Raw genomic sequence first — 103,485 nt, 5'->3', positions numbered from 1 at the left:
AAAGCCCGTACTTGCGTACGAGCTCTTCTTAAAATATGGCGGTGAGGGGGGGATTCGAACCCCCGATACGTTGCCGTATACACACTTTCCAGGCGTGCTCCTTCAGCCACTCGGACACCTCACCATATTGTTTTGTCGCTCACCTTGGGTGGGCAACGGGGCGCTACTATAGGGAGTTGCGCTAAAACGGTCAAGCAGTATTTATGCTTTCGCTATCGTTCGGTTAAGCAATGAACACTGCCCCGCCGTAGCACGGCGGGGCAGTCATTTTAACGCTGTGAATCAAGCTGTTCGTTATTCTTCACCACGTCCTGAGCTTTGGCGTAGCTCTCAATCAGCAGCTGGTATGCCGGGAAGACCTTGGTATACACCTCGGCCCACTCAGCGGCATCCGGGCGATTCCAGGTGCGCTGCAGTTCAGAAGCAACCGCTGCGGTATCCATCGGCACGACGCCAGCCTGGACGACGCGGGCGAGGGTGATTTCCTGCGCCATCTTGCTATAGGTACCGGAAGCATCAATGACGGCAAAAACCTTATAGCCATCGGCGACGGCGGCAATGGACGGGAACGCCATGCAGACGCTGGTAATGGTACCGGCGATAATCAGCGTTTTACGCCCGGTTGCTTTTACTGCGGCAACAAATTCCGGGTTATCCCACGCGTTAATCTCTCCTTTACGCGCAATATATTGCGCATGGGGCGCGTTCGCATGAATCTCAGGGATCAGCGGGCCGTTTGGTCCCTGCGGCACTGACGCCGTGGTGATCACCGGGATCCCGGCTAATGAAGCCATCTTCGCCAGCGCGGCGGCGCGCGCCCGCAGCTCCGGCATCGGCATATCACCCACGGTCTGGAACAGACCGCTCTGGTGGTCAATCAGCAGCATGGCGGTATCATTGACATCAATAACCGGACGAGAACCATTAAAGTTAGCTGGGGTAGACATATTATTCACCTCATTCAATATCAGATTTGGCCGAAGCGGCCGCTATTAAAATCACGAACCGCTTCCGCGATTTGTGCTTTGGTATTCATCACAAAGGGGCCGTAGCCCACGATCGGCTCCTGCAGCGGTTCACCGGCCATCAGCAGTACTTTTGCGTTGCTACTGGCCGAGAGGTGGAGCGCTTCTCCTTTCTGGCTGAGCACCACCAGCTGACCCTCGCGGGCGCTACCCTCGCCGTTCACCACCACTTCACCTTCCAGAACGACCAGCGCCGTACTCCAGCCGGCAGGCTGATGCAGCGTGATTTCCTGGCTCTGGTTAAGCTGCAGGTCCCAGACGTTAAGCGGAGAAAACGTGTGCGCAGGGCCGACAATATCTTCGTAGCGCCCGGCAATAACCCGCATATGGCCCGCATTATTCGGCAGCTCAACGTCAGGAATCACATCAGCAGTGATGCTCTGGTATCCCGGCTGCGTCATTTTGTCTTTCGCCGGGAGGTTGACCCAGAGCTGAATCATCTTTAGCTCGCCGCCGGTACGGGTAAATTCCGCCGAGTGGAACTCTTCATGCAGGATCCCGGCGCCTGCGGTCATCCACTGCACATCGCCCGGCCCAATGACGCCGCCTCTGCCAGTAGAGTCACGATGTTCAACTTCGCCGGAATAGACCACGGTGACGGTTTCAAATCCGCGATGCGGATGTTCGCCGACGCCGCGTTTGCCTGTCCCCGCCGGGAAGTGATGGGGGCCTGCGTAGTCGAGCAGCAGGAAGGGGCTTAGCTGTTCGCCGTGAGTCTGGTAAGAGAACATTGAGCGAACCGGGAAACCATCGCCTACCCAGTGCTGTGAAGGCGCGGTGTAGATACCTGTAATTTGTTTCATGGCAGTCTCCTGAATAGCTGTTTCTGATGTGAATAAGCATATATTCGCCACTAATAGTCCGCTAGATAGCAAAAATGACCTATACTGTTCTAAAAATGGAACGATGGGGGAAGGATGCAGGATCTCAATGACTTAGCCTGGTTCGTACAGGTGATCGATCACGGTGGTTTTGCCGCGGCGGGCAGAGCGCTCGATCAACCCAAATCCAAGTTGAGCCGTCGTATCGCCCAGCTAGAAGAACGCCTCGGCGTCCGTTTGATTCAACGTACAACCCGGCAGTTTGCGGTAACGGAAGTTGGCCTGACCTTTTATCAGCACTGCAAAGCGATGCTGATCGAGGCGGAAGCGGCAGAACAGGCGGTGGAAACCCTGCGTTCCGAGCCGCGCGGGAGCGTAAAGCTGACCTGCCCGGTAACGCTATTGCATGCGCATATCGGGCCGATGCTGGCACGGTTTATGGTGCGCTATCCGGGCGTGAATCTGCAGCTGGAAGCGACTAACCGGCGCGTTGACGTTGTTGGAGAGGGCGTCGACGTCGCGATTCGCGTACGTCCAAGGCCGATAGAAGATAGCGATCTGGTGATGCGTGTTCTGGCCGATCGCGGGCACCGTCTGGTCGCCAGCCCACGGTTGGTGGAGCGGCAGGGGCAGCCTCAGGTTCCTTCAGCGCTAAGCGATTGGCCGGGGTTAAGCCTGGGGGCGGGCAAGCATCAGCATAAGTGGCAGTTGACCGGCCCGGAGGGGGCAAGGGCGGAAATCTACTTTACTCCCCGGCTGGTCACCACGGATATGCTGGCGCTCCGTGAAGCGGCCATTGCCGGCGTTGGGGTGGTACAGCTTCCTTTATTAATGGTGCGCGATCAGTTGGCCGCCGGAGAGCTGGTGGTTGTCCTCGATGAGTGGCAACCGCGCAGGGAGGTGATCCATGCGGTGTTTGCCTCTCGTCGCGGATTACTCCCCTCGGTCAGGGCGCTGGTGGATTTTCTCAGCGAAGAGTATCAGCGGATGGAAGAGGATTAGCATTTGCCACAATCCCGGCGGCGGCGCGATGCGCCTGTCCGGGCTCGGATTACCGGCAATCTGCGGCCCGGTAGCCCGGCTAAGCGCAGCGCAAGCCGGGAAGAAGCCACAGCAATACCGCGTCACGGCATATTCCCCGGGTTGCGGCGTAAACGCCTTACCCGGGCTACGGGCTATCGGCAATCTGCGGTACTGTAGCCCGGGCACGCGCATCGCGCAGCCCCCGGGAGAAGAGCATGGAGTAGCAGAATTTCCCGGAGGCGATGCTGCGCATCTGTCCGGGCTACCGGACGGGGTGCTATATGCGAAAAAAAAGCCCGTACTTGCGTACGAGCTCTTCTTAAAATATGGCGGTGAGGGGGGGATTCGAACCCCCGATACGTTGCCGTATACACACTTTCCAGGCGTGCTCCTTCAGCCACTCGGACACCTCACCATATTGTCTTTCCCGTTGTTGCCGGGAACGGGCGCTAATTTAGGGAAATACGTATCTCCCGTCAATCAACTTTTTTAAAAAATCGCGCGTTTAGCCAAACTTCAAGCAACTTGCTCCCTAAATGGGCGAAAATCGATTTTTTTATCGCCATTCCCTTTTTCGCACGCTCGGCGAATGAAATTTGCTATGCTGGCAATCCAATAGAAAACAACGAGTAAAACGCGACGCTAACCTAACCTGCCAGCAGCGTCGGCTATCAGGAGCCTTTATGGATATCATCTTTTACCACCCCACGTTCGACACCCCTTTCTGGATTACGGAACTGGAAAAACAGCTGCCCGGCTCGCGCGTCCGCGAGTGGAAACCCGGAGATAATCAACCCGCTGACTATGCGCTGGTCTGGCATCCGCCGGTAGAAATGCTCCAGGGCCGCCAGCTTAAAGCCGTCTTTGCCCTTGGCGCCGGCGTCGATTCAATCCTCAGCAAACTGCGGGAACACCCGGAAATGCTGCCGCTGTCAACTCCGCTGTTCCGTCTGGAAGACACCGGCATGGGGCTGCAGATGCAAGAATACGCGGTGAGCCAGGTGTTGCACTGGTTCCGTCGTTTTGATGACTATCAGGCATTAAAACAAGAGGCGCGGTGGCAGCCGCTGGAGGAGTATCAGCGTGAAGATTTCACCATCGGCATTATGGGCGCGGGCGTGCTTGGCGCGAAAGTGGCCGACGCCCTGCAAAGCTGGGGCTTTCCGTTACGCATCTGGAGCCGCAGCCGCAAATCCTGGCCGCAGGTCACCAGCTTTGCCGGAGAAGAGGAGCTGAATGCGTTCCTCAACGGAACACGAGTGCTGATAAACCTGCTGCCCAACACGGCGGAAACCGTTGGAATTATTAATAGCGCGCGCCTGGCGCAGCTGCCGGATAACAGCTACGTGCTGAATCTGGCTCGCGGTGTTCATGTGGTGGAAGACGATCTGCTGGACGCGCTGAATAGCGGCAAGTTGAAAGGCGCGATGCTGGATGTGTACAGCCGCGAACCGCTGCCTGAAGCGAGCCCGCTTTGGCGGCATCCGCGAGTGGCGATGACGCCGCATGTTGCCGCCGTCACCCGGCCTCTGGAAGCCATGGCTTATATCGCCAAAACCATCGGTCAGTTAGAACGAGGTGAAACGGTCAGCGGGCAGGTCGATCGCCAGCTGGGATACTAAGCGACAGCCCCGCGTGAGCGGGGTTTTTGCTGATCACAGGCGCAGATTCCTGCTATTCTTGCCACAAACAGAGAAGGAGATTGTGATGTATCCTGTTGACCTGCACATGCATACCGTCGCCAGCACCCACGCCTACAGTACCCTGCACGATTATATTGCAGAAGCAAAGCGCAAGGGGATCAAACTCTTTGCCATTACCGACCACGGGCCCGATATGGCCGATGCGCCTCACTACTGGCATTTTATTAATATGCGTATCTGGCCGCGGCTGGTGGAGGGCGTTGGTATTCTGCGCGGTATCGAAGCCAATATCAAAAATACCCAGGGCGAAATTGACTGTACCGGCCCGATGCTCAACTCGCTGGACCTGATCATTGCCGGTTTTCACGAGCCGGTGTTCCCTCCAAAGGATAAAGCAACGCATACCGAAGCGATGATCGCCACGATAGCGAGCGGCGCGGTGCATATCATTAGCCATCCGGGTAATCCTAAGTTTCCCGTTGATATCCCGGCCATTGCCGCGGCAGCGGCGAAGCACCACGTGGCGCTGGAAATCAATAACTCATCCTTTGTTTCGTCGCGCATTGGCAGCGAAGATAACTGCCGTGCCGTTGCCGCGGCCGTACGCGATGCCGGCGGCTGGGTTGCGCTGGGTTCGGATTCCCATACGGCATTCACGCTTGGTGAATTTAGCGAATGTCGCAAAATCCTCGATGCTGTTGATTTTCCGGAAGAGCGAATTCTTAACGTGACGCCGCGGCGTCTGCTTAATTTTCTTGAATCGCGTGGGATGCCTGCGATTCCTGAGTTTGCTGAACTTTAATTTGAATAACTGGAATAAATGAATGAATGAGTTTTCAATCCTCTGCCGCGTGCTGGGCTCTCTCTATTATCGTCAGCCGCAGGACCCGCTGCTGGTGCCGCTGTTTACCCTTATTCGCGAAGGGAAGCTGGCAGCGAGCTGGCCGCTGGAGCAGGATGAACTGCTGGAGCGTCTGCAAAAAAGCTGCGATATGCCGTCTCTGGCCGCCGAATACAACGCGCTGTTTGTCGGTGAAGAGTGCCGCGTGGCGCCTTACCGTAGCGCATGGGTAGAAGGCGCTACGGAAGCTGACGTTCGTACTTTCCTCAGCGCGCATGGTGTCCCCACGGGGGAGGGCGCGGCGGATCATTTAGGCTCCTTGCTGCTGGCCGCTTCGTGGCTGGAAGATCACGCGCCGGAAGATGAAAGCGACGTTCTGGAAACCCTTTTCGCTGAGTATATTCTGCCGTGGTGCGGCGAGTTCCTGGGCAAAGTTGAAGCCCATGCAACCACGCCGTTCTGGCGCGCCATGGCCCCGCTGACTCGTGAAGCCCTCTCCGCCATGTGGGATGAGCTGCAGGAAGAAAATGAGCAATAAATTGTGATTAAAGTCACAATTTAGTTGCAACAAAACATTCTGAATTTCATTTAGTGTGCTCTGTGTCGCATTTGACGGGCGCGTTTCTGCTATGATACGCGCCATGAACATACTCTTCGCAATCGCATTAACGACGGGCATTCTCTCCGGTATCTGGGGATGGGTGGCGGTCGCATTGGGTCTGCTGAGCTGGGCAGGTTTCCTCGGCTGTACGGCTTACTTTGCCTGTCCGCAAGGTGGGTTAAAAGGGCTGCTTATTTCGACCTGTACGGTCATGAGCGGCGTGGTGTGGGCGCTGGTGATTATTCACGGTAGCGCGCTGGCGCCGCAGCTGGAAGTGGTTAGCTATATCATGACCGGCGTCGTGGCGTTTTTGATGTGTATCCAGGCGCGTCAGCTGATTCTCTCTTTTGTGCCGGGTACTTTTATCGGCGCGTGTGCGACGTTTGCCGCCGGCGGCGACTGGCGTTTAGTTGTGCCTTCACTCGCGCTGGGCCTGGTATTTGGCTATGCCATGAAAAATAGCGGCCTGTGGCTGGCGACCCGGGCGGAGAAAAATAAATCTCTGGCTAATCAAAGTCGCGAATCTTTTTAACTTATCCCACTTTTCATCACCAAAGAGCCCGTCGGGCTCTTTGGCTGTTTTTGCTGCCAGGTATTACCTCATCATAAATCTTCCCGCCATTTTGTTTTTCCTTATATATCCGCAACTTTAACTGTACCGGGAGTTAGTGAATCGATTTTGTTAGCACATTTAAACAAATGATATTTTTTGTTTTTAAATTGTTAATATAATTAAATTGAAGTAAAAAAAATTAACTCGTCGCACTCATGGATGGCTGGTGCTCTTCAGTAGCTATACCGATATGCAGAGGAGTTTTATAATGAAAACAATTAGATATGCTTCGCTTGCAGCCCTGTTTATATTACCCTCGTTTATTAGCCCTGCGATCGCCGAACAGACCGTGGCTGGCGTCGTCCATTTTTACGGACGGGTGGTGGAAGCACCCTGCCAGCTCGATGCAATCAATAATCAGGTTATTATGGATTGCCCGCGAGCGGAGACGATTAAAATTTCCGCTCAGCAGCTTGAGAAAGGGAATATCCGCAACGAAAATATCCGTTATGCGCAATTACGCTATATTAATCCGCAACGGACCCTCGCCATTCTGGATGTTGATTATCGGTAACCCTCTGCCCCCGGGCTTTCGCCCCGGGGGCTATCGTGCCATATTATCCTCCTGTATTCCTTTCAAGACGTATGCCGACAGGAGGAGAAATGTCTGTTCAACCTGAAGTGGTTCTCGGCGATATTACCAGGCTTGAGGTCGATGTTATCGTCAACGCGGCTAATCCGTCGCTGCTTGGCGGCGGCGGGGTGGACGGGGCGATTCACCGCGCGGCAGGGCCGGAATTGCTGGCTGCCTGCAAAGTTGTGCGGCAACAGCAGGGAGAGTGTCCGCCGGGTCATGCGGTGATTACGGCGGCAGGAAATCTGCCCGCCAGCGCGGTGATTCACGCCGTAGGGCCGGTCTGGCACGGCGGTGACCGGCAGGAGGCGGAATTACTGGCTGACGTTTACAAAAATAGCCTGCTGCTGGCCTCGGCAAATAATTACCGATCCATCGCATTTCCTGCTATCAGCACCGGCGTATATGGTTACCCTAAAAAGGCCGCCGCGGAGATAGCCGTGCGGACGGTAACTGCCTTTCTCACTCGCTACAATCCGCTGGAGCGCGTTTATTTCGTTTGTTTTGATAGCGAAACCGCCGGCATCTATACCCAATTACTCGAGGCGAGTCGCGCGCAACTCGGCCATCAGAATAAGATATGATAGTTTCCTGCGAAGACGGGAAACTATCATAACGGGAGAGTCATCGGTGACTGAAGGGAAGGTTCTACAAAAACAACGGCTTCGCCGGATGGAAATTGTTGCCGCGGCACAAAAATGTTTCGCAGAAAAGGGCCTGCATGGCGCCTCCGTAGCGGATATTGCGCGTCAGGCTGGCCTTAGCGTAGGCCAGCTATATCGCGTTTTCGCCAGCAAAGAAGAGATCATCGAAGTTATCGTCAGCGAGATCGTGAATGCCAGAGTGGGTGAAATGGTTGCCGGGAATCATGATTTAGCCCGCATGGCTTCAGTTTTAGCCGGCGTGCTCCCCGCGACCGAGTCTACGAAAAACGATAATTATCTGCTGATGGAAATTAACGCCGAGGCGTCCCGAAATCCGCGCCTGCGTGAAATTATGATCCAGGCCGATCGTCGCCTGAAAGAGGAGGGCGGGCGGCTTACCCGCCACTACCATCCTGAGATGACCGCGGAGCAAATTAGCGTCGCCTGCGAATTTATCGCGATATTAACGGAAGGGGCGGCATACCGTTGCGACCTGGCGACGGCTCCGACGGTAGATAAAGCGGCGATGGAGAGCCTGTACCGCGATGTCTTTCAGCTGTTGTTTGCGCAAAAATAGCGCTGCTTGTGCGTTCCACACAGCAGCGCCCTGTTTTAACTGGCGGAAATTTGCGGCTTAGCCGTCTTTTGCTGGAATTTTCCGGAAAAAAGAAAGCGCAACAGCGGTATCCGCAGATGAATTTCATACAGCACCAGTGCAATCCCGACAACAAAAACCAGCCCGGTGATAAATCCAAGGGTATTTGATTGAATGACCGGGGTTATCCATGCCCCGTAGAGCAGGGTCAGAGGGTGGTGCACCAGGTAGATAAATAGCGATGCGTTGACGAAGTAGGTCACCCGCGCGGACTGGAAATTTAACAAACGGTGGCCAAGCGAAAAGACCACGTTGACCATCCATAGCCCCAGCACCATCGTAATCACGTACTCCGTTTCGTACATCCAGCCATCGCCCGAGCCGTACTGCTGATTCAGTCGGTAGGCGATAAATCCCAGTAAAGCCGCCACAAAGCACCACGGCGAGGGAGTCGTGAACATCGTCTTCAGCCGCGCGTTAATAAACGTCTGGGCGCCCAGGATAAAGAAAGGCAGATAGAACAGCGTCTGCATCACGATAAAGTTGAACAGACCGTTGCTGAGAATGGGCGGATAGAGGATAAAAATAGTGCGGCGGATGACCGCGTACAGCACGCCCAGAGCGAGAAAAATCATCGACAGCTGGCCTAATGTGACGGTGTCACCAAAGGTGGGCGCAGCGGCAGAACGCGGTCGCGTCAGCCATTTGAACATCACCACGCCCAGCGACGTCAGGACCACCAGCACCAACAAAAACCACAGATGAGAGATCAGCTCCCAGGCGAGGGTGTTGAACTTGTCATAGCCTGACAGCGTATGCCAGTTATCCGCTTTACCGTTGACGTACTGCAGCATAATAAACTGCGGCAGGGTCAGGAGCGGGATCGCCGTTAACATGGGAATGCCGACGCGCTCAACGCGTACTTTCCACCATTTTTTCAGCGGATAGCGCAGAAAAAGCATGTAGGAAAAATAGCCGGAAATCACAAAGAAGACCTGCATGCGAAAGGCATGGATGAAGTCGTTAAATAACGTCAGCCACCACGAGGGCTCGGCGCTGTTAACATGCCAGCTGTGGCTGGAGTAAATGAGCGAAATGTGAAAAGGGATGCCCAATAGCATCAGCCAGGCGCGGATGCTATCGAAAAAATATTCACGCTGTACCGGAGTATTATTCATACAATATCACTACATTCTCAGACAATTCGTCTTATCACTCAACGTGATAACGTTTAAATTCTCTGCAACCCTACATGAACTCTGGTTAACTGTCTCCAGGATAAGCACGCAAAGTGCAAACGGGGCAGTAACTGTGTATTCCCTGTGCCGCGATGCCGAACAATGCAGGGATTATGTTGTCGGAATGCCTGAGTTTCCATTAAAATAGATCGGATCGATTTAAGCACACAAAGGGGGAAGTGCTTACTTATATGAAACATAAACCACAGATGATGAAAATGCGTTGGTTAAGCGCAGCCGTAATGTTGTCCCTGTGTACTTCATCTGCATGGGCATTCAGCATTGATGACGTCGCAAAAGAGGCACAAACGTTAGCCGGCAAAGGCTTTGAAGCGCCTAAAAGTAACCTGCCCTCTGCCTTCCGCGACATGAAGTATGCGGACTATCAGCAAATTCAGTTTAATCACGACAAAGCCTATTGGAATAATCTGAAAAGCCCGTTCAAGCTCGAGTTTTATCACCAGGGTATGTATTTCGATACGCCGGTCACCATTAATGAAGTGACGGCAACCAGCGTACGTAAAATTAAATATAGCCCGGACTATTTTAATTTTGGCAACGTTCAGCACGATAAAGACACGGTTAAAGACCTCGGTTTTGCGGGCTTTAAGGTTCTGTATCCGATCAACAGCAAAGACAAGAACGATGAGATCGTCAGCATGCTCGGAGCAAGCTATTTCCGCGTGCTCGGTCAGGGCCAGGTATATGGGCTTTCTGCCCGCGGACTGGCTATCGATACCGCGCTGCCGTCCGGAGAAGAGTTCCCGCGCTTCCGTGAGTTCTGGATTGAGCGTCCTAAAGCCACCGATAAACGCCTGACGATTTATGCGCTGCTTGATTCCCCGCGCGCAACCGGCGCCTATCGCTTTGTGATCATGCCCGGTCGCGATACCGTGGTGGACGTGCAGTCTAAGGTCTATCTGCGTGACAAAGTCGGTAAACTGGGCGTGGCGCCGTTGACCAGCATGTTCCTGTTCGGGCCGCATCAGCCGTCTCCGACCACCAACTACCGCCCGGCGCTGCACGACTCCAACGGGCTGTCCATTCTTGCCGGTAACGGTGAGTGGATCTGGCGTCCGCTCAATAACCCGAAACACCTGGCCGTCAGCAGCTACGCAATGGAAAACCCGCAGGGGTTTGGCCTGCTGCAGCGCGGCCGTCAGTTCTCGCGTTTTGAAGACCTCGACGACCGCTACGATCTGCGCCCAAGCGCGTGGATTACGCCGAAAGGTGATTGGGGCAAAGGGAAAATCGAACTGGTCGAGATCCCAACCAACGATGAAACCAACGATAACATCGTCACCTACTGGACGCCGGATCAGCTGCCGGAACCCGGCAAAGAGATGAACTTCAAATACACCATCACTTTCAGCCGTGACGAAGACAAACTGCATGCGCCGGATAACGCTTACGTTATGCAGACCCGCCGTTCTACCGGCGACGTCAAGCAATCGAATCTGATCCGCCAGCCTGATGGCACCATTGCCTTTATTGTCGATTTCACCGGCGCCGAGATGAAAAAGCTGCCCGCAGATACGCCAGTGACTGCCCAGGCCAGCATCGGCGATAACGCTGAAATCGTCGAAAATACCGTGCGCTACAACCCAGTAACGAAAGGCTGGCGTATGATCCTGCGCGTCAAAGTGAAAGATCCTAAGAAAACCACGGATATGCGAGCAGCCCTGGTCAATACCGACCAGACGCTGAGCGAAACCTGGAGCTATCAGCTGCCTGCCAATGAATAAGATAACGAAGTACATCGACGCATTGCCGCTGTCGGATGCAGAAAAACGCGCGTTACCTGACGCAAGTCTGCAGGCCGTACATCAAGCACTGGACGCTGAACATCACGTTTACCACCGCGAAGACGACTCCCCGCTGGGGTCGGTAAAATCGCGGCTGGAGCACAGCTGGCCAGATTCACTGGCCGGTAACCAGCTGGTTAAGGATGACGAAGGGCGCACTCAGCTCAACGCCATGCCGAAAGCAAAACGCTCCTCCATGTTTCCGGACCCCTGGCGGACTAACCCGGTCGGGCGCTTCTGGGATCGGCTGCGCGGACGCGACGTGACGCCGCGCTATCTTTCTCGCCTGAGCCAGGAAGAGCAGGAGAGCGAGCAGAAATGGCGTACCGTCGGCTCTATCCGCCGCTACATTCTGCTGCTGCTGACGCTGGCGCAGACCGTGGTGGCGACGTGGTACATGAAAACCATTTTGCCCTACCAGGGCTGGGCGCTGATTAACCCGGCGGATATGGTGGGGCAGAACCTGTGGATCTCCTTTATGCAGCTGCTGCCCTATGTGCTGCAGTCGGGGATCCTGATCCTGTTCGCCGTGCTTTTTTGCTGGGTCTCAGCGGGGTTCTGGACCGCGCTGATGGGCTTCCTGCAGCTGCTCATCGGGCGTGATAAGTACAGTATCTCAGCCTCCACCGTCGGGAATGAGCCGTTGAACCCGGAGCATCGCACGGCGCTGATCATGCCGATCTGCAACGAAGACGTTGACCGCGTATTCGCCGGCCTGCGTGCGACCTGGGAGTCGGTAAAGGCCAGCGGCAACGCCGAGCACTTTGATGTCTATATCCTGAGCGATAGCTACAACCCGGATATCTGCGTGGCAGAGCAAAAGGCGTGGATGGAGCTCATTGCCGAAGTGCAGGGCGAAGGGCAGATCTTCTATCGCCGCCGCCGCCGCCGCGTGAAGCGCAAAAGCGGTAACATTGATGACTTCTGCCGCCGTTGGGGTAGCCAGTATAGCTACATGGTGGTGCTGGATGCCGACTCCGTCATGAGCGGTGAGTGCCTGAGCGGCCTGGTGCGCCTGATGGAAGCGAACCCGAATGCCGGTATCATCCAGTCATCGCCTCGCGCGTCGGGCATGGATACGCTGTATGCTCGCTGTCAGCAATTTGCCACCCGCGTCTACGGCCCGCTGTTTACCGCCGGGCTGCACTTCTGGCAGCTGGGTGAGTCGCACTACTGGGGACACAACGCCATTATCCGGGTGAAACCGTTTATTGAGCACTGTGCCCTCGCGCCGCTGCCGGGTGAGGGTAACTTCGCGGGTTCCATTCTGTCGCACGACTTCGTCGAAGCCGCATTGATGCGTCGCGCCGGATGGGGGGTCTGGATTGCTTACGATCTCCCCGGATCTTATGAAGAGCTGCCGCCGAACCTGCTGGACGAGCTGAAGCGCGATCGCCGCTGGTGTCAGGGGAACCTGATGAACTTCCGCCTGTTCCTGGTTAAAGGGATGCACCCGGTTCACCGCGCGGTGTTCCTGACCGGCGTGATGTCATACCTGTCGGCGCCGCTGTGGTTTATGTTCCTTGCGCTCTCAACTGCCCTGCAGGTGGTGCATGCGTTGACCGAACCGCAGTACTTTCTGCAGCCGCGGCAGCTGTTCCCGGTCTGGCCGCAGTGGCGTCCGGAGCTGGCCATTGCCCTGTTTGCTTCCACCATGGTGCTGCTGTTTCTGCCGAAGCTGCTGAGTATTATCCTGGTGTGGTGTAAAGGGCCAAAAGAGTACGGCGGATTTATCCGCGTGACCCTTTCTCTGCTGCTGGAGGTGCTCTTTTCGGTGCTGCTGGCGCCGGTGCGTATGCTGTTCCATACCGTGTTTGTGGTCAGCGCGTTCCTCGGCTGGGAAGTGGTGTGGAACTCGCCGCAGCGTGATGACGACTCTACCCCGTGGGGCGAAGCGTTTATGCGTCACGGCTCGCAGATGCTGTTGGGTCTGGTCTGGGCGGTGGGCATGGCATGGCTGGATCTGCGCTTCCTGTTCTGGCTGGCGCCGATTGTGGTGTCGCTGATTCTGTCGCCGTTCGTGTCGGCCATTTCCAGCCGCGCCACCATCGGCCTGCGCACTAAACGCTGGAAGCTGTTCCTGATCCCGGAAGAGTACTCCCCGCCGCAGGTGCTTAAAGATACTGACGCTTACCTGACGCTTAACCGTCAGCGTTCGCTGGACGACGGCTTTATGCATGCGGTATTTAACCCGTCGTTTAACGCGCTGGCAACGGCGATGGCCACCGCGCGCCACCGTCACGGGCATATTCTGGATATCGCCCGCGAACGTCACGTTGAGCAGGCGCTGAACGAGACGCCGGATAAACTAAACCGCGATCGTCGTCTGGTATTGCTGAGCGACCCGGTCACGATGTCACGCTTGCACTATCGCGTGTGGGCCGCACCGGAGAAATACTCTTCGTGGGTAGGCGCCTATCAGCAACTGACGTTGAATCCGCTGGCGTTAAAAACGAAGTAAGCCGTACGTTAAGGAAAATACCGGCAATGGTGCCGGTATTTTTTTACCTGAAAATCGAGGTTGTTGATGAGAGTTTTACTGGTTATCGCAATGACGCTGTTTCTCAGCGGCTGCGGGAGTATTATCAGCCGCACAGTGCCTGGCCAGGGCCATGGAAACCAGTACTATCCCGGCGTTCAGTGGGATGTTCGTGATTCAGCATGGCGCTATATCACTATTCTCGATCTGCCCTTTTCGCTGGTGTTTGATACGCTACTGCTGCCGCTTGACGCCAGCCATGGCCCCTATAACTAATTAGCGTTCATCCCATTCATCGGCGGCAGCCTGGCCCTCCTCGGTATCGAGAGAGGGTTCAAGCTGAAACTCGCCTTCATCCCATTCATGCAGCGTGTTTTCTTCCAGCCACTCCTGGCGAAGCTCAATCTCATCATAATCGCCGTCAAAGACGCTCTGCGCAGCCTGACCGCTGAGGACCGGCAGACATTCGCCCTGTTCATCCTCGTCGGCGAAAAATTCGGCCTGCCAGGCAATATCACCGTCCTGGAGTACGTACTTCTGGATATTTAGCTGCTCAATGCTGGCGCTCTCTTCGTCGCTATCGGGATTATTAGCCAGAAACTCCTCGCGGGCTGCATCGATTGCTTCTTCAAGCGTGGCATAGAACATCGAATCCTTTGGCATGGCTAACCTCCTAAGATGAATAGAAATGAACACGATTCAATCTATAGAAGGCGGTTGGCAATGCGTCAAGGAGGTGAACGCCACACGGACATTAATTTACCGAATGCGTGCCGGAACCCGGATTGTCCGTTGCCCGGGGGCGGCGGGAGCGACCGAGGGTCAGGGTCGAGTAGACCGCATTGAACAGCACCACACCGGCGGTGACTAAAAAGACTGCCCGGAAGCCGTAGTTGGCGGAAACCGATGCGCCGATGAGCGGGCCCGTGACGTTGCCGATATCGCGGAACGACTGGTTATAGCTGAATATTCTGCCCGAGATTTGGCTGGTGGAGTTGTACACCAGCAGCGTTTGCACTGCCGGCAGCAGCGCGCCATCGGCGGCGCCTAACAGGAAGCGCAGGATCCCCAGCTGCAGCGGCGTCTGGACAAACGACATGGGAATCAGGAGCAGGACAGAAATCACCAGCGCAACGATCAGGATCTTTTCCGGACCGATACGGTCGCCGAGTTTACCGAGGCGAGGGGCGCTAAGCAGGGCGGCAATACCGGGGACTGAAGCTATCATGCCGCTGATAAACGCAATATTACTGACGTTGCCGGCGAGATCGCGCACGTAAAGCGTCAAAATCGGCGCGATAGAACCGGTAGCCACCTGGATAATCAGCGATGTCACAAACAGACTCAGCACCAGCTTCGGATTTTTAAGCGACGTGAAAACGTCTTTCGCGCTGAGCATCTCTTTTTTACTGACGGCGACAAAATTTTCGCGGATGAGAAAAAGGGTAAATAAGAAACAAATAAACAGCACGCCTGCCGTCATAAAGAAGACGGTACGCAATCCCCAGTGATCGGCCAGGAAACCGCCGGCCAGCGGCCCCAGCAGCGCGCCGCTGACCGCCCCGGTAGAGAGAGTCCCCAGCGCCCAGCCGCTCTTATGACGGGGAATTTGCGTCGCTATCAGCGCATTGGCGTTAGGAATAAATCCGCCGAGCAGACCTAACAGCGCGCGCAGGATCAGAAACTGCCAGATATTCTGCGCCAGGCCCATCAGCAGCATAACGATTGCCATACCGAGGGCCGAGCGCAGCAGCATAATTTTGCGCCCTTTGCGGTCCGCGAGACCGCCCCAGAAGGGGGAGGCCACGGCGGAAAATAAAAAGGTAATGCTGAAAACCAGCCCTGACCACATATTGAGGGCGCTATGGCCGGTTACGCCGAGTTGTTCGACGTAGAGCGGGAGGAACGGCATCACCAGGCTAAAGGCGGCGCCGGTTAAAAAGCAGCCGAGCCAGGTGACGGTGAGATTACGTTTCCAGTTAATGGGGGTATCAGCAGAGGGCATAGGATTCCACTGGCCTGCCACGCAGGTCAAATAATTGAAAATATGAGCCTGCTAATTATGCGCCTGAGAAATGGTTGCCGCAATGGAGGAGAGCTTTTAAAGCTAAAGGAGGGCTCTGAACGGTGGGGCTTACCCCGCATCCGGATTCAGATGCGGAGTCATTGCGCGACCGCGCGCCGGGAGGCGCTAGTAACGAGAAGGAACGCCTTCAGGACGCGTTTTAAAGCGGCGATGCATCCACATATACTGTTCCGGCGCCATCAATATGCACTTCTCTACCACTTTGTTCATCCAGACGGCGGTAGTCTCCGCATCGTCCAGCGGCGGATCGCACTCCGGCGGCAGGATAATCAGCTCATAGCCTTTACCGTCCGGTTTACGGCGCGGCACGAACGGCACAACGCAGGCTTTAGACATCTTTGCCAGCATCCAGGTGCCCGAGGTGGTCGCGGCCTGGTCAACGGCGAAAAACGGCACAAATACGCTGGCGGCCGGGCCATAGTCGTGATCCGGCGCATACCAGATCACTTCACCCTTTTTCAGCGCGCGGATCATGCCTTTCAGATCTTTACGATCGATCATGTCTTTGTTGGAGCGCAGGCGTCCCCATGTCTGCAGCCAGTCGATAACCGGGTTATCGTTTGGACGATAAACGCCAATGCCCGGCTCGTTGATACCGAACATGCGCGCGCCCATCTCCAGCGTGAGGAAATGAATGCCAATCAGCAAAATGCCGCGCTTTTGCGCCTGAACATCACGGATATGCTCGACGCCGATGGAGTCAGTCCAGCGCGCAATACGCTTCGTCGGCCAGAACCAGGCCATGCCGGTTTCCATTAACCCCATGCCAACGGATTCAAAGTTTGCCACGACCATGCGGTGACGCTCTTGTTCGCTCTTATCGGGAAAACAGAGCTCCAGATTCCGGTTGGCTATTTTGGCCCGGCGCTTCATTAGCCGCATGGCGAGGCGGCCAAGACCGGTTCCGAGGCGATAAATCAGCGGATAAGGCAGCTGAACAACCAACCAGAGCAGGCCGATCCCGAGCCAAAGCAACCAGTAACGCGGGTGCAGCAACGCTGCGGAAAATTTAGGTAAATGGGTCATCTCATACCTGTTTAATTAAGCAACGTGTTCTATTATCGCATTTTTTTATGCCTCAGCCAAAATACCGGCCGCAGATGGCATTTAATGTTAACGCAAGCAAATATGGGTGAGAAAAATGTAGCGCAAAATGTGGGGATGTAAATTAAGCGTGTTTGCTATATGATGCCCGCCGTTTATTTTACTCATTGCCTATGCCGAGCAGGTACACCATGCCAGTGTTACATAACCGCATTTCAAATGAGACGTTAAAGGCGCAAATGTTGGCTGAGACCGAGCCGCGCACGACGATCTCGTTTTATAAATATTTCACTATTATCGACCCAAAAGCCACGCGCGATGCGCTGTGGATTGCGTTGACTAAGCTGAACGTTTTTGGCCGAATTTATCTGGCTCACGAAGGTATTAACGCGCAAATTAGCGTTCCGCAAAGCCGGGTCGATGCGCTGCGCGAATTCTTATACGCTTTTGATCCCGCCCTGAATGGCCTGCGCCTGAATATCGCCCTCGATGATGACGGTAAATCCTTCTGGGTTCTGCGTCTCAAGGTACGCGATCGGATCGTCGCGGATGGGATTGACGATCCGACGTTTGATGCATCGGACGTGGGCGATTATTTAAAGGCTGCGGAAGTCAACGCGATGCTGGACGACCCGGATGCGGTCTTTATTGATATGCGTAACCATTACGAATATGAGGTCGGCCATTTCGAGAACGCGCTGGAGATCCCGGCGGATACGTTTCGCGACCAGCTGCCGAAGGCCGTTGAGATGATGCAGGAACATAAAGATAAAAATATCGTGATGTACTGCACCGGCGGTATCCGCTGCGAAAAAGCCAGCGCGTGGATGAAGCACAATGGGTTCACTAAGGTCTCGCATATTGAGGGCGGGATTATCGAATACGCGCGACGCGCGCGCGAACAGGGGCTGCCGGTTCGCTTTGTCGGTAAGAACTTTGTATTCGATGAGCGGATGGGAGAGCGTATCTCAGATGATGTTATCGCCCATTGCCATCAGTGCGGTGCTCCCTGCGACAGCCATACCAACTGCCTGAACGATGGTTGCCACCTGCTGTTTATTCAGTGTCCTGCCTGCGCGGAGAAATTCGCCGGCTGCTGTAGCGAAGCCTGCATGGAAGAGCATAAGCTGCCGGAAGAGGAGCAGCGAAAACTGCGCGCCGGCCGCGAGAATGGCAATAAGATCTTTAATAAATCTCGCGGTCGGTTGAATACGAAGCTGGGGATCCCGGATCCTGAGCCTTCAGAAAAACCATAGCCAGATAAGATCGATAAACGCCAGCAGAAGCCATAGCGCCAGATAAATCATAAAATGTTCGCGGACGTTGTTAACCAGTAATTCGAACAGGCGACGCATCATCTCTCTCATCATTCACGGCCTCAAGCGAGGCCGTTTCTTTAGCGTGGTTGTCAGGTTGTACGGCGGGCGATTATTTCTTAAACCGCGCCAGTGAAAACGGGGATAGATCAAACCCAAAGGGTTCTTCAAGCGCGAACCGTGTGGCCAGTTCACCGAGTACCGGTGCGAACTTAAAGCCGTGTCCGCTCAGGCCGGTAATCAATAGCGTATCCGGCTGGCCGGGCAGCGTATCAATGATAAAGTCCTCGTCGGCGGTGTTGTCATAGGTACAGGATGCGCCATGCAGGCAGCCGCCGATACCGGGCAACACATTACGCAAGAAGCTAAAAGCTTCAGAGCCGTCCGTTGCAACGGCACCAAACGGCTTACGCTCTTCCGGCGTGGAAATAGGCTGCCCGCCGTTATGCTTGCCGATTTTCAATTCGTTATCTTCTGCCGGGAAACCGTAAAACTGATCGCCATTCGCTAACTCACCGGTAAACGCCGGGAAATTATTTTTGCTGCTGTAGCGGCCATCCGCCTGAAACCAGGTGAAAATTTTACGTACCGGCTGGACAGGAAGTTCTGGCATCAGCCGGGTAACCCAGGTACCGGCGCTAACCAGCAGTTTTTTGCCGCTGTATTCACCATCAAGCGTCTCGACGGTTACGCCGTTTGGCGCGTGGTGAATGGCCGAAACCGGGCAGTTGAAGAGCTGTGCGGCGCCCGCTTCGCGTGCCAGACGGATCCAGCTTTCAACGGCCAGTTCGCTGCGCAGTATGCCGGATGCGGGTTCAAATATCGCCCGATAATCATCAGGAATACGAATTTCCGGCCAGCGAGTCATCACCGTCTGCGCATCCATTTCTTCGATATTGAGCTGGAACTCGCGCGCGCTGCTGGCAACATTGCGCAGAAAGTCGGAGCCGGCAGGCCCGAGGTTAATCACTCCTGTACGTTCAAAGACGGCTTCACCGCTGGCGGCGGCAAACTCATCCCATAGCTGTTGCGCGCGCAGTACCAGGGGGACATATCTTTCGCCTTCGCCGTAGGCGTGACGAATGAGGCGGGTGCTGCCGTGATGGCTGCCTTCCTGATGCGGCGGCTGATGGGCATCAATCATCAGTACATTGAGCCCTGCCTGCCGCGCATAATAGCCTGCGGCAGCGCCGACCGAGCCGCTACCGATAATGATAAGATCGTATTGCATGGTGAGTTCCAGGTTATTGCTTTATTAGCAGGGTAATTAACAACCTGCTGTTATACAAGCCCGAAAATAATTCAGGCACCCGAGGGTGCCTGTTAAGTGAATATTCTGACATTAGCGCTAAATTTTAATGCCTTCGATACTCATTTTCCTGGTATTCGCCAGATTCAATCTTCGCAATACCTGCTTCCAGAATCGAAATAAACTGACGTGCGACGTCCGTCGTTAGCCATAGCGTCTGGCCAATCTCTGCGTCTCTACTGCTTTCTTGAGCGGGGTTTTGGTAGTGCAGGCGCAACATCAGCGCATCGTAACTATCAACGGTGCTGATGTCCCATCCGACGAGGGGATGGGTCTGGATGACTTCATTATTCTTTTCCATCATAACCCCTTATTCATATGTTAAAAGACAACAGTTCTCGAGGTTTAATGCGTGTTTTTTGAAGCAAGTTAATTATATCAGTAGTCAAGAATAAACTCGAGAAATTAAATGAAATAGAGATACATACGCGCCCATTTGCTGATTTTTTAGGCAAATCAGGGAGGGTTAATTGTTATTTATGAAGGTGCTAAGGAAAAGCAATAGGGGAGAGTCTGACTATGAAAAAAATAAAAAAGCCGGGGCGACCCGGCAAAAAATTGCACAATGAGGGAGCAAATTTAATTGACTAGTCGCGGACAAACCAGTCGTCAGCGCTTTCCCAGGTTTCTTGCAGGATTTCGCTAATCCGGTCTTTGTCTTCTTTCAGGCCGCCGATAACCGACAGATTGTTATTAGCCGCATACCGAACCGTTACCTGACTTGAGGTAGAGGGAAACTGCTGTTCGATACGACGCGAGAGTTCATTGTTCAGCGCATCTAAGGCGCCGTTGGGTAAGGCTGTTGATTTGGCGATAGAGACTTCAATACGCATAATTGCCCCCTGGATAATGTACTGTTTGTTTATACAGTACTATCTGAAGATTTACAACAGGGGGCAGGATATTTATTTTTTCATCGTCCAGCGCACGGTTTCCCCGGCAAGGAACGGCACCAGCGCGTCGCCTGGCAGGGCGATACTCTCGACCACCTGGCTCTCTTCGCGCACCAGCTCCACGTAGCCCTCATTGACCGGCAGGCCATAGAAGCGGGGGCCGTTAAGCGAACAGAAGGCTTCAAAGTGTTGCAGGGCGTTCATCTCCTCAAATACCGTGGCGTAGCTGCCCAGCGCGGTCGGCGCGTTAAAACAGCCTGCGCATCCGCAGCTGGCTTCCTTACGATGGCGGGCATGGGGAGCGGAATCCGTGCCGAGGAAAGCGCGGTCAAAACCGCTGGCAACCAGTTCGCGCAGCGCCTGCTGGTGAATATTGCGTTTCAGGATCGGCAGGCAATAAAGGTGGGGACGCACGCCGCCAACCAGCATATGGTTACGGTTGAACATCAGGTGCTGCGGGGTGATGGTGGCCGCCAGCAGCTCGTTACCGTCGCGTACGTATTCAGCGGCATCTTTGGTCGTGATGTGTTCGAAGACCACCTTCAGGCCGGGCAGGCGCTGACGCAGCGGCTCCATGACCGTTTCAATAAAGCGCGCTTCCCGGTCAAAAATATCGATATCAGCATGGGTGACCTCACCGTGAACCAGCAGAGGCATCCCCAGCTTTTCCATGCGTTCCAGCACCGGCATAATGGCATCCGTACTGGTGACGCCGTGGCTGGAGTTGGTGGTGGCGTTGGCCGGATAGAGCTTGGCGGCAGTGAATACGCCTTCGTTAAATCCGCGCTCCAGCTCAGCCGGGTCGAGCGTATCCGTCAGATAGCAGGTCATCAGCGGCGTAAAATCATGGCCCGCAGGGATCGCATCAACGATACGCTGGCGATAGGCGAGGGCGGCTTCGACGGTAGTGACAGGCGGTACCAGGTTTGGCATCACGATTGCCCGGCCATAAAATTCACTGGTATAAGGCACGACGGTTTTTAACATATCGTCATCGCGCAGATGGATATGCCAGTCATCAGGGCGGCGGATTTTCAATACCTGGGATTGTGCTGTCATGGAAGGCTCCGGCTAATAGGTTCAGTCATCAGGGCTGTTTTTGCCGGGCACTAAGGATAAGCGTAAACGTTTTCCTTTGCATCAACTTCCGTAAAAAATCGGGCGCTTCAGCGCCCGAGCCATCAGTTGGTGAACGGGATAATAATCTCGCCGGGCTTCACTTCAATCCCTTTAGCATACTTTTTCGCCAGCGCTTCACCGGTGCTGGCATCCTCGCGCAGGACGTAGGCAGGCTGCTGATTGAAGTAGCTACGCAGGGACTGATTCAGGTAAGGGATCAGCGTCTGTACGACAGACTGGAGCTTTTCCGGCTGAACTTTAGCATCGACGACTTCCATCTCCTGCAGGAAAATGGCCCCCTTTTCTTTATTGAAAGCCGGCAGCGCTTTGAGCTTCAGATCGATGGTCGCTTTCTGGTTCCCGAAAAGTGAATTCAGATCTAAATTGGCCACGCCGCTTAACGTGACTTTGTTTGGTTCTTCACGGCCAATAGCGCTGGTAAGATTTTGCAGTTCAATATGGGCATCCGCTACGCCTGGCAGGCCAATATCCTTAGCGAAGTGGTTACGTTTCTGCAGCGCCTGATTGATTTCCTGCTCGCTCACGGAATATTGCGTGAGCTGATTACAGGCGCTAAGCAGGCCGCTAACGATAAGCGCGGCCGCGATAAACATCTTTTTCATTGGATTCCTTAATGTCATGCCATGGGTTCATCCTGACACAAAGCAGCATGGCCCGCCAGCGCAGGAGGTGCTAGCGGAAAAGACTGAAAAAGAGGCGTTCGGCAGCGAAGGGCCAAACCATCCGCTGCCTTGAGGTTAAATAGCCATTGAAGAAAGCAGGTTGATCTGCGTCTGTTTGGCCATGTTGTCACGATAGGCGGCCACCCGACTCGGCCAGTTCACGCCGGCAACCAGCGTCAGATTCCTCAGCAGAGGAAAGAGCTGAATATCATCTTCAGAGAGTTCTCCGTTGACGGCGTTTGGCTGGACAATCAGTTTATCCAGCGCCCGCAGATCGTCGCTGATGTTCTTCACCAGACCGGGGGAATGGGCGAGATGGTCGGCAAAGCTGCCGATAGCCGCCTCTTTCTTTTTCACAAAATAGGCGCGCGCCTCTGGCGTGGCGAATTCATCAAACGCGGATTTGGCAAAGCGGGGGATCAGCAGGCGGTTCGCGTAGCCGTTGACCTTCCGCAGCCAGGTTTCCACCGCCGGATTACGCGGGCCGGTAAGCAGCGGTTTGCCGTCCAGCTTATCGACATAGTGCACGATATCCATGCTTTCCGGCATATAGCGGCTATCGTCTTTTTGCAGGATTGGCGCCATTTTCTGGCCGATCATTCGGGTGGGGGTTAATTCATCATCGTTCAGGAGCACAATCAGTTCGACGGGGATATTTTTCAGGCCGAAAATCATGCGGGCTTTAAGGCAGAACGGGCAGTGATCGTAGATATATAACTTCACGTTTCTCCTCCATTGTTGCTGAACATCCTCAATTCAGTATGGAGGAGAAACGAAGGCCCGGCAAATCAGGTTCGCGGCTCCAGCATTCCGGAGGCCGAACGTTTTGGACTGAACTGCCACCACAGCGCAATAAACGTCGCGAGGCCGATAATGCCCAGCATCAGCCACGGCAGCTCAGGCTGACCGACGGCCTTACCGGCATCGAACAGCCAGCCGCCGCCTGCGTAGCCGAAAGCGCCGCCGAAGGCCAGGCCTAACCGGCTAAAGCCCATATAGCTGCCGCGCGCTCTCGCATCCGCCAGCGACGCCCCCAGCGTTTCACGCGCGGGTTCAGCGATGATTGACCCCATATAAAATACGCAGATCAGCGTAAACAGCTGCTGCAAATTGCTGCTCAGGCCAATTGGCATCATCGCGAGCGTCATGATCAGCAGGCCGGCCATCAGGCGCTGCTCCAGGCGAAAACGCTTTTCGCTCCAGCGGGCAATCGGATACAGCAGCGTTAGCGAAATGGTGGCTTCAATGGCGTACATCCATTTGACCGCCGCCGGAGAACCCGCAATATCATTAACCATAATAGGCAGCATCAGCATCACCTGCACCGCCAGCATGTAATACCCGGTCAGCGTCAGCACATAGGTGACAAAGCGTTTGTCGCGCAACACGCGCCCCAGTCCTTCACGAACCGGCGTTTTGACCGTCGACAGCTTCCAGGCGGGAAGATACCAGGCGTTGAATGCCGCGCAGGCGATAAACAGCGCCGCTCCGGCGCTGCACACCAGGCGAAAATCATATTGCAGCAGCCAGCTACCTAGCAGCGCGCCGATCACCGCTCCTGCGCTGTCCTGCATCATCAGGATAGAGAAGAAACGTCCGCGCTGGTGCGGGCGTACCAGCTTGACCACCAGCGCCGCCCGCGGGGGATCGAATAGCGTGCCGCCGAGGCCAGAAAGAATACAGGAGAGCCATAGCACCCAGGGTTCATGGGCAACGGCCATCGCCGCGAAGCCGGCCGCGCGCATCAGCATACCGGTAACGATCATCGGTTTGGCGCCAAAACGGTCGGCAATGGCGCCGCCAAATATTCCTAAGCCTTGCTGCACCAGCTGACGCAGGCCGAGCGCAATCCCGACCATCAGCGCAGCCCATCCCATCTGGTCGACAAAGCGAATGGAGATAAGCGGGAACACAACGAAAAAGCCGAGTACGACAAGCATGTTATCGACTAACAGGAAATATTTACCCAGGCTCCTTGCCTGCGATACGCGGGACATTTCCCCTCCAGGGAAAAATAAGAATAAGCTCTGACATTTTGCGGGGTTAATGGCTATTTTCCCAGCGCGCTCGCGACAATATTTTTTTATCAAAATGCAAGAACGATAGAGGCTATTCATCGAAAAGCAGAGATGGTGCAGAAAATGGTATGTTGCTGTTTTCACACCGCCGTGCAGGACAGGTATAGTAAAGTCAGCAAGTATTGCGTCAGGGGAACAGGAGAGGGGAATGTTTGGCTATCGCAGTAACGTACCGAAGGTGCGTTTGACGACGGACCGGCTGGTGGTTCGGCTGGTGCACGATCGTGACGCCTGGCGTCTGGCCGATTATTACGCGGAAAATAAAGGGTTCTTAAAACCCTGGGAACCGGTGCGCGATGACAGCCACTGTTATCCTTCCGGCTGGCAGGCGCGTTTATCGATGATTTCTGAGTTTCATAAGCAGGGCTCGGCGTTCTATTTTGCTCTGCTTGACCCGGAAGAAAAAGAGATCATCGGCGTGGCGAATTTTTCGAATGTGGTGCGCGGATCGTTTCATGCCTGCTATCTCGGCTACTCCATCGGGGAGAAATGGCAAGGGCAGGGGCTGATGTATGAAGCGCTGACGTCGGCCATTCGCTATATGCAGCGCACGCAACATATCCATCGCATAATGGCAAACTATATGCCGCATAATCAGCGCAGCGGCGATTTGCTGGCGCGTCTGGGCTTTGAAAAAGAGGGTTACGCCAAAGATTACCTGCTCATTGATGGGCAGTGGCGCGATCACGTACTGACGGCGTTGACGACACCGGACTGGACCCCGGGTCGCTAAGGAGACATCATGAAATATCAGTTAACCGCGCATGAGGCGCGGGTCATTGGCTGCCTGCTGGAAAAGCAGGTCACCACGCCGGAGCAGTACCCCCTGTCGGTCAACGCGGTGGTCACCGCCTGTAACCAGAAAACAAACCGTGAACCGGTAATGTCGCTCAGCGAAAGTGAAGTTCAGGATCTGCTCGATACGCTAGTCAAGCGCCATTATTTGCGTACGGTCAGCGGTTTCGGCAACCGGGTAACCAAGTATGAACAACGCTTCTGCAACTCTGAATTCGGCGATCTGAAATTCACGCCGGCGGAAGTCGCTATCGTGACCACACTGCTGCTGCGCGGGGCGCAGACGCCTGGCGAACTCCGCGGTCGCGCGCAGCGAATGCATGAATTCAGCGATATGGCCGAGGTTGAAAGCGTCCTCGAAAACCTGGCTTCGCGAGAAGATGGCCCCTATGTTGCGCGTCTGCCGCGGGAGCCTGGCAAGCGTGAAAGCCGCTATATGCATCTGTTCTGCGATGATATGGATTCACTAATTACCGTCGTGGAGGCCGTGTCGCCGCCCGGCGACGATCTTCAGATGCGCGTTGAGGCGCTGGAGGCGGAAGTTGCCGAGCTGAAAGCGCGTCTCGATTCACTGCTGGCTCACCTGGGAGATTAAGCATGTCGGCGAAACTACGTATAGGAGTGGTTGGCCTGGGCGGTATCGCGCAAAAGGCGTGGTTACCGGTGCTGGGGGCCGCCGATGACTGGACGCTACAGGCGGCGTGGTCGCCCGGGAAAGAGAAAGCGCTGCGTATCTGTGAAACCTGGCGTATTCCCTATGCGGATTCTCTGGAACAGCTGGCGGCGCAGTGTGATGCCGTATTCGTGCATACTTCAACGGCTTCACATTATGAAGTGGTTTCCCGCCTGCTCAATGCCGGAGTGCATGTCTGCGTTGATAAACCGCTGGCGGATAAACTCAGCGATGCGGAGGCGCTGGTTGAGCTGGCCGCTCGCCGTCATCTCACGCTAATGGTCGGGTTTAACCGCCGTTTTGCCCCCCTCTATCGCGAGCTGAAGGCCCAGCTCGGGAGCGCTGCGTCGCTGCGGATGGATAAGCACCGTAGCGACAGCGTGGGCCACGATCTGCGCTTCACGCTGTTGGATGACTATCTGCACGTCGTCGATACCGCGCTATGGCTGGCGGGCGATAAAGCGCGTTTAAGCGGCGGTGCGCTGCACACCACCGCTCAAGGGGAGATGCTGTATGCCGAACACCATTTCAGTTGCGGAATGATGCAGATAACCACCAGTATGCACCGCCGCGCCGGAAGCCAGCGGGAGTGGGTACAGGCGGTAACCGACGGCGGATTATATGAAGTCCGGGATATGCGGGAGTGGCAGGAGGAGCGGGGGCGCGGCGTGATCCAGCGCCCGATCCCCGGCTGGCAGACCACCCTTGAGCAGCGTGGATTTACCGGCTGCGCGCGGCATTTTATCGAATGCGTGCAAAATCAGACGGTTCCTGAAACGTCCGGCGAGCAGGCGCTGCTGGCTCAGCGCGTTATAGAGAAACTCTGGCGCGAAGCGATGAGCGAATAATCCGTTGTAACAACTGACAGTAGTAATTCATTATGAACCCGGTAGACTATCGCCACTTTCCAGCGCCCGCATTTGCGGGCGTTTTACTCCAGGGTTGTGGAATAACACGTTAATGAATCTTTTAAAATCACTGGCGGCCGTCAGTTCGATGACCATGTTTTCGCGCGTGCTGGGCTTTGCGCGCGATGCGATTGTGGCGCGTATTTTTGGCGCGGGGATGGCCACCGACGCCTTCTTCGTTGCTTTTAAACTCCCGAACCTTTTACGGCGTATTTTTGCTGAAGGCGCTTTCTCACAGGCTTTTGTGCCGATTCTGGCGGAGTATAAAAGCAAGCAGGGTGAAGATGCGACCCGGGTTTTCGTCGCCTATGTTTCGGGGCTGCTGACGCTGGTTCTGGCGCTGGTCACCGTCGCCGGTATGCTGGCGGCACCGTGGGTGATTACTATCACCGCGCCGGGATTTGCCAATACGCCCGAAAAGTTCGCCCTGACCACGCAGCTCTTGCGCATCACTTTTCCCTATATTCTGTTGATCTCCCTGGCTTCACTCGTGGGCGCCATCCTGAATACCTGGAACCGCTTTTCGGTGCCTGCTTTTGCCCCGACCTTCCTGAACGTCAGCATGATTGGTTTTGCGCTGTTTGCCGCGCCCTATTTTAATCCGCCGATGCTGGCAATGGCGTGGGCGGTAACGGTTGGCGGTATTTTGCAGCTCGCCTGGCAGCTGCCGCATCTGAAAAAAATCGGCATGCTGGTGCTGCCGCGGGTCAACCTTAAAGATGCTGGCGCGGTGCGGGTGGTAAAACAGATGGGCCCGGCGATTCTCGGCGTCTCAGTCAGCCAAATCTCGCTGATCATTAACACGATTTTTGCCTCATTCCTCGTTTCCGGCTCCGTATCGTGGATGTACTACGCCGATCGTCTGATGGAGTTTCCGTCCGGCGTACTGGGCGTGGCGCTGGGGACCATTTTGCTGCCTTCGCTGTCTAAAAGCTTCGCCAGCGGCAATCACGATGAATATTGCCGTTTGATGGACTGGGGATTACGCCTGTGCTTCCTGCTCGCGCTACCGAGCGCGGTGGCGTTAGGGATCCTGGCCAAGCCGCTGACGGTCGCGTTATTCCAGTACGGGAAATTTACCGCTTTTGATGCCGCGATGACCCAGCGCGCGCTGGTGGCGTATTCTGTCGGGCTGATGGGGCTCATCGTCGTGAAGGTGCTGGCTCCCGGATTCTATTCGCGGCAGGACATTAAAACGCCGGTGAAAATTGCCATCGTCACGCTGATCATGACGCAGGTGATGAACCTCGCCTTTATTGGCCCCCTGAAGCACGCTGGTCTGTCGTTGTCGATTGGTCTGGCGGCCTGCCTGAACGCCGCGCTGCTCTACTGGCAGCTGCGGAAACAGAAAATTTTTACGCCTCAGCCGGGCTGGTTCCTGTTCCTGCTGCGCCTGGTCATCGCGGTGATTATTATGTCAGCGGCGCTGCTGGGTGTGATGTACCTGATGCCGGAGTGGTCGCAGGGGACGATGCCGTTCCGCCTGCTGCGCTTGATGGTGGTCGTGGTGGCCGGCGTTGTCGCCTATTTCGCGACGCTGCTGCTGCTGGGCTTTCGCGTGAAAGAGTTTGCTCGCCGCACGGTTTGAGTTGTTCTGATGAAAGAAAAGCCGCTCTGCAGGAATTGCACAGCGGCTTTTTTTACCTGACGGTTCGCTCTTTATCTGGCGGTTCGCTGCGCCGATACGACCCTGGCGCTTTCCAGCAGGCGGATCCCAAGGGCAATCGCACCGGTTACGACGGCGAGGGTCACCACGCCGCTCCAGCCTGCGAGCACATACAGTTTGCTTCCCAGTACTGAACCCAGCGACATCCCAATAAACACGCCGGTGAACAGCAGCGCGTTGAGGCGTCCGCGCGCCTGCGGCTCCAGGCCATACACCAGATTCTGGTGCGCCACGAGGCTGGATTGCAGCCCCAGGTCAAAACCGACGGCCGAGATGGCAATCAGGATTAGCTGACCATGCGGCGGTAGCGCAGGCAGCAAAAACATCAGGGCAAACGAAACCGTCACCAGCGCCGCGCCCATTTGCGTGACTTTTTCTGCGCCGAACTTGTCGGCCAGGCCGCCGGCCAGCGGGGCGGCAAGCGCCCCGGCAGCCCCTGCAATACCGAAGCCACCGGCTACCGCGCTGCCCATCTGATAGTGCGCCAACAGCATGACCGCAAGCGTAGACCAGAAGGCGCTAAAGGCGATAGAGAGGAATCCCTGGGCGAATGCGGCGCGACGCAGTGCCGGATAGCGTTTCCACAGATGCGCCATCGATTTCATCAGCTGCGGGTAGCTGAGGGTTGAGTGAATTTCGAAGCGCGGCAGCACGCGCCACATCACCACACCAATCATCGCGATGCTGACCGCAGCCGCCTGATACATTACCCGCCAGCCGAATAGCGCCCCCACCAGACCACTAACGGTTCGCGACAGCAGGATCCCCAGCAGCAGGCCGGTCATCACCGTACCCACCATTTTCCCCTGCTTGCCCGCGGGAGCCAGAATCGCGGCTGCCGGTACGATATCCTGCGCCATGGTCGCGGCCATACCGATAAGCAGGCTGACAATCAGCAGAGAGCTTAGCTGACCGGTAAGGCTGCAGAGCAGCAACAGGACGGCCAGCGCGGCGCTTTTCATCAGGATCAGCTTTCTGCGGTCGTGGCGGTCGCCAAGCGGGAGAAGGAAAAGTATGCCCAGCGCGTAGCCGGCCTGGGTCAGGGTCGGAACCAGACCCATACCCTCAACGCTCAAATGGAGGTTAGCCCCCATCAGCGGCAGCAGCGGTTGCGCGTAATAGATTGAGGCGACGCTGAAGCCTGCGCCCAGCGCAAGGATGAAAATGACCCACCCGGCGGCGCGGGAGGTGAGTGGAGTTGGTGTCATGGTGGATTCCTCTTAGAAGCGATGGCGCTATTTTTCCCGTAATCCGGCTGGCGCGGTAGATAGCCCGGTGGTAAAACGGTTATACGCTAAACGTATAGGAAAAATATAAATGAAGAAGCAAGAGCGTATAGATCGTATCGAACTGATGCGTACGTTCATTCGTATCGTGGAGGCCGGGTCTCTCTCCGCCGCCGCGGTACAGATGAATACGACCCAGGCGACGGTAAGTCGACGGCTTCAGTCTCTGGAGGGGCTGCTTGGCGCAAAGTTGATTCTGCGCACGACTCACGCGATGAAGCTGACCGATGACGGTGAGCGCTGTTATCAGCATGCCCGCCAGGTCGTCGATGCCTGGCTGGCGCTGGAGGACGACCTGCGGATCACCGATGACCGGCCGGTGGGGATTTTAAGAGTGCGGGCCCCGCATGCGTTTGGTCAGCAACAGCTGCTGGGGCCACTGGTGGATTTTTTGCAGCGCTATCCCCAGCTGGCGGTTGAATGGATGCTGAACGATAAGACGGTCGATTTTCTGAGCGATGGTATCGACTGCGCGATTCGCGTGGGGGCCGAGGTGGATCCGGCTACGGTATCGGTACTGCTGGCCGAGGTTCCCCGCAGCGTGGTGGCATCCCCATCGCTGCTGGCGAACTTACCGCCGTTAAGCGCGCCGCAGGAGATGTCGTTGCTGCCGTGGATAGCCATCAGCACGTTCTATCAGCATGAGGTGAGGCTGCAGTCGCAGGTGGATGAGCAGCTTATTACCTTTGCCATCGCGCCGTGTCTGAGTACCGATAGCGTGCATGTGGCGCGTAATACCGCGCTGGCGGGGCTGGGCGCGGCGATTGTGTCGAGCTGGGCGGTAGCGGACGATATTGCCGCCGGGCGGCTGGTGGAGCTGTTCCCGCAGTGGCGAGCCTCACCGCTGCCGGTACACCTGGTGTATCCCTGGGCGCGCTACTATCCAACGCGGTTGCGTAAATTTCTCGATCTGATGCGTGAGGTCATGCCGCAGATTGCGGGGATGCAGCGTCCGGAAGGGGAATAAAAAAAGACCGGCCGCGGGGGCCGGTCTTGTCGAGGTGACGTTACTCTACGGGCTGCGGACGGGTAGGTCCGGCAGCGGCTTTGTGCGTGGCGCTATGACCGCCAGCAGAACCTTTACCGTCAAAATCAAAGTTCGGGCGAACCCACTCGCTTTGACGAGGCGCTTCAGGTACGTAGTCTGGCGCTGGGGCGCGGGTCATCGGCGCCGTGGCGTGACGATTGGCGACCTTAACGACCGGCGCAGCCGTGACAACAGGTTGAGTCGCAACGACCGGCTCCGCCGCTGGTGCAGGTTCAACCACCGGTTCGGAAACAACAGGCGCTTCCTCAACAATCACCGCCGCCTCTTCAACCGCAACAGGTTCAGCGACCGCAGCTTCCGGTTCGACAGCCTCTTGCGCAACGACGTCAACGGCTTCTGCGACAACTTCTTCGGCCACGGCTTCATCGACTTCGGCAATCAGCTGCGGCTGTTCATCAACCGGGGCGGCGATAGCCTCCGGATGCGTGGTTTCTACGACCGGAACTTCAGGTTCGTTAATCACCGCCACAGGCTCGGTAGTGGCCACTGGCTCGACTGCGCTTTCTGCGGCGACAGCCGGGGCAATGACGTCAGAGACAGCCGGCTCAGCGGCAGCCACTGGCGCGGCGACGGGCTCAGCCGCAGTGGTTGAGAGCTCCTGAACCTGCACGTCTTCCTGCTGCTGGTCCTGAGGGCGAACGACCGGGTAGCGGATCCACACTTTACCAGACGCCATTTCCGGCGATGCGCAGGCTACGGTCAGCGGCATCGGGGATTGCGTCGGGTAACGCTCATCACGGTAGCGACGACGGCGCTGGCCGCTGACGCGCAGGTGACGAGGGGAACGACGTGAACGACGCGGCATACCGTTGGATTCGCGGGCTTCACCGTTCTCATCATGTTCCGCAGCGGTTTCAACAACCGCCGGCAGGTCGACTTTCGCCAGTTCAGTGCGCGGCGCTGCGGCTTCCGGCTGGACGACCGGCGCTTCGGCGACCTGAGGCGCGGCTACCGGCTCGACAACCTGTTCAGCGGCGGCGGATTCAATACGCACCTTCTGCGCCAGCTGGCGAGGTTTACGACGCGGCATCGTCTGCACGCGCTCTTCCTGCTCGCTCTCCTGAACAACCGGCTCTTCGCGGGTTTGCGCTTTGGCTTCCTGCTGAACCTGACGTTTATCATCGTTACGACGGCGATTACGTTCGCGGCGCGGCTGCTGCTCGTCGCGCGCTTTGCCTTTTTCGCTATCTTCGACCGTTGTCTGGCGGATTTCGCGCGGCTCAGCGTTCTGCTGCTGCTTCTCACGACGGTTGCGGCGGTTTTCTTCACGAGACTCGCGGCCTTCGCTGTTCTCGGCACGACTATCGCGGTTCTCGCGGCTATCGCGATTATCCCGGTTGTCGCGGCGGTCATTGCGATCGCGGCGGTTGTTGGAGCGCGGTTTACGACGATCCTGCTGACGCTCGGATTTCTCTTCCGCTTTTTTCTCAACCTGAACTTCTGCCGGTTTAGTCTCTTCCTCGCTGGAGAACATATTTTTCAGCGCGCTGAAGAAGCGGGCAACCAGGCCAGGCTGCGCCGGCGCTGCCGCTTTCGGTGCGGATGCGGCAGGCGCAACGGTAGCCGCGGCTCTGGCCGGCTCTTCCTGGGCCGGAGCCGGAGGCGCGTCAGGCATGACAAAAGCAGCCAGCGCCGGTTGTTCCGGGAGTTTACGCTCGGCCGGCTCTTCATCAGAAGGCATGGCCATCTCTTCTTCGTGCAGTTTCGGCAGCAGATAGCTCAGCGTGGAGGTCTCTTCGCCCTTACGCACGCGCAGAACAGAGTAGTGCGGCGTTTCCATCTGGTCGTTTGGCACGATAATAACGCGCACATCGGCCTGACGGGTTTCAATCGCGCTTACCGCGGCACGTTTTTCGTTCAGCAGGTAAGAGGCAATCGGCACCGGTACGATAGCGTGAACTTCTTTGGTGTTCTCTTTCAGCGCTTCTTCTTCGATCAAACGCAGAATAGAAAGCGACAGCGATTCGTTATCGCGCACGGTACCCGTTCCGCTACAGCGCGGGCAGACGTGATGGCTGGACTCCCCGAGCGACGGGCTCAGGCGCTGACGCGACATCTCCAGCAGTCCAAAGCGGGAAATATGGCTGATCTGGATGCGCGCTCTGTCCTGACGGACGGCTTCGCGCAGGCGGTTTTCTACCGCACGCTGGTGGCGAACCGGGGTCATATCGATGAAGTCGATAACGATCAGGCCGCCAAGGTCGCGCAGACGCAGCTGACGAGCGATTTCATCGGCTGCTTCAAGGTTGGTATTAAACGCCGTTTCTTCGATGTCGCCGCCGCGGGTGGCGCGTGCGGAGTTGATATCGATAGCGGTCAGCGCTTCGGTGCTGTCGATAACGATAGAACCGCCGGAAGGCAGACGCACTTCACGCTGGAAAGCGGACTCAATCTGCGATTCGATTTGATAGTGGCTGAACAGCGGGATTTCCCCGGTGTACAGTTTGATTTTGCTGCTGAAATCCGGACGACCCAGCGCCGCAATGTGCTGGCGAGCCAGCTCAAGCACCTTCGGGTTGTCGATAAGGATTTCGCCGATATCCTGACGCAGATAGTCGCGGAAAGCGCGCACGATGACGTTGCTTTCCTGATGGATCAGGAACGGAGCAGGGCGGCTGTCTGCGGCTTTCTGGATGGCTTCCCAGTGCTTCAGGCGGAAGCTTAAGTCCCACTGCAGCGCTTCGGCGGATTTGCCGACGCCAGCGGTGCGAACGATAAGTCCCATGCCGTCCGGCAGCTCAAGGCTGGCCAGCGCTTCTTTGAGTTCGGTGCGATCGTCACCCTCGATGCGGCGTGAAATACCGCCAGCGCGTGGGTTATTCGGCATCAGCACCAGATAGCTACCCGCCAGGCTGATAAAGGTGGTCAGCGCGGCGCCTTTATTGCCACGCTCTTCTTTATCGATCTGGACAATCACTTCCTGGCCTTCACGCAGCACGTCCTTGATGTTTGGACGACCGTGAGAATTGTAGTTGGCAGGGAAGTATTCGCGGGCAATTTCTTTGAGAGGGAGGAAACCATGACGCTCGGCACCATAATCAACAAATGCGGCTTCGAGGCTAGGTTCAATACGAGTGATTTTGCCTTTGTAGATGTTCGCTTTTTTCTGTTCGTGCCCGGGGCTTTCGATATCCAGGTCGTACAGGCGCTGCCCATCAACAAGGGCGACGCGCAACTCTTCCTGCTGAGTTGCGTTGATTAACATTCTTTTCATCGTAACTTACTCATTATTCTTACATTGACGACTAAGCTACGGGCAGAGTAACGCCTTACCGGGGAAAACCGATGGCCTCGTGTCTGTTTCACGTCGCCAACCTCACGGCTGTCGCGCGCTTAAGAGGCGCAGAGTGTCGGTCGCCTGTATTTCAAACGGAAACACAGCGCACTTATCAGGGGAACTGCCTGGGATGTATCACCAGAGAAGATTCCATTTATACCCATCGTTTTTCATGCAGCAGGCGTGGCGGCTTAACCTGCTCATCTTAATCATTTGATCCAGATGAGCGCCGGGATATCCCAGTGTGAACGCCTTCCTGCGACGTGAAATCCATAGAGCCTGTACCGGTAAGGACTGCAACCCGCAGCCCGCTAACTGTCTGAAAGATCAATACGTCTTACGCCATTGCTGCGTTGATGATCGGTCAGACAAAATTGGTCATTCCGCTAATTTCTTGTTCTAACAAGTTTCAGCACGGAATACTGCATCATTATTCCATTGCTAAGCTCGTTATAGCAAGTTGACTTTCACCTTTTATCACCCGGTTACTCACAGTTTTTTCACCCGCGTATACAGATTGTTCTAATAACAAACAAAACGATGATGAAGCGTACTGTGAAATCCGGATGATGATAAATATAAGCATATAAAAATGAGTGGCGCTAATGCGTCGGGCTATTTAGAATCGCGCACCATGAAAACTGAGATCCCAAGCGTAAAAATGGTTGCCATTGCTGATGATGAAGCCGGGCAACGTATCGACAACTTTTTGCGTACGCAGCTGAAGGGCGTACCGAAGAGCATGATTTATCGCATCTTGCGTAAAGGCGAGGTGCGGGTTAACAAAAAGCGCGTGAAGCCGGAATATAAGCTGGAAGCCGGCGACGAAGTGCGCATCCCGCCGGTTCGCGTCTCTGAGAAAGAAGAAGAGGCGGTCTCTCCACACCTGCAAAAAGTAGCCGCGCTGGCCGATGTGATTTTATATGAAGACGATCATATCCTGGTGCTTAACAAGCCTTCCGGAACGGCGGTACACGGCGGCAGCGGATTGAGCTTTGGCGTAATTGAAGGTCTGCGCGCGCTGCGTCCGGAAGCGCGTTTCCTGGAGCTGGTACATCGCCTGGATCGCGACACCTCCGGCGTGCTGCTGGTCGCCAAAAAGCGTTCCGCGCTGCGTTCCCTGCACGAGCAGCTGCGCGACAAAGGAATGCAGAAGGATTACCTGGCGCTGGTGCGCGGGCAGTGGCAGTCGCATACTAAAGTGGTGCAGGCGCCGCTGCTGAAAAATATTCTGCAGAGCGGTGAGCGCATTGTGCGGGTTAACCAGGAGGGGAAACCGTCGGAGACGCGCTTTAAAGTTGAAGAGCGTTATACCCATGCGACGCTGGTGCGCTGCAGTCCGGTGACCGGTCGTACGCATCAAATCCGCGTACATACGCAATACGCCGGCCACCCTATTGCTTTTGACGACCGCTACGGCGACCGTGAATTTGATAAGCAGCTGGCGGGCACCGGCCTTAACCGGCTGTTTCTGCATGCGGCGGCGCTGAAGTTTACCCATCCGGGTAGCGGGGAGATTATGCGCATTGAAGCCCCCTTAGATAATCAGCTTAAGCGCTGCCTGCAGGTCTTGCGTAACGCGAAATGACCGCGCTCAGGCTCAGGGTTTGAGCCACCTGGCAAGCCAGGGGAAAACTTCATCCTGCTGTTGTTGATTAAAAACGTGGCCCAGTTCCGGCCACGTTTTTGTTTCCAGCTTATCCTGCGCGTTTTGCGACGCCCACACTTTATGTACTTTTGCGAAGGCGTCGTTAACGGCTTCCGCCGGGAAGAGCTTATCTTGTCCGCCGCTGTAAATAAGCATCGGTTTTGGCGCGGCAATGCTGGCGATATCGGGAATATCGAGGCGTCCGGATAAGCCAGGGTGAAGCATATAAAACGCCGACTGGCCGCGCAAAACGTTGTTGCCAGGCTGCATCAGGCCGTTCCAGGTTCCAAACCAGGAGATAACCGCAGTCGCGGCGACTTTGTCAGACAGGGCGGCCAGCTGCCAGGCGCGAAAACCGCCCATTGAGAAACCCACGACCCCAATGCGTTGACTATCAACCGTTTTTAAAGTGCTGAGGAAATCGACGGTACGCAGATCTTCATAGGCAACTTCACCAGCCAGCGAGCGCCCCAGGTTAAAGTAGTTGCTGGCGAGGGCCTGCTGCTGCTCGTAGACCATCGGCCCTCGGTCCCCCCAACCCGGGCTATCAATGGCGATGACGACATAGCCGCGCTGCGCCAGTTCATCGCCGATAAACCGACCGCTGAAAAATTTATCCGCCCACGCCTCAGCGCTGGCCAGCCGTGCGGCGTCGTTCCACGGACGGATTAGCTTCTCCTTACCGATATCAAACTTTGAGCCATGGTCGTGCAGCAGAACAATTGCCGGGTGAGGGCCGGGGGAATTTGGCGTCAACATCAGCGCGGCAATCCTGTTATCGTCGGTTACGTTGAAGGCCAGCTTCTCGGCGGTATACGCGCCTCGATTTTCTCTCATCAGCGTTTGCGGCGCGAAGGGGAGTGTCGACTCCGGGGTTAGCAGAGACTGCCGAAGCAGCGTACGGGCCTGCTGTCGCCATTGCTCAAAATCACGGTAGTGGCCAGAGAGCCACGAGTCCGGGTAGGTCATCTGCGCTTTCAACTGCTTCCAGGAGGCGGGGAGATTGCCCTCTACGATGCCCTGGCGCTGCCAGTCATGGGCATTAACGCCGGCGGCGGCCAGCAGGGTGAGGGTCAAAAGCGTAGCGCGGGTTGGCATAGTGGCTCCATTTAAAAATAAAACAACGTTTCATAATGGATTCTAATGGCGCGGGTAAAATAAACTGTGACAGGCGATGCATTAATTAAGTTGGGGTAAACCTGCTCTGCTCCGTTGGGCACCGGGTAAAGCGGCGGCACGCGGCCTCAGGAAGAGACCGCGCGGGATTGGGGGGCCTTTATCATGTTTACGTGAGCAGGGGATTCAACGCTTCCCGGCGCAGCATCTGGCACAGGGCAATGAGCGGCAAACCGACCAGCGCGTTGGGATCGCGCCCCTCAAGCCGTTCGAATAGCGTGATGCCTAAACCTTCGCTTTTAAAGCTTCCGGCGCACTGCAGCGGGTTTTCCTTGCGGATATAGCTCTCAATTTCCTGGTCGCTTAAACGGCGGAAATGAACGTCGAAAGGTTCGCATTCCGTTTGTAGATGACCGTTGGCGGAATTGTACAGCGCCAGGCCGGTATAGAACGTGACGATGGTGCCGCTGGCCTTTCTCAGCTGGCGATGGGCGTTTTCTTCCGTATGCGGTTTGCCGGTAATTTCACCGTCCAGGACACAAACCTGATCGGAGCCTATAATGAGGTGCTGTGGGTAGCGTGCGGCAAGGGCCTGCGCCTTTGCCTGCGCCAGACGCATCACCAGCTGGCGGGCAGGTTCGCCGGGCAGCGGGGTTTCATCAACGTTCGGCGCAGCGCATTCAAAAGGCACCGACAGTTTTTCCAGCAGCATTCGCCGCCACGGCGAGGTTGACGCGAGGATTAGTTCAGACATATTTTTTCATCCACATATAGCGCTTCGCAGAGCATCATTTTAAACTATGCGCCGCAATGTGTGCGAATAAATGGCAAAAGGCAACCTGAGGCTGCCTTTTTCTTTGACTCTATGACGTTACAAAGTTAATATGCGCGCCCTATGCAAAAGGTAAAATTACCCCTGACTCTCGATCCGGTTCGCACGGCTCAAAAACGCTTAGATTACCAAGGTATCTATACCCGTGATCAGGCTGTGCGTGTCGCTGATTCTGTTGTCAGCGTGGACAGCGATGTGGAATGCAGCATGTCGTTCGCTATCGATAACCAGCGTCTTGCCGTTTTAAGCGGCGATGCGACGGTGTCGGTAACCCTCGAATGTCAGCGTTGCGGGAAACCGTTCCCCCATCATGTTCACACAACGTATTGTTTCAGCCCCGTCAGAAATGACGAACAGGCCGAAGCACTGCCGGAAGCGTATGAGCCGATTGAGGTTAACGAATTCGGTGAAATCGATCTGCTGGCGCTGGTTGAAGATGAAATCATCCTCGCCTTGCCCGTAGTTCCGGTGCATGATTCTGAACACTGTGAAGTGTCCGACGCGGACATGGTCTTTGGTGAACTGCCTGAAGAGGCACAAAAACCAAACCCATTTGCCGTATTAGCCAGCTTAAAGCATAAGTAATTGAGGAGTAAGGTCCATGGCCGTACAACAGAATAAACCAACCCGTTCCAAACGTGGCATGCGTCGTTCCCATGACGCGCTGACCGCAGTCACCAGCCTGTCTGTAGACAAAGCTTCTGGTGAAAAACACCTGCGTCACCACATCACTGCCGACGGTTTCTACCGCGGTCGCAAGGTTATCGCTAAGTAATCACGCATTACTCCATGGATTTCGCGTTGCAAGAAGACGCAAGCGAGAGAAGCACCAGGAGCATAGCTCACTATGTGACTGGTGTGAACGAGCGCAGTCAACGCACTTGCCGCGTGAAAGACGAAGAGTAAAAGCGTGATGAAGCTTAGTGAGGATCTCCCCGGGTAACTGGGGAATAACCGAACCGAGCAGCGACGATACCTTGACACGTCTAACCCTGGCGTTAGATGTCATGGGCGGGGATTTTGGCCCTTCCGTGACAGTGCCTGCAGCATTGCAGGCACTGAACTCTAATTCACAACTCACACTTCTTTTAGTCGGCGATCCCGACACTATCGCGCCATTACTTGCCAAAGCTGATTTTGAACAACGTTCACGTCTGCAGGTTATCCCTGCGCAGTCAGTTATTGCCAGTGATGCTCGACCCGCGCAAGCGATTCGCGCCAGTCGCGGTAGCTCAATGCGCATTGCGCTTGAGTTAGTGAAAGAAGGGCGGGCGGAGGCCTGCGTCAGTGCGGGTAATACCGGAGCACTGATGGGGCTGGCGAAGCTGCTGCTTAAGCCCATTGAGGGGATCGAGCGCCCAGCGCTGGTTACTATGTTGCCGCATCAGCTGAAGGGCAAAACGGTGGTGCTGGATTTAGGCGCTAACGTGGATTGCGATAGCACAATGCTGGTGCAGTTTGCCATCATGGGGGCGGTTCTTGCCGAAGAAGCGATCGGTATTAAGGATCCCCGCGTTGCGCTTCTGAATATCGGCGAAGAAGAGATGAAAGGTCTCAGCAGCATTCGCGACGCGGCGGCGGTTTTGAAGACTCTGCCAACCCTCAACTATATTGGGTATCTGGAAGCCAACGAATTGTTGACGGGCAAGACGGATGTTTTGGTTTGTGATGGATTCACGGGCAACGTCACATTAAAAACGATGGAAGGTGTTGTCAGAATGTTCCTTTCACTGTTGAAATCACAGGGAGAGGGGAAAAAAAGGTCGTGGTGGCTGCTTTTATTAAAGCGTTGGTTACAAAAAAGCCTGTCGAGGCGATTCAGTCACCTCAACCCCGACCAGTATAATGGTGCCTGTCTGTTAGGATTACGCGGTTCCGTGATTAAAAGTCATGGGGCTGCCAATCAGCGCGCTTTTTGCGTCGCGATAGAGCAGGCAGTGCAGGCTGTGCAGCGGCAGGTTCCTCAGCGAATTGCCGCTCGCCTGGAATCTTTATACCCTGCAGGTTTCGAATTGCCTGAAGGCGGCAGAAGCGGAAATTCCAGGCCTCAAACCCGGATGACCGGCAACGACTGACGCCTCGCAGTTTGAGTTAACCCGGTATATTACCCAAGAGTGACTGAGCGTACATGTATACGAAGATTATTGGTACCGGCAGCTATCTGCCTGAGCACGTGCGTACGAACGCTGAACTGGAAAATATGGTCGATACGTCTGACGAGTGGATTGTTACTCGTACCGGTATCCGCGAGCGTCGTATTGCCGCACCGAATGAAACAGTTGCTACGATGGGCCTTGAAGCCGCTAAGAATGCGCTGGACATGGCGGGCGTCAAGCCGGAGCAAATTGGTCTGATTATTGTTGCGACCACCTCCGGTACCCATGCGTTTCCTAGCTCGGCTTGCCAGATTCAATCAATGTTGGGTATTAAAGGCTGCCCGGCGTTTGACGTCGCTGCGGCCTGCGCGGGGTTCACCTACGCGCTCAGCGTTGCCGATCAATACGTGAAAAACGGTGCGGTGGATTACGCGCTGGTGATCGGCGCTGACGTGCTGGCGCGCACCTGCGATCCTGCCGATCGCGGAACCATTATTATTTTTGGCGATGGCGCCGGTGCCGTGGTGCTGGGCGCTTCTGAAGAGCCGGGCATCATCTCCACCCATCTGCACGCGGATGGCAGCTACGGCGAGCTGCTGACGCTGCCGAACGCCGATCGCGTCGAACCGGAAAACCCCATCTATCTGACGATGGCGGGTAATGAAGTCTTTAAGGTGGCGGTAACCGAGCTGGCGCACATCGTGGACGAGACTTTAGCTGCGAACAACCTCGAGCGATCTGCGCTTGACTGGCTGGTGCCGCATCAGGCCAACCTGCGTATTATCAGCGCCACGGCGAAGAAGCTGGGCATGTCGATGGACAACGTGGTCGTCACGCTCGACAGACACGGCAATACGTCGGCGGCATCTGTTCCCTGTGCGCTGGATGAAGCCGTTCGCGATGGCCGCATTCAACGTGGTCAGCTTATTCTGCTGGAAGCCTTCGGTGGTGGTTTCACCTGGGGTTCCGCGCTGGTTCGTTTTTAGGATAAGGATTTAAACATGACGCAATTTGCTTTTGTGTTCCCGGGACAGGGCTCTCAGAGTGTCGGGATGCTGTCAGATATGGCGGCCGCTTACCCGGTCATTGAAGAGACGTTCCGTGAAGCCTCTGCGGCGTTGGGTTACGATCTGTGGGCGCTTGCACAGCAGGGCCCGGCGGAAGAGTTGAACAAAACCTGGCAGACGCAGCCGGCTCTGCTGACCGCCTCCGTAGCGCTGTATCGCGTCTGGCAGCAGCAGGGCGGTAAAGCGCCCGCTATGCTGGCGGGCCACAGCCTCGGCGAATACTCTGCGCTGGTATGCGCAGGCGTTATCGATTTTGCTGATGCCGTCCGCCTGGTTGAGATGCGCGGCAGGTTTATGCAGGAAGCGGTACCGGAAGGTACCGGCGCGATGTCCGCGATCATCGGGCTTGACGACGCTGCGATTGCCAAAGCCTGCGAAGAATCTGCTGAAGGGCAGGTGGTTTCTCCGGTAAACTTTAACTCGCCAGGACAGGTGGTTATTGCGGGTAACAAAGAGGCCGTCGAGCGCGCGGGAGCCGCCTGTAAGGCTGCGGGTGCGAAACGTGCCCTGCCGCTGCCGGTCAGCGTACCGTCCCACTGCGCGCTGATGAAGCCGGCGGCGGAAAAACTGGCGATTGAGCTGCAGAAAATCACCTTTAACGCGCCGACGATTGCGGTGGTAAACAACGTCGACGTGAAAAGTGAAACGGCGCCTGATGCTATCCGTGATGCCCTGGTTCGCCAGCTGTATAGTCCGGTTCAGTGGACCAAAACCGTTGAGTTTATGGCATCACAGGGCGTAGAGCATCTGTATGAAGTTGGTCCGGGTAAAGTCCTCACCGGTCTGACTAAACGTATTGTTGACACCCTGACCGCTTCCGCGCTTAACGAGCCGGCGGCGATGTCTGCGGCGCTTGAGCAATAAAAGAGGAAAACCATGAGTTTTGAAGGAAAAATCGCGCTGGTTACCGGTGCAAGTCGCGGGATTGGCCGCGCAATCGCTGAAACGCTCGTTGCCCGTGGCGCGAAAGTTATCGGTACTGCGACCAGCGAGAGCGGCGCGCAGGCGATCAGCGATTATTTAGGTGCTAACGGTAAAGGTCTGCTGCTGAATGTGACCGATCCTGCATCTATCGAATCTGTTCTGGGAAATATTCGCGCAGAATTTGGTGAAGTTGATATCCTGGTGAATAATGCCGGGATTACTCGTGATAACCTGTTAATGCGCATGAAAGATGATGAGTGGAACGATATTATCGAAACCAACCTGTCATCTGTTTTCCGTCTGTCAAAAGCGGTAATGCGCGCTATGATGAAAAAGCGTCATGGACGTATTATCACTATCGGTTCTGTGGTTGGTACCATGGGAAATGCGGGTCAGGCCAACTACGCTGCGGCGAAAGCGGGTCTGATTGGCTTCAGTAAATCACTGGCTCGCGAAGTTGCGTCCCGCGGTATTACTGTAAACGTTGTTGCTCCGGGCTTTATTGAAACGGACATGACGCGTGCGCTGACCGATGAGCAGCGTGCGGGTACGCTGGCGGCAGTTCCTGCGGGGCGCTTAGGCTCTCCAAATGAAATCGCCAGCGCGGTGGCATTTTTAGCCTCTGACGAAGCGAGTTACATCACCGGTGAAACTCTGCACGTCAACGGCGGAATGTATATGGTCTGACCGAGATTTGTGCAAAACGCTCAGGAACCGCGCAGTCTGTGCGGTTCACCGTAATGTTTTGTACAAAATGATTTGCGTTATGAGGGCAAACAGCCGCAAAATAGCGTAAAATCGTGGTAAGACCTGCCGGGATTTAGTTGCAAATTTTTCAACATTTTATACACTACGAAAACCATCGCGAAAGCGAGTTTTGATAGGAAATTTAAGAGTATGAGCACTATCGAAGAACGCGTTAAGAAAATTATCGGCGAACAGCTGGGCGTTAAGCAGGAAGAAGTTACCAACAATGCTTCCTTCGTTGAAGACCTGGGCGCTGATTCTCTTGACACCGTTGAGCTGGTAATGGCTCTGGAAGAAGAGTTTGATACTGAGATTCCGGACGAAGAAGCTGAGAAAATCACTACTGTTCAGGCTGCCATTGATTACATCAACGGCCACCAGGCGTAAGTGAACATCTCCAGGCGGTCATTCGACCGCCTGAGTTTTATCTATATTTTGTCCCACAAGAATCTATTTTCCCTCCCTGGAGGACAACCGTGTCTAAGCGTCGTGTAGTTGTGACCGGACTGGGCATGTTGTCTCCTGTCGGCAATACCGTAGAGTCTACCTGGAAAGCTCTCCTTGCCGGTCAGAGTGGCATCAGCCTGATCGACCATTTCGATACTAGCGCCTATGCAACGAAATTTGCTGGCTTAGTAAAGGATTTTAACTGTGATGACTTCATCTCGCGCAAAGAACAGCGCAAGATGGACGCCTTCATTCAATATGGAATTGTCGCTGGCATTCAGGCCATGCAGGATTCTGGCCTTGAAGTGACGGAAGAGAATGCTACCCGCATCGGTGCCGCTATTGGTTCCGGTATTGGCGGGCTTGGCCTGATCGAAGAAAACCACAGTTCGCTGGTAAAAGGCGGACCGCGTAAGATCAGCCCGTTCTTTGTTCCTTCCACAATCGTTAACATGGTGGCCGGGCATCTGACCATCATGTTTGGTCTGCGTGGACCAAGCATTTCCATCGCAACCGCCTGCACCTCTGGCGTACACAACATTGGTCACGCCGCGCGCGTTATCGCCTATGGCGATGCTGACGCAATGGTCGCCGGTGGTGCGGAAAAAGCCAGTACCCCCCTGGGCGTAGGCGGCTTTGGTGCAGCGCGCGCGCTGTCCACGCGCAATGACAACCCGCAGGCGGCAAGCCGTCCATGGGATAAAGAGCGTGACGGTTTCGTGCTCGGCGACGGCGCCGGCATGGTCGTGCTGGAAGAGTATGAGCATGCGAAAAAACGCGGCGCGAAAATCTATGCGGAAATCGTCGGCTTTGGTATGAGCAGCGATGCCTACCATATGACTTCGCCACCGGAAGATGGTGCTGGAGCCGCGCTGGCGATGGTGAACGCCATTCGCGATGCTGGCATTGAAGCTAGCCAGATTGGCTACGTCAACGCCCACGGCACCTCTACGCCGGCAGGCGATAAAGCAGAAGCGCAGGCGGTGAAATCCGTCTTCGGTGACGCTGCCAGCCGCGTCATGGTCAGCTCGACTAAGTCAATGACCGGCCACCTGCTGGGCGCCGCGGGCGCAGTAGAGTCTATCTACTCCATCCTCGCGCTGCGCGATCGGGCGGTTCCGCCAACCATCAACCTGGATAACCCGGATGACGGTTGCGATCTGGACTTCGTTCCGCACGAAGCGCGTCAGGTTAGCGATCTGGAGTATACCCTGTGTAACTCCTTCGGCTTCGGCGGCACTAACGGCTCGCTAATCTTTAAAAGGGTGTGATGCGCGCCTGATGCCACGCCTTTGCTGACGTCAATGCTCATCGAAAAACTGGCCCGCTTGTCGGGCCTTTTTTTATTCAGTTTTCTCCGCTTGTTCAATGTATCTCCTCCTGCGAAACTAACCGGCCAGCGATAAGGAGACTTTTATGTATTTGATAAATGGCGCTGAAAGTGAAACGCTCGCGGTGAACGATCGCAGCGTTCAGTTCGGCGATGGCTGCTTTACCACGGCGCGCATCGTCAGAGGCCAGGTTCAGCTGCTGTCAGCCCATCTGGCCCGCCTGCAGAAGGCCTGTGAACAGCTCTTTATCCCCTACGACGACTGGGCGCTATTAGCGCAGGAGATGGCGCATCTGGCGCAGTCCCATCAGGATGGCGTGCTGAAGGTCATCATCACGCGCGGGGCGGGGGGGCGCGGATACAGCGCTGCCGGCTGCGTGAATCCCGTGAGAATCCTCAGCGTATCGCCCTGGCCGGAGCACTATCTTCGCTGGCGCGAGGAGGGGATCTCCGTGACGTTGAGCCCTGTCAGGCTGGGACGCAATCCCTCGCTCGCCGGCCTCAAACACCTTAATCGGCTGGAGCAGGTGCTGATTCGTTCTCATCTTGAGCAGACGGACGCCGATGAAGCGCTGGTCCTTGACAGCGACGGGTGGCTTACGGAATGCTGTGCCGCGAACTTATTCTGGCGTAAAGGATCCGACGTCTTTACCCCGCGCCTCGATCAGGCGGGGGTCAACGGTATTATGCGCCAGTACATTCTCGCTAAGCTGGCACCATCGCCGTTTCGCGTTGTCGAAGCCACCATGCGCCCCGAGGCGTTACGCGAAGCCGACGAGGTCCTTGTCTGTAACGCATTAATACCGCTGGTGCCTGTTCGCCGCTGGAACGATAAACGTTGGTCCACGCGCGAGCTTTACCATTTTTTAGCCCCCTTGTGTGAGCTGTCTGATTAGCCATGAAGAAAATGTTACGTTTCATTCTGCTGTTGGTGGTGGTGCTGGGCATCGCCGCGGGCATCGGTATGTGGAAAGTTCGCCAGCTGGCGGACAGTAAGTTACTGATTAAAGAAGAGACCATATTTACCCTTGAGGCCGGAACGGGGCGCCTGGCGCTTGGGCAACAGCTGTATAGCGATAAAGTCATTAACCGCCCTCGGGTGTTCCAGTGGTTGCTGCGCATCAAGCCTGAGCTGTCCCACTTTAAAGCCGGGACCTATCGCTTCACGCCTGATATGACGGTACGCCAGATGCTGCAGCTGCTCGCCAGCGGTAAAGAGGCGCAGTTTCCGCTGCGCTTCGTTGAAGGTATGCGGGTGAGTGACTACCTGCGTCAGCTGCGCGATGCGCCTTACGTCAAGCATACGCTGGCGGATGACAGCTATGAAACCGTGGCGAAGGCCCTTGAACTGGAACATCCCGATTGGGTCGAAGGCTGGTTCTGGCCGGATACCTGGATGTATACCGCCAATACCAGCGATGTGGCGATCCTTAAGCGCGCGCATCAGAAGATGGTTGCCGCGGTCGATAAAGCCTGGGAAGGGCGGATGGAGAATCTGCCGTATCATGATAAGAATCAGCTGCTGACGATGGCCTCTATCATTGAAAAAGAGACGGCGCTGCCGGAAGAGCGCGACCGCGTCGCATCGGTATTTATTAATCGTTTACGTATCGGCATGCGTCTGCAAACCGATCCCACCGTGATTTACGGGATGGGGGAGAGTTATAATGGCAAATTGACGCGTAAAGACCTGGAAACGCCGACCGCTTACAATACCTATGCCATTAACGGTATGCCGCCCGGACCCATTGCCGCACCGGGCGAGGCCTCGCTGAACGCCGCCGCGCATCCGGCGAAAACGCCGTATCTTTATTTTGTCGCGGACGGTAAGGGCGGGCATACGTTTAACACCAACCTGGCCAGCCATAACCGCTCGGTTCAGGATTATTTGAAAGTACTTAAGGAAAAAAATGCGCAGTAACTATATCGTCATCGAGGGCCTGGAGGGCGCAGGGAAAACCACCGCGCGTGAATGTGTGGTAGAGACGCTAAAACAGCTGGGCGTTAGCGATATGGTGTTTACCCGCGAACCGGGCGGCACCATTCTGGCCGAGAAGCTGCGCAGCCTGGTGCTGGATATTCAGTCCACCGGCGATGAAGTGATTAATGATAAAGCGGAAGTGCTGATGTTTTACGCGGCGCGCGTACAGCTGGTAGAGACGGTGATTAAACCCGCTCTGGCGCGCGGTCAATGGGTCATTGGCGATCGTCACGATCTCTCTACCCAGGCCTATCAGGGCGGCGGTCGCGGTATCGACCAGACGATGCTGGCGACCCTGCGTGACGCGGTACTGGGAGACTTTCGTCCCCATCTGACGCTTTATCTTGATGTGACTCCGGAGGTGGGCCTGAAGCGCGCCCGCGCCCGCGGCGAACTTGACCGAATTGAGCAGGAGTCGCTGGATTTCTTTAATCGAACTCGCGCGCGCTACCTTGAACTGGCGGCGCAGGATCCCACCATCCGCACCGTTGACGCCACCCAGCCGCTGGAGGCCGTCGAGCGCGACATCCGTGCGGTGGTGAATCGGTGGGTTGCGGAGCAACTCCCATGAAATGGTATCCGTGGTTACGCCCGCCCTTTGAACAGCTGGTTGCCAGCTATCAGGCGGGACGGGGCCACCATGCGCTGATGGTCCAGGCGCTGCCGGGCATGGGGAGCGATGCGCTGATTTACGCGCTTTGTCGCTTTCTGATGTGCCGCCAGCCGGAAGGGCATAAAAGCTGCGGTCATTGCCACAGCTGTCAGCTGATGCAGGCCGGTACCCATCCTGATTATTATGCGTTGACCCCGGAAAAGGGGAAGAGCTCGCTCGGGATCGATGCCGTGCGCGAAGTGAGCGAAAAGCTTTATGAGCACGCCCGGCTTGGCGGCGCGAAGGTGGTGTGGATAGGCGATGCCGCTATGCTGACGGATGCGGCGGCAAACGCGCTGCTGAAAACGCTGGAGGAGCCGCCGGAGAATACCTGGTTCTTCCTGGCCTGTCAGGAGCCAGCGCGCCTGCTGGCAACGCTGCGCAGCCGCTGTCGTTTGTATCACCTTGCTCCGCCTTCAGAACGTTACGCGCTGGCGTGGTTAGAGCGGGAAGTGACGATGTCACAAGACGCGCTGCTCGCGGCGCTGCGGCTGAGCGCCAACGCGCCAGCGGCAGCGCTGGATCTGCTGCAGGATGCTCACTGGGCACCGCGCCAGCAGCTTTGTCAGATCCTGGGTAATATTTTAACTCACGGCGACTGGCTGACGCTGTTGCCGATTTTGAACCATGAACAGGCCGCGATTCGCCTGCACTGGCTGGCATCGCTGCTGGTCGATGCGCAAAAAAGGCAGCAGGGGATTACGCTTATCAGCAATCCGGACGCCTGGCCACTGGTCAATCAGCTGGCCGCTGCGCTGCCGGCGGCGCGCCTGCAGGCGATTGCGCGTGACGTCAGCGCCTGCCGCGAACAGCTTTTGAGCGTTGTCGGCATTAATCGCGAACTGCTGCTAACCGAGCGCCTTCTGCGCTGGGAACATTACCTGCAACCCGGGGCGGTTCTTCCCGTATCCCACCTCTGAGAGAGACATCATGTTTTTAGTCGACTCCCATTGCCATCTCGATGGCCTGGATTATCAAACGCTGCATAAAGATGTGGACGATGTACTGGCAAAGGCTTCCGCGCGCGATGTGAAATTTTGCCTGGCGGTGGCGACGACGCTGCCGGGATACCGCGGTATGCGCGAGCTGGTGGGGCAGCGTCACGACGTCGTTTTTTCCTGCGGCGTCCATCCGTTAAACCAGGATGAAGAGTATGACGTTGAAGAGCTGCGCAAACTCGCAGCAGAGGACGGCGTCGTCGCGATGGGCGAGACCGGGCTCGATTATTTCTACACGCCGGAAACAAAAGCGCGTCAGCAGGCGTCGTTTCGCGATCATATCCGTATAGGCCGGGAGCTGAATAAGCCGGTTATTGTTCACACCCGCGATGCCCGCGCCGATACGCTGGAAATTTTACGCGAAGAAAAAGTGACGGATTGCGGTGGCGTACTACACTGTTTCACTGAGGATAGGGAGACAGCGGGTAAGCTGCTGGATATGGGGTTCTATATCTCGTTTTCCGGCATTGTGACGTTCCGTAATGCGGAGCAGCTTCGCGATGCTGCGCGCTATGTACCTCTCGATCGCCTGCTGGTGGAGACCGATTCGCCGTATCTGGCGCCGGTACCGCATCGCGGCAAAGAGAACCAGCCGGCGATGGTCAGGGACGTCGCCGAGTATATGGCGGTCCTCAAGGGCGTATCGCTGGAGCAGCTGGCACAACAGACGACTGAAAATTTCGCGACGCTTTTTCATATTGACCCCTCCCGGCTGCAACCTCTCTGATATTGCTTATTATTTTAAGGCTCGTAATTAATAGCTAAAGCGAGTAAAGTTCACCGCCACAAATGGGGCGGTGAAGGTTTTTTGGCAACATTCAGACACGAGTTATGTAAATCAATGTCAGTTTTTAATGGGTGTCTGATTGAAACGTGATAGCCGTCAAACAATCATCCCGGTAATTATTTTACTCTGTGTAATAAATAAAGGGCGCTTAGATGTCCTGTCCACGGCGCGGTTCTCCCCCCGGGCCAATGCGTGAAAACGTAAAAAAGCACCAAATACTCAGGAGCACTCTCAATTATGTTTAAGAATGCATTTGCTAACCTGCAGAAGGTCGGTAAATCGCTGATGCTGCCGGTATCCGTACTGCCTATCGCAGGTATCCTGCTGGGCGTCGGTTCCGCAAACTTCAGCTGGCTGCCAGCCGTAGTTTCCCACGTCATGGCGGAAGCGGGCGGTTCGGTCTTCGCTAACATGCCGCTGATTTTTGCTATCGGTGTCGCACTTGGCTTCACCAATAACGACGGCGTATCCGCTCTGGCATCGGTCGTCGCTTACGGCATCATGGTGAAAACCATGGCCGTGGTTGCACCTCTGGTTCTGCATTTACCTGCTGAAGAGATTGCGGCTAAACACCTGGCGGATACCGGCGTCCTCGGCGGTATCATCTCCGGTGCCATCGCAGCCTACATGTTCAACCGCTTCTATCGCATTAAGCTGCCTGAGTATCTGGGCTTCTTTGCGGGCAAGCGTTTTGTGCCAATTATCTCCGGCCTGGCAGCGATCTTCACTGGCGTGATCCTGTCCTTTATCTGGCCACCGATCGGTACCGCAATCCAGACTTTCTCCCAGTGGGCCGCTTACCAGAACCCGGTTGTCGCGTTCGGTATCTACGGCTTCATTGAGCGCTGCCTGGTGCCGTTTGGTCTGCACCACATCTGGAACGTTCCTTTCCAGATGCAGATTGGTGAATACACCAACGCAGCAGGTCAGGTCTTCCACGGTGATATTCCTCGCTATATGGCAGGCGACCCGACTGCGGGCAAACTGTCCGGCGGCTTCCTGTTCAAAATGTACGGTCTGCCGGCCGCCGCTATCGCTATCTGGCACTCTGCCAAACCAGAAAACCGCGCGAAAGTGGGCGGTATCATGATCTCCGCAGCGCTGACCTCGTTCCTGACCGGTATTACCGAGCCGATCGAGTTCTCGTTCATGTTCGTTGCGCCGATCCTGTACATCATCCATGCGATTCTGGCAGGTCTGGCCTTCCCGATCTGTATCCTGCTGGGTATGCGTGACGGTACGTCCTTCTCTCATGGTCTGATCGACTTCATCGTTCTGTCTGGCAACAGCAGCAAGCTGTGGCTGTTCCCGATCGTCGGTATCTGCTACGCGATTGTTTACTACGTGGTGTTCCGCGTGCTGATCAAAGCGCTGGATCTGAAAACCCCGGGTCGTGAAGACGCCACCGAAGACAGCAAAGCTGGCGCGACCAGCGAAATGGCTCCGGCTCTGATTGCCGCGTTCGGCGGTAAAGAGAACATTACTAACCTCGACGCATGTATCACTCGTCTGCGCGTGAGCGTGGCGGATGTGGCGAAAGTTGATCAGGCTGGCCTGAAAAAACTGGGTGCCGCAGGCGTGGTTGTTGCAGGTTCAGGCGTTCAGGCTATTTTCGGTACCAAATCCGATAACCTGAAAACTGAAATGGATGAATACATCCGCAACAGCTAAGTTGTGATATGGGGAGACTAAGGCAGCCTACGGGCTGCCTTTTTTAATGGCCGCAGGCGTTAAAAGCGCGCCCGCGGCTTTTGTCACGTTAAGCAGAGATCAGAACTGATAGCTGGCCGTAATGCTGACGTTGCGCGGTTCGCCGTAGACGATGGAACCATCGACGTTGGTGTCGTAGGTTTTGTCGAACAGGTTATTGACGTTACCCTGCACAGCAAAATTTTTAGTGACCTGGTAGCGAGTGAACACATCCACCAGCGCGTAGCTGCCTTGTTCCGCACGGAACGTCCCGTACGGCGTCGCGGTATCTTTATACACCCGGTTCTGCCAGTTAACGCCGCCGCCGACGGTCAGTTCAGGCATTACCGGCAGACGGTAGCGGGTGAACAGCTTGACGCTGGTACGCGGCAGGTTGGGATTCACCGCATTGCCTTCATTGTCTTCAGCGACAAAACGCGTCGCCCCAAAGGTCATCTGCCAGTTATCGGTAATCGCCCCGTTGATTTCGAACTCCACCCCTTTGCTGACGGTACCGTCGACGGTTTTATAGGCTGCTTCTCCGTTACTACCGGGGATTTGCCCGCCGGTCGCCTGGCCGAGGTTATCCTGCTCGATGCGGAATAGGGCGAGCGTCGTCGTTAACCGGCTGTCCATCCAGTCCGACTTCAGGCCCACTTCATAGTTGTTTCCGGTAACCGGGGTCAGGTATTTACCGGAACTATCGCGCTTATTCTGCGGCTGGAAGACCGAGGTATAGCTGGTGTAGGCCGACCAGCTGTCGTTGATGTCGTAAACCAGCCCGGCGTACGGGGTGGTATGGTTTTTCTCCATCGTGTAGGTCAGCGTCTCGATGCTCCAGTTGTTATAGCGGACGCCAAGAATCAGATGCAGCGGGTCAAGCAGGGAAAAACGCGTCGCCGCATACAGCGACTTCATTCGCGTGGTATCGTCCTGCGCCAGGCTCTGCGGGCCCCAGCTGGTTTCCGGGAATGTCGCGCTATTGAAGCTATAGAAGCTGCCAACCTCATCGGGAAAGACGTTTGCCCACGAACTGAAATAGCGGTTGTTTTGTTTACTGTAGCTGGTGCCGATCATCAGGTTGTGCTGGCGACCAAACAGGTCGTAGCCGCCGTCGGCGAACAGGTCAACGGCGTCGACTTTACGTTTGCCGCTATTCCAGCCGGTACCGCCGACGTAATCATAGCCCGGGCCGTAGCTGCTATAGGGGCCCACCAGCATTCCGGTCGCTTTGTTGACGTACGCGTCAACGTACATCATCTTGCTGTCGAACGTGATCTCAGAATGGGTGGCATTCAGCGTTGCCTGCCAGGTATCGGCAAAGCGCTGTTTCAGCGTGACGAAGACCTTGTTGATCTCTTTGTCGTTATAGGCCCAGTCGGGCGCGGTGCTGTGGGCGCGGTCATAGCGGTTCTTGCTGCCATCGGTATTCCAGCGAGGCAGGCCACCCCATGTCGGGCTATTCACGTCGATACGCTGATACTCGTAGCCAGCGGATAAAGCGGACGACGTACCGAGATCGGCATCAAGAATGCCGGAGAAGAACGTTTTTTCGCTGTTATAGCGATCCAGCCACGAGTCATTATTTTGATAACCGGCGATAATGCGCGCCCGTACGCTGCCATCGTCAGTCAGCGGGCTTTGCATATCAGCAACGTAGCGCTGCTTATTCCAGCTGCCGTACTCCGCAGAGACATTTCCCTTGAACTCCCGACTGGTCGCGTGCTTGCGGATCATATTGACCGACGCGGCAGGGTTGCCGGTACCGGTCAGCAAGCCGTTGGCGCCGCGTACGACCTCAACCCGTTCGAAGAGGGCCATATCGGAAAGCGCGTCGCCCAGATTCCAGCGAGATTCAAACCAGGTCGGAATGCCATCGACCATATAATTGTCGATCTCAAAACCGCGGGAATAATAGCTGGTGCGGTCTGAGTCCGCCTGGCTGCTGCTGATCCCCATGGTATGGTCCATGACGTCGCCCAGCGTTTGCAGCTGCTGATCCCGCATCCGCTGTTCGGTAATGATACTGACCGATTGCGGGATATCGCGCTGGGCCATCTCCATTTTAGTCCCGGCTGAGGTGGTTCTGACGCTGTAGTCCTGCTCTTGTGTCTCCGAGGCGCTATCTGCGGAACCTTCTACAATAATAGTGTCTTCGGACGTGCCGGCTGCCTGACTGAGGTTGGGAAAGATCGCCAGCGCGATACCCATAGCAAGCAGGGACGGCGCGTTACGCCCATCCCGAAAGTTGGTGGAGAGAGACATCATAAGCCCTTGATCGTGTGATTGTTGTTATTTGCTGCGGCGCGATGGCCGCGGTAGATCGTCAGTGCACTGTATTTGCTTTGAATGCAAATGAGAAATATACGCATTAATATTTAATGTGTAAACAAGCGGGAAAACGGCTGTACCCGGGTCTTGTTGACCGGTACCGGGGGGGCATACAGCGAAGAAACGCTTAATCCGTCAGCAGCTAAGCGCTTGGTCGCGTAAGAAAAAACGCATTCAGGTTGAAAGAGGGGGAGTAACTCGCTCATACTCTTAGGGGAATCCTGTGCATCCGCGTTTACCTGCAGAGGCAGGCCAGAGCACGGTATAAAAATTATTAAGGAATCAGTCATGGCAGAAGAAACGATTTTCAGCAAAATCATTCGCCGGGAAATCCCGTCGGATGTGGTTTATCAGGATGAGCTCGTGACCGCTTTTCGCGACATCTCTCCGCAGGCGCCAACCCATATTCTGATCGTTCCCAATATCCTGATTCCCACCGTCAACGATGTGACCGCAGAGCACGAGCTTGCCCTGGGACGCATGATGACCGTCGCGGCGAAAATCGCCCGCGATGAGGGGCTTGCCGACGATGGCTATCGCCTGATCGTCAACTGCAATCGCCACGGGGGCCAGGAGGTCTACCATGTCCATATGCACCTGCTGGGCGGCCGTCCGTTAGGCCCGATGCTGGCTCATAAAGGTTAACATTCATGCGCGCAGCCCACTTCGGCGCACTTCTGGCCGTGACGTTACTGGTCGGGTGCAGTTCACATCCGGAAATTCCGGTCAGCGATCAGCAAAGTCTGGTGATGGAATCAAACGTACTGGCAGCGGGCATCAGCGCTGAAGTACCGACGGTGACCGCATCCGAGATTCAGGCGACGGCGACCACCCGATTGTTCAATGAACGCCAGGTACCGGTGACCGTGCATTATCGCTTTTTCTGGTATGACGCCAGAGGGCTGGAAATGCATCCGCTGGAGTCCGCGCGCAGCATAACGGTGCCTGCGCACTCTTCCGTTACGCTTTATGGCAGCGCCAATATTCTGGGGGCGCACAAGGCCCGTCTTTATCTTTATCTGTAAGAGGTAATCGTAATGATTAAACTATGTCGCTATGCATTAGTTACCGCACTGGCGATATTCCTTGCCGGATGCGTGGGTCAACGTCAGGAACCCGCTCCCGTTGAGGAAGCGCAGCCGAAGCCGCAGCAGCCCGTTCAGCCGCAGCCGACTGTGCCGACTATTCCCGTGATACCTACGCAGCCGGGTCCGATTGAACACGGCGAGCAGCCAGCGCAGCCGGCGCCGCGCGTGCGTCATTTTGACTGGAATTCCGCGGTGCAGCCGATGATAGGGCAGATGCTGCAGGCCAGCGGCGTAAATGCGGGCAGCATTTTGCTGGTCGACAGCGTCAATAACCGCACCAACGGCACGTTGAATGCGGGAGAGGCCACCACGGCGCTGCGCAACGCGCTGGAAGGCAATGGAAAATTCACCCTGGTCTCGCAGCAGCAGCTGGGCGTAGCCAAACAGCAGCTTGGCCTGTCGCCGCAGGATAGCCTTGGCAGCCGCAGTAAAGCGATGGGCATTGCGCGTACCGTTGGCGCACAGTACGTGCTCTATTCCAACGCGACCGGCAACGTTAATTCCCCTGAGCTGAAAATGCAGCTAATGCTGGTCCAGACCGGCGAAATTATCTGGTCAGGCAAAGGTGCTGTTCAGCAACAATAAGCTCACGCGCGACGAAGTGCTGTCGCGCTTTTTCCCGCGCTATACGCCTGTCGCCGCGCCGCCCCAAAACGGGCTGAGCGGCGGCAGCTGCATTCTCAGCGATGGTCGGCAAAAGCGGGTGCTGCGCCAGCCGCACGATCCGCATGCGCCGGCCTGCGACTTTCGCCGTCAATATCACGTTCTGTCACGCCTTCCCGATTCGTTAGCGCCCGCGCCGGTGTTTTATTCTCCCGCCTGGATGGTGGTGGAATATTGCTCAGGCGATGTGGTTAACGCATTACCGGAGTGTCCGGCGCTCGCAGGGTTACTGTATCATCTGCACCGACAGCCGCGCTTTGGCTGGCGTATCGCGCTGCGGCCGCTGCTTGAGCGCTACTGGCAACAGTGCAGCCCCGCGCGGCGCACACCGCAGTGGCTACGTTGGCACAAACGGCTGCTGCGTCGCGGCGAGCCCCGGCCGCTGCGTCTCGCCCCGTTACATATGGATGTCCATGCGGGCAACATCGTTCACGGCGAGGCGGGGCTGCGGCTGATTGACTGGGAATATGCGGGCGATGGCGATGTTGCGCTGGAGCTGGCGGCGGTGTGGATCGAGCCCGCCGCGCATCGTCGGCTAGCCGCAGAATACGCGAGACGGGCGAGCATCGATGAGCTTCAGCTCTGGCGGCAAATTCAGCGCTGGCGTCCGTGGGTGCAGCTGCTGATGGCGGGCTGGTACGAGCGACGCTGGCAGCAAACCGGTGACCGACAGTTTATTGCGCTGGCGGATGAGGTATGGCGCCAGTTAGACAAAAAGTAAAAGGATAAGAGAGGTGGATGTGGGCCCGGTAATGTTGGATGTCGAAGGTTTTGAACTGGATGCGGAAGAGCGTGAGATTCTGGCGCATCCTTTGGTTGGCGGGCTGATCCTGTTTACCCGCAACTATCACGATCCGGCGCAGCTGCGTGAGCTGGTCCGCCAGATCCGCGAGGCCTCGCGCAACCATCTGGTGGTGGCGGTAGATCAGGAAGGCGGGCGCGTACAGCGTTTCCGCGAGGGCTTTACCCGCCTTCCCGCGGCGCAATCTTTCGCCGCGCTGCTCGGCATGGAGGAGGGCGGTAAGCTGGCCGCAGAGGCCGGCTGGCTGATGGCCAGCGAAATGATCGCCATGGATATTGATATCAGCTTTGCGCCGGTTCTGGACGTTGGGCATATCAGCGCCGCTATTGGCGAGCGATCCTATCACGACGATCCCGACAAAGCCCTGGCGATAGCTCGTCATTTTATTGACGGCATGCACGCCGCGGGAATGAAAACCACCGGTAAGCACTTTCCCGGACACGGCGCGGTGACGGCCGATTCCCATAAAGAGACGCCGCGCGATCCGCGCGCGGAAGCGGAAATTCGCGCCAGAGATATGGCCATCTTCCGTACGCTGATTGGCGAGCAGCGGCTTGATGCGATCATGCCCGCTCACGTCATCTACAGCGATGTTGACCCGCGTCCGGCCAGCGGATCTGCGCACTGGCTAAAAACGGTTCTGCGCGGTGAGCTGGGATTTGAAGGGGTGATTTTCTCTGACGATCTGTCGATGGAAGGGGCGGCGATTATGGGCAGCTACGCCGAGCGCGGCCAGGCATCGCTGGATGCGGGTTGCGATATGATCCTTGTCTGCAATAATCGTAAGGGTGCGGTCAGCGTGCTGGATAACCTGTCGCCGATCAAAGCAGAACGTGTTACGAAATTGTATCATAAAGGTTCCTTTAGCCGTCAGGCGTTAAGGGATTCCGCCCGCTGGAAGACGATCAGCGCGCAGCTTGAGCAGCTTCACGCGCGCTGGCAAGAGGCGAAATCCGCGTAATAAACCTGAAAGGCGTTGTTGTCTGGTGAGGATGCGATGATTATCTATTTACATGGTTTTGACTCAAACAGCCCCGGTAACCATGAGAAGGTGCTTCAGCTTCAGTTTATTGACCCCGATGTTCGGTTGATTAGCTACAGCACGCGGCATCCCAAACATGATATGCAGCACTTATTAAAAGAGGTCGATAAGATGCTGCAGCTGAGCGCCGACGATCGGCCGCTGATTTGCGGCGTGGGTCTCGGCGGCTTCTGGGCGGAGCGAATTGGCTTTCTTTGCGATATCCGCCAGGCCATTTTTAACCCGAACCTGTTTCCCAATGAAAACATGGAAGGGAAAATTGATCGGCCGGAAGAGTATGCGGATATTGCCACCAAATGCGTGAATAATTTCCGCGAAAAAAACCGCGATCGCTGCCTGGTGGTGCTATCTCGTCAGGACGAAGCGCTGAATAGCCAGCGTTCGGCGGACCTGCTGCACCATTACTATGAGATAATCTGGGATGAAGAACAGACCCACAAGTTCAAGAATATCTCCCCGCATCTCCAGCGCATAAAAGCCTTCAAAACCCTCGGCTAAACGCGCGCCGGCCCGCAATGTGAAAACATCGCGGGCTTTTTTTATTCATTTTTGCGATTCTGCGCTCAAAAAATATGCGGTAAAACTTGATGCATATCAATTTTGGTATGACCAATGCACCGTTCATGTTATTCTCGATCTCGCTGAATGGTTTCACTGCCGTAACCTGTTGTTAATTAAAGGTTATATGTATAACTTTTAGTTAACAATTGGTTAATAATTTTAGGGGGTCGCGTGACTACGCCATTGAAAAAAATAGTGATTGTGGGTGGTGGTGCCGGTGGGCTGGAGCTGGCTACCCAGTTGGGTAAAAAGCTGGGCCGTAATAAAAAGGCCAAAATCACGCTGGTTGATCGTAACCACAGCCACCTGTGGAAACCGCTGCTGCATGAAGTGGCGACCGGTTCACTTGATGAAGGTGTAGACGCGCTGAGCTACCTTGCTCACGCCCGTAACCACGACTTCCAGTTCCAGCTGGGATCGGTGGTGGATATTAACCGTGAAACCAAAACGATCACCCTCGCCGAGCTGCATAACGAGAAGGGCGAGCTGCTGGTGCCCGAGCGTAAGCTGCCGTACGACACGCTGGTCATGGCGCTGGGAAGTACGTCGAACGACTTCAACACGCCTGGCGTGAAAGAGAACTGCATCTTCCTCGATAATCCGCATCAGGCGCGTCGTTTCCATCAGGAAATGCTGGATCTGTTCCTCAAGTATTCGGCGAACCTCGGGGCGAACGGTAAGGTGAATATCGCCATCGTCGGCGGCGGCGCGACCGGCGTTGAGCTGTCGGCCGAGCTGCACAATGCGGTGAAACAGCTGCACAGCTACGGCTACAAAGGTCTGACTAACGAAGCTCTGAACGTGACGCTGGTTGAAGCTGGCGAGCGTATTCTGCCCGCGCTGCCGCCGCGCATTTCCGGCGCCGCGCACAGCGAGCTGACCAAGCTTGGCGTTCGCGTATTGACCAAAACCATGGTCACCAGCGCCGATGCAAACGGTCTGCACACGAAAGAAGGCGAATTTATCAACGCTGACCTGATGGTCTGGGCGGCCGGGATTAAGGCGCCGGACTTTATGAAAGAGATTGGCGGACTGGAGACTAACCGTATTAACCAGCTGGTGGTCGAACCGACGCTGCAAACGACGCGCGATGCGGATATTTACGCCATCGGCGACTGCGCGTCCTGCGCGCGCCCGGAAGGCGGTTTTGTCCCGCCGCGCGCTCAGGCTGCGCACCAGATGGCGACCTGCGCCCTGCACAATATTCTGGCGCAGATGAAAGGTAAGCCGCTGAAAGCTTATACCTATAAAGATCACGGTTCGCTGGTGTCGCTCTCTAACTATTCCACCGTGGGCAGCCTGATGGGCAACCTGATGCGCGGTTCAATGATGATCGAAGGTCGCATTGCGCGCTTCGTCTATATCTCGCTGTATCGCATGCACCAGATTGCGCTGCACGGCTACTTTAAAACCGGTCTGATGATGCTGGTAGGACGTATCAACCGCATTATTCGTCCGCGCCTGAAGCTGCATTAATGTCTCTGGGCGGCAAAGCCAGAAGGTTTTGTCCGCCCGTTTGCTTTTCGTATTAAGAGACTCATAACCAGAATATCCTCCTTTCCTTGCCGGAAAACCCTCTCAGATTCCTCCGAATCCCGTTGATTTGCCACACGTTCACGCACTTTTCATCCGCTTTCTTATTTGCAAGCCTGATGCCTGGATTGCAAAATTACGGGCAATAGCAACGAAGGAGGAAGTCCCGTGAATAAATCAATGTTGGCGGGTATAGGAATTGGCGTGGCTGCCGCGCTGGGCGTCGCAGCCGTTGCCGGTCTTAACGTGTTAGATCGCGGCCCGCAGTATGCACAGGTAGTGTCCAGTACGCCGATAAAAGAGAGCGTCAAAACCCCGCGCCAGGAGTGCCGGAACGTCACCGTGACCCATCGTCGACCGGTGCAGGATGAAAACCGCATCGCCGGATCCGTGCTGGGCGCGGTGGCCGGTGGGGTTATTGGCCATCAGTTCGGCGGCGGACGCGGCCGCGACGTTGCCACCGTTGTGGGCGCGCTGGGCGGCGGCTATGCCGGTAACCAGATTCAGGGCTCAATGCAGGAAGGGGATACCTACACCACGACGCAGCAGCGCTGCAAAACGGTGTACGATAAATCAGAAAAAATGCTCGGCTACGATGTCACTTACAAAATCGGCGACCAGCAGGGCAAAATCCGTATGGATCGCGACCCTGGTACGCAAATCCCGCTGGACAGCAATGGCCAACTGATTCTGACTAACAAAGCGTAAAAAAGATGTGTATCTTTATTCGCCCCTCAGGCTCTCTGGCTGAGGGGCTTTTTTTATCAGAAGCTCAAAGCGTAGTTCAGGCCGAAGGTGCGTCCGCGACCTTTATACTCGTAGAGAGAGCTGCTGCCGTAGGTCGGGCTATACAGCAGCGGCGCGCGCTGGCCCCAGAGGGTGACATAATCTTCATTGAGCAGGTTCTCAATGCTGAAGGTCAGCTTGCCGAGAGGGAGCGCGTAGCTGCCGATAAAGTCTACCGTATTGTAGCCGTCGAGCTTATTGCCGCTGGCATCGCTGATATCAAACACCTGCTGGCTCTGCACCCGCAGCGACCACGGCTCCGGCGCCCAGCCAACCCACGCGGTGGCTTTTGACGGCGAGGCGAGAGTGACGTCCCACTTCTGCCAGCTACCGTCACTTTTCACCTGCGATTTCAGCACGTTAAAGTTAGCTCCGGCGCTCCAGTCGCTGTTCGGGAAGTAGTAGTCCACCGCGCCCTCTACGCCATAAATACGGCGTTTATCGGACTGCACATCGATGGTCATATCGGTACGGTTAACGACGATCGTTTTATCGGAGGTCGAGTAGTAAGCCGCCAGCTGAGTGCGTAGATTATCGCCGGTGTAGCGCCAGCCCAGTTCGTACGAGTTAACTTTAATTCCCTGCAGCGGCGAATCGCCAACGTTCACGCTTGAGAGAAGCGGAAGATGGCCGTTGACCGCCGCGCCGTACTTACCGATGCCGTAGTATTTGCCCGGATCCGGCAGCTCAACGCCCTGGGAGAAGTTAAACCAGGTCTGCTGACGATCGGTGAGATGGGCGACAATCCCGGCGTTAAACAGGAAGTTGTCGTAATCGGTTTTTCCGCCCGGAATGGCATCCGCAGAGCTGACCTTGCCGCTGGCGACATCCTGCTGTTGGGCATAGCCGACAAAATCATCGACCCGGTTTTCCGTCCACTGATAACGTACGCCGCCGCTGATAGTGAAGATGTCGTTCAGGTCATAGCTGGACTGCAGGAACGGCGCCAGGTTGGTAATGCTGTAGCCGGGATAACGGCCGGTGGTGTAGATAGCCTGGTTATTCAGACCGCCGGAAGACATAGACTGGCCCAAATCGAAGAACATCTGATTGGCGTTGAAGGTTTCGTGGTCGGCGTCCACTCCCCAGGTCAGATCCCAGCCATCCAGCGGTTGGCTATTCAGGGTGATCTTCGCGCCGTACTGATCGGTATCCTGTTTTGAAGAGGAGAAGCTGCTGACCTGGCCTTTGCTGAGCGTAGGGAAAGGGTAAAAAGTCAGGGATTCATCACGATAATAGACCTGGCTGACCAGATTCTGGCCGAGGAAATCGGCATCGGAATACTGCAGGCTTATCAGGTGACGTTCGGTGCCGGGGACGCGGTCGGAGTTCAGGCCATCGGTGGTAAAGGCTTTGCCGTCGCCGGTCACCGCCGACATATTTTTCCCGAGGTACAGACCGTAATCGTCGCCCTGGCTTTTATAGTACTGGGTTACCAGCTGCAGCTGACGGTTCTCGTCAATCTCAATGGTTCCCGTTCCCATCACATCCAGGCGGTCGGAATGCTGAAGCCCGGTCTGGGTATTATCAAGGATCAGCGCATCGTTATTGCCATCATACCAGCCGCCAAAACGCTGATAGGCGACCGATAAACGGCCGGAAGCGTGGTCGGTACCGCCGCTGACCGCTGCCGCCACGCGTTCATCATGATCGTTGCTGTTGGCAAAACCGGTTTTGCTCCCCAGCTCCAGGTCAACCTGGCGCTCCTGCTGGCCCTTTTTGGTGACGACATTAATAAGGCCGCCGGTACTACCACCGCCGTACAGCGATGTGGCGCCGGAGATCACCTCGATATGTTCAATGTTAAACGGATCGATAGAATCCAGCTGGCGGCTATCGGTACGGGAAGAGTTAAGGCGAACGCCGTCAATCAGCACGACAATCGCGCGGCCGCGCATATTCATGCCGTAGTTGGTGCGTCCCTGGCTGCTGACGTCGATGCCGGGGATCAGCTGCGCCAGCACGTCTTTAAATTCTTTTCCGCCCTGAACTTGCTGTTCAATTTCCTGGCCTTCGATAACCCAGGTGGTCTGGGCCATTTCAGCGACGGTACGGTGCGTTCGGTTAGCGCTGACGATCATGCTGTCATCAGCGGCCCAGGCGGGCAGGGCGGTTGCCAGCAGCAGTGGGTTAAGCACCCAGAGACGCTTGTTCATGCTCATTCCTTTTATGAGTTTATGCCCCTCATTCTTCAAGTTGCAGGTGTGTTGACTGCGGATTACTCGGCCCATCCATGGGCCTCGCCCCTACGGGGCCAGCGCTAGCGCAGATCAAGGCACAAGCGCCATGTCCTGCAACTCGAATTATTTAGGGCTTACGATATCGTTGTTTTCGTTATTCGGTACGGGCGTACCGGTTGTTACATGGTGAAATATACAGAAACGTTTAAGACCGAATTTTGCCCGTATTGATTATTGTTATCAATATCATTCTCGCGAAATGAACAAAATAAATGACTGAAAACATTGCGTTATGTAGGGATAAAGGGGAGGGGAACCGGTGGGGAGCCCACCGGTAAGCGAGGTCTTAGCGCTGAAGAACCTGGGGCCACAGACGCAGCGTGGTCTCGGCGATTTGCATGATTTTAGTGAAGTCGGCGCCTTCGCGGGCGCTGATCGACATGCCTTGTAATATGCAGTTGAGGAACTGCGCCAACTGACGTACGTCACCGTCTGGCGGCAGCTCGCCGCGCAGCTGCCGCTGCTGGAGAAACTGCGTTAGCGTCTGTTCCTGCATTGCGTGCCGGGACTTAACGGTATTGGCGATATCGGTGGACGCCGCCGCCAGCGCTGCGGAGGTATTAATCATAAAGCAGCCTGCCGGCGTTTCTTTGCTGGTAAAGCAAGTCGCGACGGCGGTGAAGTAGTCGCGTAATGCCCGATCGACGCTTTTCTCTTCGTCAAAGAGGAGCGCTTCGTGCCTGGCGGCAAAACGCGCGATGTAGCGATCCAGCACCGCGCGAAACAACCCCTCTTTATTCACAAATTCCGCGTAAAGCGTAGGCGCTTTTGCGCCCGTCGCCTCCACTAAATCGGCGAGAGAGGTCGCTTCATAGCCGTGCTGCCAGAAGAGTGTCATGGCCTTATCCAGCGCCGCTTCCCTGTCGAACACTTTAGGTCGGCCACGGCTTTTTTTCGTGCAACTTTGAACGTCAGTTGTCATGGTGCCGCTGTACCTGTGTTGGTTTGTTGAAAGGGCATTATAAAAATAAACCTTACGTGCTACCAGCGATGTTGCTCTAAAAATAAATAATTCATATGTGTATGAATTTTAAGCTGTTTATAAATAGTTAAACGGTCGTTATAAAAATAGTTTGACGTGTGATGTGGATCACATTATCATTTCCCTATCGATCGTTAATTAAATGCGTTCGCCCCCTACAAAAACATTCATCTGCACAGGTATAACAATCATGAAAAATGTTAAAACACTCGCTATCGCCGCTGTTCTTAGCTCACTCTCTTTCGCCAGCTTCGCCGCTGTAGAAGTTCAGTCAACGCCGGCGGGTCAGCATAAAATCGGTACCGTTTCCGCCTCAGCCGGGACCAACCTGGGTTCGCTGGAAGATCAGCTGGCGCAAAAAGCGGAAGAGATGGGCGCAACCTCTTACCGTATTACGTCCGTAACCGGTCCTAACACCCTTCACGGGACTGCGGTTATCTACAAATAATTTTTTGAACTACCCCTGTTATGCCACTGACCACGCGCGGATCTGACCCCCTTCAGCAGTCCGCGTAAAGTAAGAAGTACGTTGTTCTCTGACGAGAGGCGGTGCCCACCCCTTATATGGCGCCGCAACCCGCAGAAAAGCAGGACCCTGTTTGATTATTGCCATAAAAAAACCGCCTCAGTGAACTGAAGGCGGTTTTTTTTCGTCGGCAGTTTAGCGAACTAGAGCGACTGCTCCGTTACGCGATGGTGGCGGGTGACGTCAATCGGCATGCCCGAACGCAGCATCATCGCGCGTTCCATTACCTCGGTGTCGGTCAACTGTGCCTGCTTAAACGCCTGCATGCTGTCGGTAAGGGTAATGGGCAGCGTCTGCGGGTCGTCATCAATATGTTTTGACAGCGGCTGATGGACCTCCACCAGACGGGAGCCGTTCGGCTCCACGGACACCTTGATTGGCGTATTGATAATCGTCACCCTGGTGCCAGGGGTGATTTCGTTGTACAACGCTTTGATGTCGTCATCGCGCAGGCGAATACAGCCGGAGCTGACGCGCATGCCGATGCCGAAGTCGGCGTTGGTGCCGTGCAGCAGATACACGCCGCCGTACGCCGCCAGGCGAATAGCGTGGTGCCCCATGGGGTTATCCGGGCCAGCGGGCATGACGGCGGGCAGGTCAATGCCCATTGCTTTATAGCGGGCGCGAATATTGGCCGTCGGCGTCCAGGTCGGGTTGGCGCGTTTGTCGGAGACGGTGGTGACCATTGTCGGCGTGATGGTGTCGCCGCCGAGCTGGCCAATGCCGATAGGATAAACGGTCACTTCACTTCTTCCTGGCGGATAGTAATAGAGGCGAAGTTCGGCCAGGTTAAGGACTAATCCTTCGCGCGGCGCGTCGGGCAGCAGGGTTTGCAGCGGAATCGTCAGCACGCTACCGGCTCGTGGAACATACGGATCCACCCCGGGGTTAGCCTGGAGCAGGGCCAGAAAACCGACGTTGTACTTTTTGGCGATCGCTTCGAGCGAGCCGCCGTTATTCTCGACGACATGAAACTGGTTTTGCCCGACCAGACGGCTGCCCGGAGGCGGCAGGGGCCAGGTATTGGCGCGAGCGGGCAGCGCCAGCGCGGCGGCGATAGCCATCATCCCCAGCCAGAGAGAAATTCGCGTAAAGCTTTTCATCACCCTAATTCCATAATAAGTAAGTGGTTATTTTTATACGAAAAGTCCCTGAGATTATGGCGAAGAGAGTGTCTGGAAGTTCAGAGGGATTGCAAAATGTTTGTAAATTTTGCCGAACAAGTGGGGAGGGGCGGGATACGACGCACAGGCCGTATCCCGCTTGCTATCAGGCGGCGGCGTTCTCTTCGAGCTGGCGCATAAACTGGCGCACCCACTCCATCCGCGTTTTACGCTCGGCAAGGTCCTGCGTAAACTTGAGGCGCGTTGGGCCATCCAGGCGATAGTGCTGAGGCTGCTTTTGCAACAGGCCAATCAGCCACATCGGATTCACGTTATTCTTCTCGTTAAACTCAATGGTGCCGCCCTTTTCGTTGCTCTCCAGCTTGCGGATCCCCAGCTTCTGCGCCTGCTGGCGCAGTCGGGCGATATCGAGCAGGTTTCTTGCCGGGTCGGGCAGCAGGCCAAAGCGATCGATAAGCTCGACTTTGATCTCCTCCAGCTCATTCTCGTTCTTCGCGCTGGCAATGCGTTTGTAGAACGACAGGCGCGTATTCACATCCGGGATAAAGTCATCCGGCAGCAGCGACGGCATCCGTAGCTCAACTTCGGTCTGCTGACTGGTAAGATCCTCCAGCGAGGGTTCGCGGCCTGCTTTCAGCGCGTCAACGGCATTTTCCAGCAGCTCCATATAGAGGGAGAAGCCGATGGTTTCCATGGAACCGCTCTGATCCTCGCCCAACAGTTCACCCGCGCCGCGAATTTCGAGGTCATGCGTTGCCAGAGCGAAACCAGCTCCGAGATCTTCCAGCGATGCAATAGCCTCAAGGCGTTTTTGCGCATCGGTGGTCATCGCCTTCGGATGCGGCGTCAGCAGCCAGGCATAAGCCTGATGGTGCGAACGACCGACGCGACCGCGCAGCTGGTGCAGCTGTGCGAGACCGAAGTGATCGGCGCGCTCGATAATAATGGTGTTCGCCGTTGGAATATCGATCCCGGTTTCGATAATGGTGGTGCACACCAGCACGTTAAAGCGCTGGTGATGAAAATCGTTCATCACCCGTTCGAGTTCGCGCTCGCGCATCTGGCCGTGACCGATGGTAATGCGCGCTTCCGGCACCAGCTCCGCCAGCCTCTCGGCGGCTTTCTGGATGTTTTCCACGTCATTATAGAGGTAGTAAACCTGGCCGCCGCGCAGTACCTCACGCAGGATCGCCTCGCGGACCACCAGCGCGTCATATTCGCGGACGAAGGTTTTGACCGCCAGACGGCGGGCGGGCGGGGTGGCGATGATCGACAGATCGCGCATACCGCTCATCGCCATATTCAGCGTACGCGGAATAGGCGTGGCGGTCAGGGTCAGGATATCGACGTCGGCGCGCATCGCCTTGATGCGCTCTTTATGGCGCACGCCAAAGCGGTGCTCTTCATCAACAATCAGCAGGCCGAGATCGCGCAGCTTAACGTCCGGCTGCAGTAGTTTATGGGTGCCGATAAGAATATCGACTTTCCCTTCCGCGACCTGCTCGAGGATCTGCGCCTGCTCTTTGGCGCTACGAAAGCGCGAGAGCATCTCGATGCGCACCGGCCAGTTGGCGAAGCGATCGCGAAAGTTATCGAAGTGCTGCTGGGCGAGTAGGGTGGTCGGCACCAGCACCGCCACCTGCTTATGGTTTTCAACCGCCAGAAACGCGGCGCGCATCGCCACTTCCGTTTTGCCGAAGCCGACATCGCCGCACACCAGACGGTCCATCGCCAGCGGCTGACACATATCGCTTAGTACGGCGTTAATAGCCTGCGCCTGATCGGGCGTGGTCTCGAACGGGAAGCCGTCGCAGAACAGCTGATATTGCTCTTTATCATGTTTAAACGCGTAGCCCGCTTTCGCCGCGCGCTGGGCGTAGATATCCAGCAGTTCGGCGGCCACGTCGCGCACTTTCTCCGCCGCTTTCTGCCGCGCCCGCGCCCAGACGTCGCCGCCCAGTTTATGCAGCGGCGCATTCTCTTCCGCGCCGCCCGCATAGCGGCTAATCAGATGCAGCGACGACACCGGCACGTACAGTTTGGCATCGTTGGCGTAGGTCAGCATCAGGTATTCGCCATTGATGCCGCCCGCTTCAAGGGTGGTCATTCCGGCGTAGCGCCCAACTCCATGCTCAAGATGCACCACCGGTTGGCCGATATGCAGCTCCGCCAGGTTACGAATCAACGTATCGGGATTGATGGTTCGGCGAGAGTCCTGACGACGGCGCGCGACGCGCTCGCCCAGCAGGTCGCTTTCGCAAATCAGCGCCAGATTACGCTGGCTATCGACGAAACCATGCTCGGCGGCGCCGATCATCAGATAGCAGCCATTACCCGTCGCCTCTTCAAGACGCAGGATATGCTTTGGCGCGATCTTAATACGCGCCAGCATTTCGCCAAGCGCCTCTCGACGCCCCTCGCTCTCGACCGAAAAAATCACCGGCCCGCTGAAGGACTCGAGGAATCGGCGCAGGTTATCCAGCGGCGCTTTGTTCTGCGCCTGGATCGCCAGCTCGGGTAATTTCTGATAACCGAGATTGGTGTTGGCGGCTTTTTCCGCCAGACGCTCGGTTTTGAGCTGGACGCGCGGCCATTTTTTGAGCTCGCTAAACAGCTCATCGCTGCGCAGCCACAGCTGTTCCGGCGGCAAAAGCGGGCGCATCGGGTCGACGCCGCGGTTTTCAAAGCGGGCGCGGGTTTCGTTCTGGAAGCGTTCGGCGCTGGCCTCCAGATCGCCGGTATTAACGATCAGCGTTTTCGCCGGGAAATAGCTGAACAGCGGCGGCAGCGGCTCGTTAAAGAACAGCGGCTGCCAGTATTCGATTCCCGCGGGCAGCGTGCCTTTACTAACCTGCTGATAAATATGCTCGGCGTCGCGTTTGACCTCAAAGCGGTCGCGCCACTGGCTGCGGAATAGCTCGATAGCGGCCTGATCCGTCGGGAATTCGTGCGCCGGAAGCAGGTTAATGCTGGCGACTTCCTCCAGCGTACGCTGGCTGTCGACGTCGAACAGACGCAGGCTGTCTATCTCATCATCAAAAAAATCGAGACGGTAGGGCTGCTCGCTGCCCATAGGAAACAGGTCAAGCAATGCGCCGCGCGTGGCGTACTCGCCGTGCTCCATCACCTGGTCGACGTGACGATAGCCGGCGCTATCCAGCTGGGAGCGCAGCGCATCCCGCGACAGGCGCTGGCCTTTTTTCATCACCAGCGCGTGGCCGTGGAGGAAATTATGCGGACAGACGCGCTGCATCAGGGTGCTGACCGGGATAATCAGTACGCCGCGTTCCATGGTCGGGAGCTGGTACAGGGTGGCGAGACGGGAAGAGATAATGTCCTGGTGCGGGGAAAAGCTATCGTAGGGGAGGGTTTCCCAATCCGCCAGGCCCGCCACCATGCTATCGGTAAACTGCCTGATTTCATCATTCAGACGCAGGGCGTTTTGCATATCGGGGGCAATCAGTACCACCGGTCCGCCGTGGCGCTCGGCCATTTCCGCCACCAGAGTGGCGCAGGCCGCGCCGGTCAGTTCGCCAATCTGGCGCTGATCGCCGGCTTTAACCGGCAGAGAGTATCGGTATTGTTCAGGCATAGACGGTATCATGATCTCTTGGGTATTCGCTCTGCCGATATGGAGGGCAACTCGCTGATATTCAATAGTGAGATTATCCGCGATCGACCCGGATTCGCCAACCCGTATCGCAAACATCCTGTCGTGGCCAAAAATGTAACGAACTCCGATAAGCGTAAAGTTAAATAATGACTTACCTGTCTATCTTGTTGTTTATATTGATGTTTTGCTGTTTTTGTCAATAAAATCTACAGGTATCAGTCATTTACGCTGCCCATAATCGCTTATATACTCGGGCATCGGCTATCAGCAATCAGATGGATTACATGTATCAACCTGCCGCACTCTTTATCGGCCTTCGCTATATGCGTGGGCGCGCAGCCGACCGCTTCGGTCGTTTCGTCTCCTGGCTTTCGACCATCGGCATTACGCTTGGCGTGATGGCGCTGGTGACCGTTCTTTCGGTGATGAACGGCTTTGAACGCGAGCTGCAAAACAACATCCTGGGGCTGATGCCGCAGGCCATTCTTAGCGCCAAGCAGGGGTCTGTAAACCCGCAACAGCTGCCGGAAAGCGCGGCCAGATTACAGGGGGTCACCCGCGTGGCGCCGCTGACCACCGGCGATGTGGTGCTGCAAAGCGCCCGCAGCGTGGCGGTCGGCGTGATGCTCGGCATCGACCCGGCGCAAAAAGATCCCCTGACGCCCTACCTGGTTAACGTCAAGCAGAGCGATCTGCAGGCCGGCAAGTATAACGTCATCCTGGGTGAACAGCTGGCAGGACAGCTGGGCGTCAATCGCGGCGATCAAATCCGCGTGATGGTGCCTTCCGCCAGCCAGTTTACCCCGATGGGGCGGCTTCCCAGCCAGCGCCTGTTTAACGTAATCGGTACCTTTGCGGCCAGCAGTGAAGTCGATGGTTATCAAATGTTGACCAACATCGACGACGCCTCGCGCCTGATGCGCTACCCGCAGGGAAATATTACCGGCTGGCGGCTGTGGCTGAATCAGCCTTTACAGGTGGATACCCTCAGCCAGCAGACGCTGCCGGAAGGGACCAAATGGCAGGACTGGCGCGAGCGTAAAGGCGAACTGTTCCAGGCCGTGCGGATGGAAAAAAATATGATGGGCCTGCTGCTGAGCCTGATCGTCGCCGTCGCCGCCTTTAACATCATTACCTCTCTGGGAATGATGGTGATGGAAAAGCAGGGCGAGGTGGCGATTCTCCAGACCCTCGGCCTGACGCCGCGGCAGATCATGCTGGTCTTTATGGTCCAGGGCGCGAGCTCCGGGATCGTCGGCGCGCTGCTTGGCGCCGGGCTGGGCGCGCTGCTGGCCAGCCAGCTGAATAATTTGATGCCGATTATCGGCGCGTTCCTCGACGGCGCCGCGCTGCCGGTGGCCATTGAGCCGCTGCAGGTCATTGTGATTGCCCTGGTGGCAATGGTGCTGGCATTACTCTCTACGTTGTATCCTTCATGGCGCGCTGCCGCCACTCAACCCGCTGAGGCTTTACGTTATGAATAAGATCCTGCTGCAATGCGACAACCTGTGCAAACGCTATCAGGAAGGCACCGTGCAAACCGACGTGTTGCATGATGTCAGCTTCAGCATTGAGGAGGGCGAGATGATGGCGATTGTCGGTACCTCCGGTTCCGGCAAAAGTACGCTGCTGCATCTGCTTGGCGGGCTGGATACGCCGACCTCCGGCGACGTTATCTTTTCCGGCCAGCCGATGAGCCAGCTCGCCGCCGCCGCCCGCGCCGATCTGCGCAACCGCGAACTGGGCTTTATCTATCAGTTTCACCACCTCTTACCGGATTTCACCGCGCTGGAAAACGTGGCGATGCCGCTGCTGATTGGTAAGCAGAAGGCGGCGGATATCGAGCGGCAGGCGAAAGCGATGCTGCGCGCCGTCGGGCTTGAGCACCGCAGCGACCACCGTCCGTCGGAGCTCTCCGGCGGCGAGCGTCAGCGCGTTGCAATTGCCCGCGCGCTGGTCAATAAACCGCGCCTGGTGCTGGCGGACGAGCCCACCGGTAACCTTGACGCCCGCAACGCCGACAGCATTTTTCAGCTGCTTGGCGAGCTGAACGTGGCGCAGCGTACCGCCTTCCTGGTGGTGACCCACGACCTGCAACTGGCAAAACGCATGAGCCGCCAGCTGGAGATGCGCGACGGGCGCCTGACAGCCGAACTCTCCCTGATGGGGGCTGAGTAATGGCTTCTCCGTTATCGTTATTGATTGCCCTGCGCTTCAGCCGTGGACGGCGGCGCGGTGGGATGGTGTCGCTGATTTCGGTTATTTCGACGATCGGTATCGCGCTGGGCGTGGCGGTGTTGATCGTTGGCCTGAGCGCGATGAACGGCTTCGAACGCGAGCTCAACAATCGCATTCTGGCGGTGGTCCCGCACGGTGAGATTGAACCGGTGAACCAGCCGTGGAACAACTGGAACGAGGCGCTGGCGAAGGTTGAGAAGGTCAAAGGCATCGTTGCCGCGGCGCCATATATTAACTTCACCGGGCTGGTGGAGAGCGGCAGCAATATGCGCGCCATCCAGGTGAAAGGCGTTGACCCGCAGCAGGAGAGCCGTCTCAGTTCGCTGCCCAACTTTGTGCAGAACAATGCGTGGGCCAGCTTTAAAGCCGGCGAACAGCAGGTGATCCTTGGTAAAGGCGTCGCCGATGCCCTGCACGTTAAGCAGGGGGACTGGGTGTCAATTATGATCCCTAACTCCGATGCCGAGCATCAACTGCTGCAGCCAAAGCGCGTCAGGCTTCACGTCGCCGGTATTTTGCAGCTAAGCGGTCAGCTCGATCATAGTTTTGCCATGATTCCCATGCAGGATGCGCAGCAATACCTTGATATGGGCAGCAGCGTGACGGGGATCGCCATCAAAGTGACCGACGTGTTTCATGCCAACACCCTGGTACGCGATGCGGGCCAGGTGACCAATAGCTACGTTTATATCAAGAGCTGGATAGGCACCTACGGCTATATGTACCGGGACATTCAGATGATCCGCGCCATTATGTACCTGGCGATGGTGCTGGTGATTGGCGTGGCCTGCTTTAACATCGTCTCGACCCTGGTGATGGCGGTGAAAGATAAAAGCGGCGATATTGCGGTGCTGCGCACGCTTGGCGCAAAAGACGGGCTGATCCGCGCGATTTTCGTATGGTATGGTTTACTTGCCGGTTCGGTAGGGAGCCTGATTGGGGTGGCGATTGGCGTTATCTGCGCCTTTAAGCTGACCGCAATCATTAACGGTATTGAGAACCTGATCGGGCATAAATTCCTCTCCGGCGACATCTATTTTATTGACTTCCTGCCGTCTGAACTGCACTGGCTGGACGTCGTTTACGTGCTGGTGACGGCACTGTTGCTGAGTTTGCTGGCCAGCTGGTATCCCGCCCGCCGCGCCAGCCGCATTGACCCGGCGAGGGTGCTGAGTGGCCAGTAATTTATCGTCATGGTCGGCTTTGCTGACCAGTAAAGAGGAATTGCTGAAATGTACTATGGATTTGACATTGGCGGCAGCAAGATAGCGCTGGGCGTATTTGATAAAGCGCGGCGGCTGCAGTGGGAAAAACGCGTCGCCACGCCGAAAGAGAGCTACGAAGCATTTTTGCAGGCGGTAGAGGAGCTGGTTGAAGAAGCCGACCAGCGCTTCGGCTGCCAGGGCTCGGTGGGCATCGGTATTCCGGGCATGCCGGAGACGGAAGACGGCACGCTCTACGCCGCCAACGTGCCCGCCGCCAGCGGCAGGCGGCTGCGGGCCGATCTGAGCGAACGTCTGGGCCGCGATGTGCGGCTTGATAACGACGCCAACTGTTTTGCCCTCTCCGAAGCGTGGGATGACGAGTTCACCCAATATCCGCTGGTGATGGGGATGATCCTCGGCACCGGGGTTGGCGGGGGGCTGGTGCTCAACGGAAAATCGATTACCGGGCATCGCTATATTACCGGCGAATTCGGCCATATCCGCCTGCCAGTGGATGCGCTGGAGGTGGTGGGACGCGATTTTCCGCTTACGCGCTGCGGCTGCGGCCAGCTGGGCTGCATTGAAAATTACCTTTCCGGACGCGGCTTCGCCTGGCTGTATGAACATTTTTACCAACACGCTTTAACCTCGCCCGAGATCGTCGCGCTATGGCAGCAGGGCGACGCGAAGGCGCGCGAGCACGTCGAGCGCTATCTCGATTTACTGGCGGTATGCCTGGGCAATATTTTAACGATTGTCGACCCGGATCTGCTGGTGCTTGGCGGTGGATTGTCTAACTTTACAGCAATAACCGAAGGGCTGGCGCAGCGCCTGCCGCGACATCTGCTTCCCGTTGCCAGCGTGCCGCGCATTGAGCGCGCGCGCCATGGCGATGCCGGAGGCATGCGCGGTGCGGCCTTCCTTCATCTGACTCAATAACGACAGAGGTAGCTATGCAGTCGCGCCGCTTACATCGATTAAGCCGATTTCGCCGCAATAAGCGTCGGTTACGAGACCGTCTGCGTCAGCGGATTTTCTTCGGCGAAGATAAGGAGACCCCTGAAACGATGGAAAAACCAAGAGTCGTGGTGCTAACCGGCGCGGGTATTTCGGCAGAGTCGGGAATTAAAACCTTCCGCGCCGCCGATGGCCTGTGGGAAGAGCATAGGGTGGAAGACGTGGCGACGCCGGAAGGCTTCGCCCGCGATCCGGCGCTGGTGCAGGCGTTTTACAATGACCGCCGTCGTCAGCTGCAAAGTCCGGACATTGCGCCCAACGCGGCGCATCAGGCGCTGGCGCGGCTGGAAGAGGTACTGGGCGATCGTTTTCTGCTGGTCACCCAGAATATCGATAATCTGCACGAGCGCGCGGGCAATCGCCGGGTGATTCATATGCACGGCGAGCTGCTGAAGGTGCGCTGCTCGTGGAGCGGCCAGGTGCTGGCGTGGACCGGCGATGTGACGACGGAGGACAAATGCCACTGCTGCCAGTTCCCCGCGCCGCTGCGCCCGCACGTGGTGTGGTTCGGCGAGATGCCGCTGGATATGGATGAGATCTACCTTGCGCTGGCCGAGTGCGATATCTTTATCGCCATCGGCACTTCCGGGCACGTTTATCCGGCGGCAGGCTTTGTTCACGAAGCGCGGCTGCAGGGCGCCCATACGGTAGAGCTCAACCTCGAGCCAAGCCAGGTGGGCAGCGAATTTGCCGAAAAACACTATGGCCTGGCAAGCGAAGTGGTGCCGGAGTTTATAGGCAAGCTACTGAAAGCGTTTTAACGTTTTAGCGCAGCGGCTTTCTGCTGCTGGCGCGGACCTTCAGGCTGGAGGGGAGCTCAATGGCGCTCTCCAGCGTATTTCCAGCCAGTAAATCCAGCAGCGTTTTACCAGCAACGGTTCCCGCCTCGCTCCATGGAAACTCTACCGCAGTTAACGCCGGCGAGCAGACCGCGGCAAGCGTACCGCCGCTAAGGCTGGCCAACGCCAGGGTATCCGGAACCTTAATTCCCGCGTTATGACAGGCCATAATACAGCCGCAGGCCAGCTCGTCCGAGGTACAGATCAGCGCATCCAGCTCTGGCCAGGTGATGCGAATATCATTCAGCAGATTGAAACCGGTGGTGATCCCTGAAGGTAAATGCGGCGTCACTACCCGGTGCGGAGAGTGGTTGATTGAGAGCATTGCACTATTCCAGCCGCTTAATACCTGCCTGAACATGATGTTGTTTGACGCCGTGCAGAGTAAACCAAGGTTTTTATAGCCCGCCTGTGCCAGCGATGAGACCAGTTTTTTTAGCGCGGCGGAGTAGTCTACCCCAATGCTAATACCGGCCGTTTCGTGGTTAATCGCGCCGATTTCTACCATCGGTATACCGGCATTCATCAGCATCTGCGAACAGCTGTCAACGTTATCGATGTTGAACTGAACGATTGCCGCCGGATTATAGGCCAGCATCTGCCGAAAAGCCTTCTCTTCACTTTGCCCGCCCTGACCAGATTCGATAAACATCATGGTATAGCCCTGCGGCGCGAGGACGGTTTGTAGCGTTTCCGAGGCGGCGATAAAACCGGGCGATGAAAAAGAGGGGACAACGCCCATAACCAGCGTTGAGTCTGCTGAAGCCAGGCTTCGGGCCTGCAAATTGGGCACATAGCCGAGTTCGCTGACCGCGGCTTCGATGCGCGTGCGTAGTTCTGGGTTGACCTTTTCAGGCATACGTAATGCGCGGGATACGGTCATAGTACTGACGCCCACCAGCTTTGCGACTTCTGCCAGCGTGATTTTGCCGGTGTTCTTTCTGCGTTTTTCTTTTGCGCCGTCATCCGTTTGTAACGTCTGCACTGATTTCCTCCTGTTTACCCAATCGCACCGGTCTATTGTAAATGATGGCGAGCGACCAGGGCACTACTAATGCTCATGCGTAAAGCTCACCAGGAGTATGGTTAATAAAGTTAGCGGTAACAAGTATTTTAACATTTTATCGTGTTAGCGCTAACTTTGCGATACAAATCACGGTAAGTCCGGAAAGTATTCCACTATAGTAGGCCCACATTGAAATAGAGCGGGGGATTTATGATTTCCACCTGGTTAACAGAAAAGAAGATTCAAATCGTTGATAGCGTCAGCGACTGGAAACAGGCGATTACTATTTCTGCGCAGCCGTTGCTAGCCGATGAATCAATTAATGAGAACTATGTTGAAGCTATTTTTCGTAGCCATGAAGAATTAGGCCCGTATTATATTTTAGCCCCCGGTCTGGCAATGCCTCACGCACGCCCGGAGCAGGGAACTAAAAAAAATGGGTTATCCTTATTGCACATAAAGGAAGGCGTTTCTTTTGATGCTGATGAAAATGATCCCATCTTTGTCGTGATTATGCTATGCGCGGTTTCTGGCGATGAACATATCCGAATGATTACCGCGCTGGCGGAAATTTTCTGCGACGAAGCGCGTCTTGATGGCCTGCTTAAGGCATCGACGAAAGAAAAAATAAACAATATTATCAATGGTTAATGAGGTTTGTGATGAAGAAGATTTTGATTGTATGCGGTAATGGCTTAGGCAGCAGCTTCATTGTTGAAATGAACGTCAAAAAAATCATTACTGAGTTAGGTAAAGAGGCGGAAGTCTCGCATACCGATCTCACTTCGGCAAAAAGCGAATCTGCAGATATTATTTTAAGCGCTAAAGATATCGCTGAGCACCTGACCGGGCACAGCGCTCAGGTTTTTGGTTTAAATAACCTGCTGGATAATAATAAAATTAAAGAAATTCTTGTGGCTAACCTTTAATTAATTCCTTGTGGCCCTACGGAGTCATTCTATGCTGCAGTTTATTATTCATGATGTGCTTGGCACACCAGCAATACTGGTCGGTCTTTTTTCTTTAATTGGTTTGCTATTACAGAAAAAGGCTATCTCTGATGTTATTTCCGGGACCCTGAAAACGATTATGGGTTTCGTCATATTAACATCAGGGGCGGCGATTATTGCCACGACGTTAACAACATTTAGCCAGCTGTTTGAACATTCATTCCATATTCAGGGCGTGGTGCCCAACACCGATGCGATGGCCGCGCTGGCGCAAAAAAACTACGGTACGGCGACCGCGATGATCATGGTGCTGGGGATGCTGTTTAACATCGTTCTGGCGCGCATTACTCCGCTGAAATATATCTTTTTGACCGGTCACCATACGCTGTATATGTCGGCAATGCTGGCAGTGATCCTGTCCGTTGGCGGCCTGACGCCTTTCTGGGTTGTTGCTCTCGGCGCGGCGATCCTCGGCGCGATGATGGTGGTTTCCCCGGCAATCCTGCAGCCCTTTACCCGTAAAATTACCGGCACTGACGATCTGGCTCTGGGACACTTTGGTTCCACCGGCTATCTGCTGTCGGCGCTGGTCGGTAAAGCGATAGGTAAAGGCAGTCCGTCGATTGAAGAATTGAAGGTACCGAAATCGCTGAACTTTCTGCGTGATTCATCGGTGGCCATCTCGCTGACTATGATGATTCTGTTCCTGATTCTGGTACTGGTGGCGGGGAAAAACTTTGTTGAAACCAGCATTAGCGGCGGTCAGAACTTCATTATCTTCGCCATTATTCAGTCGCTAACCTTTGCCGCAGGGGTATGGATCATTCTTGCCGGCGTACGCATGGTGATTGCCGAAATCGTCCCGGCCTTTAAAGGTATTGCCGATAAGCTGGTCAAAGACGCTAAACCGGCGCTTGATTGCCCAACGGTATTCCCGTTCGCGCCGAATGCGGTCATCGTCGGCTTCTTGTCGAGTTTTGCCGCTGGTCTGGTGAGCATGTTCCTGTGTCCACTGTTTGGCCTCAGCGTGATTGTTCCCGGCCTGGTTCCGCACTTCTTCTGCGGCGCAACCGCGGGCGTATACGGCAATATCTGCGGCGGCCGCCGTGGCGCCATTGTTGGCGCGTTTGCACAAGGCTTACTGATTTCTTTCTTGCCCGCCATTCTGCTGCCGCTGATGGGCGACCTGGGCTTTGCATCCACCACTTTCGGTGATGCGGACTTTGGCGTGGTTGGCATCGTGCTCGGACACGTTGTGGCCTGGTTTAATTAATTGATTTTTTTGGCGGAGGGATACGGCTGCTCAGTTTTCACCCTCGTTGATGTGCATCTGATGGTTAACCACCCGGAAGATATTATTCCGCTGCGGCGTGGTACTGAGCCCGGCTACGCCTGGGATAATAGGATGACTCTCTTCGAGGGTGAGGTTAACGCATAAAATTTACAGCGTCCTCAATCGGCACGTCAATACGGGTTTAAGCAGAGGTCTATTTAACCGGTCCGGCTTTCTGTTTTCCCGCATTGCCGCAGTTGCGTTGGGGACGCTGTAACCTTTCTGTCTGCCAGGAGCAGTATGATGTTCGCAAGATGTGAACTTGCTAACGCTATTCGTACGCTGAGCATGAACGCAGTACAGCAAGCCAAAACCGTTCACCCGGGTGCCCCGATGGGTATGGCTGACATTGCCGAAGTCCTGTGGCGTGCTTTCCTGAATCGTAATTCGCAGAACCTGTCCTGGAGCGACCGCGATTGTTGGCATGACCAGCTTCGGTGAGTCTGCGCCGGCGGAGCCGCTGTTTGAAGAGTTTGGCTTCACCGTGCATGGCACCGTTGCCAAAGCGGCAGCGCTGGTATTAATTTGGCCGTTAATATATTTCACATATATGTAACGCTGTGATTAACAAAACAGTATCAGACAGACATTTGTGGCATGTTTCTTCACTCGGACAACAGAGAAGGAATAACACCATGGCCACTGAATATGTTGACTACCTGATCCTCGGCGACGAGCATCACGGCGAAATCCACAGGGATATTAAAAGCCACTCTCTCCGGGTCCGTTCGAAATACGCAGCCGGTTCCGTCCGGGGAGACGCCTCTGCCGAGCAGCCAAAAATGGTGAACTACAACGTCCATGAATATCCGGCGCAGGATGGGCGATTTTATCTGGTGGCGACCAACTATCCGCTGGCCGATTTTGACGTTGAAGACGCGCTGGTTAAATCAAGAATTCATCCGTTGAGAAGCTAGAAACGCACTTTCCGAAGCGGTCGGGTAAGCACCATGCTACCCGACCTGTGAGGTGATTAACGACCCGCTTTCAGCTTCTGATAATACTCTTCATAAAGCGTACTGGCGCTGCCGACATCGTTCTGCCATTCGCCTTTCTGAATCGTTGCGGCGTCCGGGTAGAGCGATTTATCGTTGGCGACTTCCGGGCTTAGCATCTTCCGCGCGGCAAGGTTTGGCGTCGGGTAGCCGATGGTTTCCGCGACCTGTTTAGCCACTTCCGGGCGCAGCAGGAAGTTGATCAGCTTCAGCGCGCCATCGACGTTTTTGGCGTTTGCCGGAATCGACAGGCTATCCATCCAGAAGATGCCGCCTTCTTTCGGCCATACGATTTCCAGCGGCGTACCGGCCTGACGCGCAACCCACGCGGAGCCATTCCACACCATGCCGAGGTTGACCTCGCCTTCCATATACGGGTTCGCCGGGTTATCGGAGTTGAACGCCGCGACGTTCGGCATCAGTTTTTTCAGCTCGTTATAGGCCGCTTCAATCTCTTTCGGATCGGTAGTATTACCGGAGTAGCCCAGTTTACGCAGTGCGACCTGGAACACTTCGCGCGCGTCGTCGGTCAGCAGCAGGCTGCTCTTATACTCGGGTTTCCACAGATCCGCCCAGCTGGTGACGGTCTTCGGATCGATCTCTTCGCTATTCACCCCAATGGCCGTCGCGCCCCAGATGTACGGAATGGAGTAGTCGTTGTTGGGGTCGAACGGTTTGTTGAGCATTTCAGGGTCAAGATTGCTGAAGTTGCTCAGTTTGCTCTTGTCGATCTTCTGCAGCATGCCCTCTTTACGCATTTTGTCGACGAAGTAGGTGGAAGGCACGACCAGATCGTAGGCGCCGTCTTTATAGGTTTTGAGCTTGGCGTACATGGTTTCGTTCGACTCGTAGGTCGAATAGATCACCTTGATGCCGGTCTCTTTGGTGAACTGTTCCAGCAGCCCCGGCGGGACATACTCGGTCCAGTTGTAGAAATAGAGCGTTTTGCTATCGTCCGCGTGCGCGGCGCTCATACCAACTGCCAGAGCGCCCGCAGCGAGCAGGTGGCGTGACCATTTTTTCATTTTAACGTCCCCTGAGTTTTATCACGTGCAATTATCTGGCTGGCAATAACCATCACCAGCGACAGAACCAACAGAATGGTCGCCAGCGCATTAACCTCCGGCGATACCCCAACTTTAACCATCGAATAGATCTTCAGCGGCAGGATCTCATAACCCGGCCCGGTGACGAATGAAGAGACCACCACATCATCCATCGACAGGGTAAAGCTCAGCAGCCACCCTGCGGCCACCGCGGGCAGCGCCAGCGGCAAAATGATCTTTCGCAGAATGGTCAGTTCGCTGGCGCCGAGATCTTTCGCTGCTTCCAGCATCCGCACGTCAAAACCTTTCAGGCGCGAAAATACCGTGACCACCACGAAGGGCAGGCAAAAGGTGATGTGGGAAAACAGCAGCGACCAGAATCCCAGCTGAATACCGATCAGCATAAACAGCACCAGCAGCGAAATCGCCATCACGATATCCGGCGACATCATCACCACAAACAGCATCCCGCTTACGAACGGCTTGCCGCGAAAGCGATAGCGGTACAGCGCCACGGCGGTCAGTGAGCCGATAAGCGTAGCAAAGGTCGCCGACAGCACCGCCATGGTCAGCGAGTGCTGCGCCGCCTGCAGCAGGCTGTCGTTGTTCATCAGCAGGCTATACCAGTTGGTGGTAAAACCCTGCCAGTTAATGCCAAAGCGTGAACTGTTAAACGAGTTAACAATCAGAATAATAATGGGAATATAGAGATACGCGTAAATAGCGGTCATAAAGCCGCCGCGCAGCAGTCGACCGATCATTCCAGCTCCACCTTTTTATTCAGTAAACGCGCCGCGCGCCAGTAAATCAGCAGCATCAGGCCCATCACCAGCGTGAGCGTGATGCTGGTCGCCGCGCCAAACGGCCAGTCGCGGATGTTGAGGAACTGGCTCTTAATCACGTTACCAATCAGCAGGTTCTTCGCGCCGCCCATCAGGTCGGAAACGTAGAACAGCCCCATGGCCGGAAGCATCACCAGCAGACAGCCGGCGATAATCCCGGGCATGGTCAGCGGAATGATGATACGGATAAAGGTTTGTAGCTTACCGGCGCCAAGGTCTTTTGCCGCTTCCAGCAGCGGGCGATCGAGCTTCTCGATGCTCGAGTAGAGCGGCATCACCATAAACGGCAGCAGAATATAGACCAGGCCGATAATCACCGCCGAAGGGGTGTACATGATGCGCAGCGGCGTATCGATGATACCCAGCCACAGCAAAAATTCATTAAGGTAGCCCTTGGTGCTGAGGAAAATCTTCAGGCCGTAGATACGAATCAGCGAATTGGTCCAGAACGGCACGATCAGCAGAAACAGCATCAGCGGGCGCACCTTCTCCGGTAGCCTGGCCAGGAACCAGGCGAAAGGGTAGCCGAGCGCCAGGCAGGCCAGCGTCGCCAGCAGCGCCATATTCAACGAATGCAGCAGCACGTCGTAGTAGAGCGGGTCGAGCAGGCGCGCGTAGTTGTCCAGCGTAAAGACCAGCTTGACGAAGTTGGTATCGTCGCGGGTCAGAAAGCTGGTGGCGATGATCATCAGGTTGGGCAGAAAGACAAACAGCACAAGCCAGCCCACGATGGTGGCGATCGCCACATTCTGGAATTTACTGGTGTTCTTCATCGGCCAGCACAACCTCCCAGCTTTCTACCCAGTTAATGGCCATTTTCTGGTCGAGAGAGTGGTCAAAATCAGGATCGTCTTCATTAAAGAATTCGCTGACCATCACCATTTTACCGTTTTCCAGTTCAACCACCGATTCCAGCGTCATGCCTTTATAGTTGCGTTCGCGGATATAGCCTATCAGGCCATCGGCGTCATTACTGTCGTGGATCTCGTCCACGCGCAGGTCTTCCGGGCGCAGCAGAACGTTAAGCCGCTGGCCTTTTTCAACGGCGAAGTTGACGTAGATATTGCACTCGCGGCCTTCGACGCTGGCGCGCACCCGCCGATCGTCAATCCGTTCAATGACCGTAGCGCTGAAAATGTTGATTTCGCCGATAAAGCTGGCGACGAACAGGTTTTTCGGTTCTTCGTAGATTTCGCGCGGCGTACCGTCCTGCTCGATTTTACCCTCGCGCATCACCACGATACGGTCGGACATGGTCAGCGCTTCTTCCTGATCGTGGGTCACGAAGACGAAGGTGATGCCGAGCTTACGCTGTAGCGCCTTCAGTTCGTTCTGCATCTGCTTGCGCAGTTTATAATCAAGGGCGGAGAGGGATTCATCAAGCAGCAGCAGGCGCGGTTTATTTACCACCGCGCGGGCAATCGCCACGCGCTGCTGCTGGCCGCCGGACAGCTGATGCGGTTTACGTTGAGCAAACGCTTCAAGCTGCACCATGCGCAGGGCATCGTGGACGCGGGGAGCGATGTCCGCCGTCGGGGTTTTCTGCATACGCAGGCCGAAGGCGACGTTTTCAAACACCGTCATGTGCGGAAACAGCGCATAGCTTTGAAAGACGGTGTTCACATGGCGGTTTTCCGCCGGGATATGGGTGATATCGTGATCTTCGAGATGGATTTGGCCGCTATCGACGCTTTCCAGTCCGGCGATAAGACGAAGAACGGTTGTTTTACCGCAGCCAGAGGGGCCAAGCAGGGTGAGAAACTCACCGTTGTTGATGGTCAGATTGAGGTCGGAGATAACCGTTTTACCATCAAAGCTTTTGCGAATTCCCGCCAGCTGAACCAGCGGAGAACGCGAACGCGGTTGTGTATTCAATTTTCGACTCTGTCCCATGTAGACGCAGCGGAAAGCTTACCGATGCGGGGTTTGTGGTTAACCACCTTTGGTTTTGCACATAAAATAATAAGGCCGAGCATTCTACGGCAAACGATTGTAATCGCCAATGATTGATGCGCCATGATGAACTACCTTTACAACATTATCGTGTGAAATGTATTAAATTCTCATTTGCCGGGCTAAAAATGACCTGACGCAATATTTGGTTTTTCCGGCTTATCAATAATGTTGTCACAAAAGAAGAGGGTGGCTACATGGATAAATTGCTTGAGCGTTTTTTGCAGTACGTTTCTTTAGACACGCAGTCGAAACCGGGCGTGCGTCAGGTACCGAGCACGGAAGGTCAGTGGAAGCTGCTACGTCTGCTTCAGGCGCAGCTGCAAGAAATGGGACTGGTGAATGTGACGCTGAGTGAGAAAGGGACGGTCATGGGCACCCTGCCAGCTAACGTTGAGGGTGATATTCCGGCCATTGGCTTTATTTCTCATGTCGATACGTCGCCTGACTTCAGCGGCAAGAACGTGAATCCGCAGATCGTAGAAAACTATCGCGGCGGCGATATCGCGCTTGGTATTGGCGATGAGGTCCTCTCGCCGGTGATGTTCCCGATACTGCACCAGCTGCTCGGGCAGACGCTGATCACCACCGATGGTAAAACGCTCCTCGGCGCCGATGATAAAGCCGGTATCGCAGAGATCATGACCGCGCTGGCGACGCTAAAGGCGAAGAATATTCCTCACGGCGATATTCGCGTGGCCTTTACCCCGGATGAAGAGGTGGGCAAAGGGGCGAAGCATTTCGATGTTGCCGCGTTTGACGCCTGCTGGGCCTATACCGTCGACGGTGGCGGCGTAGGTGAGCTGGAGTTCGAGAACTTTAACGCCGCGTCGGTGACGATTAAGATCGTTGGCAACAATGTTCATCCCGGTACGGCGAAAGGGGTGATGGTCAACGCGCTGTCGCTGGCGGCGCGCATTCATGCCGAAGTCCCAGCGGACGAAGCGCCGGAAACCACCGAAGGCTATGAGGGCTTCTACCATCTGGCCAGCATCAAAGGCACGGTCGACCGGGCCGATATGCACTACATCATCCGCGATTTTGACCGCAAGCAGTTTGAGGCCCGCAAGCGCAAAATGATGGAGATCGCCAAAAAGGTCGGCAAGGGGCTGCATCCGGATTGCTATATTGAGCTGGTCATCGAAGACAGCTATTACAATATGCATGAAAAGGTGATGGCGCACCCGCACGTGGTGGAGATTGCCCGTCAGGCGATGGTGGATTGCCAGATCGATCCGCAGATGAAGCCGATTCGCGGCGGTACCGACGGCGCGCAGCTCTCCTTCATGGGGCTGCCGTGTCCGAATCTGTTTACCGGCGGCTATAACTACCACGGCAAGCATGAGTTTGTGACGCTTGAAGGCATGGAGAAGGCGGTGCAGGTGATTGTACGTATTGCGGAGCTGACGGCGAAACGAGGCGCATGAAGGCTATAAGCTACGGGCCCGGTGAGGCGTCAGCCGTCACCGGGCAGTCGAAGACTCAGTCCTCAAAGAACCAGTAGCCGCTGTTGACCAGCGCGGCCAGCAGGGCGAGGAAGGAGGGATCTTCCAGCGCATCGCCGAGATGCTCAGCGTTTAGCGTCAGGTGGGTTGCCAGAGCATCCAGCGCCGGACGGTGCGGAGAGTTGATCTTCTCGCCGTTGACGAATACCTCGCCATCAATCCGCAGCACGCGCAGGCCCCCAAGACGCGTCAGCTTATCTCCCTGCTGCAGGGCATCGTAAATTTCATCCGGCTGGTACGGTGGCTCCGGCGGCGCCACGTCCAGCTCGTGCCGGGACTGGGTGATAAATTCGCCGAACCACTGCTTAAAGTGCTCCGGCTGATTAATCAGCCCCAGCATCATATCGCGCAGGCGATCCAGCTCCGCGGGCAGAATATCCGCAGGGTGCTCGCGAGACGGTACGTCCGGGTCGGCGTAACGCTGGCTGCCCAGTTCACGCTGCAAAATATAATCAGCAAAGCCGCTGAACAGCTCACGCGCGTTAGGCGCGCGATAGCCAACTGAATAGTTGAGCGAGTTTTCCAGCGAGTAGCCTTCGTGCGGGAACCCCGGCGGAATATACAGAATATCGCCCGGCTCCATCTCTTCATCAATGATGGCTTCAAACGGGTCGACCTGCAGCAGGTCCGGGTGCGGGCAGTGCTGTTTCATCGGCACTTTTTCACCCACGCGCCAGCGGCGGCGGCCGGTACCCTGAATGATAAACACATCGTACTGGTCGAGATGCGGACCGACGCCGCCGCCGGGGACGGAAAACGAGATCATCAGATCGTCGATGCGCCAGTCGGGCAGGGCGCGGAACGGATGCATGAGCGCCGCCGTTGGCTGATGCCAGTTATTGACTGCCTGTACCAGCAGCGACCAGTTATTCTCGCTCAGGTGATCGTAGCTCTCAAAGGGGCCGTGGCTGACCTGCCATTTACCGTCCTGATGACTGACCAGGCGACTGTCGACTTCGCTCTCCATTGCCAGTCCGGCCAGTTCGTCCGGGCTTAACGGATCGACGAAATTAGCAAAGCCCCGTTTCAGCACCACCGGGCGTTTTTGCCAGTAGCGTTCGATAAAGTCGGGCCAGTTAAGCGTTAATTGATAATCCATATTTATATTCCACAGCAGGTGTCTGTTAGGGATTATAACGGATGCGGCACCAGCATGATGCAGGCGCCGTTAAAAAACCGACTGTTTTAGCTCTCTTTATCTTCCAGGGCCTGGCGACCAAAAATAACTTCCATGCAGGCGCCGCCGAGCAGGCTCTCTTCGGCGAGGATGCGGCCATCGTACTGGGCTACGATATCGCGGGCAACCGAGAGACCGACGCCCTGTCCGGGGCGCAGCGTATCTGCGCGCTGGCCGCGGTCGAACACCGCGCTGCGCATCGCGGCGGGGATCCCCGGGCCATCATCTTCAACCAGAATATGCAGATGGTTGTCGTTGGTCTGCCGGACGGAGACTTCCACAAACTCAAGGCAGTATTTACAGGCGTTATCGAGCACATTGCCCATTACCTCCATAAAATCATTCTTTTCACCGACAAAACTGATTTCCGGCGAGATATCCAGGGTAATGTTCACGCCTTTACGTTGATAGACCTTATTCAGCGCCGAGGTCAGGCTGTCGAGGAGCGGAGCGATGGGATGCAGCTCGCGACTGAGCAGCGAACCGCCGCTGCGCATGCTGGCGCGGTGCAGATAGTAGCCAATCTGCTGCGAGATGCGGCTAATCTGCTCCAGCATCACCGGCTCTGCTTCATTGACGCTCATTTTCTCGCCGCGCATGGAACGCAGCGTGCTCTGCATCACCGCAAGCGGGGTTTTCAGACTGTGGGTGAGGTCGGTCAGCGTCGTGCGGTATTTATCATAGCGTTCGCGTTCGCTTTTCAGCAGGCGGTTGAGGTTGCTGACCAGCCGCGTCAGCTCGCGGGTGGTATTCGGATTGAGCATCTCGCGGTGATGCTCCTCCAGTTCGCGCACCTCTTTGGCCAGCGATTCGATAGGGCGCAAGCTCCACCATGCCGCGACCCACAGTAGCGGGATCACCAGCAGCAGGTTAGCCGCGAGGACATAGATAAACCAGCTCCACACCATGTAGGAGCGCTTAAGCTCTACCGGAATGGTGTCGACAACCACGATACTGAGCTGCGGCATGGTGCTGGTGGCCGGATAGATATTGATCGCCACCGAGTGGGTCATTTCGGAGCCATCGTCCTCTTGCCGAATGGCGTCCAGCTGTTGTTGAATCTCATGGTTGTTGTGCTGCAGCATACTGCTGCTGTCAACGTCGGCCTCAATTTCGTGAAAGCCGTTGTTTTTGAGCCAGTCCGGTTGAATACGTTTTACCAGCCAGGGTACGTCGCGCTGTGCCCACAGCAGCTGGCCGCGGGCGTCGTAAATGAGCGTCACCGTGGGGCTTTGCATATTCAGGTTTTCGGGGATATCAACATCGATGGTGTTGTTTTCCCATTTCGCCAGCATATAGAACAGATTGCTCTCGCCGCGCAGCAGGCGGAAGGTGGTTTTATCGAAACTGACGCTATACCCCACCAGCGCGACCATGCCATAGGAGAGTGACAGCACCAGCACTACGGCGGCCGTCGCCAGCAGAAAGCGAACGCGTAACGACAGCGGCAGAATATGCCGCAGCACCCCTTTCATCCGCGCAGTTCGAACAGATAGCCCTGACCGCGCACGGTGGTAATCACATCCTGCGGATACTCAGCCTGTATTTTTTTGCGCAATCGTCCCATCAGCACATCGATGGTATGGCTTTCGCGCAGCTCGGCGTCGGGATAGAGCTGCAGCATCAGCGAATCTTTGCTGACCACTTTGCCCCGATTGCGGATCAGGGTTTCCATAATGGTGTATTCAAATGCCGTCAGCTTGATGGGCTGGTCGTTGACCGACAGCTCGCGACGCGACAGATCCACCTGGAAAGGCGGAATGGAGATAACCTGTGATGCCAGGCCGCTATTACGCCGCAGAAGCGCCTGCATGCGGGCGGCAACCTCTTCGATATGGAACGGCTTAGTGACGTAATCATCCGCTCCGGCGCTCAGGACCTCAACCTTATCCTGCCAGCCTTCGCGGGCGGTCAGCACCAGCACCGGTACCGACACGTCGTGGCTGCGCCAGCGACGAATCAGCGAAAGGCCGTCTTCATCCGGCAGGCCAAGATCGACGATGGCGATGTCCGGAACGTGCTCACCCAGATAGTAATCCGCTTCCTTTGCGTCTTCCGCCGCATCGACCTGATGTCCCAGCTCCTGCAGCTGAACTTTCAGGTGGTGGCGCAGCAGAGCGTTATCCTCAACCACGAGTACGCGCATGCCAGTTCTCCATTTTATTTATGATATTGAACAGTTTAGCGTTTATTATACACCTTTAATATAAACAGCTGTTAAATAAAGAATTTTATTCGATTTTTTGTACCTCGGTCTCTTGGGCGGTGAGGATGAGTCCATCTTCGGCCGCGGGCGACATCATCGGTATCGGGCGCAGCGTACGTTTATCGATCAGTACGGAATGGGGTTCCCCATGGGCAAACAGATGCAGCTCTCCCCACTGGCGTAGCGCAACGACAACGGGGAACAAACGCTCTCCTTTTGCCGTCAGTACGTATTCCTGATAAGCCGTGCCATCCGAGGCGGATTGCATAGTGAGAATACCTGAGTTTACCAATTTGTGCAGACGGTCAGAGAGAATATTACGTGCCATACCGAGGCTTCGCTGAAAGTCGCTGAAGCGGCGTATGCCATCAAAGGCGTCGCGTACAATCAACAAGGACCAGCGATCGCCGATAATATCCACGCTTCGGGCGACGGGGCAGGTTTCGTTTTTCATTTTTTCACGCGCTGGCATGGGCTCTCCGAACGGTCTGTTAAGTAGTTGCATTTTAAAACTTGATGTTCTAGCCTTCAACTGGTTTTATTTTGAAACCAGATAACCAAGGTGGGCATCATGAAAGCGACACTGATATCTCCAACGCTAAGCGATCCGCAAACGGTTATGCCTCGCAGCCTGGTCTGGCTGTTTGCTATCGCCAGCGGCCTGAGCGTGGCAAACGTGTATTACGCGCAACCGCTGCTCGACGCGCTAGCGCGAGATTTTGCGATCGGCGACGCCGCGATTGGCGGGGTGATTGCGGCGACCCAGATTGGCTGCGCAATGGCGTTGCTACTGCTGGTGCCGCTGGGCGACAGGGTGAATCGCCGCCGCCTGATGGCGACGCAGGTGATTTTACTGATCGCTGCCCTGGCGGCGTTGAGTATGGCTTCCACCGCCGTGATGCTATTGGGCTGTATGCTTGCCGTTGGCCTGCTGGGTACCGCGATGACCCAGGGGCTAATCGCGTATGCCGCCAGCGCCGCCGCGCCCCATGAACAGGGGCGCGTGGTGGGCGCTGCGCAAAGCGGTGTATTTATCGGGCTGCTGCTGGCGCGGGTATTCTCCGGGTCGATTAGCGATCTCTTCGGCTGGCGCGGGGTGTACATCTTGGCCGCTTTACTGATGCTGGGTATTGCGCTTCCGCTGTGGCGTCGGCTGCCGGTATTGGCGGCTGCGCCGAACCCCCTGAGCTATCCGCGGCTGTTGATATCCATGCTGGCTCTGCTGCGCCAGGAAAAAGTGCTTCAGGTGCGCGGCGTGCTGGCATTACTGATGTTTGCCGCTTTCAATATCTTCTGGAGTGCGCTGGTTTTGCCATTAACCGCTCCGCCCTTTCGCTTTTCCCATACTGAGATTGGCGCCCTGGGCCTGGTCGGGGTCATCGGCGCTCTGGCAGCGGGGCGTGCCGGTAAATGGGCCGATCGCGGATATGGGCAGCGCACCAGCGCCGCGGCTCTGGTGATGTTGCTGATAGCCTGGTGGCCGCTGTCGCTGATGGCATGGTCGCCCGCGGCGCTGTTGGTCGGCATTGTACTACTGGATCTCGGCGGTCAGGCGCTGCATGTCACCAATCAAAGCATGATTTTCCGTACCCGTCCCGAAGCGCACAGCAGGCTGGTCGGTTTGTATATGCTGTTTTATGCGCTTGGCAGCGGTTTGGGCGCGGTGAGTACGACAGCGGTATATGCGCGCGCGGGATGGCAGGGCGTTTGCCTGCTGGGGGCTTCGGTCAGTCTGCTGGCGCTGCTGTTCTGGTTGATGACCCGGGGGATGACGACGAGCAGATGAGGGGGAGGAAAAATAACCCTCTTTCCCGGCGGAAAGAGGGTGGAAAGGTTTACTTCAGTTCGTCAACCATGGTGGTCGCACGGCCGATATAGTTAGCCGGGGTCATGGCCTTCAGGCGAACTTTTTCCGCTTCCGGCAGCGCCAGGCTGTCGATGAACTGCTGCATGCCTTCGGCATCAACGCGCTTGCCGCGGGTCAGCTCTTTCAGCTTCTCGTACGGCTTCTCGATGCCGTAGCGACGCATGACGGTCTGAATCGGCTCGGCCAGAACTTCCCAGTTGTGGTCCAGTTCATCCAGCAGGCGGTCCTGATTCAGCTCCAGCTTGCTCACGCCTTTCAGGGTGGATTGATACGCGATCAGCGCGTAGCCGATGCCCACGCCGAGGTTACGCAGGACGGTGGAGTCGGTCAGGTCGCGCTGCCAGCGGGAAACCGGCAGTTTGCTTGCCAGATGCTGCATCACCGCATTGGCCAGACCGAGGTTGCCTTCGGAGTTCTCGAAGTCGATCGGGTTCACTTTATGCGGCATGGTGGAAGAGCCGATTTCGCCGGCAATGGTCTTCTGCTTGAAATGGTTGAGCGCGATATAGCCCCACACGTCACGATCGAAATCAATCAGGATGGTGTTGAAGCGGGCGACGCAGTCAAACAGCTCGGCGATATAGTCGTGCGGTTCAATCTGGGTGGTGTACGGGTTCCACTGGATACCCAGCGAGGTGACGAACTCTTCGCTGAACTGGTGCCAGTCGACTTCCGGGTAGGCGGCGATGTGGGCGTTATAGTTCCCCACCGCGCCGTTGATTTTGCCAAGAATTTCAATCTGATTCAGCTGACGATACTGGCGCTCCATACGGTAAGCGACGTTCGCCATCTCTTTACCCATGGTGGACGGTGTGGCCGGCTGGCCGTGGGTGCGGGAAAGCAGCGGGATATCGCGATACTGTACCGCCAGGTCCTTAACCGCGTCGATCAGCTTGCGCCAGTATGGCAGGATCACTTCGTCGCGGGCGGTTTTCAGCATCAGCGCGTGGGACAGATTGTTGATGTCCTCGGAGGTGCAGGCGAAGTGGATAAACTCGGAGACCGCGTGCAGTTCTGCCACGTCGGCGACTTTTTCCTTGAGGAAATACTCAACCGCTTTGACGTCGTGGTTGGTGGTGCGCTCGATCGTTTTGATGCGCTCTGCATCTTCTACGCTGAAATCGGCGACGATTTTATCAAGGTAACCGTTTGCGTCGGCAGCAAAAGCAGGAACTTCCTTGATCGCTGCGTGCGCGGCCAGTTTTTGCAACCAACGCACTTCTACCTGAACGCGGAATTTCAGCAAACCGAATTCGCTGAAGATACCGCGCAGCGCGCTGACTTTGTCGCCGTAGCGGCCGTCGACTGGGGAAACGGCGGTCAGTGAGGATAATTCCATAGATCACAACTCCGGGGTTAAATGAGCAAGAATTTGTTTTGCCTGGTTAACCAGACGATTACGGGAAAACATCAGCTGCAGACGTCCGCCGCCGACCTGGTGCCAGAGCACCGCGGAGCGAATACCTGCCAGCAGGGCAGAACGAACCTTCGCCTGAACCTGAGGGCTTTGCAGCACGGCTGGAGAGCCGGTCACCTGAATCCGCGGGCCCAGCGGGCTAATGACATCAACATAGATGCCGGCCATTGCGCTGAGCAGGGTCTCGGATTGCAGATCGAAATGTTCAAGCTGACGGCGCAGGCCACCGATACGGTTGCCGAGGGTATCCATGGCCCCTTTGCTGGCGGCGAGCTTACGCTCGAGCACCATCAGGCTTAGAGTATAGCGGGTGAGTTCGGCGTTCAGTCCCTGGCGACTGCTGGTATTCAGCACGCCAATGAGAGTTTCCAGCCCGAGACGAAGATTGGCTTCACTACCACCGAACACCGCCAGCGTTGAATCCGGGTCGAGGTCGATGATGCTGTTCAGCGACACATGCAGGGCGTCGCTATCGCAGTGCCCCTGGTGCGCCAGTTCCTGAACCAGACGCGCGGCCTGGCAAACGCCGGCCAGCGCCAGCGTAATGTCATAATAATTCTTCGCCACACATTCTCCTTGTAAACCGCCGAATACCCGGTTGAGGCATTCCGCGGCTAATATGTCTGTCAAGCCTGCAGCGGCAAGCGCTGTTCGATAATCCCACCGCCGAGGCAGACTTCGTCGCGGTAAAAGACCGCAGACTGGCCAGGCGTGACGGCGGCAACCGGCTCATCAAAGATCACTTCAATGCGGTCGTCATCCAGCGCTTTTACGCTGCAGGGGATATCGGTCTGGCGGTAGCGGGTTTTCACCGTGCAGCGCAGCGTGCTGGTCAGCGGCTCGCGGTCTACCCAGTGCAGCTGTTGAGCAATCAACCCCACGGACATCAGACGCGGATGGTCGTGGCCCTGGGCGACAATCAGAATATTGTTTTCGACGTCTTTGTCGACCACGTACCACGGGTCTTCGCCGCCGTCTTTGATGCCGCCGATGCCCAGGCCTTTACGCTGACCCAGCGTGTGGTACATCAGGCCCTGGTGCTCGCCAACTTCGTCGCCGTCAACGCTGATAATTTTACCCGGCTGGGCGGGCAGGTAGCGGCCAAGGAATTCACGGAATTTACGTTCGCCGATAAAACAGATACCGGTCGAGTCTTTTTTCTTCGCGGTGATGAGATCCAGCTCTTCGGCGATTTTACGCACCTGCGGCTTTTCCAGCTCTCCTACCGGGAACAGGCTTTGCGCGATCTGTTCGTGGCTGAGAGTATAAAGGAAGTAGCTCTGGTCTTTGTTACCGTCGAGGCCGCGCAGCAGCTGGCTCTTGCCGTTAACGTCGGCGCGGCGCACGTAGTGCCCGGTGGCGATGTAGTCAGCGCCGAGGTCTTCTGCGGCAAATTCGAGGAAGGCTTTAAATTTAATTTCTTTATTGCACAGAATATCCGGGTTCGGCGTGCGGCCGGCTTTATATTCTTCAAGGAACAATTCGAATACGTTGTCCCAGTATTCTGCGGCAAAGTTGACGGTGTGAAGTTCAATTCCCAGCTTATCGCAAACGGCCTGCGCGTCGGCAAGATCCGCCGCTGCGGTGCAGTATTCCTCGCCGTCGTCCTCTTCCCAGTTCTTCATGAACAGGCCTTCCACCTTATACCCTTGCTGGAGCAGCAGGTAAGCGGAAACTGAGGAATCAACCCCGCCGGACATGCCGACGATCACTTTTTTCTGGCTTTCTGACATTGGAATACTCACTACATTGAACTTCGAGGCGGCGTATTCTAGCACGCGTCATCCGTCGAGGCACCCCCTGTAAACGGCCAGTTAAATTCGCCGATGAGCGACAGCGGGTAGCGCGGATCCTGCTGATAGCTGCGAATGCTCTCGGCAACCAGTTGAGAACGCAGGTTTGTTGCGTTAAAAATTTCCTCAGCTCTGAGCCACAGGCAGCGATCGATATCGCTATCATGGGGCTCGGTGACGCACGTATCGTTAAGCTCGATAGTAAAGAGGAAGCGCAAAAACGGGGTGCGATCCGGGGCTATCCACTGATGCAGGCGAAGAAAGTGCTGCGGCGTCGCGCGAATGCCGGTCTCTTCCCAGAGCTCGCGCTCTGCGGCCTGAACCAGGGTTTCGTCGGCTTCGAGGTGACCTGCAGGCTGGTTCCACAGCGCTTTTCCGTTGATCGTTTCTTCAACAACCAGGAATTTGCCTTTCGCGTGAACCACGCAGGCGACGGTGACGTGCGGCTTAAACATTGTTTTTCCTTAGGCTACGGTTGATCAATTTTGCGCCATTCGCCGTTGGCCAGGCCATCCAGCGTATAGCCGCCCATCGCATAGCGAATCAGGCGCAGCGTCGGAAAGCCGACGTGGGCGGTCATCCGCCGTACCTGGCGGTTGCGTCCCTCATAGAGGGTGATTTTCAGCCAGCTGGTGGGGATAGATTTGCGCTCGCGGATGGGCGGATTCCGCGGCCACAGCCACTCTGGTTCCGCAACCCGCTCAACGCCGGCGGGCAGAGTAGGGCCGTCATTAAGCGTGACGCCGTCGCGGAGCGCGGCCAGCGCGTCCGCCGTGGGTTCACCTTCCACCTGAACATAATAAATTTTACCGGTGCGCTTACCCGGTTGAGTGAGCGCCGCCTGCAGCGTGCCGTCGTTGGTCAGTACCAGCAGGCCTTCGCTATCGCGATCCAACCGACCGGCAGCGTAGACGCCGGCAACCGGAATAAAATCTTTTAGCGTGCTGCGCCCGGCTTCATCGGTAAATTGCGGCAATACATCGTATGGTTTATTGAACAAGATCACAGTTTTTGGCTGGCGTTCTTTGCGTTGTCTGGTGACTTGTTGCGTGCTGAATCGCTCAACGCGATGTTTTCTAAATGAAGTTTTTTGCATGGTATTTTCAGACTCAATCAATTGCCGCATTATAGCCTAATTACGAATGCCTTTCATGGATGCAAACATTCAGGTAGTATTGACATGCTCATTACAACTTATTAACAAAAAGGTTGCTCAAACCGATTCGCATTACAGGAAGGCGACACGGACGCGAAATCTCCGGTTAGCGGGATATTCCGATGACGGGAGTGGGCGAGTAAAGCCAACGCCCGGCTAGCGTGAAGAGGGAAGAGCAGAACCAGAAGCGCTCGAAGGAGAGGTTAATGGAAAGCAAAGTAGTAGTTCCGGCGGAAGGTCAAAAAATCACCCTGCAAAACGGCAAGCTGAACGTCCCTAATAACCCGATTATCCCGTTCATCGAAGGTGATGGTATCGGCGTTGACGTGACTCCGGCGATGCTGAAAGTGGTTGATGCTGCCGTTGAGAAAGCTTATAAGGGCGAGCGTAAAATTTCCTGGATGGAAGTTTACACCGGTGAAAAATCGACCCAGGTTTATGGCCAGGATGTCTGGCTGCCTGCCGAAACTCTTGATCTGATTCGTGAATATCGTGTTGCTATCAAAGGCCCTCTGACCACCCCAGTCGGTGGCGGCATCCGTTCTCTGAACGTTGCTCTGCGTCAGGAACTGGACCTCTACGTTTGCCTGCGCCCGGTTCGTTATTATCAGGGTACCCCGAGCCCGGTTAAGCATCCTGAACTGACCGATATGGTTATCTTCCGCGAAAACTCTGAAGACATCTACGCCGGTATCGAGTGGAAAGCCGATTCTGCTGAAGCAGATAAAGTGATCAAATTCCTGCGCGATGAAATGGGCGTGAAGAAAATTCGCTTCCCGGAACATTGCGGTATCGGCATCAAGCCGTGCTCTGAAGAAGGCACTAAACGCCTGGTTCGCGCCGCCATCGAATACGCTATCACCAACGATCGCGATTCTCTGACTCTGGTGCACAAAGGCAACATCATGAAATTCACCGAAGGCGCGTTCAAAGACTGGGGCTACCAGCTGGCACGCGAAGAGTTCGGCGGTGAGCTGATTGACGGCGGCCCGTGGCTGAAGATTAAAAACCCGAACACCGGGAAAGAGATCGTCGTTAAAGACGTTATCGCCGACGCCTTCCTGCAGCAGATCCTGCTGCGTCCGGCGGAATACGATGTTATCGCCTGTATGAACCTGAACGGTGACTATATCTCTGATGCCCTGGCGGCGCAGGTTGGCGGTATCGGTATTGCCCCTGGTGCGAACATCGGTGACGAGTGCGCGCTGTTTGAAGCCACCCACGGTACTGCACCGAAATATGCCGGCCAGGACAAAGTGAACCCAGGTTCCATCATCCTGTCCGCTGAGATGATGCTGCGCCACATGCAGTGGTTCGAAGCCGCAGACCTGATCGTCAAAGGCATGGAAGGCGCTATCGCCGCCAAGACCGTGACCTATGACTTTGAACGTCTGATGGAAGGCGCTAAACTGCTGAAATGTAGCGAGTTTGGCGACGCGATTATCGCGAACATGTAATCCCGTTGGTGGATTAAGTAAAAGCGGGAGCCGATGGGCTCCCGTTTTTTTTGGAGTGTGCGGAGGCTTCCCCAAAACTTCCCCAAAATTCTTCCCCAAAACTGATTGAAGATCATACTGTTTTTTTACCAACAACGATCCACTCTTTACCGCGATCATCATTGTATCTGTCAGTCATTTTCATTGTTTTGTGGCCCAATAGTTTCTGGGTGTCTATCCCTTGCTCACGATACAAGCGCTCGGAAAGAGATCTCTGTTCATGGAAAGTCGGTGCTGTTCCCTCTTCCCAGGTGAGACCGCTTTTATCCCGTGCTTTCTTGAACGTTGAAGTAAGTGTTTTGGCTGACACTTGGTCACCACGACTAGCCTGTGAGGTGATATGGCGAAAATGAACAAGGTATTTACTCACCACAGCATCTCTACATTTTGAAATAACATCACTCAGAGTAATATTTAACGCTTCATTTTTAAGAGAAAGGGGAATGGCTAAACGAGTTCCTGTTTTCTCCTGCTCAATATGCAGCATATCATCCCACACATCCGAAAACTTCATATTGCAAATATCTCCGAGGCGTTGCCCTGTTACAATGGCAAGCAACATTCCACATTGCAAATAAGGTTGTTGTTGTTCGGCAGATGTATAAATAGCCTCCCATTCCTCCAGAGATAGCCTTTGTCTGCTTATCTTATTTCGTGGCTGTTTCGTTGCTTGGGCTGGGTTGTATCCTGGTGGAACGTGACCAGCATGTTGAGCCTCTTTAAAAACATCTATTAGTACCATGCGTACAACTTGAGCCATCCTGTTATGACCCTCTGCCTTAACAGCATCTGTTATTTCGGAAATATCAAGTGCTGTTATATCATTAAGATATTGCATACCACAATGTTCACGAAAAAGACGGATTGGTTTAGCTTTCTGTCGAAAAGAGTTTGGGCGCAGTTCGTTGTGTTTCAATCTTTCCTCCTGCACCAATTCATATTTGTCGAGCCATGAAGAAACTGTAATATCCGTGCGGTTTCCTTTCATGCGTGTCAGACGCTCGTTAATACCAAGGATCTGCCTGGTGCGCTGCTCTGCAATAATCGTATTTGCTTCACTTGCCACCTGCTTTGCTTCAGCTTCGTCCGTGCCTAGGCTATGAAAACGACCAGAGATAGGGTGTTTGTATTGCCAGTAAACCTTTCCGGTACGTTTATCAAGTTTGCAATATAGGTTTGGAATAGTGATTTTATGGGTACGCGGTCTAGCTGCCATCGCTAATTATCCGTCTCAGTTTTGGGTTAACATGTATTGGAAGTTGAGGTTCAGCAACTACACCTATAAAACGAGCTTCTTTGTCAACCATCCAGCGCCGTCCGACTCTCATCGGTGGTGGCGCTATCATCTGACCTTTAGCGTATTTTTTTAATACTCGCTCGCTAGGGGCTTCACTGCCGAATTCATCTTTCGCCCATTCGAGTAAAGAGACCATACGTGACATTTCTTCTCCATATACCGGCTGCACCCGGTTATCGAACGTTATAAGCACATGACGAGCAACCACCACGGATCCCGTCATTACATCTTCTGCATAGCTGGTGGTCTCGATCATCCTTATCTGTTTCGTAAATCTTCAGTTTGGCAATCACCGTTTTAGATACTGGTAGAATCTGTTTGCGAAGGTTTGCAACTTCATCGGCTAATTCCATAAGACGGCAATGAAGGTCCTTTGCTTCATCCTTATACCAAGCTAAATCATCCCGCATACGCCTCCATCGCCGGCGCTTTAATTTACTTGGCATCAGTCATCATCCTCATCCTCGTCGTCATCGCAGGAAGCGAGCAGTGGATTCATTCGCAACCCTACCTGGCTGGCGTACCCGCGGCGACCGAGGTTGTGCAGCACGCTGTAGATTTCGAACATTTCGGTTCGCTCATCACCAATATCAAACTCACAGGCCAGCGTGTGGCATTCAGTGGCGAGCGCTGATATCTTCTCAAGCAGTTCGACCTTATTCACCTTTCACCTCCCTTGGTGTAGCTGTGAAATGCTCAACGCCTTTAGCCCAAATAGCTTTGATAGTCGTCCAGGTGACAGGTACTGTTATTTCAATTCTCCCGCTACCGTCACATGTTTCACATTCATCATCACCAAAGCATTCCGGGCAGTTTACAAACCTGGTTTCTGAAAACTCACCGGATAGCGCCTCCTTAGCGCCGTTCTCAGCAGTTAACCTCAAAGGCACCATCACGTAACCATCCAGCACTACCGGTGCTGGCTGCTCCATTCCCACCAAAACAGCTTCAACTCTGTCAAATACCGCCTGCATGTCAGAGACATTAGTCATGCCGGTTGGTGTGAAGATGTGGCGCATGGTGGCATCACCGATGTTGTATTTTTCCGGCACTGCACTGGCTCCGTAAAATTTCAGTTCTTTCATGCTGCCACCCATTCAATAACCATGCAGATCCCCAGGTCACGACGAAAACAGCAACCCAACCGGCAATATCGATCACAGCTGCGAACCAGAGCAGAGCGCGCCGGCTGTAATTTTCAGGTTCAAAGTTCATTGCGCCTCCCCAAGCACCCAGCGCAGAGCCTCGGCATATTCGCCGCTGGCATCTTCGAGGGCTTTTGCAATTTCCTTACGTGATTTGATACGCGGCTTTGCTTCACCGAGTATCTGACGTTGCCGACGGGCTTTTTCGTGGCCTTTGGTACCAGCGGTCGCCAGCTCGATTTCTGCCACTTTTGTCCGCTGTTCTTCAGGTGGGAGCGCACCAAGCTGACGCGCCTGGGTAACGGTGACAGTTCCGGACTCCACTGCATCCCGAACAGCCTGGGTGGCATCCAGCAATGACAGCGTTGCGCGTACGGTCTGGACACTCACGCCAAACATCAGCGCTAAATCGTCCTCGTCGTGGCCGCGCTCCAGCGCATCAGCCATTTTCTTTGCTCGGCCCAGCGGTGTATCTGCCTGGCGGATTTCGTTAGCACTTACCATCGCCTGCGCCATGCGAATGGCGGAGCCACGTTTAGCGACTGCCGGAACCAGTAACGGTTCTTTGCCTTCTTTCGTCAGACGCTTGTTAGCTTCCAGTGTATGGCGCACACGCTGGCGGCCATCAACCACACAAGACAGCCCTGTCTCTGGGTCTTTCCAGACGATAATCGGCTCAAGAACGCCCTGGTCCATGATGTTCAGCACCATTGCCTCGCTGATAGGCAGGTGGATGCGCTCATCGTAAAGCGGGTGCGTTTTGTCGATAACCAGGTGCAGTTTTTCAGGTTCAAACGCTAAAACGTTCGTTTTGCCGCTGGCGCCGTATACAACCTTTGAGTCTTTAGCCATGGTTATTAACCCCATTTAGGCCTGCCAACACTGTAGCCTGTGCTGTGTTTTGGTCCATTGCTTCGGTAAGGGCGATGAACGTTACATCCAGCCGTGAAGCGATATTGCGCATTAACTCTGCTTTTTCCGGTGGAAGATCGGGTGCCGCAGCGTAAGCTGCAGCGACCAGTTCTTTAACTTTCATATGTGCCATTAGCGCCGCTCCATCAGCTGGTGGAAGCGGTTCATGAACATCCCGTAGGCCTGGCCAGGACGAACCGGATTAATAACGAATTGATCCGTCGGAATAATGCCTTCGAGCATGGGCCAGACAGTGCCGTCGTCGGTCTCAAAGTCACGACGTTCGCTGGCCAGCATCACCAGGTCGGCATATTTAACGGTCGGGTGCTGCTCAGCCGGCAGGCCGAATTTCTGACGTATTGCAGCATCAACCCGAATCTCCATTGCGCGATAGTCAGGTAAGAGGTGCTTAAGCGGAGCCGGAATATCCTGCAGGTAAGCCTCGGCAGCATCATGGAGAAGTGCCTCAAGTGCGAATTCCTGCGGTACGAGCAGGCTGGATAAAACGCTGTGCTGTCCAACGCTGTAGAACTCTGGCAGGTGGCCGGCAAATCGGCAGATATGCGAGAGGGCGGTTGCAATATCTTCTATCTCGATCGCATCTTGCTGGATATCGAGATAATTAAAGTGTTTGCCTAAAAGGGTTTGAATAAAGCTCATTATTTTCTCCATACGTTACGCCTGCACAGCGCTGTTATTTGGGTGTAGAAATCCCTCGCCAGAAGGCGATAAATAAAAGGATTACGCTTCAATAAATCCCCGCATCAGCGGAGATTTAAGGCTGAGTAATTAGGCTTTAAAATTACCGATAAAGGTTTCCACGGGCTTACCGTCGAACTTACCGATCAACAGGTCGCGGAACTCATTGGCGATCGCTTCTTCCTGGGCTTCCAACTGGACGATACGCAGGACGAATACCGGATCATTACTTTTCAGCAGGCTGTTGCGCAGGCTGAATGCACGTTCTCCGAGTCCTTCATACGGCACACATTTGAACTCGAACGCCACCGGCATCACGTCTTTACTGCTGGCTTCGATACTCTGCATCAGCGACTTTTTGCCACTGAAATCACCATCTTCATGATCGGAGGCATTAGTTTGCTGGATGGTGACGCGGCGAACTGCCTGCGCGGCCTGGGCGATTTTCATCGTGTTACCGTCGGCATCGAATGCAATCAGGTAATCACTCCAGTCTTCCAGCCATTCGGCGATTTGCTTCTGGTTAAGGTGATCCCCGTTGATCGACAGCAGCGCGCGGAATGGGGCTGTTTTCTTCAGCTTGATCGAGGCGACGTTATCAGCGTGCCCGGGATTATCCAGCGTACCGATGTTGAAGATAGAACGCGCCAGCATGTTATCGGCATCAATAAAGCAACGGGCTTTTTCGTCTTCTTTGGCGTAGCCTGAGGAATAACGCACAAAGTCGTCGATGCTTGTGGTTTCCATCGCACCACGGAAACGAAAGCGCTCCGAGGAGAAGCGTTCGAGGCTTTCGATACCCGTGCCAGCTGGGAGGACAGCTGTTGGGCATGCCAGTCGCTGGATATCTTCCATGTAGTAACCGGAAAGCACCAGGTCCTGAACTTGCTTAATTGCGCTGCCATCTAATTGTTGAGACATAAAATTTCCTTAAAGAAAAATGTAGTTAAACTAAAAACGCATCAGTCACGGCCTATGGCGCCGTCCGTAGCTTTGCATCCGGCTCCCCGCCCAGAGTAAACAGGTTGCCCTGGTCTTCCTGCAGGATGGTCAGCTTGCCGCCGCGGTTAACAAACATCGGCGTTTCTGTCGTGTCTTCTTCAGAAACTTTCCCGCGAGGGGTAGGGGTGATGTACTGCAGCTTGTGTTTGATCATGACTCGCTTTTCTTCGATCGAATTGCCCATGCGATCGATGTCGAAAGTCAGTACTACTTTGCCTTTGCTGCCATTGTTCAAAACGCCCAGTGCGGCGGTATTGAGCGCCCCGGCGATCTTGTTGATGAACACGCCAGCATCCAATTCGCCCAGGAAATCTGGAACATTGGTCATGCGATCATTGCTCATAGCACTACCTCTTTGTTAGGGCGGCTGCCACCGCCGACGGTTTCTCCATACACAACACAGAAGAGCATCTGCGGTTGACAGCCGCCCGGGTGGATTGGGTTATGAGCCCGTCGCCCGGTGATGCTCTTGTGTCTTGTGTAAAAAGGGCGGTACCAGAAACAAAGGGAAACTGGCACCGCCAAAACTTCACACAGCTTTCGTTACAGGTACTACGGGTTACCACGCTGGCTACGTGATGGGGTTGTGGCGCCGGGACTCGAACCCGGATAACGTCTGGCCAGCCGCATGAGATACGCTAGGTTATGATCCTTGCGCAGCGCTCAACTCCTCCATCTGGAGGCGCTCTAACCAATTGAGCTACATCCACAACGGTAAGAGCACTGCCGCCACCCCTTACGGGATAATCCGTCTGTATGCCTGGCGGTAGGGCGTTTCCTGGCATCTTCAGTGCTCTTTCCTGTTGTGTCCCGGGTTCTTCCCGGGCGTCACACCTTTTCGCCGCGCTGGTGGGGCGCACGTCGTGCCTGAAACACTTAGCTTGCACATTCTTCCGGAATTCCTGAGAGCGCATGGATAAAGGTAACTCTCTGGCGGCTAACGCTGCATGTGCCATACAGCGGTTGCGAAAATTGCCGTTCACAACTGGAAGCGCACTCCTTCAGTTACAAACCGATCCCCACGACCGATGGAAGATGGAATGCGCTTTCATGTTGTGTTAACTCAGGTGTCTTCGGGCGGGGCGCCGGCGACCAACCGGCACAACCCCTACAGTATTAATCCAGGTTTACTGGATCCCCGACGCCATGGGTTAAACGGCTACTGTATGTCTGGTGAGTTTCTGTAGCTGGTGGTCAATCCAGCTCCGCACCCCCTCCCGAAGACACCTACTTTCTTTTAGCAAGTTGTAATGCTGTATATCAAATCAACAACTTTAAGGTGTAATTTAGTTGTGGATATGGACCGTGTCAACAACTTTATGTGGTTTGATTGTGATACGACCGAATGCAAAGATGTTCAAAAAAAGGAGGCTGTATGGAAGATAAGCTCTATGTATTTAACTACACACACAATAGAAATAAGATTTTTGCCAATCTAATCAGCATCATAGATGGGATTCTTGCAGATGGATACGTACGGGATGAAGAAGTGCTATATCTCGATACTTGGCTACTTGAAGCCAACCAGACCATTAGAAATGGTATGATCAAAAGTCTAAGCACAAGGGTATCTAAAATACTGGCCGATGGGGTTGTTTCTGATGATGAGCGCAGTGAGTTAAAGAAACATCTTAATGATATACAAAAACAAATACTTGATATACCCGATGTGGATTTATTCTCCAATGAGTCAGATCTGCATCTATTGAATGGTCTTTGCAAAGGCTTAATCTCAGATCGAACATTAAGTGAAGAAGAGGTGAGATACCTTGACTGGTGGTTAACGCAGAACGGGGCGTTAAAAAGTAATTACCCGGGAAAGGAATTATACGCTTTAGTAAAAGAGATCCTGAGTGATGGGATAATCACAGCCGAAGAAAGTGAAAATCTACACAAGGCTCTGGTGGATTTTACCGGTTGCGACCTTACAAGCGGCGTCGTAGATGGTCTTGCCACTAAATTACCATTAGACAATGCAGCTGAAGTATCTGTTGAAAATAAGATTTTTTGCTTAACGGGCATCTTTTTGGCAGGCAAGAGAGCCCATGTTGAAGACTTAATTAAAAGAAATAATGGCCTAATTGCCAGCGGTATCACAAAGAAAATTGATTTTCTTGTAATTGGTACACTTTCCTCACGAGACTGGAAATTCTCCAGTCACGGAAGGAAAATTGAAAAAGCAGTTTCGTATAGAGATAATGAGGGAGCTAAGTTGAAGATCATTTCAGAAGAAATGCTTTTCGATGCACTACCATGATCGAGAAGACCAGAATACGCGGCCAATAACGTGGATTCTGGCTCTTCTTTCATCAAAGTTGAGTACTTCATCCGGGTACTCTTCTTTGTTAAAACTTCTCAGTATTAAGCCTCCATCGGGTTGGCTAATTAGTACTTTAACCCGAAGTAAAACCCCATCTCTAACAGCGTATAAATCGCCATCTCTGATCGGTTTCGACTGTGATATGTCAATTGCTACATGATCACCATTATTCAACACCGGTAAAAGGCTGTTGCCCCATATTTTTACTATTCTTGCGTTAGCAGGACTTACACCAGCCTTTCTAAGATCGAAACGACGAAGAGGGAAAGAATCGACAATTGATTCCACAATTTCGGCCTCACATCCATTGCCAGCAGAAAGCTCAATGTCGAGTATTGGGATATTGGCAAACACTTCTGGATCAAGTTTGGCTTCTTCAAGCTCCTCAACTATAAAATCAGAAATAGAACCATTTTCCTCAATTCCGAGTTGTAGCCATTTTTGAGACACATCTAGAGCCTTCGCTATCTCTTTGATCTTTCTTGGTTGAAGCGTATCGCCATTTTCAATTTTAGCCACAGATTGTTGTGAAAGGCCGATTAGGTCAGCTAACTGAGCTTGGCTCATTCCCTTCTTCTCTCTGGCTATTTTTAGTCTTTCAGCAAGTGTATTCACAACTTTATCCCCCTGTTGTAGGTGAGATTACAACTTTATGTTTTAGCTTTCCAACACCTATAAGTTGTGATAAAAGTTGTTAAGGTTGTATAATCAACACTCACAACAACTTTTACCTCAAACCACAGGAGACAAACTATGACGCCTGAGCAGTTAGCCCTCTCAGAGGCAATTGAAACTGCTGGTGGCCAGTCTGAGTTGGCCCGGAAGCTTACAGCAAGCTCTGGGAAGGAAGTTAAACAACAACAGGTATGGAACTGGCTCAACAGAGAAAAAAGACCGCCCATTAAGCAATCTCAGCACATTGAGAGCGTTACTGGTATCCCAAAAGAAAGACTGCGTCCTGATGTATTCCAAAAATTTACAGATTCAGCCGGTTAAGTAAAACCACAGAGATAAGGGGTAAGCCGTGGGCAATGTAACAGACAAAAATCATAGCAATGACGAAGTAACGCTGAAGGTGTTCAAAGATAGCCCGCACGTTTGGGCCGGCGGGCTGGAAGGGCGTGATCTAGCCAACTGGCTCATTGGAAAAGCCAATGCCATTTTGTACCGCGTATACCAGCAGGAAAAACTGGAAGAACATCGTAGTACAGTCACCGAGCTGGAAGCTGCTGAAGCACTTATTGTGGCTTACGCTGGCCTTGGTCTCTCTCTGCAATCGTATGATCCCATTCATGCTCCTGACAAGGTGGCAATTCAGTTCGATATTGACCTCGGGAGAGAATTTCGAATTCGTCAGACTGGCGAACGTATTCAGGAAGTGCCAGTACTTCCGGTGGGATATCCACTTCTGCCAGATCTTGCTGAAGCGAAAGAAGAACATCAGCGAAAGAAAGCATCCTCACTTGCTCAGGTGACCAGCCGTAACGGGTCGCAAGAAGATGAGTAATTCCATTCTGTCCGAAAAGAGGCTCCCAAGGAGCGGAATAGCGCTCTCTGTGCTTAATCAGAACAACGTCAAGGCGCAGCAACTGCTCAGCACGGATCCAGGACCGATAGGTAGGGACTGCTTCACCTTCTGTTAACCACTTATTGGCTTTGGAAACATTACGAACATGAGAGATGAAGATCTTAGCGTAATCAATTGCCATACAGAACCTCCTTCGGTCCTTAGGTGTGGAAAACCCAGAATATCCGAAGGAGCATTCGGCACCAACAGAGGTATTACCAATGAATGAACCTGAATGGAAAGTGGATAAGCAGCCGGCATGGCTGGTGGCCGCTATAAAAAAAACGATCACTGATTTGGACGGTGGTTACGTGGAAGCAGCGGAATGGCTGGGCGTTACTGAAAATGCATTGTTTAACCGTTTACGTGCCGATGGTGATCAGATTTTCCCTCTCGGCTGGGCAATGGTTCTGCAGCGAGCTGGTGGATCAAACCACATTGCCAATGCGATAGCACGTCATTCGAACGGGGTATTCGTGCCACTGGCCGATATCGAGGAAGTTGACAACGCCGATATTAACCAGCGCCTGATGGAGTCGATCGAGTGGATAGGAAAACACTCGCAGTATCTACGTAAAGCAACTGCGGACGGTGTTATTGACCAGGCCGAACGCGAGCAGATTGAGGAGAACAGTTACCAGGTCATGGCGAAATGGCAGGAGCATTTAACGTTACTTTTCCGTGTCTTTTGTCAGCCAGAAAAGAGTGACGCCCGCGAGTGTGCAGCTCCGGGCGTCGTGGCAGATAAATCAACGTGTATGGAGAAATAATCCGCATGAGCAATTTAATCGTAAATCTCAGGTTACCGCAACTA

The 103,485-nt window shown here is 55.2% G+C and carries 105 protein-coding genes, 3 tRNA genes and 1 pseudogene; 59 read left to right on the top strand and 50 right to left on the bottom strand.

The annotated features are described in order from the left end of the window. Positions 1-36: 36 nt before the first annotated feature. From ABLU96_RS26635 to ABLU96_RS26625, 3 genes are all read right to left on the bottom strand, one after another. Positions 37-124 (bottom strand) — tRNA-Ser (locus ABLU96_RS26635). Between the two features lie 145 nt (positions 125-269). Next, positions 270-947 (bottom strand): isochorismatase family protein, encoded by a 678-nt coding sequence (locus ABLU96_RS26630; RefSeq protein WP_014228814.1) that lies wholly within the window; start codon positions 945-947, stop codon positions 270-272. Between the two features lie 20 nt (positions 948-967). Continuing rightward, a complete protein-coding gene (locus ABLU96_RS26625; RefSeq protein WP_014228815.1) occupies positions 968-1,828 on the bottom strand; it encodes a pirin family protein in 861 nt (286 codons plus the stop codon). 114 nt (positions 1,829-1,942) lie between these two features. Between ABLU96_RS26625 and ABLU96_RS26620 the strand changes: the two genes are divergently transcribed. After that, positions 1,943-2,848 carry a LysR family transcriptional regulator gene (locus ABLU96_RS26620; protein ID WP_014228816.1) on the top strand — a complete coding sequence of 302 codons (906 nt, stop codon included), beginning with the start codon at positions 1,943-1,945 and terminating at the stop codon, positions 2,846-2,848. Positions 2,849-3,196: 348 nt separating this feature from the next. On the opposite strand, the gene ABLU96_RS26615 is transcribed toward ABLU96_RS26620, so the two are convergent. Further along, a tRNA-Ser gene (locus ABLU96_RS26615) sits at positions 3,197-3,284 on the bottom strand. 268 nt (positions 3,285-3,552) lie between these two features. Between ABLU96_RS26615 and ghrA the strand changes: the two genes are divergently transcribed. From ghrA to ABLU96_RS26580, 7 genes are all read left to right on the top strand, one after another. Further along, positions 3,553-4,491 carry a glyoxylate/hydroxypyruvate reductase GhrA gene (ghrA, locus tag ABLU96_RS26610; protein WP_064405264.1) on the top strand — a complete coding sequence of 313 codons (939 nt, stop codon included), beginning with the start codon at positions 3,553-3,555 and terminating at the stop codon, positions 4,489-4,491. Between the two features lie 85 nt (positions 4,492-4,576). Then, positions 4,577-5,314 (top strand): phosphatase, encoded by a 738-nt coding sequence (locus tag ABLU96_RS26605; protein WP_025106900.1) that lies wholly within the window; start codon positions 4,577-4,579, stop codon positions 5,312-5,314. Positions 5,315-5,336: 22 nt separating this feature from the next. Further along, the gene (locus ABLU96_RS26600; RefSeq protein ID WP_025106901.1) at positions 5,337-5,891 is read left to right on the top strand and encodes a molecular chaperone; all 555 of its coding nucleotides are present in this window, start codon (positions 5,337-5,339) and stop codon (positions 5,889-5,891) included. A gap of 103 nt (positions 5,892-5,994) precedes the next feature. Then, a complete protein-coding gene (locus ABLU96_RS26595) occupies positions 5,995-6,486 on the top strand; it encodes a DUF1097 domain-containing protein (RefSeq protein ID WP_014228820.1) in 492 nt (163 codons plus the stop codon). A gap of 289 nt (positions 6,487-6,775) precedes the next feature. Next, a complete protein-coding gene (locus ABLU96_RS26590; protein ID WP_064405268.1) occupies positions 6,776-7,081 on the top strand; it encodes a type 1 fimbrial protein in 306 nt (101 codons plus the stop codon). 89 nt (positions 7,082-7,170) lie between these two features. Continuing rightward, positions 7,171-7,725 carry an O-acetyl-ADP-ribose deacetylase gene (gene ymdB / locus ABLU96_RS26585; protein WP_048261568.1) on the top strand — a complete coding sequence of 185 codons (555 nt, stop codon included), beginning with the start codon at positions 7,171-7,173 and terminating at the stop codon, positions 7,723-7,725. Positions 7,726-7,771: 46 nt separating this feature from the next. Continuing rightward, positions 7,772-8,362, top strand: coding sequence for a TetR/AcrR family transcriptional regulator (locus ABLU96_RS26580; RefSeq protein ID WP_004849849.1), 591 nt, complete (start codon positions 7,772-7,774; stop codon positions 8,360-8,362). Positions 8,363-8,397: 35 nt separating this feature from the next. Here the strand turns inward: ABLU96_RS26580 and mdoC are convergent, their stop codons facing one another. Continuing rightward, entirely contained in the window at positions 8,398-9,558 is a 1,161-nt protein-coding gene (mdoC, locus tag ABLU96_RS26575) for a glucans biosynthesis protein MdoC (protein WP_004849851.1), read from the bottom strand. Positions 9,559-9,809: 251 nt separating this feature from the next. Here mdoC and mdoG point away from each other — a divergent pair, with 251 nt between their 5' ends. The 3 genes from mdoG to ABLU96_RS26560 all read left to right on the top strand — a co-directional run bounded on the left by mdoG (position 9,810) and on the right by ABLU96_RS26560 (position 14,178). Continuing rightward, positions 9,810-11,363 carry a glucans biosynthesis protein MdoG gene (mdoG, locus tag ABLU96_RS26570; RefSeq protein ID WP_004101027.1) on the top strand — a complete coding sequence of 518 codons (1,554 nt, stop codon included), beginning with the start codon at positions 9,810-9,812 and terminating at the stop codon, positions 11,361-11,363. Beyond that, entirely contained in the window at positions 11,356-13,884 is a 2,529-nt protein-coding gene (mdoH, locus tag ABLU96_RS26565; RefSeq protein WP_014228826.1) for a glucans biosynthesis glucosyltransferase MdoH, read from the top strand. The genes mdoG and mdoH overlap by 8 nt, the downstream gene beginning before the upstream one ends. Positions 13,885-13,950: 66 nt before the next feature. Continuing rightward, the gene (locus ABLU96_RS26560; protein WP_004849859.1) at positions 13,951-14,178 is read left to right on the top strand and encodes a YceK/YidQ family lipoprotein; all 228 of its coding nucleotides are present in this window, start codon (positions 13,951-13,953) and stop codon (positions 14,176-14,178) included. Here the strand turns inward: ABLU96_RS26560 and ABLU96_RS26555 are convergent, their stop codons facing one another. From ABLU96_RS26555 to ABLU96_RS26545, 3 genes are all read right to left on the bottom strand, one after another. Further along, positions 14,179-14,565, bottom strand: a complete 387-nt coding sequence (locus ABLU96_RS26555; RefSeq protein WP_004137236.1) for a MysB family protein — start codon at positions 14,563-14,565, stop codon at positions 14,179-14,181. Between the two features lie 91 nt (positions 14,566-14,656). Continuing rightward, complete coding sequence (gene mdtG, locus ABLU96_RS26550; protein ID WP_014228827.1) at positions 14,657-15,907, bottom strand: multidrug efflux MFS transporter MdtG; 1,251 nt, start codon at positions 15,905-15,907, stop codon at positions 14,657-14,659. Positions 15,908-16,093: 186 nt separating this feature from the next. Then, positions 16,094-17,014, bottom strand: coding sequence for a Kdo(2)-lipid IV(A) acyltransferase (locus tag ABLU96_RS26545; protein WP_004849864.1), 921 nt, complete (start codon positions 17,012-17,014; stop codon positions 16,094-16,096). A gap of 209 nt (positions 17,015-17,223) precedes the next feature. Here ABLU96_RS26545 and ABLU96_RS26540 point away from each other — a divergent pair, with 209 nt between their 5' ends. Beyond that, positions 17,224-18,288 carry a rhodanese-related sulfurtransferase gene (locus tag ABLU96_RS26540; RefSeq protein WP_004849866.1) on the top strand — a complete coding sequence of 355 codons (1,065 nt, stop codon included), beginning with the start codon at positions 17,224-17,226 and terminating at the stop codon, positions 18,286-18,288. Here ABLU96_RS26540 and ABLU96_RS26535 read toward each other — a convergent pair. The 8 genes from ABLU96_RS26535 to mdtH form a co-directional block, all read right to left on the bottom strand. After that, entirely contained in the window at positions 18,274-18,387 is a 114-nt protein-coding gene (locus ABLU96_RS26535) for a YceO family protein (RefSeq protein ID WP_004101037.1), read from the bottom strand. The two genes, ABLU96_RS26540 and ABLU96_RS26535, sit on opposite strands and share 15 nt — an antisense overlap. A gap of 73 nt (positions 18,388-18,460) precedes the next feature. Then, positions 18,461-19,579 (bottom strand): N-methyl-L-tryptophan oxidase, encoded by a 1,119-nt coding sequence (gene solA, locus ABLU96_RS26530; RefSeq protein WP_064405269.1) that lies wholly within the window; start codon positions 19,577-19,579, stop codon positions 18,461-18,463. Between the two features lie 124 nt (positions 19,580-19,703). Continuing rightward, positions 19,704-19,958 (bottom strand): biofilm formation regulator BssS, encoded by a 255-nt coding sequence (gene bssS / locus ABLU96_RS26525; protein WP_004101039.1) that lies wholly within the window; start codon positions 19,956-19,958, stop codon positions 19,704-19,706. A gap of 286 nt (positions 19,959-20,244) precedes the next feature. Beyond that, positions 20,245-20,490 carry a DNA damage-inducible protein I gene (gene dinI, locus ABLU96_RS26520; RefSeq protein ID WP_004101040.1) on the bottom strand — a complete coding sequence of 82 codons (246 nt, stop codon included), beginning with the start codon at positions 20,488-20,490 and terminating at the stop codon, positions 20,245-20,247. A 72-nt stretch (positions 20,491-20,562) separates the two neighbouring features. After that, on the bottom strand, positions 20,563-21,609 hold the full coding sequence (pyrC, locus tag ABLU96_RS26515) for a dihydroorotase (RefSeq protein ID WP_014838079.1): 1,047 nt from the start codon (positions 21,607-21,609) through the stop codon (positions 20,563-20,565). A 122-nt stretch (positions 21,610-21,731) separates the two neighbouring features. Beyond that, positions 21,732-22,292, bottom strand: coding sequence for a lipoprotein (locus ABLU96_RS26510; RefSeq protein ID WP_004849873.1), 561 nt, complete (start codon positions 22,290-22,292; stop codon positions 21,732-21,734). 135 nt (positions 22,293-22,427) lie between these two features. Next, complete coding sequence (gene grxB, locus ABLU96_RS26505; RefSeq protein WP_004849875.1) at positions 22,428-23,075, bottom strand: glutaredoxin 2; 648 nt, start codon at positions 23,073-23,075, stop codon at positions 22,428-22,430. 65 nt (positions 23,076-23,140) lie between these two features. After that, a complete protein-coding gene (mdtH, locus tag ABLU96_RS26500; RefSeq protein WP_004849878.1) occupies positions 23,141-24,349 on the bottom strand; it encodes a multidrug efflux MFS transporter MdtH in 1,209 nt (402 codons plus the stop codon). Between the two features lie 229 nt (positions 24,350-24,578). Here mdtH and rimJ point away from each other — a divergent pair, with 229 nt between their 5' ends. The 4 genes from rimJ (at position 24,579) to murJ (ending at position 28,394) form a co-directional block, all read left to right on the top strand. After that, positions 24,579-25,163: a ribosomal protein S5-alanine N-acetyltransferase gene (rimJ, locus tag ABLU96_RS26495; protein WP_004131378.1), complete on the top strand. Its 585-nt coding sequence runs from the start codon at positions 24,579-24,581 to the stop codon at positions 25,161-25,163. A gap of 9 nt (positions 25,164-25,172) precedes the next feature. Next, the gene (locus ABLU96_RS26490; RefSeq protein ID WP_014228831.1) at positions 25,173-25,820 is read left to right on the top strand and encodes a YceH family protein; all 648 of its coding nucleotides are present in this window, start codon (positions 25,173-25,175) and stop codon (positions 25,818-25,820) included. A gap of 2 nt (positions 25,821-25,822) precedes the next feature. Next, on the top strand, positions 25,823-26,746 hold the full coding sequence (locus ABLU96_RS26485) for a Gfo/Idh/MocA family oxidoreductase (protein WP_025106906.1): 924 nt from the start codon (positions 25,823-25,825) through the stop codon (positions 26,744-26,746). 112 nt (positions 26,747-26,858) lie between these two features. Beyond that, on the top strand, positions 26,859-28,394 hold the full coding sequence (gene murJ, locus ABLU96_RS26480; RefSeq protein WP_004849883.1) for a murein biosynthesis integral membrane protein MurJ: 1,536 nt from the start codon (positions 26,859-26,861) through the stop codon (positions 28,392-28,394). Between the two features lie 71 nt (positions 28,395-28,465). On the opposite strand, the gene ABLU96_RS26475 is transcribed toward murJ, so the two are convergent. Further along, positions 28,466-29,680: an MFS transporter gene (locus tag ABLU96_RS26475; protein ID WP_014228834.1), complete on the bottom strand. Its 1,215-nt coding sequence runs from the start codon at positions 29,678-29,680 to the stop codon at positions 28,466-28,468. Positions 29,681-29,789: 109 nt separating this feature from the next. Between ABLU96_RS26475 and ABLU96_RS26470 the strand changes: the two genes are divergently transcribed. Further along, positions 29,790-30,725, top strand: a complete 936-nt coding sequence (locus ABLU96_RS26470) for a LysR family transcriptional regulator (RefSeq protein WP_004849886.1) — start codon at positions 29,790-29,792, stop codon at positions 30,723-30,725. A gap of 40 nt (positions 30,726-30,765) precedes the next feature. On the opposite strand, the gene rne is transcribed toward ABLU96_RS26470, so the two are convergent. Continuing rightward, entirely contained in the window at positions 30,766-34,020 is a 3,255-nt protein-coding gene (gene rne / locus ABLU96_RS26465; RefSeq protein ID WP_064407221.1) for a ribonuclease E, read from the bottom strand. A 697-nt stretch (positions 34,021-34,717) separates the two neighbouring features. On the opposite strand from rne, the gene rluC reads away from it, so the two are divergent. Continuing rightward, the gene (rluC, locus tag ABLU96_RS26460; protein WP_014228836.1) at positions 34,718-35,671 is read left to right on the top strand and encodes a 23S rRNA pseudouridine(955/2504/2580) synthase RluC; all 954 of its coding nucleotides are present in this window, start codon (positions 34,718-34,720) and stop codon (positions 35,669-35,671) included. Between the two features lie 12 nt (positions 35,672-35,683). On the opposite strand, the gene ABLU96_RS26455 is transcribed toward rluC, so the two are convergent. Both ABLU96_RS26455 and ABLU96_RS26450 read right to left on the bottom strand, forming a co-directional pair. Further along, positions 35,684-36,829 (bottom strand): alpha/beta fold hydrolase, encoded by a 1,146-nt coding sequence (locus ABLU96_RS26455; RefSeq protein ID WP_064405273.1) that lies wholly within the window; start codon positions 36,827-36,829, stop codon positions 35,684-35,686. Positions 36,830-37,016: 187 nt separating this feature from the next. Then, on the bottom strand, positions 37,017-37,601 hold the full coding sequence (locus ABLU96_RS26450) for a nucleoside triphosphate pyrophosphatase (protein ID WP_004849894.1): 585 nt from the start codon (positions 37,599-37,601) through the stop codon (positions 37,017-37,019). Positions 37,602-37,742: 141 nt separating this feature from the next. On the opposite strand from ABLU96_RS26450, the gene yceD reads away from it, so the two are divergent. The 14 genes from yceD (at position 37,743) to ptsG (ending at position 50,379) form a co-directional block, all read left to right on the top strand. After that, complete coding sequence (gene yceD / locus ABLU96_RS26445) at positions 37,743-38,264, top strand: 23S rRNA accumulation protein YceD (protein WP_004849895.1); 522 nt, start codon at positions 37,743-37,745, stop codon at positions 38,262-38,264. Between the two features lie 16 nt (positions 38,265-38,280). After that, positions 38,281-38,454 (top strand): 50S ribosomal protein L32, encoded by a 174-nt coding sequence (gene rpmF, locus ABLU96_RS26440; protein WP_004101077.1) that lies wholly within the window; start codon positions 38,281-38,283, stop codon positions 38,452-38,454. A gap of 202 nt (positions 38,455-38,656) precedes the next feature. Beyond that, positions 38,657-39,754 (top strand): phosphate acyltransferase PlsX, encoded by a 1,098-nt coding sequence (plsX, locus tag ABLU96_RS26435; RefSeq protein ID WP_071846169.1) that lies wholly within the window; start codon positions 38,657-38,659, stop codon positions 39,752-39,754. Between the two features lie 53 nt (positions 39,755-39,807). Continuing rightward, positions 39,808-40,761 (top strand): beta-ketoacyl-ACP synthase III, encoded by a 954-nt coding sequence (locus tag ABLU96_RS26430; protein WP_004131395.1) that lies wholly within the window; start codon positions 39,808-39,810, stop codon positions 40,759-40,761. A gap of 15 nt (positions 40,762-40,776) precedes the next feature. Next, entirely contained in the window at positions 40,777-41,706 is a 930-nt protein-coding gene (gene fabD, locus ABLU96_RS26425; RefSeq protein WP_064405275.1) for an ACP S-malonyltransferase, read from the top strand. A 12-nt stretch (positions 41,707-41,718) separates the two neighbouring features. After that, positions 41,719-42,453 carry a 3-oxoacyl-ACP reductase FabG gene (fabG, locus tag ABLU96_RS26420; protein ID WP_004131399.1) on the top strand — a complete coding sequence of 245 codons (735 nt, stop codon included), beginning with the start codon at positions 41,719-41,721 and terminating at the stop codon, positions 42,451-42,453. A gap of 210 nt (positions 42,454-42,663) precedes the next feature. Continuing rightward, positions 42,664-42,900, top strand: a complete 237-nt coding sequence (gene acpP, locus ABLU96_RS26415; RefSeq protein WP_000103754.1) for an acyl carrier protein — start codon at positions 42,664-42,666, stop codon at positions 42,898-42,900. Positions 42,901-42,989: 89 nt separating this feature from the next. After that, a complete protein-coding gene (gene fabF / locus ABLU96_RS26410) occupies positions 42,990-44,231 on the top strand; it encodes a beta-ketoacyl-ACP synthase II (RefSeq protein ID WP_004849908.1) in 1,242 nt (413 codons plus the stop codon). 145 nt (positions 44,232-44,376) lie between these two features. Then, positions 44,377-45,186, top strand: a complete 810-nt coding sequence (pabC, locus tag ABLU96_RS26405) for an aminodeoxychorismate lyase (protein ID WP_064405277.1) — start codon at positions 44,377-44,379, stop codon at positions 45,184-45,186. A gap of 2 nt (positions 45,187-45,188) precedes the next feature. Continuing rightward, positions 45,189-46,211 carry a cell division protein YceG gene (yceG, locus tag ABLU96_RS26400; protein WP_004849912.1) on the top strand — a complete coding sequence of 341 codons (1,023 nt, stop codon included), beginning with the start codon at positions 45,189-45,191 and terminating at the stop codon, positions 46,209-46,211. Next, positions 46,201-46,842: a dTMP kinase gene (tmk, locus tag ABLU96_RS26395; protein WP_025106911.1), complete on the top strand. Its 642-nt coding sequence runs from the start codon at positions 46,201-46,203 to the stop codon at positions 46,840-46,842. The genes yceG and tmk overlap by 11 nt, the downstream gene beginning before the upstream one ends. Continuing rightward, entirely contained in the window at positions 46,839-47,843 is a 1,005-nt protein-coding gene (gene holB, locus ABLU96_RS26390) for a DNA polymerase III subunit delta' (RefSeq protein WP_025106912.1), read from the top strand. Before tmk ends, holB begins: the two co-directional genes overlap by 4 nt. Positions 47,844-47,853: 10 nt before the next feature. Continuing rightward, on the top strand, positions 47,854-48,648 hold the full coding sequence (locus tag ABLU96_RS26385; protein ID WP_004849918.1) for a metal-dependent hydrolase: 795 nt from the start codon (positions 47,854-47,856) through the stop codon (positions 48,646-48,648). A gap of 297 nt (positions 48,649-48,945) precedes the next feature. Next, positions 48,946-50,379 carry a PTS glucose transporter subunit IIBC gene (gene ptsG, locus ABLU96_RS26380; RefSeq protein WP_014228844.1) on the top strand — a complete coding sequence of 478 codons (1,434 nt, stop codon included), beginning with the start codon at positions 48,946-48,948 and terminating at the stop codon, positions 50,377-50,379. 99 nt (positions 50,380-50,478) lie between these two features. Here the strand turns inward: ptsG and fhuE are convergent, their stop codons facing one another. Beyond that, complete coding sequence (fhuE, locus tag ABLU96_RS26375; RefSeq protein ID WP_048261585.1) at positions 50,479-52,662, bottom strand: ferric-rhodotorulic acid/ferric-coprogen receptor FhuE; 2,184 nt, start codon at positions 52,660-52,662, stop codon at positions 50,479-50,481. A 354-nt stretch (positions 52,663-53,016) separates the two neighbouring features. Between fhuE and hinT the strand changes: the two genes are divergently transcribed. The 8 genes from hinT to ABLU96_RS26335 all read left to right on the top strand — a co-directional run bounded on the left by hinT (position 53,017) and on the right by ABLU96_RS26335 (position 59,125). Further along, the gene (hinT, locus tag ABLU96_RS26370; protein ID WP_004849924.1) at positions 53,017-53,373 is read left to right on the top strand and encodes a purine nucleoside phosphoramidase; all 357 of its coding nucleotides are present in this window, start codon (positions 53,017-53,019) and stop codon (positions 53,371-53,373) included. 5 nt (positions 53,374-53,378) lie between these two features. Further along, positions 53,379-53,753, top strand: a complete 375-nt coding sequence (locus ABLU96_RS26365; RefSeq protein WP_046876504.1) for a YcfL family protein — start codon at positions 53,379-53,381, stop codon at positions 53,751-53,753. 12 nt (positions 53,754-53,765) lie between these two features. Continuing rightward, a complete protein-coding gene (gene lpoB, locus ABLU96_RS26360; protein ID WP_014228847.1) occupies positions 53,766-54,401 on the top strand; it encodes a penicillin-binding protein activator LpoB in 636 nt (211 codons plus the stop codon). After that, positions 54,382-55,200 carry a thiamine kinase gene (thiK, locus tag ABLU96_RS26355; protein WP_046876503.1) on the top strand — a complete coding sequence of 273 codons (819 nt, stop codon included), beginning with the start codon at positions 54,382-54,384 and terminating at the stop codon, positions 55,198-55,200. Before lpoB ends, thiK begins: the two co-directional genes overlap by 20 nt. A gap of 31 nt (positions 55,201-55,231) precedes the next feature. Beyond that, on the top strand, positions 55,232-56,242 hold the full coding sequence (nagZ, locus tag ABLU96_RS26350; protein WP_029946910.1) for a beta-N-acetylhexosaminidase: 1,011 nt from the start codon (positions 55,232-55,234) through the stop codon (positions 56,240-56,242). Between the two features lie 36 nt (positions 56,243-56,278). Further along, entirely contained in the window at positions 56,279-56,821 is a 543-nt protein-coding gene (gene ycfP / locus ABLU96_RS26345; protein WP_004849931.1) for an alpha/beta hydrolase YcfP, read from the top strand. 234 nt (positions 56,822-57,055) lie between these two features. Then, on the top strand, positions 57,056-58,360 hold the full coding sequence (locus ABLU96_RS26340) for an NAD(P)/FAD-dependent oxidoreductase (RefSeq protein WP_004849932.1): 1,305 nt from the start codon (positions 57,056-57,058) through the stop codon (positions 58,358-58,360). Between the two features lie 225 nt (positions 58,361-58,585). Next, positions 58,586-59,125 (top strand): glycine zipper 2TM domain-containing protein, encoded by a 540-nt coding sequence (locus ABLU96_RS26335; protein ID WP_004131424.1) that lies wholly within the window; start codon positions 58,586-58,588, stop codon positions 59,123-59,125. 56 nt (positions 59,126-59,181) lie between these two features. Here ABLU96_RS26335 and ABLU96_RS26330 read toward each other — a convergent pair whose 3' ends face one another. Then, complete coding sequence (locus ABLU96_RS26330) at positions 59,182-61,359, bottom strand: TonB-dependent siderophore receptor (protein WP_032749591.1); 2,178 nt, start codon at positions 61,357-61,359, stop codon at positions 59,182-59,184. A 370-nt stretch (positions 61,360-61,729) separates the two neighbouring features. Then, positions 61,730-62,365: a TetR/AcrR family transcriptional regulator gene (locus ABLU96_RS26325; RefSeq protein ID WP_004849937.1), complete on the bottom strand. Its 636-nt coding sequence runs from the start codon at positions 62,363-62,365 to the stop codon at positions 61,730-61,732. Positions 62,366-62,615: 250 nt separating this feature from the next. Between ABLU96_RS26325 and bhsA the strand changes: the two genes are divergently transcribed. Beyond that, positions 62,616-62,873, top strand: a complete 258-nt coding sequence (gene bhsA / locus ABLU96_RS26320) for a multiple stress resistance protein BhsA (RefSeq protein ID WP_004131427.1) — start codon at positions 62,616-62,618, stop codon at positions 62,871-62,873. A gap of 221 nt (positions 62,874-63,094) precedes the next feature. On the opposite strand, the gene ABLU96_RS26315 is transcribed toward bhsA, so the two are convergent. Continuing rightward, the gene (locus ABLU96_RS26315; protein WP_064405282.1) at positions 63,095-64,054 is read right to left on the bottom strand and encodes a L,D-transpeptidase family protein; all 960 of its coding nucleotides are present in this window, start codon (positions 64,052-64,054) and stop codon (positions 63,095-63,097) included. A gap of 166 nt (positions 64,055-64,220) precedes the next feature. Further along, positions 64,221-67,667 carry a transcription-repair coupling factor gene (mfd, locus tag ABLU96_RS26310; protein WP_025106919.1) on the bottom strand — a complete coding sequence of 1,149 codons (3,447 nt, stop codon included), beginning with the start codon at positions 67,665-67,667 and terminating at the stop codon, positions 64,221-64,223. A 305-nt stretch (positions 67,668-67,972) separates the two neighbouring features. Here mfd and lolC point away from each other — a divergent pair, with 305 nt between their 5' ends. The 5 genes from lolC to cobB are packed head-to-tail and all read left to right on the top strand — an operon-like array spanning position 67,973 to position 72,909. After that, the gene (gene lolC / locus ABLU96_RS26305; RefSeq protein WP_086074254.1) at positions 67,973-69,172 is read left to right on the top strand and encodes a lipoprotein-releasing ABC transporter permease subunit LolC; all 1,200 of its coding nucleotides are present in this window, start codon (positions 67,973-67,975) and stop codon (positions 69,170-69,172) included. Then, a complete protein-coding gene (gene lolD / locus ABLU96_RS26300) occupies positions 69,165-69,866 on the top strand; it encodes a lipoprotein-releasing ABC transporter ATP-binding protein LolD (RefSeq protein ID WP_064405286.1) in 702 nt (233 codons plus the stop codon). The genes lolC and lolD overlap by 8 nt, the downstream gene beginning before the upstream one ends. Then, positions 69,866-71,110, top strand: coding sequence for a lipoprotein-releasing ABC transporter permease subunit LolE (lolE, locus tag ABLU96_RS26295; protein WP_014228856.1), 1,245 nt, complete (start codon positions 69,866-69,868; stop codon positions 71,108-71,110). Before lolD ends, lolE begins: the two co-directional genes overlap by 1 nt. A 48-nt stretch (positions 71,111-71,158) precedes the next feature. After that, complete coding sequence (gene nagK / locus ABLU96_RS26290; protein WP_025106920.1) at positions 71,159-72,070, top strand: N-acetylglucosamine kinase; 912 nt, start codon at positions 71,159-71,161, stop codon at positions 72,068-72,070. A gap of 14 nt (positions 72,071-72,084) precedes the next feature. Next, complete coding sequence (gene cobB / locus ABLU96_RS26285; RefSeq protein WP_064405288.1) at positions 72,085-72,909, top strand: Sir2 family NAD+-dependent deacetylase; 825 nt, start codon at positions 72,085-72,087, stop codon at positions 72,907-72,909. 4 nt (positions 72,910-72,913) lie between these two features. Here the strand turns inward: cobB and ABLU96_RS26280 are convergent, their stop codons facing one another. Further along, a complete protein-coding gene (locus tag ABLU96_RS26280; RefSeq protein WP_025106922.1) occupies positions 72,914-73,972 on the bottom strand; it encodes a LacI family DNA-binding transcriptional regulator in 1,059 nt (352 codons plus the stop codon). 231 nt (positions 73,973-74,203) lie between these two features. Here ABLU96_RS26280 and ABLU96_RS26275 point away from each other — a divergent pair, with 231 nt between their 5' ends. The 6 genes and pseudogenes from ABLU96_RS26275 (at position 74,204) to ABLU96_RS26250 (ending at position 77,193) form a co-directional block, all read left to right on the top strand. Then, a complete protein-coding gene (locus tag ABLU96_RS26275) occupies positions 74,204-74,644 on the top strand; it encodes a PTS sugar transporter subunit IIA (protein ID WP_348862954.1) in 441 nt (146 codons plus the stop codon). Between the two features lie 11 nt (positions 74,645-74,655). Then, complete coding sequence (locus ABLU96_RS26270; RefSeq protein ID WP_025106924.1) at positions 74,656-74,922, top strand: PTS sugar transporter subunit IIB; 267 nt, start codon at positions 74,656-74,658, stop codon at positions 74,920-74,922. A gap of 31 nt (positions 74,923-74,953) precedes the next feature. After that, positions 74,954-76,216 carry a PTS ascorbate transporter subunit IIC gene (locus ABLU96_RS26265; protein ID WP_025106925.1) on the top strand — a complete coding sequence of 421 codons (1,263 nt, stop codon included), beginning with the start codon at positions 74,954-74,956 and terminating at the stop codon, positions 76,214-76,216. A 303-nt stretch (positions 76,217-76,519) separates the two neighbouring features. Next, positions 76,520-76,693, top strand: a pseudogene (locus ABLU96_RS26260) (hypothetical protein); the annotation flags it as partial. A gap of 7 nt (positions 76,694-76,700) precedes the next feature. Further along, on the top strand, positions 76,701-76,832 hold the full coding sequence (locus tag ABLU96_RS26255; RefSeq protein ID WP_264829276.1) for a hypothetical protein: 132 nt from the start codon (positions 76,701-76,703) through the stop codon (positions 76,830-76,832). 79 nt (positions 76,833-76,911) lie between these two features. Next, positions 76,912-77,193 (top strand): hypothetical protein, encoded by a 282-nt coding sequence (locus tag ABLU96_RS26250; protein WP_025106927.1) that lies wholly within the window; start codon positions 76,912-76,914, stop codon positions 77,191-77,193. 56 nt (positions 77,194-77,249) lie between these two features. Here the strand turns inward: ABLU96_RS26250 and potD are convergent, their stop codons facing one another. Genes potD through potA form a run of 4 tightly spaced genes read right to left on the bottom strand, consistent with a single transcriptional unit; the run spans position 77,250 to position 81,052 of the window. Further along, positions 77,250-78,296 carry a spermidine/putrescine ABC transporter substrate-binding protein PotD gene (potD, locus tag ABLU96_RS26245; RefSeq protein WP_049103777.1) on the bottom strand — a complete coding sequence of 349 codons (1,047 nt, stop codon included), beginning with the start codon at positions 78,294-78,296 and terminating at the stop codon, positions 77,250-77,252. Beyond that, complete coding sequence (gene potC, locus ABLU96_RS26240; RefSeq protein ID WP_004849960.1) at positions 78,293-79,078, bottom strand: spermidine/putrescine ABC transporter permease PotC; 786 nt, start codon at positions 79,076-79,078, stop codon at positions 78,293-78,295. The genes potD and potC overlap by 4 nt, the downstream gene beginning before the upstream one ends. Beyond that, positions 79,075-79,932: a spermidine/putrescine ABC transporter permease PotB gene (gene potB, locus ABLU96_RS26235; protein WP_004849963.1), complete on the bottom strand. Its 858-nt coding sequence runs from the start codon at positions 79,930-79,932 to the stop codon at positions 79,075-79,077. The genes potC and potB overlap by 4 nt, the downstream gene beginning before the upstream one ends. Beyond that, the gene (gene potA, locus ABLU96_RS26230; protein WP_014228869.1) at positions 79,916-81,052 is read right to left on the bottom strand and encodes a spermidine/putrescine ABC transporter ATP-binding protein PotA; all 1,137 of its coding nucleotides are present in this window, start codon (positions 81,050-81,052) and stop codon (positions 79,916-79,918) included. The genes potB and potA overlap by 17 nt, the downstream gene beginning before the upstream one ends. A gap of 257 nt (positions 81,053-81,309) precedes the next feature. Between potA and pepT the strand changes: the two genes are divergently transcribed. Continuing rightward, positions 81,310-82,539, top strand: coding sequence for a peptidase T (gene pepT, locus ABLU96_RS26225; protein ID WP_032749571.1), 1,230 nt, complete (start codon positions 81,310-81,312; stop codon positions 82,537-82,539). 55 nt (positions 82,540-82,594) lie between these two features. Here pepT and ABLU96_RS26220 read toward each other — a convergent pair whose 3' ends face one another. The 4 genes from ABLU96_RS26220 to ABLU96_RS26205 all read right to left on the bottom strand — a co-directional run bounded on the left by ABLU96_RS26220 (position 82,595) and on the right by ABLU96_RS26205 (position 86,472). Further along, positions 82,595-83,716 (bottom strand): cupin domain-containing protein, encoded by a 1,122-nt coding sequence (locus ABLU96_RS26220; RefSeq protein ID WP_004849969.1) that lies wholly within the window; start codon positions 83,714-83,716, stop codon positions 82,595-82,597. Positions 83,717-83,802: 86 nt separating this feature from the next. After that, the gene (gene phoQ, locus ABLU96_RS26215; protein ID WP_004849971.1) at positions 83,803-85,269 is read right to left on the bottom strand and encodes a two-component system sensor histidine kinase PhoQ; all 1,467 of its coding nucleotides are present in this window, start codon (positions 85,267-85,269) and stop codon (positions 83,803-83,805) included. Then, positions 85,266-85,940 carry a two-component system response regulator PhoP gene (gene phoP / locus ABLU96_RS26210; RefSeq protein ID WP_004101181.1) on the bottom strand — a complete coding sequence of 225 codons (675 nt, stop codon included), beginning with the start codon at positions 85,938-85,940 and terminating at the stop codon, positions 85,266-85,268. Before phoP ends, phoQ begins: the two co-directional genes overlap by 4 nt. A gap of 85 nt (positions 85,941-86,025) precedes the next feature. Further along, positions 86,026-86,472 carry a helix-turn-helix domain-containing protein gene (locus ABLU96_RS26205; protein ID WP_049075902.1) on the bottom strand — a complete coding sequence of 149 codons (447 nt, stop codon included), beginning with the start codon at positions 86,470-86,472 and terminating at the stop codon, positions 86,026-86,028. Positions 86,473-86,571: 99 nt separating this feature from the next. Between ABLU96_RS26205 and ABLU96_RS26200 the strand changes: the two genes are divergently transcribed. Further along, the gene (locus ABLU96_RS26200; protein ID WP_064407217.1) at positions 86,572-87,786 is read left to right on the top strand and encodes an MFS transporter; all 1,215 of its coding nucleotides are present in this window, start codon (positions 86,572-86,574) and stop codon (positions 87,784-87,786) included. Between the two features lie 49 nt (positions 87,787-87,835). On the opposite strand, the gene purB is transcribed toward ABLU96_RS26200, so the two are convergent. Genes purB through rluE form a run of 5 tightly spaced genes read right to left on the bottom strand, consistent with a single transcriptional unit; the run spans position 87,836 to position 92,203 of the window. Continuing rightward, positions 87,836-89,206: an adenylosuccinate lyase gene (gene purB / locus ABLU96_RS26195; RefSeq protein ID WP_004131470.1), complete on the bottom strand. Its 1,371-nt coding sequence runs from the start codon at positions 89,204-89,206 to the stop codon at positions 87,836-87,838. A 3-nt stretch (positions 89,207-89,209) separates the two neighbouring features. Continuing rightward, entirely contained in the window at positions 89,210-89,851 is a 642-nt protein-coding gene (gene hflD, locus ABLU96_RS26190; protein ID WP_004131471.1) for a high frequency lysogenization protein HflD, read from the bottom strand. Between the two features lie 59 nt (positions 89,852-89,910). Then, positions 89,911-91,017, bottom strand: a complete 1,107-nt coding sequence (gene mnmA / locus ABLU96_RS26185; RefSeq protein ID WP_064405294.1) for a tRNA 2-thiouridine(34) synthase MnmA — start codon at positions 91,015-91,017, stop codon at positions 89,911-89,913. 38 nt (positions 91,018-91,055) lie between these two features. Further along, the gene (locus tag ABLU96_RS26180; RefSeq protein WP_064405296.1) at positions 91,056-91,532 is read right to left on the bottom strand and encodes an NUDIX hydrolase; all 477 of its coding nucleotides are present in this window, start codon (positions 91,530-91,532) and stop codon (positions 91,056-91,058) included. Between the two features lie 14 nt (positions 91,533-91,546). After that, the gene (gene rluE, locus ABLU96_RS26175) at positions 91,547-92,203 is read right to left on the bottom strand and encodes a 23S rRNA pseudouridine(2457) synthase RluE (protein WP_064405298.1); all 657 of its coding nucleotides are present in this window, start codon (positions 92,201-92,203) and stop codon (positions 91,547-91,549) included. A gap of 236 nt (positions 92,204-92,439) precedes the next feature. Here rluE and icd point away from each other — a divergent pair, with 236 nt between their 5' ends. Then, positions 92,440-93,690, top strand: a complete 1,251-nt coding sequence (icd, locus tag ABLU96_RS26170) for an NADP-dependent isocitrate dehydrogenase (protein WP_014228876.1) — start codon at positions 92,440-92,442, stop codon at positions 93,688-93,690. 112 nt (positions 93,691-93,802) lie between these two features. Here icd and ABLU96_RS26165 read toward each other — a convergent pair whose 3' ends face one another. The 10 genes from ABLU96_RS26165 to ABLU96_RS26120 all read right to left on the bottom strand — a co-directional run bounded on the left by ABLU96_RS26165 (position 93,803) and on the right by ABLU96_RS26120 (position 99,497). Continuing rightward, on the bottom strand, positions 93,803-94,945 hold the full coding sequence (locus tag ABLU96_RS26165) for a site-specific integrase (RefSeq protein ID WP_348862948.1): 1,143 nt from the start codon (positions 94,943-94,945) through the stop codon (positions 93,803-93,805). Beyond that, the gene (locus tag ABLU96_RS26160; protein ID WP_008806034.1) at positions 94,935-95,171 is read right to left on the bottom strand and encodes an excisionase; all 237 of its coding nucleotides are present in this window, start codon (positions 95,169-95,171) and stop codon (positions 94,935-94,937) included. The genes ABLU96_RS26165 and ABLU96_RS26160 overlap by 11 nt, the downstream gene beginning before the upstream one ends. Before the next feature lie 300 nt (positions 95,172-95,471). After that, on the bottom strand, positions 95,472-95,690 hold the full coding sequence (locus ABLU96_RS26155) for a hypothetical protein (protein ID WP_080901924.1): 219 nt from the start codon (positions 95,688-95,690) through the stop codon (positions 95,472-95,474). Beyond that, positions 95,683-96,111, bottom strand: a complete 429-nt coding sequence (locus ABLU96_RS26150; RefSeq protein WP_227675902.1) for a hypothetical protein — start codon at positions 96,109-96,111, stop codon at positions 95,683-95,685. The genes ABLU96_RS26155 and ABLU96_RS26150 overlap by 8 nt, the downstream gene beginning before the upstream one ends. Positions 96,112-96,237: 126 nt before the next feature. Continuing rightward, on the bottom strand, positions 96,238-97,023 hold the full coding sequence (locus ABLU96_RS26145) for a hypothetical protein (protein WP_008806037.1): 786 nt from the start codon (positions 97,021-97,023) through the stop codon (positions 96,238-96,240). Then, positions 97,016-97,216: a hypothetical protein gene (locus ABLU96_RS26140; RefSeq protein WP_348862946.1), complete on the bottom strand. Its 201-nt coding sequence runs from the start codon at positions 97,214-97,216 to the stop codon at positions 97,016-97,018. Before ABLU96_RS26140 ends, ABLU96_RS26145 begins: the two co-directional genes overlap by 8 nt. Further along, positions 97,216-97,743, bottom strand: coding sequence for an HD family hydrolase (locus ABLU96_RS26135; protein ID WP_348862944.1), 528 nt, complete (start codon positions 97,741-97,743; stop codon positions 97,216-97,218). Before ABLU96_RS26135 ends, ABLU96_RS26140 begins: the two co-directional genes overlap by 1 nt. Positions 97,744-97,872: 129 nt before the next feature. After that, positions 97,873-98,703, bottom strand: a complete 831-nt coding sequence (locus tag ABLU96_RS26130; protein WP_064181949.1) for a DUF2303 family protein — start codon at positions 98,701-98,703, stop codon at positions 97,873-97,875. Between the two features lie 52 nt (positions 98,704-98,755). Beyond that, on the bottom strand, positions 98,756-99,127 hold the full coding sequence (locus ABLU96_RS26125) for a hypothetical protein (RefSeq protein WP_048999619.1): 372 nt from the start codon (positions 99,125-99,127) through the stop codon (positions 98,756-98,758). Between the two features lie 236 nt (positions 99,128-99,363). After that, a tRNA-His gene (locus ABLU96_RS26120) sits at positions 99,364-99,497 on the bottom strand. A 662-nt stretch (positions 99,498-100,159) separates the two neighbouring features. Between ABLU96_RS26120 and ABLU96_RS26115 the strand changes: the two genes are divergently transcribed. Then, positions 100,160-101,041, top strand: coding sequence for a BRCT domain-containing protein (locus ABLU96_RS26115; protein ID WP_094285074.1), 882 nt, complete (start codon positions 100,160-100,162; stop codon positions 101,039-101,041). Here the strand turns inward: ABLU96_RS26115 and ABLU96_RS26110 are convergent. Then, entirely contained in the window at positions 101,033-101,719 is a 687-nt protein-coding gene (locus ABLU96_RS26110) for a helix-turn-helix transcriptional regulator (RefSeq protein ID WP_032738835.1), read from the bottom strand. The genes ABLU96_RS26115 and ABLU96_RS26110 overlap by 9 nt on opposite strands. A gap of 138 nt (positions 101,720-101,857) precedes the next feature. Between ABLU96_RS26110 and ABLU96_RS26105 the strand changes: the two genes are divergently transcribed. The 3 genes from ABLU96_RS26105 to ABLU96_RS26095 all read left to right on the top strand — a co-directional run bounded on the left by ABLU96_RS26105 (position 101,858) and on the right by ABLU96_RS26095 (position 103,441). Beyond that, the gene (locus ABLU96_RS26105) at positions 101,858-102,100 is read left to right on the top strand and encodes a YdaS family helix-turn-helix protein (protein WP_023322340.1); all 243 of its coding nucleotides are present in this window, start codon (positions 101,858-101,860) and stop codon (positions 102,098-102,100) included. A gap of 28 nt (positions 102,101-102,128) precedes the next feature. Beyond that, positions 102,129-102,611 (top strand): hypothetical protein, encoded by a 483-nt coding sequence (locus ABLU96_RS26100; protein WP_048268048.1) that lies wholly within the window; start codon positions 102,129-102,131, stop codon positions 102,609-102,611. Positions 102,612-102,892: 281 nt separating this feature from the next. Next, entirely contained in the window at positions 102,893-103,441 is a 549-nt protein-coding gene (locus ABLU96_RS26095; protein ID WP_038808209.1) for a YmfL family putative regulatory protein, read from the top strand. Positions 103,442-103,485 lie beyond the last annotated feature (44 nt).

The sequence above is a fragment of the Klebsiella sp. CN_Kp106 genome, from assembly GCF_040064575.1.
GTDB classification, from domain to species: Bacteria; Pseudomonadota; Gammaproteobacteria; order Enterobacterales; family Enterobacteriaceae; genus Klebsiella; species Klebsiella michiganensis.
This window is presented reverse-complemented; position numbering and strand designations above follow the sequence as displayed.

Bases quoted from the DNA above. Each gene is read 5' to 3' on its own strand.
- rluE (WP_064405298.1), bottom strand. From the start codon at position 92,203: ATGCGGCAATTGATTGAGTCTGAAAATACCATGCAAAAAACTTCATTT.
- acpP (WP_000103754.1), top strand. From the start codon at position 42,664: ATGAGCACTATCGAAGAACGCGTTAAGAAAATTATCGGCGAACAGCTG.
- ABLU96_RS26125 (WP_048999619.1), bottom strand. From the start codon at position 99,127: ATGAGCAATGATCGCATGACCAATGTTCCAGATTTCCTGGGCGAATTG.
- rimJ (WP_004131378.1), top strand. From the start codon at position 24,579: ATGTTTGGCTATCGCAGTAACGTACCGAAGGTGCGTTTGACGACGGAC.
- ABLU96_RS26105 (WP_023322340.1), top strand. From the start codon at position 101,858: ATGACGCCTGAGCAGTTAGCCCTCTCAGAGGCAATTGAAACTGCTGGT.
- yceG (WP_004849912.1), top strand. From the start codon at position 45,189: ATGAAGAAAATGTTACGTTTCATTCTGCTGTTGGTGGTGGTGCTGGGC.
- ABLU96_RS26510 (WP_004849873.1), bottom strand. From the start codon at position 22,292: ATGAAAAAGATGTTTATCGCGGCCGCGCTTATCGTTAGCGGCCTGCTT.
- ymdB (WP_048261568.1), top strand. From the start codon at position 7,171: ATGTCTGTTCAACCTGAAGTGGTTCTCGGCGATATTACCAGGCTTGAG.
- ghrA (WP_064405264.1), top strand. From the start codon at position 3,553: ATGGATATCATCTTTTACCACCCCACGTTCGACACCCCTTTCTGGATT.
- ABLU96_RS26150 (WP_227675902.1), bottom strand. From the start codon at position 96,111: ATGAAAGAACTGAAATTTTACGGAGCCAGTGCAGTGCCGGAAAAATAC.
- lolE (WP_014228856.1), top strand. From the start codon at position 69,866: ATGGCTTCTCCGTTATCGTTATTGATTGCCCTGCGCTTCAGCCGTGGA.
- bssS (WP_004101039.1), bottom strand. From the start codon at position 19,958: ATGGAAAAGAATAATGAAGTCATCCAGACCCATCCCCTCGTCGGATGG.
- ABLU96_RS26535 (WP_004101037.1), bottom strand. From the start codon at position 18,387: ATGCGTCGCCTGTTCGAATTACTGGTTAACAACGTCCGCGAACATTTT.
- pyrC (WP_014838079.1), bottom strand. From the start codon at position 21,609: ATGACAGCACAATCCCAGGTATTGAAAATCCGCCGCCCTGATGACTGG.
- ABLU96_RS26130 (WP_064181949.1), bottom strand. From the start codon at position 98,703: ATGTCTCAACAATTAGATGGCAGCGCAATTAAGCAAGTTCAGGACCTG.
- ABLU96_RS26545 (WP_004849864.1), bottom strand. From the start codon at position 17,014: ATGACCCATTTACCTAAATTTTCCGCAGCGTTGCTGCACCCGCGTTAC.
- mdtH (WP_004849878.1), bottom strand. From the start codon at position 24,349: ATGTCCCGCGTATCGCAGGCAAGGAGCCTGGGTAAATATTTCCTGTTA.
- yceD (WP_004849895.1), top strand. From the start codon at position 37,743: ATGCAAAAGGTAAAATTACCCCTGACTCTCGATCCGGTTCGCACGGCT.
- ycfP (WP_004849931.1), top strand. From the start codon at position 56,279: ATGATTATCTATTTACATGGTTTTGACTCAAACAGCCCCGGTAACCAT.
- ABLU96_RS26160 (WP_008806034.1), bottom strand. From the start codon at position 95,171: ATGTCACGTATGGTCTCTTTACTCGAATGGGCGAAAGATGAATTCGGC.
- murJ (WP_004849883.1), top strand. From the start codon at position 26,859: ATGAATCTTTTAAAATCACTGGCGGCCGTCAGTTCGATGACCATGTTT.
- ABLU96_RS26200 (WP_064407217.1), top strand. From the start codon at position 86,572: ATGAAAGCGACACTGATATCTCCAACGCTAAGCGATCCGCAAACGGTT.
- ABLU96_RS26625 (WP_014228815.1), bottom strand. From the start codon at position 1,828: ATGAAACAAATTACAGGTATCTACACCGCGCCTTCACAGCACTGGGTA.
- rpmF (WP_004101077.1), top strand. From the start codon at position 38,281: ATGGCCGTACAACAGAATAAACCAACCCGTTCCAAACGTGGCATGCGT.
- bhsA (WP_004131427.1), top strand. From the start codon at position 62,616: ATGAAAAATGTTAAAACACTCGCTATCGCCGCTGTTCTTAGCTCACTC.
- pabC (WP_064405277.1), top strand. From the start codon at position 44,377: ATGTATTTGATAAATGGCGCTGAAAGTGAAACGCTCGCGGTGAACGAT.
- ABLU96_RS26485 (WP_025106906.1), top strand. From the start codon at position 25,823: ATGTCGGCGAAACTACGTATAGGAGTGGTTGGCCTGGGCGGTATCGCG.
- purB (WP_004131470.1), bottom strand. From the start codon at position 89,206: ATGGAATTATCCTCACTGACCGCCGTTTCCCCAGTCGACGGCCGCTAC.
- ABLU96_RS26555 (WP_004137236.1), bottom strand. From the start codon at position 14,565: ATGCCAAAGGATTCGATGTTCTATGCCACGCTTGAAGAAGCAATCGAT.
- lpoB (WP_014228847.1), top strand. From the start codon at position 53,766: ATGATTAAACTATGTCGCTATGCATTAGTTACCGCACTGGCGATATTC.
- ABLU96_RS26475 (WP_014228834.1), bottom strand. From the start codon at position 29,680: ATGACACCAACTCCACTCACCTCCCGCGCCGCCGGGTGGGTCATTTTC.
- ABLU96_RS26275 (WP_348862954.1), top strand. From the start codon at position 74,204: ATGATTTCCACCTGGTTAACAGAAAAGAAGATTCAAATCGTTGATAGC.
- potD (WP_049103777.1), bottom strand. From the start codon at position 78,296: ATGAAAAAATGGTCACGCCACCTGCTCGCTGCGGGCGCTCTGGCAGTT.
- lolD (WP_064405286.1), top strand. From the start codon at position 69,165: ATGAATAAGATCCTGCTGCAATGCGACAACCTGTGCAAACGCTATCAG.
- ABLU96_RS26630 (WP_014228814.1), bottom strand. From the start codon at position 947: ATGTCTACCCCAGCTAACTTTAATGGTTCTCGTCCGGTTATTGATGTC.
- ABLU96_RS26265 (WP_025106925.1), top strand. From the start codon at position 74,954: ATGCTGCAGTTTATTATTCATGATGTGCTTGGCACACCAGCAATACTG.
- ABLU96_RS26595 (WP_014228820.1), top strand. From the start codon at position 5,995: ATGAACATACTCTTCGCAATCGCATTAACGACGGGCATTCTCTCCGGT.
- ABLU96_RS26145 (WP_008806037.1), bottom strand. From the start codon at position 97,023: ATGGCTAAAGACTCAAAGGTTGTATACGGCGCCAGCGGCAAAACGAAC.
- ABLU96_RS26490 (WP_014228831.1), top strand. From the start codon at position 25,173: ATGAAATATCAGTTAACCGCGCATGAGGCGCGGGTCATTGGCTGCCTG.
- ABLU96_RS26325 (WP_004849937.1), bottom strand. From the start codon at position 62,365: ATGACAACTGACGTTCAAAGTTGCACGAAAAAAAGCCGTGGCCGACCT.
- ABLU96_RS26270 (WP_025106924.1), top strand. From the start codon at position 74,656: ATGAAGAAGATTTTGATTGTATGCGGTAATGGCTTAGGCAGCAGCTTC.
- ABLU96_RS26385 (WP_004849918.1), top strand. From the start codon at position 47,854: ATGTTTTTAGTCGACTCCCATTGCCATCTCGATGGCCTGGATTATCAA.
- dinI (WP_004101040.1), bottom strand. From the start codon at position 20,490: ATGCGTATTGAAGTCTCTATCGCCAAATCAACAGCCTTACCCAACGGC.
- ABLU96_RS26620 (WP_014228816.1), top strand. From the start codon at position 1,943: ATGCAGGATCTCAATGACTTAGCCTGGTTCGTACAGGTGATCGATCAC.
- solA (WP_064405269.1), bottom strand. From the start codon at position 19,579: ATGCAATACGATCTTATCATTATCGGTAGCGGCTCGGTCGGCGCTGCC.
- ptsG (WP_014228844.1), top strand. From the start codon at position 48,946: ATGTTTAAGAATGCATTTGCTAACCTGCAGAAGGTCGGTAAATCGCTG.
- ABLU96_RS26605 (WP_025106900.1), top strand. From the start codon at position 4,577: ATGTATCCTGTTGACCTGCACATGCATACCGTCGCCAGCACCCACGCC.
- icd (WP_014228876.1), top strand. From the start codon at position 92,440: ATGGAAAGCAAAGTAGTAGTTCCGGCGGAAGGTCAAAAAATCACCCTG.
- nagK (WP_025106920.1), top strand. From the start codon at position 71,159: ATGTACTATGGATTTGACATTGGCGGCAGCAAGATAGCGCTGGGCGTA.
- ABLU96_RS26180 (WP_064405296.1), bottom strand. From the start codon at position 91,532: ATGTTTAAGCCGCACGTCACCGTCGCCTGCGTGGTTCACGCGAAAGGC.
- fabD (WP_064405275.1), top strand. From the start codon at position 40,777: ATGACGCAATTTGCTTTTGTGTTCCCGGGACAGGGCTCTCAGAGTGTC.
- phoQ (WP_004849971.1), bottom strand. From the start codon at position 85,269: ATGAAAGGGGTGCTGCGGCATATTCTGCCGCTGTCGTTACGCGTTCGC.
- ABLU96_RS26590 (WP_064405268.1), top strand. From the start codon at position 6,776: ATGAAAACAATTAGATATGCTTCGCTTGCAGCCCTGTTTATATTACCC.
- ABLU96_RS26560 (WP_004849859.1), top strand. From the start codon at position 13,951: ATGAGAGTTTTACTGGTTATCGCAATGACGCTGTTTCTCAGCGGCTGC.
- ABLU96_RS26600 (WP_025106901.1), top strand. From the start codon at position 5,337: ATGAATGAGTTTTCAATCCTCTGCCGCGTGCTGGGCTCTCTCTATTAT.
- mdoC (WP_004849851.1), bottom strand. From the start codon at position 9,558: ATGAATAATACTCCGGTACAGCGTGAATATTTTTTCGATAGCATCCGC.
- mdoH (WP_014228826.1), top strand. From the start codon at position 11,356: ATGAATAAGATAACGAAGTACATCGACGCATTGCCGCTGTCGGATGCA.
- nagZ (WP_029946910.1), top strand. From the start codon at position 55,232: ATGTTGGATGTCGAAGGTTTTGAACTGGATGCGGAAGAGCGTGAGATT.
- ABLU96_RS26430 (WP_004131395.1), top strand. From the start codon at position 39,808: ATGTATACGAAGATTATTGGTACCGGCAGCTATCTGCCTGAGCACGTG.
- ABLU96_RS26315 (WP_064405282.1), bottom strand. From the start codon at position 64,054: ATGAAAAGCTTTACGCGAATTTCTCTCTGGCTGGGGATGATGGCTATC.
- ABLU96_RS26165 (WP_348862948.1), bottom strand. From the start codon at position 94,945: ATGGCAGCTAGACCGCGTACCCATAAAATCACTATTCCAAACCTATAT.
- ABLU96_RS26455 (WP_064405273.1), bottom strand. From the start codon at position 36,829: ATGCCAACCCGCGCTACGCTTTTGACCCTCACCCTGCTGGCCGCCGCC.
- rluC (WP_014228836.1), top strand. From the start codon at position 34,718: ATGAAAACTGAGATCCCAAGCGTAAAAATGGTTGCCATTGCTGATGAT.
- ABLU96_RS26115 (WP_094285074.1), top strand. From the start codon at position 100,160: ATGGAAGATAAGCTCTATGTATTTAACTACACACACAATAGAAATAAG.
- mfd (WP_025106919.1), bottom strand. From the start codon at position 67,667: ATGCCTGAACAATACCGATACTCTCTGCCGGTTAAAGCCGGCGATCAG.
- potA (WP_014228869.1), bottom strand. From the start codon at position 81,052: ATGGGACAGAGTCGAAAATTGAATACACAACCGCGTTCGCGTTCTCCG.
- holB (WP_025106912.1), top strand. From the start codon at position 46,839: ATGAAATGGTATCCGTGGTTACGCCCGCCCTTTGAACAGCTGGTTGCC.
- phoP (WP_004101181.1), bottom strand. From the start codon at position 85,940: ATGCGCGTACTCGTGGTTGAGGATAACGCTCTGCTGCGCCACCACCTG.
- pepT (WP_032749571.1), top strand. From the start codon at position 81,310: ATGGATAAATTGCTTGAGCGTTTTTTGCAGTACGTTTCTTTAGACACG.
- potC (WP_004849960.1), bottom strand. From the start codon at position 79,078: ATGATCGGTCGACTGCTGCGCGGCGGCTTTATGACCGCTATTTACGCG.
- potB (WP_004849963.1), bottom strand. From the start codon at position 79,932: ATGAAGAACACCAGTAAATTCCAGAATGTGGCGATCGCCACCATCGTG.
- ABLU96_RS26140 (WP_348862946.1), bottom strand. From the start codon at position 97,216: ATGGCACATATGAAAGTTAAAGAACTGGTCGCTGCAGCTTACGCTGCG.
- ABLU96_RS26250 (WP_025106927.1), top strand. From the start codon at position 76,912: ATGGCCACTGAATATGTTGACTACCTGATCCTCGGCGACGAGCATCAC.
- hinT (WP_004849924.1), top strand. From the start codon at position 53,017: ATGGCAGAAGAAACGATTTTCAGCAAAATCATTCGCCGGGAAATCCCG.
- mdtG (WP_014228827.1), bottom strand. From the start codon at position 15,907: ATGCCCTCTGCTGATACCCCCATTAACTGGAAACGTAATCTCACCGTC.
- mnmA (WP_064405294.1), bottom strand. From the start codon at position 91,017: ATGTCAGAAAGCCAGAAAAAAGTGATCGTCGGCATGTCCGGCGGGGTT.
- tmk (WP_025106911.1), top strand. From the start codon at position 46,201: ATGCGCAGTAACTATATCGTCATCGAGGGCCTGGAGGGCGCAGGGAAA.
- ABLU96_RS26255 (WP_264829276.1), top strand. From the start codon at position 76,701: ATGACCAGCTTCGGTGAGTCTGCGCCGGCGGAGCCGCTGTTTGAAGAG.
- ABLU96_RS26095 (WP_038808209.1), top strand. From the start codon at position 102,893: ATGAATGAACCTGAATGGAAAGTGGATAAGCAGCCGGCATGGCTGGTG.
- rne (WP_064407221.1), bottom strand. From the start codon at position 34,020: ATGAAAAGAATGTTAATCAACGCAACTCAGCAGGAAGAGTTGCGCGTC.
- mdoG (WP_004101027.1), top strand. From the start codon at position 9,810: ATGAAACATAAACCACAGATGATGAAAATGCGTTGGTTAAGCGCAGCC.
- lolC (WP_086074254.1), top strand. From the start codon at position 67,973: ATGTATCAACCTGCCGCACTCTTTATCGGCCTTCGCTATATGCGTGGG.
- ABLU96_RS26220 (WP_004849969.1), bottom strand. From the start codon at position 83,716: ATGGATTATCAATTAACGCTTAACTGGCCCGACTTTATCGAACGCTAC.
- cobB (WP_064405288.1), top strand. From the start codon at position 72,085: ATGCAGTCGCGCCGCTTACATCGATTAAGCCGATTTCGCCGCAATAAG.
- ABLU96_RS26135 (WP_348862944.1), bottom strand. From the start codon at position 97,743: ATGAGCTTTATTCAAACCCTTTTAGGCAAACACTTTAATTATCTCGAT.
- ABLU96_RS26470 (WP_004849886.1), top strand. From the start codon at position 29,790: ATGAAGAAGCAAGAGCGTATAGATCGTATCGAACTGATGCGTACGTTC.
- ABLU96_RS26365 (WP_046876504.1), top strand. From the start codon at position 53,379: ATGCGCGCAGCCCACTTCGGCGCACTTCTGGCCGTGACGTTACTGGTC.
- ABLU96_RS26205 (WP_049075902.1), bottom strand. From the start codon at position 86,472: ATGCCAGCGCGTGAAAAAATGAAAAACGAAACCTGCCCCGTCGCCCGA.
- ABLU96_RS26540 (WP_004849866.1), top strand. From the start codon at position 17,224: ATGCCAGTGTTACATAACCGCATTTCAAATGAGACGTTAAAGGCGCAA.
- fabG (WP_004131399.1), top strand. From the start codon at position 41,719: ATGAGTTTTGAAGGAAAAATCGCGCTGGTTACCGGTGCAAGTCGCGGG.
- ABLU96_RS26330 (WP_032749591.1), bottom strand. From the start codon at position 61,359: ATGAACAAGCGTCTCTGGGTGCTTAACCCACTGCTGCTGGCAACCGCC.
- fhuE (WP_048261585.1), bottom strand. From the start codon at position 52,662: ATGTCTCTCTCCACCAACTTTCGGGATGGGCGTAACGCGCCGTCCCTG.
- ABLU96_RS26450 (WP_004849894.1), bottom strand. From the start codon at position 37,601: ATGTCTGAACTAATCCTCGCGTCAACCTCGCCGTGGCGGCGAATGCTG.